The 115,343-nt window shown below is 45.6% G+C and carries 108 protein-coding genes and 2 pseudogenes (2 of these 110 running past the window's edge); 64 read left to right on the forward strand and 46 right to left on the reverse strand.

Annotated elements, in window-relative coordinates; genetic code table 11:
- The 3 genes from QUA02_RS01325 to QUA02_RS01335 all read left to right on the forward strand — a co-directional run.
- Nucleotides 1-45: the 3' portion of a multicopper oxidase domain-containing protein gene (locus tag QUA02_RS01325; protein ID WP_333024676.1), read on the forward strand. 960 nt of this gene lie to the left of the window's left edge; the window shows 45 of its 1,005 coding nt (coding positions 961-1,005); the start codon falls outside the window, past its left edge; it ends in the stop codon at nt 43-45.
- A gap of 164 nt (nt 46-209) precedes the next feature.
- Entirely contained in the window at nt 210-1,253 is a 1,044-nt protein-coding gene (locus QUA02_RS01330) for a 4-helix bundle domain-containing protein (protein ID WP_333024679.1), read from the forward strand.
- A gap of 87 nt (nt 1,254-1,340) precedes the next feature.
- Nucleotides 1,341-2,285, forward strand: a complete 945-nt coding sequence (locus QUA02_RS01335) for an FTR1 family iron permease (RefSeq protein WP_333024681.1) — start codon at nt 1,341-1,343, stop codon at nt 2,283-2,285.
- 174 nt (nt 2,286-2,459) lie between these two features.
- On the opposite strand, the gene QUA02_RS01340 is transcribed toward QUA02_RS01335, so the two are convergent.
- The 3 genes from QUA02_RS01340 to QUA02_RS01350 all read right to left on the reverse strand — a co-directional run bounded on the left by QUA02_RS01340 (nt 2,460) and on the right by QUA02_RS01350 (nt 6,825).
- A complete protein-coding gene (locus QUA02_RS01340; protein ID WP_333024682.1) occupies nt 2,460-2,930 on the reverse strand; it encodes a DUF2808 domain-containing protein in 471 nt (156 codons plus the stop codon).
- Between the two features lie 229 nt (nt 2,931-3,159).
- Complete coding sequence (locus tag QUA02_RS01345; protein ID WP_333024683.1) at nt 3,160-3,639, reverse strand: hypothetical protein; 480 nt, start codon at nt 3,637-3,639, stop codon at nt 3,160-3,162.
- A 39-nt stretch (nt 3,640-3,678) separates the two neighbouring features.
- On the reverse strand, nt 3,679-6,825 hold the full coding sequence (locus tag QUA02_RS01350; protein ID WP_333024685.1) for an efflux RND transporter permease subunit: 3,147 nt from the start codon (nt 6,823-6,825) through the stop codon (nt 3,679-3,681).
- A 203-nt stretch (nt 6,826-7,028) separates the two neighbouring features.
- On the opposite strand from QUA02_RS01350, the gene QUA02_RS01355 reads away from it, so the two are divergent.
- The 3 genes from QUA02_RS01355 to QUA02_RS01365 are packed head-to-tail and all read left to right on the forward strand — an operon-like array spanning nt 7,029 to nt 8,592.
- On the forward strand, nt 7,029-7,766 hold the full coding sequence (locus QUA02_RS01355; protein ID WP_333024687.1) for a TIGR04255 family protein: 738 nt from the start codon (nt 7,029-7,031) through the stop codon (nt 7,764-7,766).
- Nucleotides 7,766-8,059: a hypothetical protein gene (locus QUA02_RS01360; RefSeq protein ID WP_333024689.1), complete on the forward strand. Its 294-nt coding sequence runs from the start codon at nt 7,766-7,768 to the stop codon at nt 8,057-8,059. Before QUA02_RS01355 ends, QUA02_RS01360 begins: the two co-directional genes overlap by 1 nt.
- Nucleotides 8,056-8,592 carry a hypothetical protein gene (locus QUA02_RS01365; RefSeq protein ID WP_333024691.1) on the forward strand — a complete coding sequence of 179 codons (537 nt, stop codon included), beginning with the start codon at nt 8,056-8,058 and terminating at the stop codon, nt 8,590-8,592. Before QUA02_RS01360 ends, QUA02_RS01365 begins: the two co-directional genes overlap by 4 nt.
- A gap of 41 nt (nt 8,593-8,633) precedes the next feature.
- Here the strand turns inward: QUA02_RS01365 and QUA02_RS01370 are convergent, their stop codons facing one another.
- The 4 genes from QUA02_RS01370 to QUA02_RS01385 all read right to left on the reverse strand — a co-directional run bounded on the left by QUA02_RS01370 (nt 8,634) and on the right by QUA02_RS01385 (nt 18,462).
- Nucleotides 8,634-10,562 carry an efflux RND transporter periplasmic adaptor subunit gene (locus QUA02_RS01370; RefSeq protein ID WP_333024693.1) on the reverse strand — a complete coding sequence of 643 codons (1,929 nt, stop codon included), beginning with the start codon at nt 10,560-10,562 and terminating at the stop codon, nt 8,634-8,636.
- Between the two features lie 202 nt (nt 10,563-10,764).
- Nucleotides 10,765-10,965: a hypothetical protein gene (locus QUA02_RS01375; protein WP_333024694.1), complete on the reverse strand. Its 201-nt coding sequence runs from the start codon at nt 10,963-10,965 to the stop codon at nt 10,765-10,767.
- A gap of 622 nt (nt 10,966-11,587) precedes the next feature.
- The gene (locus QUA02_RS01380) at nt 11,588-12,304 is read right to left on the reverse strand and encodes a DUF305 domain-containing protein (protein ID WP_333024696.1); all 717 of its coding nucleotides are present in this window, start codon (nt 12,302-12,304) and stop codon (nt 11,588-11,590) included.
- A gap of 548 nt (nt 12,305-12,852) precedes the next feature.
- Nucleotides 12,853-18,462: an AAA family ATPase gene (locus QUA02_RS01385; RefSeq protein WP_333024697.1), complete on the reverse strand. Its 5,610-nt coding sequence runs from the start codon at nt 18,460-18,462 to the stop codon at nt 12,853-12,855.
- Nucleotides 18,463-18,912: 450 nt separating this feature from the next.
- On the opposite strand from QUA02_RS01385, the gene QUA02_RS01390 reads away from it, so the two are divergent.
- From QUA02_RS01390 to QUA02_RS01415, 6 genes are all read left to right on the forward strand, one after another.
- Nucleotides 18,913-19,242: a hypothetical protein gene (locus QUA02_RS01390; protein ID WP_333024699.1), complete on the forward strand. Its 330-nt coding sequence runs from the start codon at nt 18,913-18,915 to the stop codon at nt 19,240-19,242.
- A 200-nt stretch (nt 19,243-19,442) separates the two neighbouring features.
- Nucleotides 19,443-19,652 (forward strand): hypothetical protein, encoded by a 210-nt coding sequence (locus tag QUA02_RS01395; RefSeq protein ID WP_333024700.1) that lies wholly within the window; start codon nt 19,443-19,445, stop codon nt 19,650-19,652.
- Between the two features lie 146 nt (nt 19,653-19,798).
- A complete protein-coding gene (locus QUA02_RS01400; RefSeq protein WP_333024701.1) occupies nt 19,799-20,038 on the forward strand; it encodes a type II toxin-antitoxin system Phd/YefM family antitoxin in 240 nt (79 codons plus the stop codon).
- Nucleotides 20,039-20,040: 2 nt separating this feature from the next.
- Complete coding sequence (locus tag QUA02_RS01405) at nt 20,041-20,442, forward strand: type II toxin-antitoxin system VapC family toxin (protein ID WP_333024702.1); 402 nt, start codon at nt 20,041-20,043, stop codon at nt 20,440-20,442.
- A 221-nt stretch (nt 20,443-20,663) separates the two neighbouring features.
- Nucleotides 20,664-22,907, forward strand: a complete 2,244-nt coding sequence (locus QUA02_RS01410; protein WP_333024703.1) for a TOMM precursor leader peptide-binding protein — start codon at nt 20,664-20,666, stop codon at nt 22,905-22,907.
- A gap of 8 nt (nt 22,908-22,915) precedes the next feature.
- A complete protein-coding gene (locus tag QUA02_RS01415; RefSeq protein WP_333024704.1) occupies nt 22,916-24,322 on the forward strand; it encodes a SagB family peptide dehydrogenase in 1,407 nt (468 codons plus the stop codon).
- Nucleotides 24,323-24,397: 75 nt separating this feature from the next.
- On the opposite strand, the gene QUA02_RS01420 is transcribed toward QUA02_RS01415, so the two are convergent.
- Complete coding sequence (locus QUA02_RS01420; RefSeq protein ID WP_333024706.1) at nt 24,398-26,035, reverse strand: flavin monoamine oxidase family protein; 1,638 nt, start codon at nt 26,033-26,035, stop codon at nt 24,398-24,400.
- Between the two features lie 313 nt (nt 26,036-26,348).
- Here QUA02_RS01420 and QUA02_RS01425 point away from each other — a divergent pair, with 313 nt between their 5' ends.
- From QUA02_RS01425 to QUA02_RS01445, 5 genes are all read left to right on the forward strand, one after another.
- The gene (locus tag QUA02_RS01425) at nt 26,349-26,543 is read left to right on the forward strand and encodes a heavy-metal-associated domain-containing protein (protein WP_333024844.1); all 195 of its coding nucleotides are present in this window, start codon (nt 26,349-26,351) and stop codon (nt 26,541-26,543) included.
- 215 nt (nt 26,544-26,758) lie between these two features.
- Entirely contained in the window at nt 26,759-29,014 is a 2,256-nt protein-coding gene (locus tag QUA02_RS01430) for a heavy metal translocating P-type ATPase (RefSeq protein WP_333024708.1), read from the forward strand.
- Between the two features lie 19 nt (nt 29,015-29,033).
- The gene (locus QUA02_RS01435) at nt 29,034-29,543 is read left to right on the forward strand and encodes a cupredoxin domain-containing protein (protein ID WP_333024710.1); all 510 of its coding nucleotides are present in this window, start codon (nt 29,034-29,036) and stop codon (nt 29,541-29,543) included.
- A gap of 101 nt (nt 29,544-29,644) precedes the next feature.
- Nucleotides 29,645-30,073 carry a lactoylglutathione lyase gene (gene gloA, locus QUA02_RS01440; RefSeq protein WP_333024712.1) on the forward strand — a complete coding sequence of 143 codons (429 nt, stop codon included), beginning with the start codon at nt 29,645-29,647 and terminating at the stop codon, nt 30,071-30,073.
- A gap of 100 nt (nt 30,074-30,173) precedes the next feature.
- On the forward strand, nt 30,174-30,755 hold the full coding sequence (locus QUA02_RS01445; protein WP_333024714.1) for a YdeI/OmpD-associated family protein: 582 nt from the start codon (nt 30,174-30,176) through the stop codon (nt 30,753-30,755).
- A 226-nt stretch (nt 30,756-30,981) separates the two neighbouring features.
- Here the strand turns inward: QUA02_RS01445 and QUA02_RS01450 are convergent, their stop codons facing one another.
- The gene (locus tag QUA02_RS01450; protein WP_333024717.1) at nt 30,982-31,962 is read right to left on the reverse strand and encodes an SGNH/GDSL hydrolase family protein; all 981 of its coding nucleotides are present in this window, start codon (nt 31,960-31,962) and stop codon (nt 30,982-30,984) included.
- 5 nt (nt 31,963-31,967) lie between these two features.
- Nucleotides 31,968-33,383: an MBOAT family O-acyltransferase gene (locus QUA02_RS01455; protein ID WP_333024719.1), complete on the reverse strand. Its 1,416-nt coding sequence runs from the start codon at nt 33,381-33,383 to the stop codon at nt 31,968-31,970.
- 343 nt (nt 33,384-33,726) lie between these two features.
- Between QUA02_RS01455 and QUA02_RS01460 the strand changes: the two genes are divergently transcribed.
- Nucleotides 33,727-36,669 (forward strand): ATP-dependent Clp protease ATP-binding subunit, encoded by a 2,943-nt coding sequence (locus QUA02_RS01460; protein WP_333024722.1) that lies wholly within the window; start codon nt 33,727-33,729, stop codon nt 36,667-36,669.
- Nucleotides 36,670-36,864: 195 nt separating this feature from the next.
- On the opposite strand, the gene QUA02_RS01465 is transcribed toward QUA02_RS01460, so the two are convergent.
- On the reverse strand, nt 36,865-37,095 hold the full coding sequence (locus tag QUA02_RS01465) for a photosystem II protein, Psb35-related (RefSeq protein ID WP_333024723.1): 231 nt from the start codon (nt 37,093-37,095) through the stop codon (nt 36,865-36,867).
- A 442-nt stretch (nt 37,096-37,537) separates the two neighbouring features.
- Here QUA02_RS01465 and treS point away from each other — a divergent pair, with 442 nt between their 5' ends.
- Nucleotides 37,538-40,933, forward strand: coding sequence for a maltose alpha-D-glucosyltransferase (gene treS, locus QUA02_RS01470; RefSeq protein ID WP_333024726.1), 3,396 nt, complete (start codon nt 37,538-37,540; stop codon nt 40,931-40,933).
- A gap of 260 nt (nt 40,934-41,193) precedes the next feature.
- Here treS and QUA02_RS01475 read toward each other — a convergent pair whose 3' ends face one another.
- The 4 genes from QUA02_RS01475 to QUA02_RS01490 form a co-directional block, all read right to left on the reverse strand.
- A complete protein-coding gene (locus tag QUA02_RS01475) occupies nt 41,194-41,514 on the reverse strand; it encodes a 2Fe-2S iron-sulfur cluster-binding protein (RefSeq protein WP_333024728.1) in 321 nt (106 codons plus the stop codon).
- A 126-nt stretch (nt 41,515-41,640) separates the two neighbouring features.
- Nucleotides 41,641-42,468, reverse strand: coding sequence for a S1C family serine protease (locus QUA02_RS01480; RefSeq protein ID WP_333024729.1), 828 nt, complete (start codon nt 42,466-42,468; stop codon nt 41,641-41,643).
- Nucleotides 42,469-42,828: 360 nt separating this feature from the next.
- Nucleotides 42,829-43,800 carry a hydroxymethylbilane synthase gene (hemC, locus tag QUA02_RS01485; RefSeq protein WP_333024730.1) on the reverse strand — a complete coding sequence of 324 codons (972 nt, stop codon included), beginning with the start codon at nt 43,798-43,800 and terminating at the stop codon, nt 42,829-42,831.
- 200 nt (nt 43,801-44,000) lie between these two features.
- Nucleotides 44,001-44,126: a hypothetical protein gene (locus tag QUA02_RS01490; protein WP_333024733.1), complete on the reverse strand. Its 126-nt coding sequence runs from the start codon at nt 44,124-44,126 to the stop codon at nt 44,001-44,003.
- Between the two features lie 216 nt (nt 44,127-44,342).
- Here QUA02_RS01490 and QUA02_RS01495 point away from each other — a divergent pair, with 216 nt between their 5' ends.
- Both QUA02_RS01495 and QUA02_RS01500 read left to right on the forward strand, forming a co-directional pair.
- Nucleotides 44,343-44,798 carry a Panacea domain-containing protein gene (locus QUA02_RS01495; RefSeq protein WP_333024736.1) on the forward strand — a complete coding sequence of 152 codons (456 nt, stop codon included), beginning with the start codon at nt 44,343-44,345 and terminating at the stop codon, nt 44,796-44,798.
- Nucleotides 44,799-45,239 carry an MAG6450 family protein gene (locus QUA02_RS01500; RefSeq protein ID WP_333024737.1) on the forward strand — a complete coding sequence of 147 codons (441 nt, stop codon included), beginning with the start codon at nt 44,799-44,801 and terminating at the stop codon, nt 45,237-45,239.
- 102 nt (nt 45,240-45,341) lie between these two features.
- Here the strand turns inward: QUA02_RS01500 and QUA02_RS01505 are convergent, their stop codons facing one another.
- Both QUA02_RS01505 and QUA02_RS01510 read right to left on the reverse strand, forming a co-directional pair.
- Nucleotides 45,342-46,370 (reverse strand): hypothetical protein, encoded by a 1,029-nt coding sequence (locus QUA02_RS01505; RefSeq protein WP_333024738.1) that lies wholly within the window; start codon nt 46,368-46,370, stop codon nt 45,342-45,344.
- Between the two features lie 145 nt (nt 46,371-46,515).
- Nucleotides 46,516-47,076 (reverse strand): hypothetical protein, encoded by a 561-nt coding sequence (locus QUA02_RS01510; RefSeq protein WP_333024739.1) that lies wholly within the window; start codon nt 47,074-47,076, stop codon nt 46,516-46,518.
- Nucleotides 47,077-47,266: 190 nt separating this feature from the next.
- Between QUA02_RS01510 and QUA02_RS01515 the strand changes: the two genes are divergently transcribed.
- The 3 genes from QUA02_RS01515 (at nt 47,267) to QUA02_RS01525 (ending at nt 50,091) form a co-directional block, all read left to right on the forward strand.
- On the forward strand, nt 47,267-48,352 hold the full coding sequence (locus QUA02_RS01515; RefSeq protein WP_333024742.1) for a T4 RnlA family RNA ligase: 1,086 nt from the start codon (nt 47,267-47,269) through the stop codon (nt 48,350-48,352).
- A 235-nt stretch (nt 48,353-48,587) separates the two neighbouring features.
- Nucleotides 48,588-49,436, forward strand: a complete 849-nt coding sequence (locus QUA02_RS01520) for a phosphatase domain-containing protein (protein WP_333024744.1) — start codon at nt 48,588-48,590, stop codon at nt 49,434-49,436.
- Nucleotides 49,437-49,506: 70 nt separating this feature from the next.
- Nucleotides 49,507-50,091, forward strand: a complete 585-nt coding sequence (locus tag QUA02_RS01525; RefSeq protein ID WP_333024746.1) for a Uma2 family endonuclease — start codon at nt 49,507-49,509, stop codon at nt 50,089-50,091.
- Between the two features lie 72 nt (nt 50,092-50,163).
- On the opposite strand, the gene QUA02_RS01530 is transcribed toward QUA02_RS01525, so the two are convergent.
- Both QUA02_RS01530 and QUA02_RS01535 read right to left on the reverse strand, forming a co-directional pair.
- Nucleotides 50,164-51,699, reverse strand: coding sequence for a mercuric reductase (locus QUA02_RS01530; RefSeq protein ID WP_333024747.1), 1,536 nt, complete (start codon nt 51,697-51,699; stop codon nt 50,164-50,166).
- Between the two features lie 16 nt (nt 51,700-51,715).
- Entirely contained in the window at nt 51,716-52,306 is a 591-nt protein-coding gene (locus QUA02_RS01535) for a TVP38/TMEM64 family protein (RefSeq protein WP_333024748.1), read from the reverse strand.
- Between the two features lie 241 nt (nt 52,307-52,547).
- On the opposite strand from QUA02_RS01535, the gene QUA02_RS01540 reads away from it, so the two are divergent.
- Both QUA02_RS01540 and QUA02_RS01545 read left to right on the forward strand, forming a co-directional pair.
- Complete coding sequence (locus QUA02_RS01540) at nt 52,548-53,576, forward strand: cysteine hydrolase family protein (protein ID WP_333024749.1); 1,029 nt, start codon at nt 52,548-52,550, stop codon at nt 53,574-53,576.
- Between the two features lie 170 nt (nt 53,577-53,746).
- Nucleotides 53,747-54,235 carry a hypothetical protein gene (locus QUA02_RS01545; protein WP_333024750.1) on the forward strand — a complete coding sequence of 163 codons (489 nt, stop codon included), beginning with the start codon at nt 53,747-53,749 and terminating at the stop codon, nt 54,233-54,235.
- Nucleotides 54,236-54,471: 236 nt separating this feature from the next.
- Here QUA02_RS01545 and QUA02_RS01550 read toward each other — a convergent pair whose 3' ends face one another.
- Nucleotides 54,472-55,494, reverse strand: coding sequence for a cysteine peptidase family C39 domain-containing protein (locus QUA02_RS01550; RefSeq protein ID WP_333024751.1), 1,023 nt, complete (start codon nt 55,492-55,494; stop codon nt 54,472-54,474).
- A 169-nt stretch (nt 55,495-55,663) separates the two neighbouring features.
- Nucleotides 55,664-55,897 carry a hypothetical protein gene (locus tag QUA02_RS01555; protein ID WP_333024753.1) on the reverse strand — a complete coding sequence of 78 codons (234 nt, stop codon included), beginning with the start codon at nt 55,895-55,897 and terminating at the stop codon, nt 55,664-55,666.
- Between QUA02_RS01555 and QUA02_RS01560 the strand changes: the two genes are divergently transcribed.
- The 5 genes from QUA02_RS01560 (at nt 55,896) to QUA02_RS01580 (ending at nt 65,282) form a co-directional block, all read left to right on the forward strand.
- The gene (locus tag QUA02_RS01560; protein WP_333024755.1) at nt 55,896-58,661 is read left to right on the forward strand and encodes an HAD-IC family P-type ATPase; all 2,766 of its coding nucleotides are present in this window, start codon (nt 55,896-55,898) and stop codon (nt 58,659-58,661) included. The genes QUA02_RS01555 and QUA02_RS01560 overlap by 2 nt on opposite strands.
- A gap of 896 nt (nt 58,662-59,557) precedes the next feature.
- Nucleotides 59,558-60,943 (forward strand): CmpA/NrtA family ABC transporter substrate-binding protein, encoded by a 1,386-nt coding sequence (locus QUA02_RS01565; RefSeq protein WP_333024756.1) that lies wholly within the window; start codon nt 59,558-59,560, stop codon nt 60,941-60,943.
- A gap of 64 nt (nt 60,944-61,007) precedes the next feature.
- Nucleotides 61,008-61,853: a nitrate ABC transporter permease gene (gene ntrB / locus QUA02_RS01570; protein WP_333024759.1), complete on the forward strand. Its 846-nt coding sequence runs from the start codon at nt 61,008-61,010 to the stop codon at nt 61,851-61,853.
- 299 nt (nt 61,854-62,152) lie between these two features.
- Entirely contained in the window at nt 62,153-64,153 is a 2,001-nt protein-coding gene (locus QUA02_RS01575; RefSeq protein WP_333024760.1) for an ABC transporter ATP-binding/substrate-binding protein, read from the forward strand.
- 283 nt (nt 64,154-64,436) lie between these two features.
- Entirely contained in the window at nt 64,437-65,282 is an 846-nt protein-coding gene (locus tag QUA02_RS01580) for a nitrate ABC transporter ATP-binding protein (protein ID WP_333024761.1), read from the forward strand.
- Nucleotides 65,283-65,713: 431 nt separating this feature from the next.
- Here the strand turns inward: QUA02_RS01580 and QUA02_RS01585 are convergent, their stop codons facing one another.
- The 6 genes and pseudogenes from QUA02_RS01585 to QUA02_RS01605 form a co-directional block, all read right to left on the reverse strand.
- On the reverse strand, nt 65,714-66,277 hold the full coding sequence (locus tag QUA02_RS01585; RefSeq protein ID WP_333024762.1) for a Uma2 family endonuclease: 564 nt from the start codon (nt 66,275-66,277) through the stop codon (nt 65,714-65,716).
- A 70-nt stretch (nt 66,278-66,347) separates the two neighbouring features.
- A pseudogene (locus QUA02_RS33515) lies at nt 66,348-66,923 on the reverse strand (DUF6745 domain-containing protein); the annotation flags it as partial.
- A 477-nt stretch (nt 66,924-67,400) separates the two neighbouring features.
- Nucleotides 67,401-68,396 (reverse strand): annotated as a pseudogene (locus QUA02_RS33520) (leucine-rich repeat domain-containing protein); the annotation flags it as partial.
- A 38-nt stretch (nt 68,397-68,434) separates the two neighbouring features.
- Entirely contained in the window at nt 68,435-69,571 is a 1,137-nt protein-coding gene (locus tag QUA02_RS01595) for a DUF6745 domain-containing protein (RefSeq protein ID WP_333024765.1), read from the reverse strand.
- Nucleotides 69,558-69,851, reverse strand: a complete 294-nt coding sequence (locus QUA02_RS01600; protein ID WP_333024767.1) for a DUF8820 family protein — start codon at nt 69,849-69,851, stop codon at nt 69,558-69,560. Before QUA02_RS01600 ends, QUA02_RS01595 begins: the two co-directional genes overlap by 14 nt.
- A gap of 655 nt (nt 69,852-70,506) precedes the next feature.
- Nucleotides 70,507-73,281 (reverse strand): diguanylate cyclase domain-containing protein, encoded by a 2,775-nt coding sequence (locus tag QUA02_RS01605; protein ID WP_333024846.1) that lies wholly within the window; start codon nt 73,279-73,281, stop codon nt 70,507-70,509.
- A 616-nt stretch (nt 73,282-73,897) separates the two neighbouring features.
- On the opposite strand from QUA02_RS01605, the gene QUA02_RS01610 reads away from it, so the two are divergent.
- The 7 genes from QUA02_RS01610 (at nt 73,898) to QUA02_RS01640 (ending at nt 80,495) form a co-directional block, all read left to right on the forward strand.
- Entirely contained in the window at nt 73,898-74,578 is a 681-nt protein-coding gene (locus tag QUA02_RS01610) for a class I SAM-dependent methyltransferase (RefSeq protein ID WP_333024770.1), read from the forward strand.
- Between the two features lie 264 nt (nt 74,579-74,842).
- A complete protein-coding gene (locus QUA02_RS01615) occupies nt 74,843-75,421 on the forward strand; it encodes an SMI1/KNR4 family protein (protein WP_333024771.1) in 579 nt (192 codons plus the stop codon).
- Nucleotides 75,414-75,998 (forward strand): RNA 2'-phosphotransferase, encoded by a 585-nt coding sequence (locus QUA02_RS01620; protein WP_333024774.1) that lies wholly within the window; start codon nt 75,414-75,416, stop codon nt 75,996-75,998. Before QUA02_RS01615 ends, QUA02_RS01620 begins: the two co-directional genes overlap by 8 nt.
- A gap of 32 nt (nt 75,999-76,030) precedes the next feature.
- Nucleotides 76,031-77,239 (forward strand): AAA family ATPase, encoded by a 1,209-nt coding sequence (locus QUA02_RS01625; RefSeq protein ID WP_333024775.1) that lies wholly within the window; start codon nt 76,031-76,033, stop codon nt 77,237-77,239.
- Nucleotides 77,240-77,503: 264 nt separating this feature from the next.
- Nucleotides 77,504-79,708 carry a PAS domain-containing sensor histidine kinase gene (locus QUA02_RS01630; RefSeq protein WP_333024776.1) on the forward strand — a complete coding sequence of 735 codons (2,205 nt, stop codon included), beginning with the start codon at nt 77,504-77,506 and terminating at the stop codon, nt 79,706-79,708.
- Between the two features lie 241 nt (nt 79,709-79,949).
- Entirely contained in the window at nt 79,950-80,243 is a 294-nt protein-coding gene (locus QUA02_RS01635; protein ID WP_333024778.1) for a TIGR03792 family protein, read from the forward strand.
- Nucleotides 80,244-80,288: 45 nt separating this feature from the next.
- Nucleotides 80,289-80,495, forward strand: coding sequence for a hypothetical protein (locus tag QUA02_RS01640; RefSeq protein WP_333024779.1), 207 nt, complete (start codon nt 80,289-80,291; stop codon nt 80,493-80,495).
- On the opposite strand, the gene QUA02_RS01645 is transcribed toward QUA02_RS01640, so the two are convergent.
- The 4 genes from QUA02_RS01645 to QUA02_RS01660 all read right to left on the reverse strand — a co-directional run bounded on the left by QUA02_RS01645 (nt 80,446) and on the right by QUA02_RS01660 (nt 81,861).
- Nucleotides 80,446-80,787, reverse strand: a complete 342-nt coding sequence (locus QUA02_RS01645) for a type II toxin-antitoxin system VapC family toxin (protein WP_333024780.1) — start codon at nt 80,785-80,787, stop codon at nt 80,446-80,448. The two genes, QUA02_RS01640 and QUA02_RS01645, sit on opposite strands and share 50 nt — an antisense overlap.
- 38 nt (nt 80,788-80,825) lie before the next feature.
- Nucleotides 80,826-81,047, reverse strand: coding sequence for a type II toxin-antitoxin system VapB family antitoxin (gene vapB / locus QUA02_RS01650; protein WP_333024781.1), 222 nt, complete (start codon nt 81,045-81,047; stop codon nt 80,826-80,828).
- A 230-nt stretch (nt 81,048-81,277) separates the two neighbouring features.
- Nucleotides 81,278-81,598: a type II toxin-antitoxin system RelE/ParE family toxin gene (locus QUA02_RS01655; RefSeq protein WP_333024783.1), complete on the reverse strand. Its 321-nt coding sequence runs from the start codon at nt 81,596-81,598 to the stop codon at nt 81,278-81,280.
- Nucleotides 81,595-81,861, reverse strand: coding sequence for a hypothetical protein (locus tag QUA02_RS01660; RefSeq protein ID WP_333024785.1), 267 nt, complete (start codon nt 81,859-81,861; stop codon nt 81,595-81,597). Before QUA02_RS01660 ends, QUA02_RS01655 begins: the two co-directional genes overlap by 4 nt.
- A gap of 26 nt (nt 81,862-81,887) precedes the next feature.
- Here QUA02_RS01660 and QUA02_RS01665 point away from each other — a divergent pair, with 26 nt between their 5' ends.
- The 3 genes from QUA02_RS01665 to QUA02_RS01675 are packed head-to-tail and all read left to right on the forward strand — an operon-like array spanning nt 81,888 to nt 82,707.
- Nucleotides 81,888-82,052: a hypothetical protein gene (locus QUA02_RS01665; RefSeq protein WP_333024787.1), complete on the forward strand. Its 165-nt coding sequence runs from the start codon at nt 81,888-81,890 to the stop codon at nt 82,050-82,052.
- A gap of 23 nt (nt 82,053-82,075) precedes the next feature.
- A complete protein-coding gene (locus QUA02_RS01670; protein ID WP_333024788.1) occupies nt 82,076-82,321 on the forward strand; it encodes a type II toxin-antitoxin system Phd/YefM family antitoxin in 246 nt (81 codons plus the stop codon).
- Nucleotides 82,318-82,707: a type II toxin-antitoxin system VapC family toxin gene (locus tag QUA02_RS01675; protein ID WP_333024790.1), complete on the forward strand. Its 390-nt coding sequence runs from the start codon at nt 82,318-82,320 to the stop codon at nt 82,705-82,707. The genes QUA02_RS01670 and QUA02_RS01675 overlap by 4 nt, the downstream gene beginning before the upstream one ends.
- On the opposite strand, the gene QUA02_RS01680 is transcribed toward QUA02_RS01675, so the two are convergent.
- Entirely contained in the window at nt 82,704-82,835 is a 132-nt protein-coding gene (locus QUA02_RS01680; RefSeq protein WP_333024792.1) for a hypothetical protein, read from the reverse strand. The genes QUA02_RS01675 and QUA02_RS01680 overlap by 4 nt on opposite strands.
- 20 nt (nt 82,836-82,855) lie before the next feature.
- Here QUA02_RS01680 and QUA02_RS01685 point away from each other — a divergent pair, with 20 nt between their 5' ends.
- From QUA02_RS01685 to gmk, 9 genes are all read left to right on the forward strand, one after another.
- The gene (locus tag QUA02_RS01685; protein WP_333024793.1) at nt 82,856-83,362 is read left to right on the forward strand and encodes a papain fold toxin domain-containing protein; all 507 of its coding nucleotides are present in this window, start codon (nt 82,856-82,858) and stop codon (nt 83,360-83,362) included.
- 42 nt (nt 83,363-83,404) lie between these two features.
- On the forward strand, nt 83,405-83,773 hold the full coding sequence (locus tag QUA02_RS01690) for a hypothetical protein (RefSeq protein WP_333024794.1): 369 nt from the start codon (nt 83,405-83,407) through the stop codon (nt 83,771-83,773).
- Nucleotides 83,774-84,456: 683 nt separating this feature from the next.
- Entirely contained in the window at nt 84,457-84,933 is a 477-nt protein-coding gene (locus QUA02_RS01700) for a Panacea domain-containing protein (protein ID WP_333024796.1), read from the forward strand.
- Nucleotides 84,914-85,348, forward strand: coding sequence for a hypothetical protein (locus QUA02_RS01705; RefSeq protein WP_333024797.1), 435 nt, complete (start codon nt 84,914-84,916; stop codon nt 85,346-85,348). The genes QUA02_RS01700 and QUA02_RS01705 overlap by 20 nt, the downstream gene beginning before the upstream one ends.
- Before the next feature lie 518 nt (nt 85,349-85,866).
- Nucleotides 85,867-86,031 (forward strand): hypothetical protein, encoded by a 165-nt coding sequence (locus QUA02_RS01710; protein ID WP_333024798.1) that lies wholly within the window; start codon nt 85,867-85,869, stop codon nt 86,029-86,031.
- A gap of 173 nt (nt 86,032-86,204) precedes the next feature.
- The gene (locus QUA02_RS01715; RefSeq protein WP_333024801.1) at nt 86,205-87,086 is read left to right on the forward strand and encodes a hypothetical protein; all 882 of its coding nucleotides are present in this window, start codon (nt 86,205-86,207) and stop codon (nt 87,084-87,086) included.
- Nucleotides 87,087-87,500: 414 nt separating this feature from the next.
- Entirely contained in the window at nt 87,501-89,603 is a 2,103-nt protein-coding gene (locus QUA02_RS01720) for a M3 family metallopeptidase (RefSeq protein WP_333024802.1), read from the forward strand.
- 1,090 nt (nt 89,604-90,693) lie between these two features.
- Entirely contained in the window at nt 90,694-90,960 is a 267-nt protein-coding gene (gene remA / locus QUA02_RS01725; protein ID WP_236503792.1) for an extracellular matrix/biofilm regulator RemA, read from the forward strand.
- Between the two features lie 78 nt (nt 90,961-91,038).
- The gene (gmk, locus tag QUA02_RS01730) at nt 91,039-91,593 is read left to right on the forward strand and encodes a guanylate kinase (protein WP_333024803.1); all 555 of its coding nucleotides are present in this window, start codon (nt 91,039-91,041) and stop codon (nt 91,591-91,593) included.
- Between the two features lie 100 nt (nt 91,594-91,693).
- Here the strand turns inward: gmk and QUA02_RS01735 are convergent, their stop codons facing one another.
- Nucleotides 91,694-92,431, reverse strand: coding sequence for a hypothetical protein (locus QUA02_RS01735; protein ID WP_333024805.1), 738 nt, complete (start codon nt 92,429-92,431; stop codon nt 91,694-91,696).
- A 106-nt stretch (nt 92,432-92,537) separates the two neighbouring features.
- On the opposite strand from QUA02_RS01735, the gene xseA reads away from it, so the two are divergent.
- Both xseA and xseB read left to right on the forward strand, forming a co-directional pair.
- Entirely contained in the window at nt 92,538-93,707 is a 1,170-nt protein-coding gene (gene xseA / locus QUA02_RS01740) for an exodeoxyribonuclease VII large subunit (protein ID WP_333024806.1), read from the forward strand.
- A complete protein-coding gene (gene xseB, locus QUA02_RS01745; RefSeq protein WP_333024808.1) occupies nt 93,704-93,931 on the forward strand; it encodes an exodeoxyribonuclease VII small subunit in 228 nt (75 codons plus the stop codon). Before xseA ends, xseB begins: the two co-directional genes overlap by 4 nt.
- A gap of 130 nt (nt 93,932-94,061) precedes the next feature.
- Here the strand turns inward: xseB and QUA02_RS01750 are convergent, their stop codons facing one another.
- The 4 genes from QUA02_RS01750 to QUA02_RS01765 all read right to left on the reverse strand — a co-directional run bounded on the left by QUA02_RS01750 (nt 94,062) and on the right by QUA02_RS01765 (nt 96,340).
- Entirely contained in the window at nt 94,062-94,322 is a 261-nt protein-coding gene (locus QUA02_RS01750; protein WP_333024811.1) for a DUF433 domain-containing protein, read from the reverse strand.
- Nucleotides 94,323-94,551: 229 nt separating this feature from the next.
- Nucleotides 94,552-94,761 (reverse strand): CsbD family protein, encoded by a 210-nt coding sequence (locus tag QUA02_RS01755; protein WP_333024814.1) that lies wholly within the window; start codon nt 94,759-94,761, stop codon nt 94,552-94,554.
- A gap of 251 nt (nt 94,762-95,012) precedes the next feature.
- Nucleotides 95,013-95,840 (reverse strand): PHP domain-containing protein, encoded by an 828-nt coding sequence (locus QUA02_RS01760; RefSeq protein ID WP_333024848.1) that lies wholly within the window; start codon nt 95,838-95,840, stop codon nt 95,013-95,015.
- Nucleotides 95,841-96,058: 218 nt separating this feature from the next.
- Nucleotides 96,059-96,340 carry a hypothetical protein gene (locus QUA02_RS01765; protein WP_333024816.1) on the reverse strand — a complete coding sequence of 94 codons (282 nt, stop codon included), beginning with the start codon at nt 96,338-96,340 and terminating at the stop codon, nt 96,059-96,061.
- 84 nt (nt 96,341-96,424) lie between these two features.
- On the opposite strand from QUA02_RS01765, the gene QUA02_RS01770 reads away from it, so the two are divergent.
- Both QUA02_RS01770 and QUA02_RS01775 read left to right on the forward strand, forming a co-directional pair.
- Nucleotides 96,425-96,622 (forward strand): hypothetical protein, encoded by a 198-nt coding sequence (locus QUA02_RS01770; protein ID WP_333024817.1) that lies wholly within the window; start codon nt 96,425-96,427, stop codon nt 96,620-96,622.
- Nucleotides 96,623-96,801: 179 nt separating this feature from the next.
- Nucleotides 96,802-97,128, forward strand: coding sequence for a hypothetical protein (locus QUA02_RS01775; protein WP_333024818.1), 327 nt, complete (start codon nt 96,802-96,804; stop codon nt 97,126-97,128).
- A 97-nt stretch (nt 97,129-97,225) separates the two neighbouring features.
- On the opposite strand, the gene QUA02_RS01780 is transcribed toward QUA02_RS01775, so the two are convergent.
- Complete coding sequence (locus QUA02_RS01780; RefSeq protein WP_333024819.1) at nt 97,226-97,696, reverse strand: tetratricopeptide repeat protein; 471 nt, start codon at nt 97,694-97,696, stop codon at nt 97,226-97,228.
- A 55-nt stretch (nt 97,697-97,751) separates the two neighbouring features.
- On the opposite strand from QUA02_RS01780, the gene QUA02_RS01785 reads away from it, so the two are divergent.
- The 5 genes from QUA02_RS01785 (at nt 97,752) to QUA02_RS01805 (ending at nt 101,796) form a co-directional block, all read left to right on the forward strand.
- Nucleotides 97,752-98,372 (forward strand): histidine phosphatase family protein, encoded by a 621-nt coding sequence (locus QUA02_RS01785; RefSeq protein WP_333024821.1) that lies wholly within the window; start codon nt 97,752-97,754, stop codon nt 98,370-98,372.
- A 161-nt stretch (nt 98,373-98,533) separates the two neighbouring features.
- A complete protein-coding gene (locus QUA02_RS01790; RefSeq protein WP_333024822.1) occupies nt 98,534-99,313 on the forward strand; it encodes a HipA family kinase in 780 nt (259 codons plus the stop codon).
- A 33-nt stretch (nt 99,314-99,346) separates the two neighbouring features.
- A complete protein-coding gene (locus QUA02_RS01795; protein ID WP_333024823.1) occupies nt 99,347-100,174 on the forward strand; it encodes a DUF3037 domain-containing protein in 828 nt (275 codons plus the stop codon).
- 44 nt (nt 100,175-100,218) lie between these two features.
- Entirely contained in the window at nt 100,219-100,602 is a 384-nt protein-coding gene (locus tag QUA02_RS01800) for a VOC family protein (RefSeq protein ID WP_333024824.1), read from the forward strand.
- 359 nt (nt 100,603-100,961) lie between these two features.
- Nucleotides 100,962-101,796 (forward strand): IS5 family transposase gene (locus QUA02_RS01805; RefSeq protein WP_333024825.1). Its coding sequence is split into 2 segments (ribosomal slippage): nt 100,962-101,750 and nt 101,752-101,796, totalling 834 coding nucleotides; the frame shifts between segments, so codons are not numbered across the junction.
- 67 nt (nt 101,797-101,863) lie between these two features.
- On the opposite strand, the gene QUA02_RS01810 is transcribed toward QUA02_RS01805, so the two are convergent.
- Together QUA02_RS01810 and QUA02_RS01815 are read right to left on the reverse strand one after the other, a co-directional pair.
- Complete coding sequence (locus QUA02_RS01810) at nt 101,864-102,154, reverse strand: hypothetical protein (protein ID WP_333024827.1); 291 nt, start codon at nt 102,152-102,154, stop codon at nt 101,864-101,866.
- A 42-nt stretch (nt 102,155-102,196) separates the two neighbouring features.
- Nucleotides 102,197-102,868, reverse strand: a complete 672-nt coding sequence (locus QUA02_RS01815) for a phosphoribosyltransferase (protein ID WP_333024828.1) — start codon at nt 102,866-102,868, stop codon at nt 102,197-102,199.
- 167 nt (nt 102,869-103,035) lie between these two features.
- On the opposite strand from QUA02_RS01815, the gene QUA02_RS01820 reads away from it, so the two are divergent.
- The 3 genes from QUA02_RS01820 (at nt 103,036) to QUA02_RS01830 (ending at nt 106,131) form a co-directional block, all read left to right on the forward strand.
- Nucleotides 103,036-103,713: a uracil-DNA glycosylase gene (locus tag QUA02_RS01820; RefSeq protein WP_333024829.1), complete on the forward strand. Its 678-nt coding sequence runs from the start codon at nt 103,036-103,038 to the stop codon at nt 103,711-103,713.
- A 239-nt stretch (nt 103,714-103,952) separates the two neighbouring features.
- Entirely contained in the window at nt 103,953-105,221 is a 1,269-nt protein-coding gene (locus QUA02_RS01825) for a DNA methyltransferase (RefSeq protein ID WP_333024831.1), read from the forward strand.
- Nucleotides 105,214-106,131 (forward strand): Bpu10I family restriction endonuclease, encoded by a 918-nt coding sequence (locus QUA02_RS01830; protein ID WP_333024832.1) that lies wholly within the window; start codon nt 105,214-105,216, stop codon nt 106,129-106,131. Before QUA02_RS01825 ends, QUA02_RS01830 begins: the two co-directional genes overlap by 8 nt.
- 30 nt (nt 106,132-106,161) lie before the next feature.
- On the opposite strand, the gene QUA02_RS01835 is transcribed toward QUA02_RS01830, so the two are convergent.
- The 3 genes from QUA02_RS01835 to tyrS are packed head-to-tail and all read right to left on the reverse strand — an operon-like array spanning nt 106,162 to nt 108,756.
- On the reverse strand, nt 106,162-106,746 hold the full coding sequence (locus QUA02_RS01835; RefSeq protein WP_333024833.1) for a hypothetical protein: 585 nt from the start codon (nt 106,744-106,746) through the stop codon (nt 106,162-106,164).
- Nucleotides 106,747-106,783: 37 nt separating this feature from the next.
- The gene (pyrF, locus tag QUA02_RS01840) at nt 106,784-107,494 is read right to left on the reverse strand and encodes an orotidine-5'-phosphate decarboxylase (protein WP_333024834.1); all 711 of its coding nucleotides are present in this window, start codon (nt 107,492-107,494) and stop codon (nt 106,784-106,786) included.
- Between the two features lie 29 nt (nt 107,495-107,523).
- The gene (tyrS, locus tag QUA02_RS01845; protein WP_333024849.1) at nt 107,524-108,756 is read right to left on the reverse strand and encodes a tyrosine--tRNA ligase; all 1,233 of its coding nucleotides are present in this window, start codon (nt 108,754-108,756) and stop codon (nt 107,524-107,526) included.
- 209 nt (nt 108,757-108,965) lie between these two features.
- Here tyrS and QUA02_RS01850 point away from each other — a divergent pair, with 209 nt between their 5' ends.
- Together QUA02_RS01850 and QUA02_RS01855 are read left to right on the forward strand one after the other, a co-directional pair.
- The gene (locus QUA02_RS01850) at nt 108,966-110,279 is read left to right on the forward strand and encodes an RNA-guided endonuclease InsQ/TnpB family protein (protein ID WP_445305107.1); all 1,314 of its coding nucleotides are present in this window, start codon (nt 108,966-108,968) and stop codon (nt 110,277-110,279) included.
- Nucleotides 110,280-110,378: 99 nt separating this feature from the next.
- Complete coding sequence (locus QUA02_RS01855) at nt 110,379-112,298, forward strand: transglycosylase domain-containing protein (RefSeq protein WP_333024835.1); 1,920 nt, start codon at nt 110,379-110,381, stop codon at nt 112,296-112,298.
- Between the two features lie 185 nt (nt 112,299-112,483).
- Here QUA02_RS01855 and QUA02_RS01860 read toward each other — a convergent pair whose 3' ends face one another.
- From QUA02_RS01860 to QUA02_RS01870, 3 genes are all read right to left on the reverse strand, one after another.
- Nucleotides 112,484-112,807, reverse strand: coding sequence for a DUF1825 family protein (locus tag QUA02_RS01860; RefSeq protein ID WP_006632589.1), 324 nt, complete (start codon nt 112,805-112,807; stop codon nt 112,484-112,486).
- 242 nt (nt 112,808-113,049) lie between these two features.
- Nucleotides 113,050-113,643: a signal peptidase I gene (lepB, locus tag QUA02_RS01865; RefSeq protein WP_333024837.1), complete on the reverse strand. Its 594-nt coding sequence runs from the start codon at nt 113,641-113,643 to the stop codon at nt 113,050-113,052.
- Nucleotides 113,644-113,971: 328 nt separating this feature from the next.
- Nucleotides 113,972-115,343, reverse strand: partial view of an ATP-dependent Clp protease ATP-binding subunit gene (locus QUA02_RS01870; protein ID WP_333024839.1) — the 3' portion only. Its footprint extends 1,106 nt past the window's final position; 1,372 of the gene's 2,478 nt are visible here — the last part of the coding sequence; its start codon lies off the right edge, out of view; it ends in the stop codon at nt 113,972-113,974.

The raw sequence follows: 115,343 nt of genomic DNA on the forward strand, positions 1-115,343 counted from the left end.
ATCGCCGAAGCTGGCTGCATGGGGGTATTTGAAGTCATCGCTTAACCCGCATTGCGCTCCCAGAGTGCGGCGATTCTAGTTAAGAAAGTGTTAAATTATCTACCAAATTTTCTCACAAATAGGTAGAATTAGGAGCTCGCAAATAATTGAGAATATTTCTTAATAACTTGCGAATCCAACTGAACCTAACGTAAAAATCATCAACTGCCATGTTACCATCATTTCGTTTATTACCGACAGCCACTGCTACAGCCATCCTCGTTGCTCTGGCCGGTTGCGGTTCCACCCCCACCGCCAGCAACACCGGCAGCACCGCCTCACCGGGCGCCTCACCCGTCGCGACAGCTAGTCCCGCAGCAACAAGCGGTCACAGCGGGAATCACGGAGGAAAGCCCGGTATTAACATCAATACCGCCCTGCTTTCCGAGTTAGATAAACTCGAAGCCAAGTTAGGAGTACCGGCACTTTCTAACAAAATTCAAGCCAGCCGCCCTTACGGAAAAGTCGAAGAATTGGTTTCAAAAAATGTCATTACTCAAGCCCAATTCGACCAAGTTAAAGACATGGTGACTATTGAAGATGTTGTCCTCACAGGCGAAGCCAAAGATGTAGACTACATGACTAAAATGGGCTTGATGAAAGGGCATCTTTTGGTAGCCAAAGAACTTTTGGATCAAGGCAAACCAGACCAAGCCGAACCGCACATCGGTCACCCGGTAGAAGAAATTTACGCCGACGTGCAAGACCAGCTTCAAGAACGCAAAATTCCCGAATTTAAGACTACTTTAATTAAATTGCAGGATTTAGTTAAAGCGGGTGCAAAAGATCCGGCTCAAGTGAATGCAGAATTTACCACATCTATGCAAGCTGTAGATGGAGCAATTGCCGCTCTTCCCGAAGCGGAGCGCAAAGATCCGAAATTCGTGCTGCAAGTGATTAACGGCTTGCTAGATACAGCTAATTCCGAATACGGAGCGGCAGTTGCTAACGGCAAAATTTCCGCAATTATTGAATACCAAGATTCGCGGGGTTTCGTCATGTACGCGGAAATGCTGTACAAAGATATTGCGGCTCAAGTGGCTAAAACTAGCCCGGAAACCGACAAAGCAATTGTTGCCAACATGACTGAGCTTAAAACAAATTGGCCTACTGCGATCGCACCCCCCGCCCCCGTAAAAACCACCGAACAAGTCAGCCAGCTAATTAAAACGATCGAGAACGACAGCCAAAAAGTTCTCAAACCAGCCTCCTAAAAAATTAACTCTCATCAAGAGCGGTAATTGGTAAATAATCTGCCAATTACCTTGCTGATTAACCACTCTCATTCCCAGCATAAAAAAATGAATTTTGGCGAAGCATTGCCCACATTTGTAATCACTCTCCGCGAAGGAGTCGAAGCCGCATTAGTTGTCGGAATTGTTCTAGCTTGCCTCAAAAAATCAGGACAAAGTTATTTAAGTCCTTGGGTTTTCGGCGGTGTTGCCGTTGGACTTATCGCCAGCGCTTTGATAGGTGTACTTTTCGGCTGGACTATTCAAATTTTATCCACATCCAATCAGCCTTTTGCACCGATTATGGAGGCGCTGCTGGAGGCAACTTTTGGGCTTGTAGCGATCGCAATGCTGAGCTGGATGCTGATTTGGATGACCAAGCAAGCGCGATTTATGAAAGCCGAAGTCGAAGGCGCCGTGAGTGCCGCCTTAACCCAAAATTCTCATGCCGGCTGGGGCGTATTTAGCTTAGTTTTGATTGCCGTTTTACGCGAAGGATTTGAAACGGTTTTGTTTGTCATTGCCAAGTTTCAACAAGGGATTATTCCGGCACTTGGTGCTTTGGCTGGCCTTCTCTCAGCCGCCGGACTTGGCGTCCTGCTGTTTAAATGGGGAATCAAGATTAATATCCGCCTGTTTTTCAAATATATGGGCATTTTATTACTGTTTATTGTCGCGGGTTTAGTGGTATCAACTCTGGGACTTTTTGACACCGTATTCAATACTTTATCGCAAGCAAATCGCGAGTCAGCAGCACTGTGTTTCTATTACGAAAGATTTACTAAAATCCACTCTTGCATTCTCGGGCCGATGGTTTGGAACACCTCGCAGGTGCTGCCACAAGAACAATTTCCCGGTTTATTGTTGAGTGCGTTATTTGGATACACGGATAAGCTCTATGTCGTGCAGGCGCTTTCTTATTTCGTATTTTTAGGTACTGTCGGTGGCATCTACTTCCAAAGTCTGGCAGGTAGAGTTTTTTTCCCATTCAAAAAAACACAGGCAACCAAATAGGAAATAAAGTGCGCTCAAAATAGAGGCTGCATTTATCTAATCGAGTAGATATGTAAAAATATGCCCGATTAACATCAAGGATTTTTTTGAATTGCGAATGGTAGATTTTAAATTGCAAGTTGAACTAATTTATTCAAGTTTCTTGCAATTTAAAATTACCCCCATCGGCTACATTTAGTATGTTTGAATTAAAACTGTTCCGAGTGGTATTTCTGCGTTTATTCCCACCATTTTACCAGAGATAGCGTACATCCAACTCCGACTGTAACCAGGAGTGTGAATGCCCCGCATATCAATCGATATGGTGGTATCAGGAGAAACAGGTTGGGAGAAAACCACTGTCGCTTTGCGGTTATTAACAGAAACTTGAGACTCGATTTTTTGACCAGATTGATTTTTTACCTCAATTACGCTACGCATTTTCACATCCTCCGGCAAATCAATTGCAAGTGCCGAAAGAGCTTTTCCCTGAACGTGAACTTCAAAATGATGCGTAGCACCCTGAAAGCGAGCTTTATTGGGATGGGCGCCGCTGTGTACGAGGTGAGAAATATTAGCATTTTGCATTGCTCCTCCTGCAATAGTAGCAAGGGTATTAGACGCTAGAAAGAAGGTAAATGCAGCAGTGTAAATTAACTTTTTCATCGCGATTATTCCTGAAAACTTAACTAATGGTTTCTCTTATTTATTAGCTTGACTGTCAGGGATGAAATTAGTATGAAATTTTACTTATTTAAAATTAGTGTTTAGGATAATAAATTGCCGATAATCAAAGTTTAAATCAACCCGGTTCATCAAATAAACCGGGTTGATAGTGTTCTAGATAGTTGGCATAATGCACCCATAATTAAGACTGCATTAATCAATCAGCTATCTATTGATTGAAGGTAAAACGACCGTCAACTTTTTCTCCGTTAATATCCGCAGTCACTTTCACGGGATAACTTCCTGCATCTTTGCCGGGAAACACGACAGCGTAATGTTTGCCCTCAGCATCGTATTTGAAAGCTAGGGTTTGCTGCTTTCCATTCGCCAACTGCACTTGAGCCGTAACTTTGGCGTTAGGAACTGGTTCCTTTTTCTCCCCTTTTTGCACAAAAACATCTAAATGAGTTCCGGTAGCTTCTTTTTCAGGTACAAACTCTAAATAGTAAGCTCCAGACTTTACAACTTGCCCCCCTTGAGTTGCTGTTGCAGGAGCAGTGGCGGGAGCCGAAGACGCAGGTTGAGAGGCGACAGGAGGGGAGGCTGGAGTGTTATTTGGATCGCTTGCTTGGTCGCCTTTACTGCAAGCTCCCAAAAACAGCAATCCGACACTACCTAGAACAATTAAATTGGACTTGAGCGATTTCATTGGTTTGACTCCTTGCTGACTGACAATAAGTAGAAAATATCACACATTAACTACCTTGGCGTCTGCAACTGCAGCCTGATGTTGTTGAGGTCGTAAGAACTTACCAAATTGAGCATACAAAGCTGGCAAAACTAACAAAGTCAAGGCAGTAGAAGTAAATAATCCGCCTAAAACTACTACTGACAGCGGTTGCAAAATTTCTTTTCCGGGGCCGCCTTCTAAGACTAAAGGTGCTAAACCTAAAGCTGAAGTTGAAGCCGTCATCAAAATAGCATTGAGCCGTTCCATCGAGCCTTTAATAATTGCTTCCTTAAAAGGCATTCCTTCGGCAAATTTAGTGTTGTAGTTGTCTACTAATAGCAAGCCGTTGCGGGTGGCAACGCCAAATAATGTGACAAAGCCAACCAGGGAAGCTACAGAGATGATGCCGCCCGTCAAAGCTACCGCGATTACTCCTCCCACTAATCCGATCGGCAAATTAATCATAATCATAGCAGTCGAAGCGATCGACTTGACGGACAAGTACATCAATACTGTAATTACCAAAAAGGCGATCGCACTAAATACCATAATATTTTGCGAAGCTCTTTGCTCTGCTTCAAATTGACCGCCGTACTGGATAAAATAACCAAAAGGCAACTGCACCTCTCGTTTAACTTTAGCTTGAATTTCATTCACAACCGATCGCAAATCTCGACCTTTAGCATTAGCCGCCGCCACAATCAAGCGAGAAACATTCTCGCGGTTAATCGTATTTGGGCCCGTACCGTATTTAACAGTCGCAACTTGGGCGAGGGGAATCTTACCCCCCCTTTCATCCCCCCCTTTATAAGGGGGGGAAAGAGGGGGGGTATCAACCAACACATTCTGAATAGTTTCTAAGTTATTTCGGGCTTCCGGCTGCAACCACACAACTAAATCAAAAGTTTGCTGCACTTCCAAAACTTGAGACACAACTTTGCCGTTTAAAGCTGTCTCAATTATTTCCGAAAGTTCTCCGATTTTCAAACCGTATCTACCCGCAGCTTGGCGGTTAAACTTAATTTGAATCTGCTGCACCGGCACTTGCGGTTCCAGTTGCAAGTCTACAATTCCTTCAACTGTTTTCATTTGCGCTTCTACTTGAGCGCCGATGGTGCGAAGCTGATTCAAATCCGGGCCAAAGATTTTGACAGCAATCTGACTCCTGACACCGGATAAAACCTCATCCATCCTGTGAGAAATAAAACCGCCAATATTGGGTGCAACTCCTGGTAATTTACCAAATTCCTGCCGCAGCGATTCCAAAGTTTTCGGCCGATTTTTCATGCCCTCCTCGCTCAAACCGATATCGATGTGAGCTAAATTGACACCCGCAGCATCAGCATCACCCGGAGCTCTGCCCGATCGCACTTGCACGTATTCAAACCTGCTATCATTCTTAAGTGCATCTTCAATAGCAAAAGCTGCGCTATTCGTCGTTTCCAAAGACACCCCCGGATAAAGCATAATAGTATTCACCAAAGTTTGCTCCTGAAACTCCGGCAAAAACACCCGTCCAAAAGATGGCAAAATAATTAATGCCGCCACTATACTAGCAGCAGCTAAAGCTAAAATAATCGCCGAATAGCGCATTGACAACTGTATAAAAAAATGATATATTTTTTTGCACAATCTCGGCAGCCAAGGTTCTCGATCGCTCATGCGTTTGTTAGGCAACAAGATAGCGCAAAGGGCCGGAGATATTAACAGCGATTCCAGACTAGAAATCACCACAACTACCAAATAAGTAATCCCCATCGGCGTAAAAATTCGACCTTCTACACCGGGCAGAGTAAAAATTGGCGAAAACACAACAATGCCAATTACCGTGGCTCCAATTAAAGAATCGCGCACCTCCTGACTGCCATCAAAAATCACATCCATCACCGGGCGCGGGTGAAGAGATGATGTATTTTCTCTCAAGTTGCGGTAGGTGTTTTCAGCATAGACAATAGCATCGTCGATCGCAGTTCCGATCGCCACCGACAACCCCCCCAAAGTCATCGTATTCAGCCCCAGCCCCAGCCAATTCATCGCCAGCAGCCCGAACAGCCAAGTTAGGAAGAAATCGAGCAAAACTACCGTCAGAGTCCGCCAATTCATCAAAAACGGGATCAGGATAACGGTGACGATGATGCTGCCTTCAACTAAAGCCGATCGCACATTCTCCACCGAGGAATTGATATATTCTTCCTGTCGAAAAGTCACAGTAACTTTAATATCTTTCGGCAGAGCTTGCTGCACCTCAGCCATTGCCGCCTCAACGGCTTTAGTTACCGTCGGAGTATCAGCAACCGGCTGTCTGTTTACCATCACAATCACAGCTTTTTTGCCGTTAAAACTGCCATCGCCCCGCTTGATAGCAGCACCGATTTTGACATCAGCTACATCACTAATTCTGACGACTGTTCCTTGCCGAGAGGCGATCGCAGATTGCTGCAAATCTGCCACAGATTCAATCCGCCCCACACCACGAATCAAAGTTTCTTTATCCGGCGTAATTAAATAGCCACCGGGCGCGTTGACATTCGCAGCCGCCGCAGCTTCGGCAACTTGCTGCAAAGATACATTAAATGCTTTCAGTTTTGCAGGTTTTACTAATATTTGATACTGCCTTTGTTCGCCGCCGTAAGCCACCACTTGAGCAACGCCAGTCACTGCCAAAAGGCGATTTGTGACTTGCCAATCAACAAGACGCCGCACTTCCATCAGCGAAGTAGTTTCTGATGTAAAAGCATAGGTAATAACAGTGCCGACAGGTGAAGTTGTCGGAGAAATTTGCGGTGCTTCTACTCCTGCGGGGAGTTTACTTTGAGCTTGCTGCAACCTTTCTGTGATTAACTGGCGGGCTTGATAGATTTCGGTTCCCCAATCAAAGATCACTTTAACAGCAGAAACACCCACAGCAGAAGATGAACGCACTGCTGTCACCCCAGGAGTTCCATTGATCGCACTCTCGATCGGCAATGTTACCAAAGACTCGATTTCTTCAGGTGCTAAACCCGGTGCTTCCGTCTGAATTTCCACTTGCGGCGGTGCAAAAGGCGGGAAAACATCGAGCGGCATTTTTGGGATAATATACAATGTCCACAGACTAACAATAATGGTGGCGAGAACGACTAGCCAGCGACGGTTGATTACCCATCTGAGAATTGTGCTGAACATTTGATATTATAGAGGCGATGATTAGCAGCTACCGTTTGGAGATCGACGTTAAATAGCCATTCAATTTAGATTGACACCCCAAAATGAAATTAGGATGAAATATTTTAACTTCCCACCTTGATTAATAAGTCATCTAAAATCTCACATCTCAAATGATATAACCTATGTTGCTATTTTTGACAATGCAGCTTACAATAGTTATTATGCAAGCACCAAAACACTACTCGCACGCCCCAATCACCGAAGCCTTGATTGATATACAAGTTAAACTTCCACCAGAAGTTAAACCTGACAATTTGGCGCAGGTGTACTCCAGCATTCAGGCTGAGTATCCTCAGCGTGAAGAGGTGTTACTTTTTCAGGGACAAATGATGGCAGGTGCTAGTGTTGGGGCAACAGCCAGCCAATCTCCAATTGGCTATATAGCCTCCCGCGGCGACCAAAAACAAATTCTTCAACTGCGTTTAAATGCTTTCGCATTCAGTCGGCTTGCCCCTTACGACTGTTGGGAAAATTTTCGGGATGAAGCAAAGCGACTGTGGAATATCTATCAGTCGGTGACACATCCAGAAGCAATTGTTCGTTTAGCACTCAGGTATATTAACAGGCTAGATATTCCTTTACCGATTGGCGATCTCAAAGAGTATTTGAGGACATTTCCGGAAGTTTCCCCTGACTTGCCACAAGGATTAAGTGGCTACTTTATGCAGCTACAAATTCCGCAAGAAAACTTGGGAACAATGCTGGTTATTAACCAAGCAATAGTTCCACCTCCCACACCTGATTTTGTTTCTATAATATTGGATTTAGACTTATTTTTGGAAGGGTATATTCCTCATGATGAAATAGGGCTTTGGCACATTTTAGAACAAATGCACGAACAAAAAAACATAGCTTTTGAAGCTTGCATTACAGAACGCATAAGGGAGTCGATTAACTGATGGCTACAATTACCCCCCTACGTCCTAATGGCGTTTCACCATCACCAAAATTGCTGGTGTTAGAGCCAAAACCCACAGCTCAATTACAAAGTCCTGAAGGCCGAAAACTTGCAGCACTAGCTGATGAAGTGTTGCGGAATTTAACAGTTGTAAAACACTACTTACAAGCTCTAGAAAGCATTGGCGAAATAGACTGGCATCCAGTACCGCCAAAGCGTTCGGAACGAGTAATCATGCGCGCTCAGTTCAAAGGGCGTAAAAAACCTCTGCCGTATATTTTCGATGAAGAATGATCGTAGAACCTTTCTGGCAGCAGGTAAATGAATCAACACTCAGGCAAGGTGATTACCTGCCTGGGTGTATCGTACCAATACCAGTATTTGACCCAACAAATTTTGGCAAAAACAGTGAAATTCAAGACGTACAAATAGAAGTTAATGAACTCGATTTAATTGTTCTCACCCAAAGCTGCGATCTGGATAATAAAAAAGTAGCTCAGGTAGTGCTCTGTGCAATTTACCATATTTCAGAATTTGAGGAAAATAACGAAGCATTTAAGAAAAAAGGAAAATGGAATGAAGTTTTAAGAGGGAGAACAGAAGGTTTGCACCTGCTGGCATCACCAACGAACCCAGATAATAACAAAGAATCACTGGTTGTAAATTTTAGAGAGATCCAAACCTTGCCTTACGAATATGTGTTGAAACAGGCTAGTAATTTAAACGATCGCTGGCGGTTAAAATCTCCTTACCTAGAACACCTTTCTCAGGCATTTGCACGTTTATTTATGCGAGTTGGTTTACCATCTTCTATTCCGCCTTTTTAAGTCATTTCATGTAGTTATAATTGCTAGATTCAACAAAATCTTTAGTTCAAGCTCTTGACTTCTGACTCTTCAGTTTTAACGTGATGGTTGTCATTGTGTAACAGCAATTCATCGTTCAACACCGGTTCGTAGGCGGAAAAACCATTGTTTACGGCATGATGTTGAGCTGCTGCTAGGGTTGGCAGTTTGCGCCGATTTCCCCACCAAACCCCGGCTGCAAAAGTCAAAGATGCGATCGCAATTCCTCCCCCTATACCCGCCCACAAAGGCACCGGAAAACTGTTAAGCTTAACCCCTGTTATCTTGGAATTTTCCTCGCTTTTTGAGGGTTTATGGCCGCCCCGCAAAGATTGAGCGTAAAGTTGAGGAGCGCGCTGAGTAACGATCGAATCTCCCTCAAACAAACCGCTCTTAATTTCTACTAAATCCCCGGAAGTTTGACCGAGTTCGACTTCAACAGCTTGAAACGCATCGCCGTTTTTGACGTAAACTAATTGTTTGCCGCTTGCTTCTACAACTGCGGAAACAGGAATTGCCAAAATACTTGTTGCAGTTTTGTCGGTGAAAATTTCCAACTCGGCAAACATCCCCGGCTTCAAAATTCCTTCAGCATTATCTAATAAAGCTTTCACCGGCACAGCGCGGCTTTCTCCTTCTACTGCCGAGCCAATTAAGCTAATTTTTCCCCTGAAAGTGCGGTTTGGCAAACTAGCAACTTTTACCGTCAATTCCTGACCCTGCTTTACCCGATTCAGGTCTTTTTCGTAAATATTTGCTGTGGCAAAGACGCTGCTGTCGTTTAATATGCTCATCAGCGGTTTTTCCGCCGAGTTTACTGATTCTCCTAAAGTGATTTCGCGATCGGCTACAGTGCCTGCAATGGGAGCTACAACGGTAACAAGTCCTTTTTCGTTGGCAATAGTTCCTAACTGTTGCAGCCGCGCTTGATAAGCTGAACTGCTGAGGCGAACGCGGGACTGAGCTACTTCTAATGCAGCTTGAGAGTGCTTGAGTTGAGCTTCTGCTTCTAGAACTTCCCGGCGGCTCAGAGCTCTGGTAAGTTGAGCTTTTGCTTCTGCAACTCTGCCTTGGGCATCCCGCAATTCCCGCATTGGGAGGTCTACTTCGGCTTGTTTAATTTCGGTTTGGGCTGTGATAACTTCGGGACGGCTTTTTGCCTTAGCAACAGCGGCTTTTGCTTCGGCGAAGTGAGCTTGCGATTCCAGCATTGTCCGCCGCGCGATCGCTCCTGCTGCCACTAATTCTTTGTCGCGCTCTAACTGTTCTTTAGCTACCGTTAATTCGGTTTCTGCCCGCGCTATTTCTGCTTGCGATATCTCAACCTGACGCTGATAGTTTTCTTTAGCTACTTTCACAACTGAACGGTTATTTACCAAGTCTTGCTCTCCCTCGTACTGCTTGGTTGCTGCTGTCAGTTGGGTTTGGGCTTGTGCGATTTCCGCTGCGGATATTTTTAATTGGCGACCGTAATTTTCTCTAGCTAACTTAAACTCAGCCTGCGCCTGCTGCAAATCGCCTTCAGCTTCGGCTCGTTTTGCGATCGACTCCACGCGCAATTGCCCTAATTCTGAACTCGATAAAACAGCGACAGGTTGACCTTTAGAAACATTGTCCCCCGGCTTGATTAGCAACTCAACCACAGTGCCGCTGACGGGAGCCCGAACCTCTACTTTTTGATTTGGTAAAGTTTCAATTTGTCCGGTAGTTTTAATGCCGACAGCGAGTCGCTGAGCTTTCACCGGCTCAACTTTGATTCCAATCCGCTTCGAGGTTTCAGCATCTACAGAAATAGAAGCAGGAATTTGAGTTGCTTCGCCGCTTTGGTGAAATTCATCTCCGTGTCCGGCGTGTGCTAAAACAGGGGCGGGAGAAGTTAACAAAATTAGGCTTAACAAAGTTACAGAAATGCTGCTAATATTTGCTAAGTGAGAACATTTGTGAAATATCATCGTTGGCATTATCCTTTAAATCAGGTTGAGTGCCAAAAGCTTAGGGGTTGGTATTTTGCCAAAGTAAGCAAGTGAACCCAATTAACTAAAGCTACTTCTTCGCATTTTCCAAGAAGCGACCGCTAAGCAATGACCGAGAGCTAGAAATGCTCTACTCAACCTAGTCTTTCACTGCCAAATGAAATTAGGATGAAATTTCGCATCAGCAGCCCAGATGCCCACCGGCTTCTAAAATACGAAGATAAGTTTCGCCTAATGACAAGCGATTTTGCTGTAGATTTTTTTCCGGTTTTGCGAGGATCTGTTCTTGCGCTTCAGTTTCCTTTTTAACTGTGGTAACTATCTCTTCTACGGCTGCATTTGATTGATAAGTTGTGTTTAATTCCAAGCTGTTCAAGATCATGACCAACTCCCTTTATATAGCTTTTTACTGACTTACCTACTACTTTAGAGGTAGTCCTGCTCAATTGTCTACCGTATTTTTACGTAATCTCATGAAACTGAGGTTGAGTCAGACAAATGCTGACAGCCCCAGTCGAGCTAAATTACTGTTTCTACCAAGCTTGTCGCCACTTTTTCCTGTCTTCAATTTCTGGCTTTTGGGAACCAAGTATTTCTTGAAGTGTTGACGTACTGTGATTCATGTCATATCAATTCCGGTTGCATCGGAATTAATATCACCCGAAATCAGGACACGGCAGTGCCGTTTCCCTACAATTAATCTGGCGTAGGGAAACGGCACTGCCGTGTCCTCTATATCACAATAACGAACCCTCCGTTTCACTCCGCCCAACATTTTCGCTACAATTTTCCTTAACTGAACCGTATTGCTCTATATCATTCCGCAGCCGGAATTGATATCACTCATATTGTGGATTGGTGTCACGTTTTGTTGAGGGGAGCTATAGCGGTTCTCGAAAAAGTGAGGTATGCCCTATGCCCTATGCCCTATGCCCTATGCCCTATGCCCTATGCCCTATGCCCTATGCCCGACAGTACCTCATCTTTCTGAGAAAGGCTATAAATTACTGTTTGTACCAAGCTTGCCGCCACTGTTTCATTTGCTCAATTTCTTGCTTTTGCGAAGTCAGAATCGCTTGAGATAATGTCTTTATTTCGGGGCGTTTAGACTTCTTCAAAGCATCTTGGGCCATCACTAAAGCTCCTTCGTGGTGGGGAATCATCGCATTGAGAAATCGCAAGTCAAATTGGTCGTCAGCGGCCCCTAAATCCATGCTCATCATCATGCCTTGCATTTGTTGGGGAGTCATTGCCATCATGTGACCCATTTGAGCGTGGTAAGCCATTGGCGTACTGCTGGCTTTGGCATACCAAGTTTTTCGCCACTCTTTCATTTGATTGATTTCGCGGTTTTGAGCGGCAATTATGTTATTTGCTAGCTTTTTGATTTCGGGGCGTTTTGATTTGTTGAGTACCTCTTTTGCCATGTTTACAGCACCTTGATGGTGTACTGTCATGCCATCAATAAATCGCAAATCGTAGTCGGCATCAGCAGGGCCTAAATCCATTGACATATTGTGATTCGTGCCATGATTCATGCCACCCGTGCCGCCGCTTTGTGCCGCGTCTTGCTTGTTGTTTGCTTCGGTTGCTGCGGTAATATTTGGGGCTTGAGTTTGGCTGGAACTGGTTTTTGAACAAGCTGCTAGCACTCCGCTGCTTAGGGCGGCTGCGGTCAATATCAGCGCTGCCAAGCCTGTTTTTAATGAGATTGGTTTCATATATTTTATATCCTTAAAACTGCTATTTATCTTCAGCTTTTCACATATAAATGAAATTAAGATGAAATTTTTGAGTCGGACTTGTAAAGAATTATTGCTGTGCGGTCGATCGCACTCTAGTTTAAGATTGACATGACTCATATCAATTCCGTTAGCATCGGAATGATATAAACGGAGGACACGGCAGTGCCGTTTCCCTACCGCGATCGATTGTAGGGACACGGCACTGCCGTGTCCTCTATATCATACTCATATCAATTCCGCTCTTCATCGGAATGATATAAACGGAGGACACGGCAGTGCCGTTTCCCTACCGCGATCGATTGTAGGGACACGGCACTGCCGTGTCCTCTATATCATACTCATATCAATTCCGCTCTTCATCGGAATGATATAAACGGAGGACACGGCAGTGCCGTTTCCCTACCGCGATCGATTGTAGGGACACGGCACTGCCGTGTCCTCTATATCATACCTTGTTCCCCCCGCAATGCAGCGGGGGGGCTAGGGGGGGTCGAAGAGTGTTGCACGATTTTAGAGAATTAGTATTACTTCTGTTTGATTACTACCAAAGTAATGTCATCAAATACTTTTTGCTCCCCGATGTATCGCCGCACGTCGTCAATAACAGCTTGCTGGATTTCTGCTGCTGACTGTTCCCTGTTAAGGACAACAACTTCAATCAATCGCTCGATACCGTATTGCTCTTTATTCATATCAAAAGCTTCGGTAATTCCATCTGTGTAGAGTACGACAACATCCCCGGAATTTAACTGTATTTCAGCAGTAGCAATGAAATCGGTAATATCGGCTTCCAAGGCGATCGGGAAGCCTAAATCGATGGTATCAATCCGCTCTACTTCGCCGCAGTCACGCACGAGAATCACCTCTTCGTGCTGTCCGCTCAAACGCAGGGTGTTGTCGCGATATTCCAGCAAAGAAAGGCTCATATTTTTACCGGAATTCATGCGCTCTACGTTGTCAAAAAGCGTTTGGTTGACTGTCTGCAATAATTTAACTGGGTCGGTTTCATTGTGAACCAACAAAGTGCGAATTGCTGTTTGCGCCATAATCATTAATACGCCGCTTTCTAAACCGTGTCCTGTCACGTCGCCGATGCCAATTGTGGCTTGACCGCCGTGATTTAGTACGTCGTAATAGTCGCCGCCAACTTCATCAGCGGGTTCCATGAATCCAGCAATTTCTAGCCCTTCAATTGACTCTAATTCCTGCTGTTTCGGCAAAATCATTTGTTGCAGGCGGCGGGTTACGTCTAGTTCGGCACTCATGCGAAGGTTTTCTACTTTTAGGCGTTCGTTCAAAACCAATATTTCTGCATTAGCTTGGGCTAATTGGGCGGTGCGCTCTTCTACTTTTCGATCTAAGGTTTGGTACAAAGTAGCATTTTCTAAGGCGATGGAGGCTTGGGAAGATAGGAGTTTTAAAACTTCTAGTCGGGCTGGGGTGAATACTTTTTCGGCTCGGTTGTTTTCTAAGTAAACTATACCCATGAAGCGACCTTGATTGATGATGGGAGTACAGAGTATGGATTTGGTTTGATGGGCGATGATATAGGGATCTGCGGCAAACATCGCCTCGGTGGTGGCATTGTTTAAGACGGCACTTTTTTGGGTTCTTTCTACATAGTTGATGACGCTCGTGGGGAGGACTTCGGCGAGGGGTTGATGGGGGATTTGTGAGAGGGTGATGTTGTCGCCTTCGACTTGTCCGACGGCTTCTATGGTGAATGTGTTTGAGTGTTTGAGCAGCAAATATCCGGTTTGCGCGCCGGCATTTTCTATGGCGATTTTAATTAGTTTTGCTAGCAACTCACTGAGGACTATTTCGCTGGAGATGGCTTGGGCGGCTTTGAAGACGGAGGCTAGGTCAAAGCCCTCTGAATTACCGCTGCTGGTGATGATGGTGGCTAAGGTGAGGCTGGTTTCTGGGGGTTTTTGAGCGTTGATTTTGGCGAAGAATTCGGGATATCGGGTTTCTAAGTCTTTGACTTTGGCTTTGGCTCCCCAGCGGATGTAGCAGTAGTATGCTTCTAGGAGGAAGAAGCGGGCCATGTTTTCTTGGCCGCGAGTTAGGTGAAATTCGCCGGTGAGTTCGTTGGCGAGGGCTTCTTCTTGCGTGTATTGCTGTTCTCTGGCTCCGCTGATGGCCGCATCGTAGAGGGTGATGGCTGCGGGGTAGTCTCCTAAAATTCGGGCTTTTTCGGCTTCTACTAGGTCGTATTTGTGTTGGTAGTTGGCGGGGCAATTGTTGGCCCAATGTCTCATTGTTTGTTGATTGGTGGCTACTTGTTCGAGATATTCTCTCTGTTCGGTTTCGCTGACGTTGGGATATTGAGCGAGGAGGCTGAGGGAGTAGTAAAAGTTGAGTTGACCTATCATGATCATCCCGCTAACAGGTGCTTTATACTTATCTGCTTGTCGAGCATTTTCAAGGGCTGTTTCGGGTGCTTTAAATAAATAAGATAGAAAGGTTTTAGCAGCATTAATATAAAAAAGAGTAAAATAGTTATTGTTTTTTTGTGCAGATTGAAGATTTTCTACTTCATTATAGTCTTTCCCAATCAATAGAGTCGTATAGTCTGATTCACCAATCAGATTTAACATCAACTGATGATACATCTTTATAAATTCAATCGCAAAATGTTGCTTCAATTTACAAATTAATAATGTGTAATCTTGGCTTCTACTTGCGAGATATTCAATTTCAATTCCGGCATAAAAACTATGGTAATTATCACTTAGAATTGTATAGCAGGCATACTCTAAATTTCCCGTTTCCAGCCCACTAATAACAGCGTTTTGCAAAGACTCTATGGTTTCTCTAACATGGTCTTTCCAATGTCGAATAAATGAGTTAAAATAATGTAAAACAAGCACTTTAATCTGTTTTGAATTAAATTGCTCCAGCAATTTTAAAGATAGCTGACCAAATCTATATCCTGAATCAATGTCTCCACGAACAGTCAAAAAGACACCATAATTGACGTACACGCCAGCAGCTAAAGGAGGATTGCCATAAGTTAGGCAGAGATCCACCATTACAAATAAAAGCCTAGACAGTAAGGCGGGGTTCGTAATATAAGCAGCAGAAGTAACTGTTAAAAGAATCCGAATTGCGGCAAAGTGATAAGGATTTGTCATTTCGGGAAGGTTGGCTAAATCCTCAATTTCTTTATTTTCTTTTGCCAGCTTTATTGAAATTGCCTGAATCAAAATTCCGGGTTCTTCCGACATTTCTGACAGCGATATCCCTAATTTTTCCAGAACCTCCAGTCCTGTCTCTATGGCTTCTGACATCCTGTATTGAGAAATATAAGACTGAATTTTAACTTCGTAAACTTTCACCCTATCTAAAAGCGTTTTCGCCTCTTGCAGTACAACTTCTAAAAGCTGTTCTGCCCGTGCAAAATTAGCGTTCAAATATTCAGCTTCTACGGTTTCCACGTAGATAGGCAGCGTCAAGTCATAATCACTCTGCCAACTATCGGCAGCCAGAAGTCCCAAACTGAGATTAAAATAATTAACAGCCGCTTCAAAGGCTGCGGATGCTTTAGCTTTTTGACCGGCAATCAAGTTAAGTTCTGCTAACAGGTTTTTATCTGACTGTGCGGCCAGTAGCGGTAATTCCTCTGTCGTTGTCTCTATGCCAAAATTCAATTGATTAACCAGGGCAAAAATATTGTTTTGGCGTTCTTCTGCTGTCGTATTTTGCAGCAGTAATTGACCGATTTGGAAGTGAGTTGATTTTTTCTCGGTTTCGGGAATCAAAGAATAGGCAGATTGCTGCACTCTATCGTGCAAGAATTTGTAATCTACTTTCACATCTTGCAGCCGCATTGATTCAGCTTCCGACTCGACAAATACCAGGGGAATTTTGTAGGCTTCGGAGAGGGGCAAAATCAAACCCGCCTGAAGTGCTGGCCACAACTGCGCCCCCGTTACTAATTCTGATGCTTCGTTGACAATCGCTAAAACATCTAAGTTGAAAGTGTTGCCAATACAAGCGGCAAGTTTTAAGGCTTTCTGAGTAACCTCTGGCAGTTTTTGGATGTTTCTAGCAATCAGTTCGACAACGTTTAAATCGGTAATGCCAATGGCTTGGATTGCCTCGATATCCCATTGCCATTTGTCGCTGCTGGCTTCATAATGCAGCAGGTTTTCCAAGGCGAGGGTTTTCAGCAGTTGGGTTAAAAAGAAAGGGTTGCCTTGGGTTTTGCTAAACAGGAGTTGTGAAAAAGATTGAATGCGTTTTGTGGCTGCGGATTCATTGAGAGTATCGGCAATCAGTTGGCTAACGTGATTGATGGCTAAAGGTTGGACGGTGATATTGTTGAGATTAGCCCCGGATTCGCGGATTTTTTCTAAGGTTTGAATTAAAGGGTGAGTGGGGTTGACTTCGTTATCGCGATATGCTCCAATAATTAACAAATATTTGCTGTCAGAGTCACCCATCAGCAGTTGCATCAGTTTCAGGGAGGCTGCATCTGCCCACTGCAAGTCATCTAAAAACAGGACAACGGGGTGCTGTGGCTGACAAAAGACTTTGAGGAATTGTTGAAAAACTCGATTGAAGCGGTTTTGTGATTCTGTTGGCCCTAATTGCGGCACTTCTGGCTGCGGGCCGATAATAAATTCTACTTCGGGGATGACATCAATGATGACTTGGGCATTGGGGATGAGGGCATCTAAGAGTTGATGTTTCCAACTGGCAATTTGGGCGGCATTTTCTGTGAGTAATTGGTTGATTAAGGCTTGAAAAGCGGTGATGATCGCTGAGTAGGGAATGTTGCGGTTAAATTGGTCGAATTTGCCGGAGATGAAGTAACCGCGTTGGCGGAGTATGGGTTTGTGAACTTCGTTGACGATGGCGGTTTTGCCAATGCCGGAATAGCCGGATACTAGGATCATTTCGGCATGGTTTTGAACCCCCCCGGCCCCCCTTGCTAAGGGGGGGGTTAGAGTGGGGGAGGATTCTGGTTCGGAAGCGTAGGTTTGATCCCCCCCGGCCCCCCTTGATAAGGGGGGGGTAAGAGGGGAGGATTCTGCTTCTGAAGCATAGGTTTGATCCCCCCCGGCCCCCCTTAAGAAGGGGGGGGTAAGAGGTGTTGGGGTAAGAGGGGATTCTGCTGGCTCTAAAGCCCCCTTAGTAAGGGGGTTGGGGGTTAGAGATGTTGGGGTTAGAGGGGATTGGCTGATTCTTTCAAAGGCGGCTAGTAATTCTATTACTTCCTGTTCGCGGCCGTAGAGTTTTTGTGGGATCAGGAGTTGGCTACCTTTGTCGCGGGTGGCAATGGCAAAAGGTGTTATTGTTCCTGTAGCAAGCAACTGATTTAAACAATTTTCTAAGTCAAATTTTAATCCCGCTGCGCTCTGATATCTCTCTTCTGCGGTTTTGGCTAAGAGTTTGATGACGATATCAGAAATAACTTGGGGAATTTCTCTAATTTCACAAAGCGGTAACGGCTGTTTAGCTAAGTGACAATGTATTAATTCCATCGGGTCTTCAATGGCAAAAGGTAACTGACCCGCGAGCATTTCGTATAAAGTAACTCCTAAAGAATAATAGTCGCTGCGGTAATCTACCGAGCGGTTCATCCGCCCGGTTTGTTCTGGGGAGAGATAGGCGAGAGTACCCGCCAGTTCTGATGGGTTGCTCGCAGATTGATTCTCTTGTTGCAGGCGGGAGGAAATGCTAAAGTCAGTGAGTTTAACTTCGCCTGTGGCAGAGTTGATAATAATATTTGCCGGTTTAATATCTTTGTGAATAATCGAATGGCGGTGCAAGTAATCTAAGGCATCTATTAAGATAATGGCAATTCTCAGGACTTCTGTTACAGGTAAGGTTTGGTTAGCAAGTAAGTAGTCGAGGGAGGAGCCGCCAAAATCTTCTAAGATCAGGGCAAAGCTGTTACGATAGTTTTCTAGGCTGTAGACTTTGGTGATGCTGGGACAGTCTAGGGGTTGGGCAATTTTGTATTCATTTCTGAGGCGGGTGACTTCTTCCAGAGTGGGGTACTCGGATTTGAGGATTTTAACGATCGCAGGTTGTCGATCGCGTTCCCGGTAGCCTCGATAAACCAGACTTTTTACGCCGCTGTGAATTTCTTGTACAATGCGATATCCGTTAAGTCCGAGCATAGTGTGTGCCCTAGTTGGTATTGTGCTTGTTAGTGATATTAGCCTAATCTGGTCAAAAGCAGGCATCCTGCCTACTCCACAAGAGGTCTAAATATAGCAGTTTTCAGATAACGGGTAGGGACACGGAACCGTGCCTATTGGTGCCAACTTAACGCTCTTTCCCTCAGTCCATCAGTCCGGCAGGGGTTGAAACCCCTGCCTCAAAGCGAAAGTCCTCTAAAGAGGACTAATGAGTTTTTCAGTCCTCTTCAGAGGACTTTCGCTATTAGACAGGGAATTAATTCCCTGGCGGACTGTCGGGTGAGCGAGAAGACTGGGGGGACTGACAGGTAGATTTATGCATACCACTAACAAGGAGCAAATATTTGCTATCGAGACTGTAGAGAACTCATCTGTTATACAATAACAGCAAAATCTATATTTCCCGCAAAAGGGAGCTAGGAGAAAATTATGGCATTTCCCCAGGATTGGAAAAGTTGGGAAACACAAATAGCCCGACTGATTAGTCAAGCATGGTTGGACGAAGCTTTGTATAACCGTCTACTCAACGAGCCCGCAGCCACGCTGCGAGACAATGGGTTAATTTTGGAAGATTTCGTAGAAGTCCAAGTAAATCAGGCTCCCAATGCAGTTCCCGTCCTTCGAGGTACTGAAGGGGAGACGGTGATTTATGAAATGCCCCTACCTCCCAAACCCGATGATATGACAGACGAACAGATTAGCACTTGGCTTGAGGGTCGAGCAGATATAGCCCCTGGTTTGGCACCTAAGTCTTGCTAAAGTCCCTTTAGCTTACCGCAGGCGGAACCCGTAGCTTGCCAGTTTTTCGGCCCCGCTTTGCTCTAGTCGCAGCGGGGCCGCTTCAGGAGAGTTGGTGTTTCTGGTGAGCGAGAGAGGGGTTGACAAGCGGATGGGACTGTTGTACCGTATCCGCATTAATTGCCCGAACCAGATTAAGTGTATCTAACAGAGGAAGAAATATGTCAGTTTTGCAACAAGATTTGACGGCGAGCGAACAGGAAATGTCGAAGGCGATCGCGCAGGCCTGGTTAAGTGGCGTTCCTGAAGGTACGACGATCGGTGAAATGCGATTGCCTGCGAAACCTGATAATTTGATCGATACACAGATTAACGATTTTATTGAGGGTAGAACAGAGGTAAGCCCTGGCAGTATTCCATTCTGTTCCTAAAGTCCCTTTAGCTTACCGCAGGCGGAACCCGTAGCTTGCAAGTTTTTCTGCCCCGCTTTGCTCTAGTCGCAGCGGGGCCGATCGAGGAGATTTAGCTTTTCGGGCGATCGATTATACTTAATTTATAGATTTAAATTTTTAAGAGTATGGAAAGCGTAAATATCGATCGGGCTAAAACGAATCTCTCAGAACTATTATCCCGTGTGGAACTTGGAGAAGAAATCATTATTTCAAACGGATCTATCCCCATAGCGAAGTTAGTTCCGTTTCGCAGTTCACCCAATCGACGACTTAGTTTAGGGCAAGATCGAGGGAGATTTATTGTGCCAGATGATTTTAACGCTCCTTTACCAACAGAGATTTTGGCAGCATTCGAGGGGGATTAAAAGTGAAGCTTTTGTTGGATACGCAGTGTTGGTTGTGGTGGTTTGCCCAACCAGAAAGATTGAGTGAGGAGGCGATCGCACAAATTGTTGACGAAACGAACGAATTGTGGTTTTCTGTTGCTAGTATTTGGGAAATAGGTATCAAAGTTGCGATCGGCAAATTGCCACTGCCAGACCCGATAGATAGCTACATTAATAGTCGCATGGTGCAGTTAGGTGTGCAGTATTTGGAAATTACAGCAGCTCATGCTTTACGAGCCGCTGCGTTACCATTACATCATCGCGATCCGTTCGATCGAATGCTGATTGCCCAGGCTCAGGTAGAGGACATGACGCTTGTGAGTGCTGATTCAATGTTCAAGCAATACAGCGATATTTCCCTTCTTTGGGGATCTAAACAGTAATGTAGTATGGTGCGTCGCTGGTCGAATCGAAAGTCAGTAGCGAGAATTGTTGGTAGCGACGCACCCCACAAGGGCGATCGGCATTCTGCGGATATGATACCCAGATTTGGTATAATTCCTGGCACAGATAGGAATTGCCAAAATAACGAGGCTATTATAGAATGTCAATAGTTAACTCTGTACTAAAATCAATTCACAAATTATATTAAACACCATTCAGGATGATCTACCAACCAAAGTTTAAAAATTGCTTCACAGTCGAAATCGTCAAATCAGTCGGAGTATTCCTGATTTCCGAGTCAGATTCCTTCGTCCTCTCAGGCAACCTTTACGAACTATTAACCCCCTTAATTAACGGCCGCAACACCGCCGACGAAATCGTCAACCAACTGCGAGGTCAAGCCTCACCCGCAGAAATTTACTATACCCTAGCCCTGCTCGAAAAACAAGGCCACCTCATCGAAAACGACACCTCCCTCCCCGATGAAACAGCCGCCTTCTACACTCTCTTAAACATCTCCCCCCAACAAGCCACATCTCGCTTGCAATCCCTGAAAGTTGCCGTCATTTCCTACAGCCAAATCCCAGCCGAAGCCTGCATCAGCGCCCTAGAAACCCTCGGCATTCAAGTCTCAGCCACCGCAGATATCACCCTGATCGTAGCCGACGATTACCTGCAACCAGAACTGGGCGAATTCAACCAAAAAGCCCTCCAAACTGGCAGCCCTTGGCTACTGCTAAAACCTACAAGTGCAACAATTTGGATTGGACCAATTTTCCACCCCGAAACCACCGCCTGCTGGGAATGTCTCGCCCAACGCCTGAGAGCAAATCGCCCCACCCAAAGCTTCATCCAGCGTCAAAAAAACTACTCAAAACCCTTATTAAATCCCCCATCTTACCTACCTTCCACCTTACAAATCAGCTTAAATTTAGCCGCCGCAGAACTAGCAAAATGGATCGTCCAAGGCAATAATAAAACCTTAGAAAACACCATCATTACCTTTGACACCAAAACCCTCAAAACCACCAACCACACCATAACCAAACGCCCGCAATGCCCCGAATGCGGTTCACCTCAGCCCCAAGAAATCCAGCCCTTTGTCCTCCAAAGCCAGAAAAAAACCTTTACCGCCGACGGCGGCCATCGCGGCTTTTCCCCAACCGAAACCCTGCAAAAATTTGACAGCCAAATCAGTCCCATCACCGGCGTTGTGCGCGGTTTACTCAAAGTTCCCCAAACAACCAATGCTTTAACACCGAACTACTTAGCCGGCCACAATTTCGCTACCATGTTCGATGATTTGTTCTTCCTCAAAGAAAACTTGCGGGGAAGAAGTGCCGGCAAAGGCAAAACCGACGAACAAGCCAAAGCCAGCGCCTTGGGAGAAGCCATTGAGAGATATTCCGGCGTATTTCAAGGCGACGAAATCCGCAAAAAAGGCAGCTATCAAACAATGGGAGAAGCCGCCATTCACCCCAATGATTGCATGGGATTTAGTGAAGCGCAATACACAACTCGCCACGAATGGAATAGAACCTGTCCCAGCTTCTTTCAAAGAGTCCCCGAACCCTTCGATGAAAGCCGAGAAATTGACTGGACACCAATTTGGTCATTAACTCATCAACGAGTCAAATATCTACCCACAGCTTACTGTTATTACGGCTATCCCAAACCCGAAAAACCAGACTGTTGGGCCGACTCCAACGGTAGCGCCGCCGGCAATACCAAAGAAGAAGCAATTTTGCAAGGATTTATGGAATTAGTCGAGCGAGATAGCGTCGCCTTGTGGTGGTACAATCAAGTAAAAGTCCCCGCCGTTGACTTAGATAGCTTTCACGATGCCTACATTCAAGAACTCAGAAACTACTATCAAAGTATAGACCGCACTCTGTGGGTTTTAGACCTCACCAACGATTTTAACATCCCCGTATTTGCCGCCATTTCTCACCGCATCGACAGAGAAATCGAAGACATCATCTTCGGTTTTGGCGCACATTTTGACCCAAAAATTGCCCTGTCTCGCGCCTTAACAGAAGTCAACCAATCGTTACCCTCAGTATTAACCTTCAACGCCGATGGTAGCACCAATTACGGAGTTTCCGACGGCCTCACCGTTGAGTGGTACAAAACCGCCACCCTAGAAAATAAACCTTATTTAACGCCCGATCCTTCTCAACCTTTAAAATTGCAATCTGACTATCCCCCCTTAGCCAGCGACGATTTAAAAACAGACGTTGAGAAATGCGTAAAAATAGCTGAAACTTTAGGCTTAGAAACCTTTGTTTTAGATCAAACCCGGCCCGACATTGGCTTAAATGTCGTCAAAGTCATAGTACCAGGAACGCGGCACTTTTGGAAGCGCTTAGCACCAGGGCGACTTTATGACATTCCCGTGAAATTAGGCTGGCTAGATGCACCCATCCCAGAACAGCAAATCAACCCATTCCCGATATTCTTTTAATGTGAATTATGAGTGAAACCATCCCCCAAATCATCCTTTCTTTTAAGCCAGAGATTTCTATCATTGAGGAACCGGAAAAAGGCTTAATTTTAAAATCCCCCTACATCGAATTCAACCTCAGCAAACTCTCCCCCGGAATCGTCGCCGCGATTAAAGTTCTGTGTACCGAAGGCGCAACGGAAAAAGCCCTAAGTCAACTGGTAGTTGCTACCGATGGCAGTTCCGCCCTCGCTAAATTCTACTACTACCTAGAACAATTTGTCATCCTGGGTTTAGTTTACCATACTCTAGAAATTGACGGAAGTGCGATCGCTACAGTCATCCCCATAGCCACTCCTTATAAATGGCATTTATCTGAAATAGTTACTGATAGTCAGTACCAACTTTCGCGCTTTGCCTATTGCCACTCAGAAAAATCCCATCTTGTAGTAGAATCTCCCCTTTCCAAAGCCAAAATGATTCTCAAAGATTGGCGCAGCGCAGCTTTAATCAACGAACTCTCGCAACCTAAAGCCATCTCCGATTTAACCAAAATTCCGGGAATTTCTGAAGCCACCGCCCGATTATTTCTCAGCTTTTTGCTAACCGCTGAAATGCTATCACCTGTTAAGAATGATAGCAGCTTAGAACACAGTGAAACTCTAACTCAATGGGAATTCCACGATTTATTATTTCACTCCCGCAGTCGCGGCGGCAGACATTCCAATCTGATGGGCAAAACCTTTCGATTTTTAGGAGAAATCGAACCCACACCCGTACTCAAAGCCAAACCTTCCAACGAGATTATCAATCTGTATAAACCAGACATCGACAGTTTGAAACAGACAGATACACCTTTTACCGCAATTTTAGAATCAAGAAAGACAATTCGGCAACACGGAGAAAAGCCGATTACTGTCGAACAATTGGGAGAATTCCTCTATCGTTCCGCGAGATTGCGCGAGATTGTCCCCAGAGATAACATGGATTGCAGCAATAGACCTTATCCAACGGGGGGCGCTTGCTACGATTTAGAGATTTATACTGCTATCAATTCCTGTGAAAACATTGATGCTGGCTTGTATTATTATGCACCCCAAGATCACCAACTTTGTAAAGTTTCGGGCAAAACAAAGCAGGTAGAAACCTTACTAAAAAGTGCGGGTTTGTCAGTGCAAATAGAGGTAGAACCACAGATTTTAATTCTGCTATCCTCTCGCTTTTCGAGAGTAAGTTGGGGCTACGAATCAATGGCCTACAGCCTAATATTAAAGCACGTGGGGATTTTGTATCAAACCATGTATTTAGTCGCAACAGCCATGAACCTCGCGCCGTCGGGAGTTGGCGGGGGAAATTCAGAGTTATTTGCAGCAGCGGCAGGATGCGATTATTTTGCAGAATCCTCAGTGGGAGAGTTTATCTTGGGGAGTCGGTGATTAGTTTCCTATAAAGGTAGGGACACGGCAGTGCCGTGTCCCTACTACGGGGATTGACGAAAATTAAAATGAATTTTATAACCCCAGATCGTAACTCTGTGGCAACCATTCAGGCCGGCTCAAGTTAAAGTTTTCTTCTAACATTAATTCTGCACTATTCAACGCTCCTTGCACCCATCCTTGCATATTTGAATAAGCTTCCCCGCAGACATAAACATTCGCACCACGAACCGGATGCCGCATCTGTTTCATCACTTTCCAAGGCTGACAGCGGGGGTTCCAAGAGTGCCATCCACCCCCGTAGGGATCTTTTTGCCAGTCTATATAAAGGGCGGTATAGGGTTCTGGAATATCTGTTAAATTGTGTAGGGCTTTGATTTGTTGCTGCACCGTCCTTACCATATCCTGAGAAGGAACTAAGGGGTCTGTCGCAATACAACCATCACTTTTGAGAAAAGCTCTCAATTCCCGTGTTTCGGGTAGTTCACCGCGAAAAGCTGGACGTTTTTCTGGCTCATCTGGATTGTAAGCCATCGTTCGCCAAAAACCCGCAGCAATATTATCAGGAAAAACACTTAATAATAGCGAGTTGTGATTGTTTGGATCGCCCCCTTGTGCGCTTTCAGTACCGAAGTAGTAACACTTTTGCATCGGCAAATCTGTAGCTGAAGTACCACCATGAATATCTAGTTCGTGCCACCAAGGAGTATGATAGCCGAGGAAAAGTTTGTAAGCGGGATCTGCGCTAACGGTTTGGATATTATCCTGAAAAGTTGAATTGCTAAATAGGAAATTCTGCTGATTTTCTACCGCCAACAGTTCTAGCGATCGCTTCGGCATTGCCAAAATCAGATGTTTCGCGAACACGGGCGGGAGGGAATGGCCAGCGCGATCGACAAAATTTAACCTAATCAGCCCTTCAGAGGTGCGATCGAAGGTCTTTAAGCGATGATTTAGGCACACTTCCCCACCCTCTCTCTCAAATTCTGTCGCGAGGGTTTTCGGTAATGTTTGGTAGCCATCAGCCATCATGTACCAAGTATCGCTGTAGGGAAGAGATATACTGGTTGCGATCGCACTAGCCGCATTCCAAGTACCCAAATCCGAATAGAAAAAGCCCGTATCCAAACAGAGATTGTAAGCCTCGTTGCTAATTTCCTTCAGCAACACTTCCCAAATACTCAAATCATACAAGTGTTGACCGTCAATTTTCAGCGTTTCGCGATCGTGCTTCCACTTTGGTGAGGCAAAATAGGCAGCAGTCAATTTTTGATCGGGAATCGCCCGCCCAACAGCCAAATCGAACAATTCCTCATAATTTTTACCTTCTTCATCAGGCCTTAAATTATAAGGTACTTTATCCGGTTTGTTAAATTCACTCATCAACAAATGCCGATCGCGAACATATGCCCGTACTCCCGGACTGCTAAAGTCAACCGCCGTTGTCTTCAGGTTCAGAAACTTAATCAATTCCCAGACAATAGCCTGAGATTCCGTCACGTACATCCCACCAAACTCAGCCTGAACGTGAGGCATCCCCGGCATTGTCATGGATAGTAACCGGCCACCAATGCGATCGCTCAATTCGTAGAGATGAATCTTAGAAGATTTGCGATGAGATGCTAACCGCCAAGCAGCGTAGGCCCCAGAAACACCACCACCCACAACTGCAACATCAATGATTTGATTTGAATCAACTGCACTATTAATCATAACTTCCTAGTAAAATTACCACCTGAAAAAATTACTTATCGATCCGCGCAAGGACAGTCCAAGAGCCCATTAGTGTCAATTTAGCGTCAAACCCTTAGCCTCCGAAGCGATTCACATCACCGCCATGTATCAACTCCCAGACTCCTCAACCAAGCTCAGCAGCCAATTACCCCTATGGGTAGCGTGTCAAACCACTTTTTTCATAATTCCTGATTTATTTCGCAATTCCCCCTTGACTCTCCTGCTAAGTGGAGACTTTACAATGGAGTTAATTCATTTATTGAGCGGAGTAGTTTCTGCTGAGGTTCAAACTATGACTTTACAGCTAAAAGTTCCCAAGATGGCTTGTTCAGCTTGTGCGAATACAATAACAAAAGCAGTCCAAACCATTGACTCAGCCGCCACTGTTGAGGCGGATCTCAAGACAAAATCGGTCACGATTCAAACCGCTAAGTCGGAAAGTGAAGTTAGGAAAGCGATCGCATCTGCTGGCTACCCAGTCGATTAATTTTAAGGTCAACGCCAGCGGTTTCTAACTTTAGGAATACAACAATTTCATCCTAATTTCATCTTATGGTGAAATGCTGAACATTACAACCACAGCGTCCAGCAACCGCACCACTCATTTCGAGCGCAATTCTCCTCTGTAATTGGGCAACTAGGTCATGCCAATTACTAAATACCTTGGCAACCTGCGCTCTTATTTAGTTTAGGAGTACCCCTATGGACAATCTCACACTTAAATTGCGGGGCATGAGTTGTGCTTCTTGTGCTTCCTCTATCGAACAAGCAATTCGCTCGGTTCCCGGCGTAATTGAGTGTCATGTCAATTTTGGCATGGAACAAGCAACCCTCCAATACGACTCGAAGCAAACCAACTTAGAAACAATTCAATCGGCTGTTGATGCTGCGGGATACCAAGCTTTGCCGCTTCAAGAAATGGCGGCGGGTGAGGATGATTCAGAACAAGCCGATCGCAAATCTGAATCTCAAAACTTGCAGCGGAAACTCTGGACAGCAGGTATCATCAGCATCCTGCTGGTTGTGGGCGGTATTCCGGCAATGACGGGCTTGCACCTGCCATTTATTCCCGCATGGCTGCACAATTTTTGGCTGCAATTAGTGCTGACAGCACCAGTACAATTTTGGTGTGGCAAATCGTTTTATGTGGGAGCTTGGAAATCCCTAAAACGGCGCGTGGCGACAATGGATACCCTGATTGCTTTGGGTACGAGTGCTGCTTACTTTTATTCTGTATTTGTGACATTTTTCCCGGGTTTTTTCACCGCCCAAGGTTTGACTCCTAGCGTTTACTACGAAGTTGCCGCTAGCGTTGTCGCCTTAATTTTGTTGGGGAAAACCCTAGAAAATCGGGCGAAGGGAGAGACTTCCGAAGCCATTCGGAAACTCATGGGTTTGCAAGCGAAAATTGCTCGGATAATTCGCAACGGGGAAGAGTTGGAAGTGCCATTAGCCCAAGTGGAAATTGGCGACATCGTGCAGGTGCGGCCGGGCGAGCAAATCCCCGTAGATGGAGAGGTGATTGAAGGCTCTTCCACAGTAGACGAAGCAATGGTTACGGGAGAAAGTGTGCCTGTCAAAAAGCAGCTTGGTGCTGAAGTTATCGGAGCCACAATTAACAAAACTGGCAGTTTTAAGTTTCGCACTACTAGGATTGGCAAGGACACATTTTTAGCTCAAATTGTCAAGATGGTGCAGGATGCCCAGGGGTCTAAAGCACCGATTCAAAAGTTAGCAGATGAGGTGACAGGTTGGTTTGTACCCGCAGTAATTGCCGTTGCTTTAGCTACTTTTATCGTCTGGTTTAATGCGACTGGAAATATAACTTTGGCAACGGTGACAATGGTGGAAGTGTTGATTATTGCCTGTCCCTGCGCTTTGGGCTTGGCAACTCCGACTGCTGTGATGGTTGGCACGGGTAAAGGCGCAGAAAATGGGATTTTAATTAAAGGAGCTGAGAGTTTAGAATTGGCTCACAAAATTCAAATTATTGTGTTAGATAAAACTGGAACTCTTACTGAAGGTAAGCCGACTGTTACTGATTTTGTGAGCATTAAAGGCACGGCGAATAGTAATGAGTTAAAGTTGCTGCAATTGGCAGCGTCTGTCGAGAAAAATTCGGAGCATCCTTTGGGTGAAGCTGTTGTTAAATACGCTAAATCTCAAGAAGTAAGTTTGACTGATGTTAAGGATTTTGAGGCGATCGCAGGAAGTGGCGTGCGCGGGGTTGTAGGCGGAAAGTCGATCGCCCTAGGAACGCTCAGGTGGATGCAGGAACTAGGTTTTGATACTGAATATCTGGAACTGCGCGCCAGAGCTTTGGAAGCTACCAGCAAAACGGTGATTTGGATGGCCTTTGAGGGGGAAATCGAGGCGATAATGGGAATTGCGGATGCCCTCAAACCGTCGTCAACACAGGCGGTGAAAGCGCTGCAAAAACTCGGTTTGGAGGTGGTGATGCTGACTGGGGACAACCGCGCGACTGCGGAGTCGATCGCACTTTCTGCTGGGATCGATCGCGTTTTTGCTGAAGTTAGACCAGATAAAAAAGTAGCTCAAATCAAGGCACTGCAAGCACAAGGCAAGATTGTAGCGATGGTGGGAGATGGGATTAACGATGCACCAGCTTTGGCAATAGCGGATGTCGGAATTGCGATCGGTACCGGTACAGATATTGCGATCGCAGCTAGCGACATTACCCTAATTTCTGGAGACTTGCAAGGCATAGTTACAGCCATTCAACTGTCGCGTGCCACCATGCGGAACATCCGCGAAAATCTGTTTTTTGCCTTTATTTACAACATCGCTGGAATACCGATAGCAGCGGGCATTTTGTACCCAATTTTTGGCTGGCTGCTCAATCCAATTATCGCCGGCGGGGCAATGGCTTTTAGTTCAGTTTCCGTACTGACTAATGCTTTGCGATTGCGTAGTTTCAAACCCAAATCTATTGCCTAACTTAGGAGGAATTAGATCAATGTTATATCATCGTCAAATTTGGGTGACTCTCGCGAGTTTAGGAATTGCGATCGGAATGGCATCGGGAGTAAAAGCTTCCGAAATGTCCGTCGAGCATCCTACTTCAACAACTCAATTCCGCAGCATTGAACAGCCACTAGGTTTGAAAGTTGGTGTCACAATAGGTGGTTTGACATTAATTGGTTTGGAGTTGTGGTGGTTTTTGTTCAATAAATCTAAAGGGCAGCAAGCTGAATCTATTCAGGGGATACAAGAGTTGACTATTACTGTAGATGGAGGTTATGAGCCTGCTACCGTAGTTGTAAAAGCTGGTCAATTAGTCCGGCTCAATTTCTTGAGGCGTGACCCCAATAGTTGTTTAGAAAAAGTGTTGTTACCAGATTTTCACATTGTGCGAGAATTACCTCTCGATCGGGTGACGGCTGTTGAGTTCACCCCTGACAAACCTGGACGATACCCATTTACTTGCGGCATGAATATGTTTCGAGGTGTGGTGGAAGTACAATAGACAGTTGTCAACCTGTTGCAACTGCGACTGTTGAGGGGCGAGTTTTTTCAGCAGGAAATCGCTAAAATTGAATAAAGCTTAAAAAATTTGGAGTGAGCTAAATGCAACTACTACACACGATGCTCCGAGTCGGCAACCTGGAAGAGTCCCTCAAATTTTACACCGAGGTTCTGGGGATGAAATTGCTGCGGCAAAAGGACTATCCAGACGGTAAATTTACTCTGGCTTTTGTTGGCTACGGCGACGAATCAGACACTACAGTTTTGGAATTAACATACAACTGGGGCGTCGCAGAGTACAATTTAGGGGATGCTTACGGTCATATTGCGATCGGCGTTGACGACATTTACGCTACTTGCGATAAAATTAAAGCTCGCGGCGGTAAAGTTAGTCGCGAACCCGGGCCGATGAAACACGGCTCAACAGTCATTGCTTTTGTGGAAGATCCAGATGGATATAAAGTTGAGTTAATTCAACTGGAAAATCAAAGCAGCAGCAGTCAGAAAGTAGCTGCGGTAAGCGCATCCTAGAACCTCTCTTGCTAGGGTGCCCCGGAAACCAACTTTTTGAGTTAGTTTCTAACTCTGGTTCCGGCGCACCTTACTGTCGATGATAGACCATTCTTTGATTATGTTGAAATTTGAGGACAAGCTCGATACGATCTATGCCAGCGATCGCGCCTGCTGGCGGCAATGGTTGGAGCAAAATCATCAGGACTCGATCGGCGTTTGGCTAGTCTATTACAAGGTCAAAAGCGGTCGCCCGAGCGTTCTGTACAGCGAAGCCGTGAAAGAGGCACTTTGCTTTGGTTGGATTGATAGCAAAGTCCAATCCTTGGACGAAGCGCGTTATCGGCAAATCTTCACACCCCGCAAGCCCAAAAGTGTATGGTCGAAACTGAACAAGCAATATATCGAAGAACTGATCGCGCTGGGACAGATGACCGAGGCGGGGTTAGCAAAAATTGCAGCGGCAAAACAAGATTTTTCATGGACGATCTTAGATGCGATCGAAGCGTTAATTATTCCAGAAGACTTAAAACAAGCCTTGGCGTTAGACGAGACTGCGAACAGATGCTTTACAGCATTCAATAACAGCACTAAAAAAAACATTCTCTTTTGGATTCAAAGTGCTAAACGTCCAGAGACGAGGTTGAACAGAATCGAGAAAACGGTGAGTTCATCTGCACAAAACAAAAATCCATTGCTGTAACTACGACCAAAGTCATTAGCCACTGTTTATCTTGGTGGAATCAATCCAAAATCCAAAATCCAAAATCTAAAATCGAATGACCCTACTGATGCGATCGCACTGACGGTACAAACTGCTGCAAGTAACTTTTTTGCCACATACTAGAAAAATTGCTGGCTATTTGGCTTAAACTATCAAATTTAGGAATTAACAATGCGACGCCCCTGCACCGTTAGCAAGCTAAAGTTTAGGGTTTCTTTTTGGGAGATTTGGGAGATTTGGGAGATTTTAAAACTTGGTCAGCGACCATTTTGTCAGCAATTAAATCGCCGATAATTTTAGCACCGTGGGAAGTAAAGTGCACGCCATCATTAATTTTGACATATCCTCGCTTCCCCGATTTGTCAGCAACCACGGGAACAAATCTATCTGCTTCGGCAAAAGCATCCCAGGTAGAAATAAATTCGATTTTGGCAGAAGATATACTGGCATTTTTATATGTCTCGTTCATTACGGGAAAATATTTAGCATAGCGAGATTTGTTGGATATCGGTTGACCGATCCAATACACTTTTCTCACCGAAGATGACTCAAGTAATTTGGCATACTTATCTACTCTTTCTTGATAAGCATTTTGCCATTCCTTTGTCGCGATTGCCCGGTGTTTTCCTTGAAAATCCGTGATATCTTGAGGATCGTTTCCTCCGAACAAAATGACCACGACATCCGGCTGGTAATCCCGGAGCAATTTTTGGGTTCTGGCATACCAGTCATAATAATCTATGCGGTTTAATCCGCTAGATACTTTGTAGTCAAGTTTAGTATCAGCAATCTGATATTTTTGCTTCATCGTGTACTGAAGTTGAATCCCTAAATCAAACATTACTGAATCTCCAACAAACAAAAATCTGCGATAAGGCCTGGTGAGTTTCGGTTTGACTGCGGTTGGCTTTTGAGTTGGTTTTTTGGGTGGAACAATTGGCGTTTTTTCAATCTTAGCAGTTTGAGTTTTTGGGGGGATGCGATCGAAGTCAATATCTTTAATTTTGCTCCAAAAATCTTGTTCGGATTTCCGAAAACCGTCGATTTCTACCTGTCGTGCTGCTTGTTTTATTTCGGGACTTGCGAAAGGAGTTGAGGAGAAACTTTTGAGAAATAAAGATAAGTTGGAAAATATCAAAGTAAGAATTACAGAAGTAACAATTAGCAAAATTTCTCGGTCTCTCATATTTGTTAGAAATTAAAGTAGATAAAAGGCGGGACGGTGCTCGGGCCAAGCATCAAAATAGCATACACGAACAGCGAAACTAAGACAACCCGAAAAAATATGTTTTTTAAGGAAAACAGGACTTGCAATAGTTGGGAAATGCGATCGCCCCACAAGTTGATCGCGCCAATGACTGCAATTACTAAATACAATTGCCAAAAGTTAAATTGAAAAGTTGCAACCGCAGGATGGACAATTCCTTGAAAAAAAATCACCGCAGTTTCCCAGTTAGGAGTGCCGAAAAATACCCAGCTACAAGTAACAAAACTAAATGTTAATAACCAACTGCAAAATTGAGCAAATCTGGGAAAGGAATAGTCTAATTTCCAGCCGATAGCTTGGGGGATATCTTTACATAAATGGTTGACAACTAATCCTAAACCGTGAATTGAGCCCCAGACAATAAAGTTTAAACCTGCGCCGTGCCAAAATCCGCCGATCGCCATTGTCATCAGTAAATTTACGTACTTCCTCAACTTGCCGTATTTGTTGCCGCCCAAGGGAAAGTAAACGTAATCCCTCAGCCACTCGGAAAGACTGATGTGCCACCTTTTCCAAAATTCTTGCAAGCTGAGCGATCGGTATGGCATATTAAAGTTGGCGATCGGTTTGAAACCCAGCAAACAGGAGATACCGTTGGCTAAATCCGAGTAGCCGCTGAAATCTACGTAAATTAAACAAGAATAGGAAATTGCCGCGAGGATTAAATCGATTCTGCTGTACTGCTGGGGGACTTTGAATGGTAGTTGAGTGAAGTTAAACAAAAAGCTCGATAAAGTATATTTTTTGAAGAGTCCAGACAAAATCAAAACTATAACTTCTTCGATTTGATAGTCATATTTTTTCGGTGAATTTAACTGCGTGTAAAATTCGCGAGCTCGCGAGATTGGCCCGGAGGCAATTTGGGGAAAGTAGGTAATGTAGGTGGCGTAGTCTACAAATTTCGGATAGGGGATTTTTTGCTGGTAGCAGTCGATTAAATGGGAAATCATTCTAAATGTGTAGAATGACACGCCGACGGGGGCGATTATTTGCAAAACTTGAAAGCTAGCTGGAATTTGTAGCTGGTTCAGTACCTCAAATAAGGAAGTTACAAAGAAGTTGCAATATTTAAAGATGCCGAGATTGGCAATGTTGAAAATTAGGCCGGAGATTAAAGCAAGTTTTTTATATTTACCGTGGCAGACAGCCCGGAGAATGATATAATTGTAGGCAGTGGCTAAAACGAGGAGCAAGAGAAAGTCGAAACTCCAAAAGGAATAAAATAGTAAACTGGAAAATAGCAAGACAATTTTATACAAATCGACTTGCGGTTTCAAAGAGAGGATAGCGCTAAAAATAATTAGGAAAAATACTAGAAATTGGTAAGTGGGAAATAGCATAAATTTCAGTCGATCGCAAATTGGAATCGAGCCGTATAGATATTTGGTAGGGACACGGCATTGCCGTGTCCCTACAGTATTGTAGGCAATCGAGAACCACTATATTTTCATAAGTACGCGCCAGCGCAGCTATCCCGAAGGAAATCGCCCGATCCGGTCTGACAGCACAAAATTTCGCCGTGGATTGCGGACTGTAACCTTTGGTTCGAGGTGAATTATGTTGCAACTTCCGCCCTAGTTAACCGCACTCAGAAATTCACAATCGTGTTTAAAGATTATGATGGTTGTGAGACGATGTCTTAACGGATAACAACAGGAATCCCCTTGATTGCGAGGAACCAACGTGCAGCCAACAGACCCTAGCAAATTTACAGATGAAGCCTGGGAAGCCATTGTCAAATCCCAGGATGTAGCCCGCCGCTTTGCCAATCAGCAGCTAGAGGTTGAACATTTAGCGATCGCCATTCTCGAACAACTTGGCTTAGCAAACACCATTCTCAGCTTGGCTGGAGTAGATGTCGTCCGCTTTGGCCAACAATTAGAAGCCTTTGCCAAACGACAGCCCAGAGTTGCCAACGCTGACCAACTATACCTCGGTCGCGGTTTAGACGTGATGTTAGATGCTGCCGAGTCTGCCAGAGTGACTTGGCAAGATAATTTTATCGCCGTTGAACATTTATTAATTGGCTTGCTAGAAGACGAACGAGTCGGCCGCCGCTTGCTGACAAAAGGCGACGGGCCGCCTGGTCGCCCCGGTTACGATCGCCAAGCCCCAATCGGTACGATCGATCGCCCAAAACTCGAAGAAGCAATCAAATCTGCCCGCGCTACTGCAAAAGTCCCAGAAAAAAATTCCGAAACGGGGAAAGCAAGCCGCAGCAACGCTAAAGTCCCAGATCGAGATGGCGAAGCCAACTCCGACGCCCTCAGCAAATACGGCCGCGATTTGACAGAAGCAGCCAAAGCCGGCAAACTCGACCCAGTAATCGGCCGCGACGAGGAAATCCGCCGCGTGGTGCAAGTTCTTTCCCGCCGCCAAAAAAACAATCCGGTGTTAATTGGCGATCCCGGAGTCGGAAAAACTGCGATCGCCGAAGGTTTGGCCCAGCGAATTGTCAACGGCGACGTACCGGAATCTTTGAAAAACCGCCAGCTATTCAGCCTGGATATGGGCAGTTTAATTGCTGGGGCAAAATTCCGGGGCGAATTTGAAGAACGGTTGCGGTCTGTCCTGCGGGAAGTCATCGATTCCGACGGGCAAATTGTCCTATTTATCGACGAATTGCATACCGTTGTCGGCACCGGCGGCGGCGGCAGTTCCGGTTCGGGAATGGATGCGGGAAATTTGTTGAAACCGATGTTAGCCCGGGGCGAATTGCGCTGCATCGGCGCTACAACTCTCGACGAATTCCGCAAGAATATTGAAAAAGATCCGGCCCTAGAACGGCGGTTTCAACAAGTATTTGTCGGCGAACCCAGCGTTGAAGATACTGTTTCGATTTTGCGCGGATTGAAAGACCGTTACGAACGCCACCACGGGGTAAAAATTACCGATTCGGCCTTGGTAGCTGCTGCAACTTTGTCTTTTCGCTATATTTCCGATCGCTTTTTGCCGGACAAGGCGATCGACCTGGTAGACGAAGCGGCCGCCCACTTGAAAATGGAGATTACCTCTAAACCTGTGGAATTGGAAGGAATCGACCGCCGGGTGATGCAGTTGGAAATGGAAAAATTGTCGATCGAAGGCGAAGGAAAAGGTGCTCTAGCCCCTGGGCTCAGCTTCCGCGTCGAACGCATCACATCTGAGATTGACATCTTAAAAGTCAAGCAAGAAAAATTGTCTTCTCAGTGGTTGGGCGAAAAACAGTTGCTGGATGCAATCAATAAATTGAAAGCAGAAGAAGACCAACTGCGAGTGCAAATCGAACAAGCAGAAAGAGCTTACGATTTGAATAAAGCCGCGCAGTTGAAGTACGGCAAGTTGGAAACTGCGGTGCGCGATCGCGAAGCGAAAGAAGCGGAACTTTTGAAACAGCAAGCTCAAGGTTCTTCCCTGCTGCGGGAAAAAGTTACTGAGGGCGACATTGCCGAAATTGTTGCAAAATGGACGGGAATTCCTGTCAACCGATTGTTAGAATCCGAACGCCAAAAATTGCTGCAATTGGAAAAGCATTTGCACCACCGGGTAATCGGTCAACAGGAGGCTGTGACAGCGGTTGCAGCGGCTATTCGGCGGGCTCGGGCGGGGATGAAAGATCCGGGGAGACCGATCGGCTCTTTCTTGTTTATGGGCCCCACAGGCGTCGGCAAAACAGAGTTAGCGCGGGCGTTGGCTGAGTTTTTGTTTGACAGCGATGATGCGATCGTCCGCATCGATATGTCGGAATACATGGAGAAGCAAAACGTCTCCCGGTTGGTAGGAGCTCCCCCCGGATACGTCGGTTACGATGAAGGGGGACAACTTTCGGAAGCAGTGCGGAGACGCCCTTATTCGGTGGTGCTGTTTGACGAAGTGGAAAAGGCGCACCCCGATATATTTAACATTTTGTTGCAAGTGTTGGATGACGGCAGAATTACCGATTCTCAAGGTCGAGTGGTTGACTTTAAAAATACCGTAATTGTGATGACCAGCAATATCGGCAGCGACCACATTTTAGACGTGTTTACCAAGAAGGAAAAAACCGCTAAAAAAACTGCAACTCGGAAGCAGGAAACGAAAGATTTGTCAAGTCACAAGACAGATTATAAAGTTGCAGCCGACGGTACTGTGGAGGTGTCTGCCCAGCGAGTTGATGTTGATACTGTAGTAACTAAGAGTGAAAACAAGAGTGAAAATGAAAATTTATTGACTCAAGAACGGGAGACAGACGAAGAATACGAGCAAATGTTAAAACGGGTGATGGGAGCGCTGCGATCGCACTTCCGACCGGAGTTTCTTCAGCGGGTGGACGAGACAATTTTGTTCCACACTTTGAGCAAGACGGAACTGCGACAAATAGTCACCATTCAAGTGAAGCGGATCGAGCGGTTGTTGGCGGAACAAAAAATTACTTTGGAACTGTCGGATGCTGCGAAAAACCATATCACAGATGTCGGTTACGACCCGGTTTACGGCGCTCGTCCCTTGAAACGCGCCATCCAGCGGGAGTTGGAAAACCCGCTGGCTAACAAGATTCTGGAAAATGCGTTTGTTGAAGGTGATACAATTGCGATAGACTGCGAAAATAACACTTTACAGTTTCGCAAAAAAGACTTTTTCCCCGCGCTGGTAGGTAACAGTTTGTAGTTGCCGCGCCGCACCAGAAAACCCGGTTTCTCCAAGAAATCGGGTTTCTGCGTATAGTTATATCAATTCCGGCTGCGCCGGAATGATATAGAGGACACGGCAGTGCCGTTTCCCTACCGCAATTAATTGTAGGGACACGGCACTGCCGTGTCCTGATTTCGGGTAATATTAATTCCGATGCCACCGGAAACGATATTACGAGTTGCGCATCGTGCGGCTGCCATAGGCATCCATGCTGTAGGCGGGAACGCGAACGCGGTAATCAATTTCTGTTCCAGTAACCGATTTTGCCAGTTGTTCAAAAGACTCATCGTTCCAATTGCGATCGTGGATGGGCTTTGACTGTTCGCCCAGGAAGTATGCTTGAGTGCCAATCACTGAGGCCGCTACCCAACCGACGATCAATAGAGCGATTACAATAGTCATTTTTGCTTTTTCCTTAACTTTTGTTGCTTTATGTAAACTAATGTAACAAAAACTAGTATTTAAAGTCAAGGTAGTGTAATGTCGTGGCAACCGTCCGACAGGTAGTAAAAACCGCCCCTAATCCTGATTCTGTAGGGTGTGCAGCGCGCACCAGTCTGTAACACCACGCACAGCGCACCGGTCTGTAGGGTGTGCTTAGCAAGCAGCGGTATCTAGCACCGCCCACCGGTATCCAGATTGTGAACTGTATCCGAAATAGCAAAACAGATTGTTGAGATTTTATAGTTAAGAACTTATAAGTTTTGCGTTAATAAATTACGATTAAAATTCTGCCGCTAGCATGACGAAGCGCGGCAAAATTATGAGTTATGATTTATCAGTTTGGATTTGAACTAACAAATCTCAATTACCAAATCCCAATTACCAATTACCCCTAAAAATCATGGCCAACTCAATGTTAAATAACGACCCCTTGTGGTTCAAAGACGCCATCATTTACGAAGTACCAATTCGCGCTTTTGCCGACAGCAATGCAGACGGCATCGGCGACTTTCGGGGACTGACAGAAAAACTGGATTACCTGCAAAACTTGGGAGTAACAGCAATTTGGGTGCTGCCATTTTTTCCTTCGCCACTTCGAGACGACGGCTACGATACATCTCACTATACCACCGTCAACCCGATTTACGGCACTTTAGAAGATTTCAAACATCTTTTAGAACAAGCGCACTTGCGGGGAATTAGAGTCATTATTGAGTTGATTGTTAACCACACTTCCGACCAGCACGCATGGTTTCAAAAAGCGCGCCGTGCCCCGAAAGGCAGCAACGAAAGAGATTTTTACGTGTGGAGCGACACGCCGGAAAAATATCAAGATGCTAGAATTATTTTCCAAGATTTTGAGACTTCAAATTGGGCTTGGGATTCTGTAGCAAAAGCTTATTACTGGCACCGTTTTTATTCCCACCAACCGGATTTAAATTACGACAATCCCGCAGTGCGTCAAGCCATCTTAGATGTGGTAGATTTCTGGTTGGCGATGGGAGTAGACGGACTGCGAATGGATGCCGTGCCTTACCTGTACGAGCGCGAAGGTACTAACTGCGAAAACTTACCCGAAACTCACGTATTCCTCAAACACTTGCGCAAGCACGTAGATGAGAAATTTCCCAACAGAATGCTGCTAGCTGAGGCGAATCAGTGGCCGGAGGATGCGGTTGAATATTATGCCTCTGGGGATGAATGTCACATGAACTTTCACTTTCCGCTGATGCCGCGTTTATTTATGGCTTTGTACATGGAAGATAGCTTTCCAATTAGCGACATTCTCCAGCAAACTCCGCAGATTCCCAATAACTGTCAGTGGGCATTATTTTTGCGGAATCACGACGAACTGACGCTGGAAATGGTGAGTGATGAAGACCGAGATTATATGTATCGGGTTTACGCTCAAGACACTCAGGCGAGAATTAATTTGGGCATCCGCCGCCGCTTGGCTCCTTTGATGGGAAATAACCGCCGCCGCATCGAGTTGATGAATGCTTTGCTGCTGTCTCTTCCGGGTACGCCGGTGCTTTACTACGGCGATGAAATTGGCATGGGAGACAATATCTATTTGGGCGATCGCAACGGGGTGAGAACTCCGATGCAGTGGAGTGGCGATCGCAATGCCGGTTTCAGCCGCGCTAACCCGCAGCGGCTGTACGCGCCGCCCATTGTTGACCCTGAATATCACTACGAATCTGTTAACGTGGACGCGCAGCGGGCGAATCCGAGTTCTCTTTGGTGGTGGATGAAACGCCTAATTGCAATTAGGCAGCGCTTCCAAGCATTCGGCCGCGGAACTTGCGAGTTTTTGTACCCGGAAAACCGCAAAGTTTTAGCTTTTGTTCGTACTTATCAAGACGAACACATCCTCGTAGTGACTAATTTGTCGCGTTTCGTGCAGACTGCAGAATTAGACCTTTCGCCCTTTAAAGGTGCTGTTCCTGTGGAGATTTTCGGCCGAACTGAGTTTCCGGCGGTTGGCGACTCGCCTTACTTTTTGAGCTTGAGTCCTCACACGTTTTACTGGTTTACTCTTACTGTTAAACAAGAAGATTTTTCGTTGCAGGGTTATCACACAAACTTGCCGAGTTTGGCGGTCATCGGTAATTGGAAAACTGCTTTTGCTACAAGTCAGTTAAGCGATATGCTGCTCTCTATTTTGCCGGAATATTTGCGGCGCAATCGCTGGTATAGCAGTACAGACAGGACAATTCAATCATTAGAAATAAGTGAAGTGGTGCCTGTTGAATGTAAAGATAGTGCCGGGGAAGAATCTACAGTTTACATTCTGTTTTTGCAGTTGAATTATACTGAAGGTATGCCGGAAACTTACGTTTTGCCTTTAGGTTGGGAAGAGATGAAAGGCGATGCGGACGATCGGGCGATCGCGCGCCTGCACTTCCCAGAAACCAACAAGGAAGTCGGGGTACTATTTGATGCTGCTGGGGACAAAGGTTTTCTGAGCGCGCTGCTGGGGGCGATCGGCAATTCTCGCAGTTACACAGGTGCAGCAGGTCAACTGCTAGGAATTGCCGACAGTGCATTCAGCTCAGAACAAGATTTATCGCACCTCGACCCTCACCTGTTCAAAAAAGAACAAAGCAATACATCCGCAGGTTACGGCGACCGCTTCGTCCTGAAAATATTGCGAAAAGTCGAGGAAGGAATCAACCCCGAATTAGAAATCGGACGCTTTTTAACGGATCGCAACTCGATCCAACACTATGCTCCAATTGCCGGAGCATTGGAATATCGCACCGCAGAAAAACAAGTAATTACAGTTGGAATACTGCAAAAATTAATCCCCGACAGCATAGACGCTTGGTCTTATACATTAGACACACTGCGCGACTATTTCGAGCGAGTAATGACAGTAGAAGCAAAGCATTCCGCCGAAAATTTATCTACTTCCCCCGAAAATTATTTACCCAGCGCTTTGACCGGACAAATGCAGCGGCAGTCAAACTCGCTAGTAGCCGATTTATCCCTAGAAATTCCCGCCTTAGCTCGGGAACTCATCGGCTCTTACTTAGCATCAGCCGAACTATTAGGTCAGCGGACAGCCGAACTTCACCTCGCTTTAGCTTCTGACACAGAAAATCCCGCTTTTGCCCCAGAAAACTTCACCTCATTTTACCAGCGTTCCATCTATCAACACATGAGAAATCTGGCAGGAAGAACTTTGCTGCTGCTGAAAAAGCGGCTGTCCAAACTGCCGCCAGAAATGCAAAAATCGGCACAAAATCTCCTCAACCGCGAAGAGTTGCTCATGGAACGTTTCAAGTCTATTTTGAACTTGAGAATCACGGCCGATAGAATTCGCTGTCACGGGGACTTTCATTTCGGGCAAGTTCTTTATACAGGGAAAGACTTCGTAATTATTGATTTCGGAGGAGAACGGAATCGACCGTTAAGCGAGCGGCGGATGAAGAGGTCGCCCCTGCGAGATGTTGCGGGAATGCTGCAATCTTTGAGTTACGCTGTTACTTTGGCGCTCCGCAATGAAGTAGAAAGCGGCATGATTCGCCCTGAAAATCTCCCGGAGATGCAGCAGTGGGCGAACGTTTGGCACCGCTGGGTCAGCCTCACTTTTCTTAACAGCTATTTGGTAACAGCAGCCGATGCAAATTTCTTGCCCAAATCTATACCGGAACTACAAGTTTTGCTAGATGCTTACATTTTGGAAAAAGCGGTTTCCGAGCTGGCCTACGAACTCAATTACCGCTTGGATTGGGCGGAAATTCCGCTCCAACGGATTCTAGAATTGCTAAAGTTTTATGGCAAGCCGTAGTTTTTGTGTATTGAGTAGGGTGCGCAGTGCGCACCTTACATTAACCAAATCTGCTTTGATATCAAATCCGATGCCACCGGATTTGATATTACCAACAGTCAGGACACGGCAGTGCCGTTTCCCTACAATTAATTAATCGGGCGATGGTTACATATCTCGCTAACGCTCATGATTATTTTGGGGTAGGGAAACGGCATTGCCGTGTCCTCCGTTGCTCCTAGCGGACTATAAAAAAAGATGGTAAGAAACCAGATTTCGTATTACTTAAAATAAAGAGATGTTTGATATAAAACTTGTTCTTGATGGGTTAACAAAGTGCAGTCTGAAAGCGGGTAAGCCACACAAGTAACAGCGTAGCCAGCTTGCAATTCTGACGGCTTCAAAAACTTTTGTTCGCTTTGGTCGATTTCACCGCTCAGCAGTTTGACAACACAGGCAGAGCACTCTCCTTGCTTGCATCCATTGGGGAGGCGAATACCTGCGTCTTCTGCCATATCTAGGATATACTGGTCGTCTGGTACTGCGATCGTGCGATCGAGGGCGAGATCCTCATTCACGAACCGAACTTGATAAACTGCCATTTTTTCCTCTGTATTCGCCAAAGGGCGGGTTTACTATGCTGTTAGTCCTGGCAAATATTTCGGGTAAAACCCGCCCCTTGTATCTACATAGATGGTAATGGGATCAAATCTACCGACAGCTAGCGACTAATTGTCGGAATCATCCTCAAAAGTCTCCTCAAATCCAGCTAAAAAGTCATCCAAAGCAACCGAGGCGATCGCCAAATTAATACTATCAGCATCTTCCAATCCCCACGTATTCACCCCAACAACTTGACCGGCCATATTAATCAACGGGCCGCCGGAATTTCCCGGATTAATCGCCGCATCCGTTTCCAACACCTTCACCTCAGCAACATCATCATCATCTTCGTCACCTTCCTCATACTCATCGGGTTCGCGAATAGCATTCACAATACCTTGAGTTACAGTTGAAGCAAACTGCCCCAAAGGATTGCCCACAGCAATTACTCGATCGCCCACTTTCACATCAAAAGACAACTCTAAAGGAGGATATTCTTCTGGAGATTCAACTTGTTCCCCTGTTTCCGGGTCGAGCATAAAACCAGTAATCAAAAGCAATGCTAAATCCTCTTCCGCATTGCCAGTAAATACCACCTCTGCCATTCTCAACTTTCCGTCGTGAGTTTCCACTAAAACCTGTTCGACTTCATCTTCTTCATAGAAATAATCTTCATCGGCAATATCTTCGACAACGTGATAGTTGGTGACAATTATGTCAGGCGATACAAAAAAGCCACTGCCGGAAGAAATTTCTTCTCCTGTATCCCAATCCATCACGTAAACTGAAACTACAGAGGGCAAGACTTGCTCGACGACATCGGAAAAGTTTCCCGTCTGGGTTTTAAACTCTTTCAATTGCTGCTGCAAAGCTTTTTGGTCTGCCTGCATTTTGCTATAAAGTTGCTGAACTTTTGCCAATTCTAGCTTTAATTGAGTTTGCGGAGCGCTCATATTTTGCCTTTACCTGAAATAGGTTGCTGATTTATTTGGGATGTTTGATTGTAGATTTTGGATTGGTATGTTGACAATTATAGGACTCAGGCCAAAGAAACCCGGTTTCTACGAAAAATCCTGGGCTTTACAGCAAGGCATCCATCCATAAACCGGGTTTTTCAACACCCGTGCGGAGCGTCCTAAATTAGTCTGATGTTTGGGAAATCGAGCGGCCATTTTATCAAAAACTACCATCTACAATCTACAAACATACTGCTAGTGTACCTGTGAAAGCAAAAGCGAACCGCCGATTATTTTTATTTTACAAAAGGCGATATTTCGCGTCTAAAAGCATTGACAAATAGATACCGATCTGATTTAGGAACCGCGTCGAACTTCGACAAAAATTTCCTCCAAAATTTCACTAGCTCCCTGTTGGCGCAGGCGGTGAGCGAGGTCAATTCCCAGCAGTTCAGCAGTCTCGGCAGCGCCGGAAACAGTATCTTTGACGAACCGCTTGCCGTCGAGACTCGATACCATTCCGGTTAAGGTTAATTGACCGCTTTCTATTTTGGTATTGACGCCGATTGGCACTTGACAGCCGCCTTCTAATTCCCGCAGAAATGCGCGTTCGGCATAACATCTTTGGGCGGTTTCCGAGTGTTCGAGAGCTTTAATCACTGCCATGATTTCTGTATCTCCGGCGCGGCATTCGATACCCAAAGCACCTTGTCCGACGGCGTGAAGGGAGATTTCAGCAGGAATAATTTGGTGGATGCGATCGCCCATTCCCAATCTTTCGAGGCCGGCAACTGCTAAAATAATCGCGTCGTAACCGCCCTCATCTAATTTAGCGAGTCTAGTATTGAGATTGCCGCGAATATCTTTAAATTCAAAATGAGGGAAATGGTGCCGCAGTTGAGCCAGCCGCCGCAGGGAAGAAGTGCCGATTACTGAACCTGCTGGGAGGGTGTCTAGTTGCTTGTCTTTGTGCTTGGAGTGAACTACCAGGGCGTCAGCGGGATTTTCCCGTTCGGTGACGCATCCTAAAATTAAACCTTCGGGCAAATTGGTAGGCAAATCTTTGAGGGAATGAACGGCAAAGTCCGTTTCATTGTTAATCATTCCCGTTTCTAATTCTTTGGTAAAAAGTCCTTTATCGCCAATTTTAGCGAGGGCGACATCAAGAATTATGTCCCCTTGGGTGGACATGGTGTGGACTTCAAAAGTGTGTTCCGGGAAGTGTTTCTGTAGCTGTTCTTGCACCCAGTGGGTTTGCACGAGAGCGAGTTGGCTTTTGCGGGAACCGATGCGAACGGTTCGGGAAGGGGCGGATGTGGTTGGGGACATAAGATCGATCGGAGGATAGCTTGAAATCAGCCAATATATTCACCTGATCTAGCGTACCGCAGGTGGGGACTTTAATTGCTGGTTGGGATAATTCGGGCGATCAAATAGAAATACCAGATTTTGACCGCCTGTTTGAAAAAAGGATGCAACGGTAGGCAAGCTCCAAACCTTTACATAATAAGCCATTGCCAATCTAAAACCTAAAATCTAAAATCTAAAATTGTATGACCGCCAGTAGCAGTTAGCCTTGATGATGTTTCCCATCCTGCATTGGGCGTCGCTGGCACGGGGGCGATCGACATTCCGAAGCAAAGGCTGCCGGTCATGTAAGATTTACCTAGGGTCGAGCCGGATGAACCTGGTTGGCATGACGAGTTAGCTCAGCAGCAGCTCGAAAGAATTAGCTCAAAGGTGGCGAGATTTGGGGAGAGAAACGTAGTGGCGAGGGGAAAAGAGCGATCGTAATTGCGATCGTACTTCTAAAGCCACCAAATAGCTTAGCATCAAAAGTGAATTTGTCAAATTACTAAAATCCTAAAACTATGAAAAGTGCTCTTGACGTAGCTCGTTACTTTTTATGCCGTGTCGATCGAGAAGCAGGCGATACCATTTCTCCTCTGAAACTGCAAAAGCTCGTGTATTATGCACAAGCTTGGAGTTTAGTCTTTAGAAGCCAGCCGCTATTCGATCAAGATATTGAAGCTTGGGTTTCCGGCCCCATTGTCCGCGATGTTTGGGATGAGTACAAAGCTTACAAATATAGCGATATTCCAGCTCCAGATAATTTTGAAGAAGAATTTGATGAAGATGAAATAGAGGTACTCGAAGAAGTTTGGAATGCTTATGGAGAATTAAGTGCTAAACATCTTGCAGAATTGACGCAATCGGAGACACCTTGGCTCAACGCCCGCCAGGGATTAGAACCTGCGGAAACATCAACTAAAATCATCTCCCACGAGGATATGAAATCCTGCTATGCACCTTTGGTGGAGGCGTAAGTGGGGAAAAAAAGTCAAATACCAAAGCCATCTCAAAAAAAGCAACCAAGTAGAATTCCAGAGCAAGCAACTCAGTTAAATCGACCAAGCAGTACAGATGATGAGCATCCTAGCTTCAGATTTACCTATGCAGATAAAAATCGTTGGCTTTTGTCTGACTGGACAGCATCAGAAATCAATGACCTAATTGAAGGACTAAAGAAAATTGAGAAATATACTTGGGGCCAAATCAAAGGTCACGGATCAAAAAAACGAGGTGAATCAGTGGGAACTGGTTATAAGTTGATTAACATTCATCCGACTTTGCCTGACAATATTCCTGAAGATGAGAGGTTATCCGAAATGCGAATTGATGAGAAAAAACGGATATTTGGGTTTCGCGTTCAATCTGTTTACTACATCATTTGGTTTGACCGCGACCATTCAGTTTGTCCAGAATAAAGTTTATGAGGAGTGAAAAAAATCGATTCCCTACCCTGCCCGAAGGCAGGCGCGTTCGGGATAGTTTCGCTCGCGCGTACCTTTTGCATTTCCCACCACAATTTAACGTTGCCCTGCTTGAAGTGCAGAATTTGCTATCTGGACAACTTCTTGCTGCCGTCCGTTTTTCCTTGTGACTCGGTACAATACCCCCAGCCTTTGCCACTCAACAAAAGCAGTGCAGTAAGCACCGCAATTATTGAAATAAATCCCCCTGAATCCGCCCGCCAATTCAACGCTTCTGTTAGTATCCTGCGGCAATTGCGAAGGAGGCGAAAACGGTTCATTTCTCTTAGCTTCGATTGTGCCGAAATAACAAGCTCCCGCGCGGCATCCTTTGCCTAAATACATTCCCACAATGTAACCGTCGGCCCCCGCTTGCACATCAAAATCAAGTTGCTGAATGTCTGATAAAGGAAGCCTACTCGGGAGAAAAACAGGCACTCGCGTTTTGCCTTTGATTTGTCTAAAGATGTTACTAGCAGGAAAACGACTGTTAGCTTGGTTTACACTTGAGTTATCGGGGATTGGGGGAAAGTTTTGCACAAAATTCCTCCACTGCACAACTCTATTTTTAGCAATGTTAAAAGTGGGAATAGAGTATTTTTCGAGCGCAAAAGAAGGGCGACCAGTTTTCAGATTGAAGCTGCGGCGAATCATTGTAATTTCTGGTTTACCTAACCCGTAAGCTGTGGCTGTGGAACGGGCGAGATTGCAGCTAATTTTGAAGCGTCCCATCTCAATATTGCCATTTTCCGCTTGATAAGACCAATTGTAACCCTCAGAAGCACGATCGCGATCGCACAGAAAATGAGAAATCTCAAACATCTTGGCAATATGAAAATCGTACAACCGCAACTTGCGGCTGCCGGCAGATTTTGCAGTGTTGCGATCGGGCACAATAAATTGTATCGGTTGCCAGCTATCTTCAGGGGAATAATTAAACCAGCGGATTTCTGTAATCGGGAGTTCTGTTCTTGCTAACGCTGAGTTTGGTGTCAAAGGTGCGTGAAGCGAAGCTATCCCGAAGGGAATCGTAAAAGCAGTCACGACACAAGCAAAAATCGCCGCAAATAGCCATCTTCTCCTCATCCTGATTTCCCCCTAAGTAGGTCAGCGCAAAAAAACCATAGCATTTTGTAAGAGGCGAATGCGAGTTAAGATATATCATACAATAACTGTAAGGTACGCACAGAGCACCCTACAGATATAAGTTGTGCGTCCCCGACTACAGAACTTAACGCTTCCGAGCTAGAATAGCAGAATTTGCTATTAAAATTAAATCTGATTCCCTTCCGTTCTTCATTGCTACGGTATACATAAAATTCTGACTTTTCCACTCGATAGTTGCTGTGCAGTAAGCCCCGCAACCATTGTGAAAAACTCCTTTCACTCGGTCAGCCAGTTGAACATTTTTTAAAGTCTTAGTTACCCCTTCTACTTTTGTAGTAAACTCACCGCCTTTCTGACCTCGAATTTCCCCAAAAGTGCAAGCTCCCGCACCTCGGCAATCTGGTGTATACTCCATAGAAATAGTATAGCTGTCCCTTTTCGCTTGGCTTTGATAGTAAAGCTTCTGCGAAATAGGAAGCCGGCTGGGGAGGAAAATGGGTACTTGTGTTTTGCCTTTTAACTTTTGCAAAATTTGACTTACCGGAACAGCCGTACCCGCTACAGCAACAGATTTGGTTTCCGGCGGTCGCTGCGACAATTCGGACGCACCAAAAACTTGCGATACAGGTACTAAAGCAGTCAATACACACGCCGAAGTCGCCAAAAGTAATAATTTATTGTTCACTCTTTTTTTCCTTGATGTCGAAACAGTCCAGTTTTTCGGTAAAGCGCATTCACCTATTTACAACGATACTCCACAATACAAAGCTCACAATAGGTATCCCGAAAAAAAGCAAGTTTAATTTTTTTTACACATTCACTAAAATCTGCCGTTCCCGATAAAATAGAAAAGGCGACAAATTTAGGAAGAGAACGTGGAACTGCAAGATTATTTACGCCAGTACGGATTGGAAGCTTTGTCTGAAACTTATCATATCAAAGTTACCCGCCACCGCCAATATCCCGATTTAGTCTGTCTGAAATACTCGCAGATAGAATCCCCGCTGGGCGAAAAAATAGTCCAGCAGTGCCGAGGCATTATTTTAGATTCATCCCAAGATTGGCAGATAGTTTCTTATCCCTACGACAAATTTTTTAATTACGGAGAAGGCCACGCCGCTGCAATTGATTGGAGTCATGCCAAAGTTTACCAAAAACTAGACGGTTCTCTGACTGTACTTTATTTTTACAAGGGAGAATGGAGAGTGCAATCTAGCGGCACTCCCGACGCAGCGGGCGAAGTTAACGGTTTTGGATTCAGCTTTTCCGAACTTTTTTGGAAAGTCTGGCAAGAGTTGGGATATCAATTGCCACAAGAAACCGACCAGTGTTTTATCTTTGAGTTGATGACGCCTTACAATAGAATAGTTGTGCAGCAAACGGAAAATCAAATCGTGCTGCACGGGGTTCGCAACACTCAAACACTGCTAGAAACAGACCCGAGTCTTTGGGCAAATAAATACGGATGGGAATTGGTCGCATCCTATCCTTTAACTAGCTGGAAAGAAGTTATCGAAGCCGCTCAACATTTAGACCCGATGGATTCTGAAGGGTATATTATCTGCGACGCTAACTTCAACCGAGTTAAAGTTAAGTCTCCGCAATATGTCGCGATTTCCCATCTGCGTGAAGGGTTTTCGACCCGCCGCATGATAGAAATTGTTTTAACTAATGAAGGAGAAGAGTTTTTAGCTTATTTTCCTGAGTGGAGTGAGTTGTATCAAAAAGTTAAGGATAAATATCAATCTTTGGTTGAAGAAATCGAGGAGGTTTACCGACAGCACGAACATATCGAAGTTCAGAAAGATTTTGCTTTAGCTGTGAAACATTTACCCTATTCCGGGATTTTGTTTTCTTTGCGGGCCCGAAGAGTTGCGGGAGTGAAAGAAGCTCTCCGCGATGTTACGATCCATAAAATAGAAGAGTTATTAGGTTTAGATTACATCCATTTAGGTTTGTAGAAGAAGGAAGGCACTCTAAGAGATTTTGACACGGATACACGGATTAATGATCGAGCGTGAGGCAAATGTTTAAGAAAGAGGGAAGAGGGAAGTTCGGCAACGGATTATGTAACGGATGTAACGGATGGAATGAAGAGGTAAGTATTTAAACAATGCCCAATGCCCAATGCCCAATGCCCAATGCCCAATGCCCAATGCCCAATGCCCAATGCCCAATTACCAATTACCAATTGCCATGAAAAAAGTTATTGTACTTGTCGGCTTACCTGCTTCTGGTAAATCTCAATTTGCTAGAGAATTGCTGCTGTCTGAACCTGCAAAGTGGGTGCGGAGCAATAAAGATTTGCTCAGAGAAATGGCTCACGCTTCTCATTGGTCGCCGGCGAATGAAAAGTTTGTTTTGCAGTTGAGAGATACGATTATTTTGATGGCTTTGGAAAGCGGCAAGCACGTCATTGTTGATGATACTAATTTCGGGCCTCACATCGACCATATCAAACAGTTGGTTAAAGGTAAAGCTATCGTCGAAGTTAATGACTCTTTCTTGCAAGTTCCGGTTGAGGAATGTATTAAACGAGATTTGAAAAGACTTAATTCGGTGGGCAAAGATGTGATAATGAAGATGTACAATAAGTACGTGCGGGTTCCCGTTGTGCCACCGGAATATAACCCGGATTTGCCGGATGCAATTATTGTCGATATGGACGGCACATTAGCACTTCTCAACGGCAGAAATCCTTTCGATGCTTCGACGTGCGATCGCGATTTGCCCAATCCGCCGGTGTTAGATACCGTTCGCAAGTGGCAGTCCAGCGCCCATATTATTGTAGTGTCGGGCCGCACAGATGACTGTCAGCCTCAAACTGAAAAATGGTTGCAGCAGTATGAGGTCAATTATGCCAACCTTTATATGCGGAAAACGGGAGACATGAGAAAGGATGCGATTATGAAGGAAGAATTTTATCGGCGACATATTGCAGGGAAATATAATGTTAAGTTTGTCTTGGACGATCGCCAGCAAGTTGTTGATATGTGGAGAGGCTTGGGATTGACGGTATTCCAAGTAGATGAAGGGGATTTTTAAGGCAGGGTTTGTTTGACAATTGTCCCATGCCTAATGCTACAATCAAAGTAACATTGACAAAAATTTTGTTATGATATCCATTCCCCAAGCACCCCAAAAAATGACCGTTGAGGAATATCTCGAATGGGAAGCTCAACAAGAGATTCGCCACGAATATGTCAACGGCGAAGTTTTTGCCAGGATGGGCAGTACAATTCCCCATAACGATATTGCACTTAACTTTTACAGGAACTTGCGCCCGCATCTGCGTTCCAGAGGCTGTCGGATGAACGTGTCTGATGTGAAATTGCAAGTCACTTTTCAAAGCCGTTACTACTACCCTGATGTGATAGTCAGTTGCGACCCTCAAGACATGAATTCCCGCACATTCATTCAGAATCCTAAAATCATTGTGGAAGTTCTTTCTCCCAGTACAAGTGCTAAAGATCGGGATGAAAAATTCACTTGTTACCTAAAAATTCCGACTTTGCAAGAGTATATCTTGATTGATTCACAAAAAATTTTTGTTGAGCGTTACTGTCGGGGAGAGGGCAGAATGTGGCTTTACTATTCTTACACTGCTGGAGAGATTGTAACTTTATCAAGTATTGAGTTTGATTTGCCGATCGCACTTCTGTATGAAGGTGTTGGATTTGAAACAGAAACAGAAACGTAAATGGGAAGGTTGAAAACCGCAATCTCTCCCGACGGTTCAATTGTACCTGGTGTTGATTGAATACATTTAAAACTACCGAGTCCAAGCCAGCCAGCGGTTAAACAAATCTTTCACAAACGGTGTCAAACGAGTGCGATTGTAAGCATCCCCCGCTTTCCGAATTGCGTCAGCTTTCGTGGGATACGGGTGAATTGTGCTAGCAATCTTTCCCAAACCAATATTGTTAACCATTGCCAAAGTAATCTCGCTAATCATATCTCCGGCGTGTCGCGCGACAATAGTTGCACCTAATATTTTGTCGCTGCCTTTCTTGACGTGAATTTTCACAAAACCCTCGTCTTCGCCGTCAATAATTGCGCGATCGACTTGACTGAAAGGAATTAAAAATGTATCGACATCAATTCCTTTTGCTTGCAATTCTCGATCGCCCAACCCGACGCGCGCAATTTCCGGGTCTGTGTAAGTACACCAAGGTATCGTCAAAGCGCTGAGCTTTTTGCGCCCGAAAAATAGAGTGTTTTGAATTACCATTCTCGCGGCAAAATCAGCAGCGTGAGTAAATTTATGTTTCATGCAGATATCGCCGGCAGCATAAATGCGGGGATTAGTAGTTTGCAAATTGTCGTTGACAAATACGCCAGTTTGTGTATCGCATTTGACGCCCACAGCTTCCAGATTCAATCCTTCCACATTGGGCGATCGCCCCGCGCTCACAATAATTTCATCTACTATTACCGAACTTTCTTTGCCTTGAGATTTATAATAAATTACTTTGCCTGCATTTGTTTTCTCAACGCGCTCTATTTTTGATTCAAGTATTAGTTGAATTTCTTCGCGTAGAAAAGCCTGCTGCACAATTGTAGCTGCATCCGCATCTTCTTTGTCTAAAATCTGAGCATTTTTGTGCAGCAACACGACTTCCGATCCCAGCCTGCGGAATGCTTGAGCCAATTCGCAGCCGATCGGCCCCGCGCCAATTACTGCCAAACGTTGCGGTCTTTCCGTGAGGTTAAACACAGTTTCATTAGTCAGATATCCAGCTTCTTGTAAACCTGGAATTTGCGGTTGTAGCGCCCTGGCACCTGTGGCAATTACTGCTTTTTTAAAGCGGAGAGTTTGACCTGCAACTTCTATGGTATTATTGCTAGTAAAACGACCGGAACCTAAGAAAACATCGACTCCTAATTTGTGCTGGTAGCGTTGAACAGAATCAACATCGCTGATTCCCGCCCTGATGCGGCGCATCCGTTCCATCACAGCGGAAAAATCAACTTCTGCACTGTCAGAAACATGAACGCCAAATTTACTAGCATTCCAGATATCGCCGACAATTCGGGAGGATCGAATCAGGGCTTTTGACGGCACGCAACCGACATTCAAACAATCGCCGCCCATCAAATGTTTTTCAATCAAAGCAACTTTCGCGCCCAAACCTGCCGCACCCGCAGCCACAATTAATCCGGCGGGCCCGGCTCCAATTACTACTAAATTATAACTGCTAGCGGGCTGCGGATTTACCCAATCTGGCGGATGCAAATAGGAGACTAATTTCTGGTTGTGCTCGTCCATCGGGGGGACAGTTACGCGATCGACTTTTGACTGCGACATTTACAAATTCTCCTAATTAAATAGTTTCATCTAAAGCCTTGCCAGCAATACGAGAGAGCGAGAAAGTAACTGCGACAGCGGCCGTAAAACTGATGATATTAATCAACCATTTTGCGGCTTCTGCTTGCGGATTTGCAGGCAGATTTACCGTACATATCGCAGCAATATTTCCCACCAAAGAGCCTGAGTAAACGTACATAACAGTTCCCGGTATCATGCCCGAAAAACCTAACACGTAATCTTTTAAAGAAACCTGAGTAATTCCCAGAGCGTAATTCAATAAATTGAAAGGAAATAAAGGACAGAGGCGGGTCAAAAAGACTATTTTAAATCCTTGTTGAGAAACTGCGCGATCGAAAGCTTTAAACTTGGGATAAGTTTCCATATATTTTACCACGCGATCGCGCGACAAGTATCGCCCGATCAGAAAAGCAAACGTAGCACCTAAACTTGCCGCGACAAACACGTAAACCGAACCCCACCACAGACCAAAAATCAGCCCGCCTCCAAGAGTCAACACAGAACCCGGTATAAATAGTACAGTAGCTAGGTTGTAGGTGACAATAAAAGCTACTGGGCCCCAAGCGCCTAAATGCTCGATCTGCATTAAGACATTTCTTAAAAATTCTTGAACATAAAAGGACCTAGTTGCTAGAATTAAGATACCAACTAAAGTTGCGAGGGAAAAAAGCAATAATATTCGTTGAAAACTTCCCCTAGCAAAATCTTGAATTTGTTTGATAGGCATGACTCACCCGCAAATAGCTCTCAGCATTATACTACTCTTCAATCTAAAATCTCAAATCTAAACTCTCAAATCCGATAACTTACCCCAAAATAAATCAGCCATGACAGCAAAAACCCAACTCCCAACCCCCGACTATTTCGACACCAAAAAAGTAGGCCAAGTCTGGCGAGTTCCCTACCGAGAACGCGCCGCTGAAGCTAAAGAATGGGCGAAAAAATACAGCATCCAGCCCGCCGCCAACGACAAAAACCGCATTTGTTTGCTGATAATCGACGCCCAAAATACCTTTTGCTTGCCCGAATTTGAACTATTTGTCGGCGGGCGTTCCGGTAGCGGTGCTGTCGATGACAACCTGCGGCTGTGCGAATTTATCTACAGCAATTTAAATGCAATTACAACCATTGCGCCGACAATGGATACCCACACCGCCATGCAAATTTTTCATCCAATCTTTTGGATCGACGAAGCAGGCGAACACCCCCTACCAGCCGCGACTTCCATTACACTAGAAGATGTACAAAAAGGTATCTGGAAAGTTAATCCAGCCGTCGCCCACAGCATCGCCAACGGTAACTATTCGGCACTGCAAAAACACGCACTCCACTACGTTCAGAAACTCAGCGAAAATGGCAAATATCCCCTGACAATTTGGCCGTATCACTCAATGCTGGGCGGCATCGGACACGCCCTGGTTTCCGCCGTGGAAGAAGCAATATTTTTCCACGGCATCGCCCGCAACAGCCAAGCACTTTTTGAGATTAAAGGCGGCAATCCACTGACAGAAAACTATTCTGTTTTGCGGCCGGAAGTCTTAGACGGGCCGGACGGGGTTTCTATTGCTCAAAAGAATGCTAAGTTTATTGAGAAATTGCTCGAATTTGATGCAGTAATTATTGCCGGACAAGCGAAAAGTCACTGCGTTGCTTGGACGATTGATGATTTGCTGACTGAAATTTTAGGGCGAGATCCGAATTTGGCAAAGAAGGTTTATTTGCTGGAAGATTGCACTTCGCCTGTGGTTGTTCCGGGTGTTGTTGATTTTACGGAACAAGCAGATGCAGCTTTTCAAAGATTTGCTGCGGCGGGAATGAATGTGGTTAAATCTACTCAGTTAATTCTGGGCAATTAAAGACGGGCGTGTTCTGTTGGGGTTTGCAGTACCAAAAAAGTATACATTATTAACCATAGGTGGTAAGTTTTGTTGCCTTGGCAGTCTGCTGCGATCGCATTTAACTCATTACTTATGATATCATAGCCGGTAAATCACTTACGAGAGAAGCGTAGTTAAGGAGTTTCCCGATGATTGAAAGCGAAATTAATAGTGTTGTTCTTTTTCGGGATGCGAGTGTGCGAGCAATTTCAAAACTCTCGGTGGCGATTGCCACGACTTTTCTGAGCACAGTTGTAACTGCAACCCAAGCCTACGCAGTTCCCGTCACCTACGATTTCACCGTCACTGTTACCAAAGGTAGGTTAGCCGGCAATTCATTCAACGGTTCTTTCAGCTACGATGATGCAAAATTGAAGGGAACTGGAGTGGAAGAATTGGGAATTGCTGAGGGATTAACAACCTGCATTAATTACCTAGGACGCACTTATCGCGAAACCGATGATACCAGTTATCCTACCTTTCCCAAACTCAGATTTGAGGATGGCAAAATCGCGCAACTAAACTTCTGGATTCAGCCGAATCAGCGAGTTAATTGGTGGAATTCAAATGGATGGGAAGTCAAGCTGTCTGAGCCTAAAATGAGCGATTCAACTGTTCCCAATTGTCAAAAACGGTGAAGCGTGGCAAAGCTGCGATCGACGGTAAAAATATAGGAGGAATTAGATGCAACTGCCTACGCTTACGGTAATTTCATGCCGCCACGCTACCAAGGTGCGATCGCCGATCATCTGCTGGGGCGATCGAATATTTGCGATCGCTAGGAATGGATGGCTCAACTATTGTTTAAAAAAAACTGCACAATTCTTCTTCCCTCTGCGTCAAGAGTGCCTCTGCAGTTGACGATTTTTAATAACTATTTCCCATCCAATCTGGGGACTTCTTGCAAAAAACTGCCGCTCAACATTAACTCAGTCATCCGGTCTAAGTTGCCGCTAACTTTTAATTTTTTATCATTTTGAAAGCGCTCGATATCTGCTTTTAAATTGCCGCTATTATATCCTAATTTACTCAAATAGTCAATAGCTTGCCGATCGCTTAACAAGATATCCGCAGAACGAAAAATAGGCACGTATTCCTCTCGCCAAATCTGAGCAAAAGTTGCTCTATCTAAATAGAAAATCCTGCCCCGCGCCGGGTCTCCAATGGCAGCTACACTGTCATTCATTCCCAGCAAAGCCACCGCGTGCGGTAGCTTCCGAGGGCCGTCAAACAGCCAAACTGCTAGCACTCCGGGGCGATTAATTTGCTGAATTTGCTCCCAAGTTGGCGTTAGTTCGATCGCATTGATGCCCAAAGCCCTCGCTGCCACAATTAATTGCGGCATGGAAGTTCCCAAGCGACTCGTGCCGGCGAAACGCGCTACACTCGATTCCGTCGCATCCATTCCCCAACGCCTTAACACTGTTGCTAGCGCCGCCGGCGCGCAACTGCTGTTAGATGTTTGCCGAAACACACCGTTTGGCTGCAAATTGTCAACTAAATCAGCGTAAATTGGTGCCAGAAAATAGGCTTCAGCGCCGGTAAATCCGCCCAATCCCAGCAAGCCAATTAAGATTACTGCAATTACTTGCGATCGCGCCGTCTGCCAGCTTACAGTAAAGCCAATACCGCAGATTCCCATCAGCATCACTCGCAGCAAAGTCCAAGTCACTTGCATCCCGTGAAAGCGCCACTCGATTGGCAAAGCAGGCATTTGAGGCAGGTTTAAAGCCAGTAGCAGCAAGGCAAAGTAGAAACCCAAAAACAGCAGGGCGATCGAATTTCTGCCCTTAAACAAATCGTTAGCCGTCACTCCCGATCGAACTAACGCCTTTCCTCCGCGCATTCCCCAGACAAACAGCACCGAACCCAGCACCAGCGTCACAAATATTTCCATAAGCTCAGAATTTGGTCGCTTAACTAGGTTTTAACACGCTCTGCGATCGAGAACTCCTGACTCCTGCTCAATAATGAATCCGTGTATCCGTGACTTCCGTGTCGTGCCTTCCTTCAACAAAACCTAAAAGTTGCCAAATGTCAATGGACTCGATCGACTTTTCCCCACCTTAGCTACCAAGTCCCAAACAAGATTTAGCGCCGGAAAAAATTCCCCAAATCTCTTGCCACAAACGGCCACATCCGTTGTAATATAGATGTAAGTCACAGCCCGTTAAAGCAATCAACAAACAATTAGTCCGCTCAATATATTCACGCTCCAACGAGCGATGAGTTGTATTGAGCGTGCCTATTAAGGAGCGATCGAAGCTCGTCAGACACCCCAAATATTCAGGAAGAATCATGCCATCAAGATCCGCCAACGATGTAGACGTAGCAGAGCAATATTGGCACTACCTAGAAATATCCAAGGTTGCAACTATCTTAGAAACCAACCTGGAAAGCGGTTTAGAACCGACAGAAGCCAACCATCGCCAACAGAAATTCGGGCCCAACGAACTAACGGTTAAAGCAGGGAAACCAGCCTGGTTAAAATTTATCCTGCAATTTAACCAACCCCTGCTGATCATCTTGCTGAGTGCAGGTTTAATCAAAGCAGTGATCGGAGAATGGCTAAACGCTAGCGTAATTTGGGGCGTAACAACCACCAACGCTACTATTAGTTTCATCCAAGAAGCTGGAGCCGAGAAAAAAATTGAAGCCCTAGCCCAAGCTGTCACCACCGAAGCCACAGTCATTCGGGGCGGCAAAAAATTAAGAATTCCCTCCAAAGAACTCGTAGTCGGCGACTTAGTAATCCTGACTTCCGGCGACAAAGTACCGGCAGACTTGCGCTTAGTGAAAGTCCGCGACTTGCAAATCGACGAATCGGGACTCACCGGGGAATCTGTTGCTGTCGAAAAAGAATTAGGACAGTCTGGAGACTTAGTTCTGCCACAAGAAACGCCACTAGCAGAACGGGATAACATGGCCTATGCCGGCAGTTTTGTCACTTTTGGCCAAGGTAGCGGCATCGTAATTGCGATCGCCAATAAAACCGAAACCGGCAAAATCTCCCAACTATTAGATCGGCACATCGACCTCACCACCCCCTTAACCCGCAAATTCAACCAATTCAGTCAAAACTGGCTGTTATTCGTGTTGGGAATGGCAACCTTGACCTTCGCAGTCAGATTGGGCAGGCCAGTCCCTGCGGGAGTTTCAGCCTTTAAAGAAGCAGTCGAGCCCGCAGTCGCCCTGATTGTCGGCGCAATTCCCGAAGGCTTACCCGCCGTCATCACCGTCACCCTAGCCGTAGGCGTTTCCCGGATGGCAAATCGCCACGCGATCGTCCGCAAATTGCCCGCAGTGGAAACCCTCGGCGGCGCTACAGTCATCTGTTCCGACAAAACCGGAACTTTGACGGAAAACCAAATGACGGTGCAAGAAATCTATTCTGGCGGCGAATCCTACTCGGTTACGGGTACGGGATACAGCCCCGAAGGTGAAATTCAACTCAACCAACTGCCAATTACTGTCAGCCAAACTCCAACTTTGCAAGAATGTTTGCAAGCTGGACTGCTTTGCAACGATTCTCACTTGGAATTCAAAGACGATAATTGGATTGTCGTCGGAGATCCGACAGAGGGAGCGTTAATTGCAGCGGGCAAAAAAGCCGAATTGAGCCAGCAAATTTTGTCCAAGTCAATGCAGCGGCTGGATTCAATTCCCTTTGAATCTCAGTTTCAATACATGGCGACGCTGCACCGAACTCCCACTGGCAAAATTTTGTACGTCAAAGGTTCCGTAGAATCAATTCTCGGCCGCTGCGGTTCCAGTCTCGATACCCAAGGAAATCCGGTAGAAGTCGATCGCGAACAAATCCACCACCAAGTCGATGAAATGGCAAAGCAAGGCCTGCGCGTCTTGGCTTTAGCGAAAAAGGCAGTACCCCAAAGCCAAAATTCCGTCGATCACTCGGATTTGGAGTCAGGGCTGATTTTCTTGGGACTCCAAGGTATGATCGACCCGCCGCGGGCAGAAGCGATCGCAGCCGTCCAAGCTTGTCAAACCGCCGGCATCCAAGTCAAAATGATTACCGGCGACCACATCGCTACAGCCAAGGCGATCGCCCGCCGCATGGGATTCCGCAAAACTAAACACCACAGAGAACTTGTAGCCTACACCGGCGCTCAACTCGCCGAAATGAGCAAGACTGAACTCGCGGAAGCCGTAGAAGCCGGCTCAGTTTTTGCCCGCGTCGCCCCAGAACAAAAACTCCGCCTGGTAGAAGCTTTGCAGCAAAAAGGCGAAATAGTGGCGATGACGGGAGACGGCGTTAACGACGCGCCAGCCCTCAAACAAGCGGATATCGGCATTGCGATGGGCAGCGGTACTGAGGTTTCTAAGGAAGCCGCCGACATGATCCTTACCGATGATAACTTTGCGTCGATCGAATCTGCTGTAGAAGAAGGGCGATCGGTTTACAAAAACCTGCTCAAAGCAATCAGCTTCATTCTCCCAGTCAACGGCGGAGAATCGATGACAATTTTGCTCAGCACCCTCCTCGGTCGAGAATTGCCGATTTTGTCGCTACAAATTCTCTGGCTGAATATGCTCAACTCGATCACCATGACTGTGCCTCTGGCTTTCGAACCCAAGTCAGCGGGAGTCATGAAACAGCAGCCCCGACCGGTAAACGAAGCTTTCCTCACCGGAAATCGGATCAAGCGGATCATCGCTATTTCTCTTTACAACTGGACTCTGATTTTCGGAATGTTTGAATGGGTGCGCCAAGCGGATTGGGGAACCTTGGAACTGGCCCGCACAATGGCGATTCAAGCTTTGGTAATGGGGAGAATTTTTTACCTGTTGAGTCTCAGCCAGTTGTTGCCTTCTTTGATTGCTAAATTTAGCGGTTCTAAGCAAGAAGTTAGCGGCGCTCCCGCCCTCGGTGTGGGAATTGTCCTGGCGATAATTTTGCAGATCATCTTTGCTAATTCTCCGTTTGTCAATCGCATATTTGAGACGGCTCCGATGAATCTGGATCAGTGGTTGATTTGCTTCGGTGTAGCGCTGCCCATGATCGGTGTTGCTCTCTCCGTCAACCGCTTCGATCCGCCCAACTAATCGAACTTGTAGGTACTGCGATCGATTAGTAATTTCGGGTGTTTAGAAACCGGGTTTCTTGAAGAAACCCGGTTTCTCTGTTTTACCGAAATCGAACCTGAAAGCCCACGTCATATCATATCCGGTAAATCACTTACGATTAAGCGCCAATTTTAGTCCACCAATGAAAACCAGTTATATCAACTCCGGTAGCATCGGAATTAATATTACTCACAGTCAGGACACGGCAGTGCCGTGTCCCTACCTCCATTAATTTTATGGACACGGCACTGCCGTGTCCTCTATATCCTTCCGATGCAACCGGAAACGATATTAACCCTTTGAAAACAGCAAAAGCGTAAAATAGTAACTATTTCTGTATATTACACTACAATTAGCTTAAAAAAATAGACATATATTAACAAAGTAAATGTGCGGTGGCTGCGATGTTTGCCACTTATTGACAATCGATGTGAATGCCCCCCGATCGCCCTTCGCTACAACCTTTACCCTGCAAGTCTTGGTTTGAAGCAGTTTTGATAAGCAAACCCGATCGCCCTTCACAACGGCTCCTTATCGATAGCACAGTCCTAAAAGATTTACTTATCAATTGAATTTAATAATTGTTTTATAATTTGCGCAAGAGTACGGTAGAGTTAATTATCAAGTCAAGGAAACGTGCGGCTCGCAAAAAGTGAGTTCGCAGAACTCGGCCGATCGAAATATCGATTTTAATCAAAAAAGTCAAATCAGCAGGGTAGTTTAAAGACTTATGCTAGCAATAAATCTTTTGCTCCCTCCTGCCAACCTGCGCTCAAAACAGTTCGCTCAACCCCATTAGCGAACAGCAAAAAAGCGCCTTGATAAACTTCAGTGATGTCGTTACAGAAGATTATGAATTGCAGCGAGGCCAGACTATGACAAAATTTTCAGAGCAATTTTCCAGACGTAAATTTATCGTCACCGCAGGTGCATCTGCTGTCAGTTCAATACTGCTCAAAGGCTGTTTGGGAAATCCCCCAGAACCCGGTGCAACTGCCGGTGCTGACGGCGCGATACCCGCAGCTACCTCAGTAGTGGCTGTTGCCAACGAGAAAAGAGTCGAAGGAATTGAAAGCACTAAAATTACATTGGGATATATCCCGATCGTCGAAGCAGCACCTTTAATCATTGCCCAAGAAAAAGGCTTTTTTGCCAAATACGGCATGACCGAAGTCACGATTGCCAAGCAAGCCAACTGGGGTTCGGCAAGAGATAACGTAGAAATCGGATCTGCAGGCGGCGGCATTGACGGCGGTCAGTGGCAAATGCCGATGCCTTATCAAATTAGTAAAGGCCTGATTACCAAAAACAGCGTCCAAATCCCGATGTATGTTCTGGCGCAGTTGAACACTCAGGGAAATGGAATTGCGATCGCGGGCAAACACCAAGGCAAAGGCCTCGGACTTAAACTAGATCGAGCGGCCCAAGACTACATCAAAGGCCTCAAACAAGCAGGCACGCCCTTCAAAGCAGCCTACACCTTCCCCAAAGCCAACCAAGACTTGTGGATTCGCTACTGGCTGGCAGCTAACGGCATCAATCCCGACGCAGATGTCGAACTGCTAACAGTACCGGCCGCCCAAACCGTGGCCAACATGAAAACCGGAAGCATGGACGGTTTCAGTACCGGCGACCCCTGGCCGCTGCGGATAGTCAAAGAAAACATCGGCTTCATGTCCGCCCTCACCGCCGAAATCTGGAAAGATCACCCAGAGGAATATCTAGCAATTCGCGGCGACTGGGTAGACAAACACCCGAAAGCCACCGAAGCCTTACTCGCAGGACTAATTGAGGCACAGCAGTGGTGCGACAAGCCCGAACATCGAGCCGAATTGGTCGCCATTGTTTCTGGCAAAAATTTCTTTGACGTATCTCCCCAAGTTTTGATACCTTCCTATGAAGGCAAGTATGCTATGGGCGACAGCAAACCAGATATCAACGACTTCAAGATTAGTCCGCTGTACTGGAAAGACGACATCGGCAACGTTTCCTATCCCTACAAGAGTCACGATTTATGGTTCTTAACCGAAAGCGTGCGCTGGGGTTTCTTGCCGACAAAAACCTTGGCAGATAAAAAAGAAATTATCGATAAAGTCAACCGCGAAGATATCTGGAAGAAAGCAGCTAAATTAGCCGGAGTTTCTGATGCTGACATTCCCGCAAGTACGTCTCGCGGCGTTGAGAAGTTCTTTGATGGCACAGAATTCAACCCGGACCAACCAGAAGCTTATCTCAAGAGTTTGGCAATTAAAAAAGTGTGATGGGTCTTACCTTCCCATAATTTAGTCTCGAAAATAAACAGCAGAAACATAGGAGATTAGCAGGATGGCTGTAAGTACAAGTCGGAGAGGCGGACTCGATGTCCAAGGAGCTTTTGGCGAATTTTGGAAGAAAAATTCCCAAAATATCTTGCCGCCAATCTTGGGATTAATTGGATTTCTTTTAGTTTGGCAATTTTTGTCGAGTTCTGGAATTATTAAGTTGCCGGGGCCGACTAGCGTTTGGACAGATGAACGGACGCGGATTTTGCTGATGTATCCTTTCATGAACTCCAAAACCTACGGAGTAGGCTTATTTTGGCAAACCTTAGCTAGTTTGGAACGGGTGGCTAAAGGCTACACTCTCGCTGCTGTTGTGGGAATTAGCATGGGAGTTGTGGTAGGTACTAATCCTTTCTTGAATAAGGCTTTAGACCCAATTTTCCAGTTTTTGCGGATGGTGGCGCCTTTGGCTTGGGTGCCGATCGCCCTAGCTGCACTGCAACAAAACGAACCTGCTGCTTTGTTCGTGATTTTTATCACTTCAGTTTGGCCGATTTTGATCAACACGGCTGAAGGTGTGCGCCAAATTCCTGATGACTATAACAACGTTGCGAAAGTGCTGCAACTTTCTCGTCAGGAGTATTACATCAATATCTTGTTTCCGTCAGCGCTTCCTTATATCTTCACAGGATTGAGAATTGCGATCGGGCTAGCTTGGCTGGCGATTATTGCAGCGGAAATTGTGATGTCGGGGATTACGGGTATCGGCTTCTTTATTTGGAATGCTTACCAGCAAAACTACATCAGCGAAATTCTGTTAGCGGTGTTCTACATTGGGGCTGTTGGTTTGTTGCTCGATCGCATGATGGCTTGGTTGCAGCAAAAGATTGCTCCTAGTCAAGGAAAGTAGCTAATTCGATGGGTTAACGGTTGACTGTTGACTGTTGACTGTTGACTGTTGACTGTTGACTGTTGACTGTTGACTGTTACAGGAATTACGAACTCCGAGGCTCAGCAACCAATTTTTTAAACTATTCTTGAAGGATTCAATAAAATATTTTGGTTAGTTTAAAGACCTGTTTTATGCCTCCAGGAATGTATTAACTATGAGCTGTTATATATCAACAGCGAACAGTCAACAGTCAACAGTCAACCGTTAACAATCAATATCTATCGAAATAACAAACCTACAAAAAAGGCAAGAAAATCATGTCTGTTTTGATTGCAGTAGAACAACTCGAAAAAGTCTTTAATCTATCCGACGGTGGCAAATATGTTGCCCTCAAAGGCATCGATTTGGAAATTAAAAAAGGCGAATTTATCTCCTTAATCGGACACTCCGGCTGCGGCAAATCTACGCTGCTAAATATGGTCGCAGGTTTGGATCTGCCGACAGAAGGGTTGGTGACGATCGAAGGACAAAGAATCACCAAACCCGGGCCCGATCGCATGGTAGTATTCCAAAACTATTCGCTGCTGCCTTGGCGGACGGTTAGGGAAAACATTACTCTAGCCGTAGACTCGGTGATGAAAGGCTTACCCAAAGCCGATCGGCTCGAAATCATTCAAAAACACATCGACATGGTAGGCTTGGGCCCCCACTCGGAGAAACAGCCCGCACTTCTATCGGGGGGACAAAAACAGCGCGTGGCGATCGCCCGCGCCCTCGCCCTGCGTCCCAAACTGTTACTCTTAGACGAACCCTTCGGCGCTTTGGACGCTTTGACTCGCGGCAACTTGCAAGAAAAGTTGATGGAAATTTGCCAAGAGTACGAAATCAGCGCCCTGATGGTAACTCACGACGTGGACGAAGCCGTGCTGCTGAGCGATCGCATCGTCATGCTCACCAACGGCCCAGAATCGAAGATAGGCGGGATTCTCGAAGTAGACATCCCCCGCCCCCGCAAGCGCATGGAAGTCGTCTCACACCCCAGCTACTACGCTCTACGCAGCGAAATGATTTACTTCCTCAACCAGCAGAAACGGGTGAAAAAACTGCGGGCGCGGAAAGTACCCGCGATCGCCCGCCACGGCCTAGAAAAAGTCAACCTCGAACTCGGCTTTATTCCCCTAGCAGCCTGTGCTCCCCTAGCCATCGCCAAAGAAAAAGGCTTGTTTGCCAAGCACGGCCTCGATGAAGTGCACCTCGTGCGGGAAACAAGCTGGCGCGGCATCGTAGACGGCATCGCCGCAGGTTACTTAGACGCAGCTCAAATGCCCTCTGGAATGGCGATCTGGTTGAGCTTGGGAGGCCACCAAGAGAAGCCGATACCGACGGTTACAGCCCTTACCATGAGCCGCAACGGCAACGGAATTACCCTCGCGAGGCGCTTTTACGACCAAGGGATCTACACTCTGGCAGACTTTAAAAAAATGCTCCAGAGAACGCCCGCGCAAACGCACCGCATGGGCATCGTGCACCCTTCTTCGATGCACAACCTGCTGCTGCGCTACTGGCTGGCTTCCGGCGGGATCGACCCGGATCGCGATGTGCTGCTGAAAAATATCCCACCGGCTCAGATGATCGTTGACTTGCAGGGCGGCACTATTGACGGTTTCTGCGTCGGCGAGCCTTGGAACTTGCGGGCCTCGATGGAAGGAGTCGGCTTTACGGTGGCTACAGATTTGGAACTGTGGCCGGGACACCCCGCGAAAATTCTCGGAGTTCGGGAAGACTGGGCAAATGCTTATCCCAACACTCACATTGCTCTAGTCAAAGCTTTGCTCGAAGCTTCTCACTATTGCGCCGATCCAAATCACGCCGACGAAGTTTCGGAAATTGTCGCGGGACGGGAGTATGTCGCCACCGACAAGAGTTACATCCAACTCGGCGACCCCGGTGCTTCTGCTTGCAACCTGGATACTCCGATGCGGGAATACGCCCACCACTTGTTCTGCGGAGACGGGGTGAACCGTCCGAGCCGCACCGAACAACTTTGGCACATGGTGCAGATGGCGCGCTGGGGCGATACTGTGTTCCCCCGCAACTGGGTGGAAATTCTGGAACGGGTGGTGCGAGTCGGCGCGTTCAGCACTGCGGCGCGAGAGTTGGGGATGTCGGATATTACTTACAATCGCGGTTCTCTCCGCTTGTTTGACGGTTCGGTGTTTAATGCTGACGATCCGATCGGATATCTCAACAATCTGGAAATTAAACGCGATTTCACGATGGCAGAAGTTATCCTCGATTCCGGCCGCAGAGCTGCTTAGAATGCGTCTGACTATGAGCAACTCGATTCCTTCTAGGGCGTGTTTTTAAACCCGGAGATACCCCCTAACCCCCTTAATAAGGGGGGGACAAGAGAGTTCAAAGTCTCCCTAAAAATGGGGAAAGAACAGGCTTCAAAGTCCCCCTTCTTAAGGGGGATTTAGGGGGATCGAGACTTCGATACAAACGATAAAAACAGATGGTTTCAGTAGTCTTAACTCGCAACTAACCATTCAAAATTCCACTATTCGCAATTGCCAATAACCACTAAAAAGTTCCAAAATCATGCTCAAAACCACTACAAACCAGACAGAAACCAAAAAGCAAGACAAGAAAGGAAAGGATCGCCGGAAACCTTTTTTGGTAATGGACAATGTTTATAAATCATACCCAAACGGTTACAGAGCTTTAGAAAACGTTAACTTGACTGTAGCTGAGGGAGAGTTTATTACTCTGATCGGACACTCGGGTTGTGGCAAGTCAACGCTGTTAAATATGGTGTCCGGTTTTAGCCATCCGACTGAAGGCACTGTGACGATTAACGGGCAGCGGATTACGAAGCCGGGCCCCGATCGCATGGTGGTGTTTCAGGGCTATGCTTTGCTGCCTTGGCGGACGGTGTTTGAAAATGTTTATATAGCTGTGAATGCTGTATTTCCGAATAAGTCGAAGGTCGAAAAAAATGCGATCGTCAATGAGCATTTGGCGATGGTGGGATTGACTGAAGCTGCTGAGAAAAGACCACCGCAAATTTCTGGGGGGATGAAACAGCGGGTTTCGATCGCCCGCGCGTTGGCAATTCGCCCGAAAGTGCTGATTTTAGACGAACCTTTCGGTGCTCTCGACGCAATTACTAAGGAGGAATTGCAGGAAGAGTTGCTGAAAATCTGGAACGATCACCGCTGTACGGTGTTGATGATTACTCACGATATTGATGAAGCGCTGTTTTTGGCCGATCGACTGGTGATGATGACCAATGGCCCATCGGCTACAATTGGTGAAGTTCTGGAGATTCCTTTTCCTCGTCCGCGCGATCGGGTGCAAATCATGGAAGATCCAGAATACTACAATTTGCGGAACTACGCTCTAGACTTCCTGTTCCGCCGCTTTGCTCACGATGACGATGCTTAATCGGTTGGGAAATGCGAGTTAAAAAATGGGGAATATTGGACAATTGAAGCTCCAGTATTCCCCATTTTTATGGGAATATTGCTGGGCGCAAGGTTTCCCTAATGTTTTTGGGTTAACTGAAGCTTAACTGTTGGCGAGAAATTTTTCCTGACCATCCGGATCTTTTTCTCAACTTTTACGTCTACCAACGAAGAGACCCGATTGCCTAGCTGTCGGTAAGCTGGCATGAACTGAGCCCACCTTCGATCGAAGGTGGGCTTCTTCTTTATGTTATTAACCGTTTTTGGGCGATCGATGGTTTGCACATTCCACCATTTGAACTGGCACAATGCGGGAACGTTATTAGTGTTTGATGGATTAATCACTGTGGTGAAGTTGTGGAACAGGCCGGAAAGCCTGTTCTTGAGAATGGTGCAAGATGTGAGTTTCAATCAACTTATTTTCAGCCAATTAAATAAATCGGCTGCGGATAGTTGCCAATCTCCTAAGACGCCAAGCACAGGTAAAATATCCGTACCCGATTTAAATTCAGGCATTTGATTCGGCTGAAAAACTATGACTGATTTATCGCTCGGATCGGCGAACCAACCCAATTTAGTGCCGTGCTTGATAGAAAAAATTATTTTTTTAATCACTTGATTGGGAGATTGGTCAGGTGATATAATTTCAATTATCCAATCCGGTGGAATTTTAAAGCGGTTGGCAATTTCTCCATCTTCATCAATGGGAATGCGAGACCATTCAAAAACAGCGATATCGGGAACGATCGATCGCCCCCAAAACGTACAGCGCAATTCGGGAAATGCACAGGCTAATTTTTGGGGCTCCCCAACCTCAGAAATTGCATCTAGCAATCGTTTTTGCAATCGGCTATGTTTTCCTTGTGGCATAGGTTTTTGATAGATTTGACCGTCTGTGTATTCGCTTGCGGGTTTAGTTTCTGGCAACTCCAAAAACTCTGCAAGAGAAATCATTGACTTTACTGCAACTACCATAGATCGTATCTCCTGAAATCATCCTAACGAACAAATAATCTAAGGTTCCTGTGTTTCTGCTTTTTCGCTTTCAGGTTTGCACGGAAAACTCCTCTGGGTCGATGTCCCAATTTACCCAACGAATAGCCTCTTTAGCTGATTCTACATCAGGAGGCACTCGCAATGCGTGAATAAATCCCATACTCGGACAAGTCATTTTTAACAAGTAAATCGGTTCGACATCGGCGTTATCGATTTTTAACAGCGTGTATTCTTGCCAAGAATCTAATACTACTGCTTGGAGTTCGCAGCAAAGGCGATCGTAACCAATTCTCTCAATTAACAATCGGCGCAGTTCGGCATTTTCTTCAGATAAAAGCCATTGTGCTTCCCACAAATCGGGGTGTACTTTTCCGTATGTTTCGGGTAATTTAACGCCGTGGTGAAAGTATAAACTGTAGCCGTCAGCAAATGCGATCGCGCTTTCTCCTTCAGCGTGTAGCAGATTTTCTGTGTCAAAGCGAAGGTGGAGGGGGCGATCGCAAATTAGGCAAATTTTCTCAAACGGCAATATCCAACCGCACTCCTCGAACAACTGTTGCTTGCAGCGAAGTAATTCTCGTGCTTTCTCGTCGAGAGTAATACCAAATTTCGATATGAAAAATTCAGTTAAATGAATTTCTTTCAGCAGATTGGTAGGATTTAGTGGTTCTAGATCGTTAAAATATGAGCGGAAATCAGCTTCCAGCGATTTTAGGTCATTTTTTAGCAATTCCTGAAATTCTGACACCAGAATGCGATCGGCATTCGGCTCTAGTCTTATTGCATTCGACAGAGCATTCCACAACGTCCAACCCGAAAATTCTACGTTTACCCATTGAAAAGAATTGTGCAAAAAAGATTTTCCATATACTAATTTTGTGACCGCTATTTCCGATATTTTATTTTGTGATATACTGTCAACTTTCAGGATTTTGAATACTTCGAGAGAAGCCACCTGCGGACTGCTGCAAATAATAACTTCTGGTGCTTCTTTACCGATAACTGCATAGATTTTACTCACTGCTTCTATAGCTTTTTTATCATCAATTGGCGTCGAGAGCGTCAGGTACTTCTGTGTAAGTTCGATCGACAGATTTAAGTCAGTGATTGGATTATTTTCGAGCAATAGTCGTGTCAGGTTAGTTAGGCCAAACAGCGGAGTTATATCGGTAATTCGATTGTTGTAAAGATACAACTCTGTCAGTTTGGTAAGTCCAGATAGCGGAGTTATATCGATAATTTTATTGTTGTGGGGATACAGTTGTGTCAGGTTGGTGAGTCCAGACAGGGGAGTTATATCGGTAATTTGATTGTTGTCGATACACAGCATAGTCAGGTTAGTGAGTCCCGATAGCGGAGTTATATCGGTGATTTGATTGTATAGGAGATACAGGTCTGTCAGGTTGGTGAGTCCCGACAGCGGAGTGATATCGGTGATTTGATTTTTGTAGAGAGACAGTATAGTCAGGTTAGTGAGTCGCGATAGCGGAGTTATATCACTAATTTGATTCATCCTGCTGAGATTCAGTTCGGTCAGGTTAGTGAGTCCCGATAGCGGAGTTATATCACTAATTTGATTCATTATGCAGAGACTCAGTTCGGTCAGGTTGGTGAGTCCCGACAGCGGAGTTATATCGGTAATTGGATTGTCGGAGAGATACAGTTTTGTCAGGTTGGTGAGTCCCGACACTGGAGTAATGTCTGTAATTTGATTGTTGTAGAAAGACAGGCTTGTCAGGTTCGTGAGTTCTGACAGCCCAATAATATTGGTAATTTGATTATGATCTAGATAAAGTGCGGTCAGGTTAGTGAGTCCCGATAGCCCAGTTATATCAGTAATTTGATTGCGGTCGAGAATCAGTGCGCTCAAATTGGTGAGTCCCGACAGCGGAGTTATGTCTGTAATGTCTTTGTATTCGAGATCGAGTGTCGTGAAGTTTAAAAGTACCTTCTCGGCTTCATCGCAGTCAGAAGTGCCAGCAATTTCTAACAGCATCTCAACTGTATGTCTAGCCTCTGCTGAAAGACTATCTTTGTGTCGGCACCAGTCGGCAATGCTACTGAAATTAATTGGTTGGTTTGCTTGTAGTTCTGGCATAGTAAATTACGATTTAAGTTTGGTAAAATTTCAGTGATTCATGTTTGCAGGCTAAACTCCTCTGGATCGATATCCCAATTTACCCAGCGAATTGCTTCTTTAGCCGATCGCACTTCCGGCGGCACTCGCAAAGCATGAATAAATCCCGTACTCGGACAGGTCATTTTTAACAAATAAACTGGCTTTGCATTCCCCTCGTCATCAAAATCATCGGTAAAATCGATGCTTAATAAAGTATATTCCTCCCAATAATCTAACTCTGTCACCTCTAATTCTTGACAAATGCGATCGTAACTAATTCCCTGAATTAACGCGCGCCGAACTTCTGCATTGTGTTCCTTTAACACCCACTGAGACTGCCACTGGTGCGGGTGCAAATTCCCGTAATCTTCGGGCAAAATCACGCCGTGGTAGGCGTAAATAGAAAAACCGTCAGCAAACTGCACCGCCGGTTTTCCTTGGGCGTGCAAGCGGTAGTTGCTGTCAACGCAAAGGGCGATCGGCTTTTCGCACGCAACGCAAACTTTGTCATAAGGATAAATCCAGCCGCAATCCCGGACAATCGATTGAAAAACGAGCCAATTTCTGCCGCAAGAATGAGGTAAATTTAGAACGGAAATACAATAATCTAACAAACTGCCACAACCAGCCCACAATTCTGGTTGAATGCAATTATTGAGTTGTTTTCCTAATGTTTGCCAGTAGATTTCTTTACTCCGAGTTCCGCTCAAATGTTGTGAAAATCTCCGGTAAATTTCTTTACCTAATTCGTCGCAGAGAGATGTCCACAGTTGCCTTTGCAGTGCATTGTAAAGTTGATTTTCTAGTTGACTTGGCAGTTGTCTTTGCAGTTGGCTTTCAAGTTCGCTCCGCAGATAAGTCCGCAGTTGTTTTTCTAATTCGCCGCGCAGTTTGCTTTCTAATTGACTCCGCAGCAGGCTCCTCGGATTGTCAATTTGACTGACGATTATATCGGCAGCTTGGTAGGGGCGAGCGCAAAAAACTACTTCCGGTGCTTTTTTGCCGATTACCGCGTAAGCCGCTTTAATTGTTTCCGCAGCTTTAGATCGATCTATCGGCCCTGTGGAAAATGCGATCGCCCTCCACTTATCCCGATAAACTGGAATCAAAGCTGCTTGTTCTGGCGTGAGTTTTTTAACCTTAGTCTGCGACATACCGCCAACCTTGCGGCTCATATTCCCGCTGAATCCGCACCATCCAATTACCTTCAGGAATTGCGATCGCATGGTGTTCTTCGTGACTCAATAAAGCTGTCGGCGAAAGCACCCGCAAGTACAGAGTGCCGTCTTTTTCGTAAAGTTCAGCTTGTCCCTCAATAATCTGGTGAGAATGTCCGGTGACTTCACCTTCGGCGAGAGTTAGGTGAGGTTTTTTTTCTCCTTGGATTTGCGGTACGGGGGTGAGAATTACGTCGCCTTGTCGGATGGGTTGCATAGGTTTTTTCTCTATTTTGTTTGCTGGTGTCGATCGAGCTTTCCGACCGCAACTCTATACTACATAGGTAATACACGGTCGTCAAGAGCGATCGACCGACACCATATTCCATAAATGTTTGCTGCACTGACAGGCATTATGTTCGAGCGTGAAAGTGCGATCATCGGAAACAGAAATGCTATAATATATGTTAGTTTCGAGAAAGTTTTAGATTTGAATGCCTACCTACGCGCAGCTAGAGGGTTTGTATCGATGTCTTTTTCAACAAAGTAGTCGATCGGCAAGCTTGCAATCATTCTGCTGAAGACTTCGTGTTTTTGCGAGACTGACAATATTTCTACCTCACCTTTGAAATAAAACAGTCTGATGACGGGGGAGTTAGAAAACCCCTGCTGAATTAGTTTGAATTGTTGCCAGCTAATCTCGGAGTGGACTAGCCTTTGGTCTTTAGGCTTATCTAATGTTAATGTCAGAGACGACCTGCTATAATTATTCTGTTGCTATTAGAAATAAGTTAATTTTTTAGTCAGGACTTTAGTGCTTCTTAAGTCTGATTTAAGGACGGAAGTCCTTAATCAGAACCTGTTTTTGTAAGATATTTAGTTTTTCCAATTCGCTCGGAGCGAAGAGCGAACTGACTAAGGACTAATGACTATTATCCTTCAAATGTGGCAACCGACACCCGATCGCGCCCTGCTTCTTTGGCCCGATAAAGCGCCTCGTCGGCGATCGCAATTAGCGTCCCCGGCTGGGACATCGGCGCCGGAATGCAGCAAGCTACACCCAAACTCAGCGTCACGTATTCGCTGACAGCAGACTTAGCGTGAACTATCTGCAAACCCCGCACCTTTTGGCCGATAATTTCAGCGACGCAAGCCGCACCTTTAATATCCGTATTCGGCAAAACTACTGCAAATTCTTCTCCACCGTAACGCGCTACTAAATCTGCCGATCGCTTTACCGACTGCTGGAGAACCGCCGCCACTTGCCGCAAACATTCATCCCCCGCTTGGTGGCCGTAAGTGTCGTTGTAAAGTTTGAAATAATCGATGTCGCACATAATCAAAGACAGCGGTGCCTCTTCCCTCGCCAAACGCCGCCATTCCGTATCGAGATATTCATTAAAAGAGCGGCGGTTTCTTACCTCAGTCAAACTGTCGTAAGTTGCCAAATACTGCAAGGCTCGATTCACAGTTTCTAACTGCTGTTTCTGCTGCTGCAATTGACGGTTGAGGACTGCCAACTGCTGTTCGGCTGCGTGCGATCGCAACAAATTTTTCACCCTCGCCAGCAGTTCCCTCTCGTCAAAAGGCTTCGAGATATAATCGTCCGCACCAGCATCTAAACTTTCAATCCGAGCTTCCATCCCCGATCGCGCTGTCAAAAAAATTACCGGAGTCGAACTCAATTCCGCTGTGCTCCGAATCTCCTTGAGCAAATCCAGTCCGTTTTGTCTGGGCATGATTTGGTCGCTCAAAATCAAATTTGGCTGCAAAATTTTAGCTTTTTCTAAACCTTCAACCCCGTCAATCGCCACGGCGACTCGATAGTACGGAGTCAATAAACTTTGGAGGTAAGCCAGCAGAAAACTGTTATCTTCTACTACCAGCAACAGCGGTAATTCTCTGCTGTCAGGTGTTAATTCTTCGCAATTATTTTTGTCGTCAAAACTGTTATGTTCCGACAGCGAGGCGTGGGGTGCGATCGCCCGGACATCTCCCGCGCGCTCTCCGAAGCCGGATTCAGTCAGTCCTGCCAATTGGGCGATCGCGCTCACCAACTGATTCGCGGACACCGGCTTCGACAAATGCCTCTGAAACCCCGCCTCCAGCGCGTAGGCCGAATCTTCTTCCCGGATGCCTCCCGTCAGCGCCACCGCAGGCAGGAGTTCTCTTTGCTCGGACATTTCCATTGCTCTGACGCGGCGGATCAAATCGCAGCCGTCTGTTTCCGGCATCGCCATATCGCTCACCAACACGTCGGGCCGCGACTGTTCCAACTCGGCCATCGCTTCGCCGGCGCTACCCACCGCTGTTACCTTGGCTCCAAATGCTTCGAGGCCAGTTTTCAGAAATTCCCGGATCTCGGCGCTGCTTTCAACCACCAGCACTTGCTTTCCCGCCAGAGGTTTGGAAACCGATCCGGGTCTGCTTTCCACTTGGGCGATCGCACTCGCGCGATCGTCGGGCGCATTTTTGCTGTTCGCCACCGGTAGCAGCACCCCAAATGTCGCCCCCTGACCGAGGCCGGGACTCGAAGCCCAAACGCTTCCCCCGTGCAGTTCCACCAACTGCCGCACAATTGAGAGTCCCAGGCCGAGCCGGTGCTGTTCCTTGGTCTGGAAGCTATCTCCGGGGCGGAAGTAGTCAAAGATGAACGGCAGAAATTTGGGGTCGATCCCGCAACCGCTGTCGCTGACCTGAATCAAGGCGCCGGACGGGGCTGGCTCGACCCGCACTTGAACTGGGTTTGGTGTCGATTCTGGGGTGAATTTGATGGCGTTGGTAAGCACGTTCCAGACTACTTGCTGCAAGCGTTCTGCATCTGCCAAAATGTAGCTGACGGCGGGGTCAAAATGTGTTTCTACGCGGATGTTTTTGGCATCGGCGGCGGGGCGGAGGGTGCCGATCGCAGATTCTATGACAGACGGGAGGTGCACCCGGTCAACGTTTAGGCGCACTTTCCCCCGCAGAAGGTGCGAGAGGTCGAGGAGATTGTCTATTTGTCTGTTTTGCAATCTGGCGTTGCGCTCGATGATTTCCAAAGCGCGGTTGGTGGTGGCTTCGTTTAACTTGCGCGATCGAGCTAGCTGCACCCATCCCAAAATCGCGCTCAGGGGCGATCGCAGTTCGTGTCCGGCGATCGCCAGAAATTCGTCTTTTGCCCGGTTGGCTTCGGCTTGGGCTGCTTCAACGGCTTTGCGATCGGTGATGTCGAATCCGATCGCCAAATACTGAGAGGGTTTTCCCTTGAAGTCCAACAGCGGAACTACTGCGGAGTACACCCAATAATCGCTGCCATTCTTAGCTTTATTCTTAATTTCTCCTTGCCAAACTTCACCTTTGGCAACAGTTGACCGCAGATTTTTAATTAATTCCGAAGACTTATATTCCGAGTGGAGGATGCTGAAGTGGGAGCCGATCAGTTCGACGTGGGAATAGTTGGAGATGGAGCAAACTCGAGCGCTGACGTAGTTGATAATTCCTCGGGCATTTGTCCTCACCGCCAGTGCCGAGCGGTCGATCGCTCCTTTAAAATCTAAACATTCTTGCAGCGACGAATTTAGTTCTTTTGTCGGAGAAATTTGGCCTGAGCAATCCGGCGCGTTTGGTTGCTGGCGATCGGCCTTATCCTTGCTCCGCTGTTGGATTTTCATTGCTTCTATTTTCCCCTGACGGCTGACACCTAATCTACTCGCATCCTGATTCATTATCACTTTTTTTTTCCCGCGCTGGCGGGTGTAATATTTTGTATCTCTTGATTTTCCTGAAAAATCGGCAGGCAGCACATCTACTTGGGACTAACCTCAAATTTTATTTACAGTTTGGCTAAATTTTGTCAATCTTAGGACATATTTTCTCAAATCTGCCCGATCGGGCCCTGGGTAATACCATTTTATATTTTATATTTTATATTTTAGATTTTAGGATGGCGAATGACTGATGAATTGAGGGTTTGGAGCACGGGCCTACAGTTGCATTCTTGTTTTAAACTGGTATAAGAACCGTCAAAAATTTTCTCACAATTACCCCCCGCATCTGGCACAAAGTCTCCTCTTCCGCAGCCTTTCGGGCCTCCGGCATTCTGCCTCATCTCCACTCAAGCAGATATATGTGCATGGCTAGACAGTTCCCCCATAATTGGCGGGTTTCGGCGAACAAAATCCGTGTCTTGCGATCGTCCCCAACTTCTGTTAAATTATTTTATTCTACATCTTGACACCTCTGTATAGTTTTTGTATTATAAACTGTAATATGCCCTCGAACAAGAGAGCAGCCCAACTGCATTGACGCACTCAACTATTAACAATTTGAGGAAAATGAGCTGTGAATTTAGACGCTGTACGCGAGCAATTTGAACAAAGAGCATTTGATTATGACGGCTTAATTCCCCGCCTCATTCCGCACTATCGAGAGCAACACGATTTAATATTGCAGTTAATTTGTTTTGAAACTAATGCTAACATAAAAGTTCTGGATTTAGGCGCAGGGACGGGCATACTGTCTGCCCTGATTTTGCAAACATTTCCTCAAGCAAATGTTGCAGCCTTTGACATGGCGGAAAATATGCTGAAAATTTGCCAAACTAACTTGTCCGCTTTCCAAAAACGCCTGACCTTGCAGCAAGGAAATTTCGCCGAAGATGATTTCGGCAGCGGTTACGATTTGGTAGTTTCGGGGTTGGCAATCCACCACCTAGACAGCGCAGGTAAACAACAGCTATTTCACAAACTTTTCCAGTCTATGAATGCCGGAGGAATCTTGCTAATTCGAGATATTGTGACAGGTGCTACCCCAAAGCTGACCGAGCAATACGAAGAGTTGTGGCGGCAGTACATGAAAGCTAACGGAGAAGACGATGCAGCCTGGTTTCAAAACTATCTAAAAGAAGATATTCCCTCCTCTGTGGAAGAGCAGACAAAGTGGCTTGCAGAAGCTGGTTTTGCAGATGCAGGATGTCACTGGCGCTATCTCAACTTTGCTATTTTTGGCGGAGTTAAGAAATGAATGCAACTGGGTGAAGCTTCGTTAGGATCTGCGATTGCGACAAAAATCTTAAGGGATCATCCCATTTTTGCTTTCATATCATGGACGGTTGCATCAGAACAATATATTTGGATGATATAGCGTGCGAGCGTCTCGCTCGCGATCTAGCCGTAGCCGGGAGCGAGACGCTCGCACTCCTAAAAAACGCTTTTTACCAAATTGGGATGCTCCCAATCTTAACCGATCGAATTCTGTAAATATGCCATAAATTAACGTTTCACTATCATGAAAACCATCTGGAATCGCATTGATTCTTGGCTTGCTGCTAATGCGCCAGAAATTCTGAACAATCTGCAACCGGGAGCAACCGATGAAGCTATCAAAGCAGCAGAACAATTTTTAGAAATCGAGTTTCCTGAAGATGTAAAATCATCTTACCGCATTCATAACGGTCAGTTTGAAGAGAGATATTCAGTAATGCCGTACGGGCACTTTCTTTGTTTAGAAGGAATGATAAGAGAGTGGGATTCTTGGAAAGAATTACTGGATGCAGGCGACTTTAATGATGAAGATGGCAATGATTATGGCTGCGCTTCAGATAAACTGATTCGGACAGAATTGTGGTGGAATCCGAAATGGATTCCGATCGCTTCCGACCTCAGCGGCGACAGTCTTTGTTTGGATTTAGATCCAGCACCAGGAGGTCAAGTTGGGCAAATTATTTTTATGTGCCACGATGATGCTTACAGAGGCTTTATTGCTAAAAGTTGGCGAGAATGGTTAGAACAGTTGGTCACAGATTTAGAAACTGGTAAATATAAATTTGAGAAAAAAAGCTTTTATTTGAAAAAACAAAATGAATAATTCACGGTTAGTCAAAATTAGCAAATACCTCAGCCGACATCTGCGACACGCCCCGGATCGCATCGGCATTCAACTCGCTCCCGGTGGCTGGGTTCCTGTTAGCGAACTCCTCGATGCGTGCCAAAAAAATAACTTTCCAGTTCAGCTTGCAGAACTCAAAGAAGTAGTTGCCGAAAATGACAAACAGCGCTTTTCATTCGACGAAACGGGCACTCTCATTCGTGCCAACCAAGGACACAGCGTAAAGGTTGAGTTGCAGTTAGAACCCGCTGTTCCCCCGGATATTTTATATCACGGAACAGGCAGCACTGCCGTCGAGTCTATTCTCAGTCAAGGAATTAGGAAAATGTCGCGGCATCACGTTCATTTGTCGGTGAATATCCAGACGGCGCGCCAAGTAGGTGCAAGACACGGCATCCCGGCAGTCTTTACTGTAGATGCCGCAGCAATGCAACGCGACGGTCATACATTTTACTGCTCGGAAAACAAAGTTTGGCTAGTAGATGTTGTGCCACCCACTTATCTAAAAATAAGTGAAAAATATCCAGTTGTTTTGTCTAAAAATCCAGCTAAATAAGTTAAAATAAGAGTAACTAGGAAGTCCAAAAGATGAGTTCGGAAAATATGGCAGATCGCCAAAACAATTTCAATCAAAACAATCCTCAAAATCGAGGGCTGCTCGGCTCGGGCTGGCGACCTCTCTACCGTCAATTTGATTGGGAACACCTGCTGCACTTAGCATCTAGCGACCCCTTAGAACTAGCTCAAAAAAGTTTAGATGCAGCTAGCGACATTGCCGACGCAATGGGACGACACCAATATACCTGGTGGGCAAATATTTTAAATGTATTCTCGGAAAATACTCGCTACGAAATCGATGAGTTTTGGGATTACATTACTCCGCAGCCCGTTTACCCTGATTACCGCTACAAAGACGTTTTAATTACCGAAACGCCGGTGGTTCAATTGGTCAGCCGCGCTAGTATTCCCATCGACTACGTTCTCAACAAACTCCAAGAGATTACTGTTTTCAAAGTTCTGGATTTGCTGGGAAAACCGGATGCGATTACCCAGTTTTTTATGGAACGGCATTTTTCTTATCCGCCGGAGCGATTTATTAGCTGGGAACGCTTGGAAGTTTTGGGTACTGTTTATGCTTATTGGGCCCGATGCGGCTGTTGGCTGCAAATAGACAGCTACGACAGGGGAAGACGCTGCTACACTCTGATTTGTCAAGATATTGCGCCGCTGGTTAGCAAGGCAACTTACAATTTAGCGGTGATTCTGGGCGGGTACAAAAGCCGCGTCGGACAGGTTCACAGTCAGTTCCCAATTCGGACGTTTTCTGCAGAAGTTCAAAGTTTTACGGATACAGTTCAGCAGGCAATTCTGGATCAAAATCAGTTGGCGGTTTTGGTTAGCGGCGAACCGGGTACGGGCAAAACTGCTTGGACGCAAGCGGTAGCAAAGGAAATTTTAGTGCCGCTGGGTTATGTAATTTTTATCTTAGACCATGATGCTGTGGAAAATTTTGTGCCGCCGAGTTATTTAGAGCGGATTTGTATTATTATCAATGAGGCTGATAATTTGGCTCAAGATCGATCGACCGCAGAGGCGCAACGCACTAACAAAACTGAACATATTTTGAGTTTGTTGGACGGAACTTTGTATCAAAGCGTCATGGACGAACACGGTATTCAATTTCAGCAAAAACTCGTAGTTTTGATGACTTGCAACACGACTGAAAGATTAGATCCTGCAATGTTGCGGAAAGGGAGAGTGGATTTTACCCGTGAATTTACGCACAAATTTGTTTGAGCGATTACTTAAATTTTTAAGCAATCTGGGCGATAGCACTGGCTGCACGATCTCAACTACTCAACTAGCGCGAGGAAATCTTCTGAATCTTCAAGTTTAACGAAAATGTATGGAGTACCTATAGACACATCCCCATTAAAAATGATATGACTGAGGGGTGACACCCTCTCTTGGTATCGCCCAAGCGAGCAAATCAGGAGAACAGCATTTTTGGTGTCAAACAAAATTTTTCAAACTTGATAGTTATGGAGGAAATCCCCAACCGTGCAAACTAAGCCAGTTCAGCAACAAAGTCCGGGACTGGGAAGGTATGCCGACGGGACAATCCCGATCGCCCACCCACCCGCAGAGGCAACCGTGTTCGAGAGTAAAGAGCGATTTCGGCGGTTGGTGGAGCGCTCCGCCGACGCCGTAGCAATGGTAGACTGTGAAATGCGCTATCTGTCGGTTTCTCGTCGCTGGGAAACAGATTGCGGGTTCGGGGGCGGCGAGGTGATCGGCCGGTCTCATTGGGAACTGTTCCCGAATCTCCCGGAATATTGGCAGCAAAATGCCCGGGCTTGTTTGGCTGGTGTTTTGGAATACAGCGAGTTTGTGGTATGGCGATCGACCGGATCTGTAGCAGGACAAATCGGAGGCGCAGTCGGTGCGTCGGTAAAATGGGTATTTCGGCCTTGGAAAAATAGCTCTGGTGCGATCGGCGGTTTGATTTTGTTTGCCTCTGAGATAGCTGAGGATTTCGCTGAAACAAATTGCTACAAGAAATTTTCGTCCGATGTCAAAAGCAAGCAGTTAGAAACAAGACCGCAACTAACTCAAATTGCCCTCGACAATGCTGCTGATACAATGTTTTTTACTAGCTCAGACGGTCACATTTGCTATGCGAACAAAGCTGCTTGCCATCTTTTCGGCTACTCGGAATCGGAACTGCTCAACCTCACCGTTAGCGACATCGATTCGCAGTTGTTACCATCCGATTGGCTCGCTCATTGGGAGAAACTCAAGCAGCAAAGCAACCTCACTTTTGAAACCACTTATAAAACCAAAGACGGCGCCAGTTTTCCCGTCGAAGTTAAAGTCAATTATTTAGAATACGGCGGTTGCGAATACCGCTGCGCGATCGCCCGCGACATTTCGGCTCGCCAAGCCGCAGAAGTTGCGCTTTTAGAGGCAAAAGAGCAACTTCAAGCCGTCTTGGACGCGGTGCCCGGATTAGTTTCTTGGGTAAGTTCCGATTTGCGCTACTTGGGAGTAAACCGACATTTAGCTAGCGCTTACCAAATGCCGGCCGAACTATTTGCCGGTCAAAAAGTAGGTTTTTTAGAGACAAGTCCCAAATTTAACGATTTAGTATACGATTTTTTTGCCCGCTCTGAAAAGAAGACATCTCAAGAAGTAACAGCGAGCATCAGAGGCGAAAATAAAACTTATTTAATTGTCGCTCAAAAATATCAAAAAAGTACGGCTGCGGTATTTGTGGGATTGGACATTACAGAAAGCAAACAGTCTCTTGTGGCTTTGCAGGAATCCGAAGAGCGCCTGCGGCAGCAAGCGGCGAAATTAGAGCAGACGCTGTTAGTTTTGCAGCAAACTCAAACTCAACTGATTCAAACAGAAAAGATGTCATCTCTGGGGCAGTTGGTAGCAGGAATAGCTCACGAAATTAACAATCCAGTTAGTTTTATTTCCGGCAATGTCAGCCACGCGACGGGCTACATTGAAGAACTGCTGCGATCGATCGCTCTTTACCAAAAGTATTATCCCCATCCCGTGCCGGAAATTCAAGAGTTGATGGAAGAATTGGACTTAGAATTCATCAAAAAAGACTTGCCAAAACTGCTAAATTCAATGAAAGTGGGTTCGGAAAGGATTCGGGATGTCGTGCGATCGCTCCGCTTGTTCTCGCGTACCGACGAAGCCGAAATGAAGAGCGCAGATATCCACGAAGGTTTGGACAGCACTGTGCTGATCTTGCAAAATCGCCTGCAAGCTAAAGGGGGACGGCCGGGGATTTCTTTAGTTAAAGAATACGGGAATTTGCCGCGAGTCCGCTGCTATGCGGGACAGTTAAATCAAGTGTTCATGCACTTGTTGACAAATGCGATCGACGCTTTGGAAGAAGGGGGAAGAAATTCCGAAAAGAATGGTAAAATGCAAAATCATTCTTTCTTGTCTTCGGGCGGATCGGGAGCTGAAATATTCAATCCCGAAATTCGGATTCGGACGGAAGTTGTAGGCGAAAGCCAAGTTGCGATCGCCATTAGCGACAACGGCCCCGGCATGACTGAAGAAGTCCTCGGCTGCATCTTTGACCCTTTATTTACCACTAAACCCCCGGCCACGAGCACTGGTTTGGGTCTGGCAATCTCCCAGCATTTAGTAGAAAAGCACGGCGGTGAGTTGCACTGTGTTTCTCGTCCGGGACAGGGAACTGAGTTGATAATTAAAATTGCGATCGGTAACGATTAATTGACCTCACCCAAAGATGGACACAAGCTCCCGACAGGAGTTGCCCAGAGCAAAAAACTTTAGATTTTAGTTGGACAGGACTTATGTAGAATCTAATTATGTAAGGTGCGCCGAGGCGCATCTTACCGCTATAAGTAGGGCGTCCAACAATTTTTTCGTAACTCCTGTTTAAGCGCCCAGAGTGCGGCTGTAGAGTCAATTATTAAATCTAAAATCGACTGAGTGACAAGGGGAAAATAATATGGTAATCGAGTGCTTGAGATTTAAAGTACCTCCCGAAAAGTGGGAGGCGTTTATTCGGCGAGATGAAGAAGTTTGGACGGCCGGACTAAGAAATTTTCCCGGTTTTTTGGGCAAAGAAATTTTGGTGGATGCGGTGGAAAATGAGGTGGTGATGTTGATTCGCTGGGAAACTAGGGAGCAGTGGAAATCGGTGCCGCAAAGCACAATAGATGAGTTGGATGACCAAATGGGCGATTTGCAAATTGCGATCGCCGAAAGTCGCGAATATCAAGTCCGCAAGTTTTTGGATTAGTTAGTCAGCACTCTGTTGAGCGTGTTAATTTTTGAAAGATTAATCATGAGTTTTACCTTGATTGTACCGCAGACATCGATTTGGTATTTGTGTGAAGGGCGATCGCTCTTTTTTACTCAAGCATTGCAACTCGTACAATCATTGCAGTGTTTGGTATTTGGTGCGAGGGGCGATCGCAAGTATAAACTTTTTGCCTTGTTTATCACCACACCCGCTGAATTGGATAAGCATCAAAAGCCTCATCACGACTAATCAAAACAAGCGAATGATTCATCGTCTGTGCTACCAGAATGCGATCGAAAGGATCTCGGTGATGCAGAGGGAGACCTGTGTAAATCTCCGTGTCTTCAAATGTAATTGGTAGAATTTGAGCGTTAATGTATTGCAATTCTTTCGGAAAATCTTCAAATGGTCGATTCAGTTGAAGCTTACCGACATTAATTTTAATGGAGATTTCCCACAGGCTGGCAATACTCAAATACAAACCTGTTTTAGTATCGATCGCTTCTTTTGCTTTACTACCTAGATTGGAATCGCCAAGCAAATACCATAGAAACGCATGAATCTAAAAGGGATTCCATGTTACATATATTCCTTTAAATCTTCTAGCGGTTCATCGAAATCATCAGACATAACGATTTGACCGGCCCAGCTACCATAACCATGAGGTTGTTCGAGTTGTTCGGGAGATGATTCAGTTTTTGCGTATTTCTCAAGTAAATATTTTGCATAATGCAATATCTCTTGTTTTAGAGATTCTGGCATCTTGAGGACTGTTTGAAAAATCTGTAGATCGATAGTCATGATTTTTGTGCAATTTTTACGCTTATCATGTTTACTCATTATACTGTAATTGCAGTCAGAAGGTATTTGGTGCGAGGGGCGATCGCTCTTTCATTTTAGGCGATCGGTCATCAGAAAAAAAAAGGGCGATCGATATTTCTTTTAATTCAAGCATCGCAACTGGTAGAATCATCGCAGTGTTTGGTATTTGGTGTGAGGGGCGATCGTCTTTTATTGACTATTTCATGCGATTACTCTGGCGGTTCAGTACCTAGAGGAGCTTGACTACGGTGACGAATATGTAATATCGCAATAGTATCGCTCTCCACCACAAACAGAATCCGATAGGTTCTTCCTTTACCAACCCACAATTGTCGAATTTCCCGACCAATGATGGCAGCTTCGGGTGCAACTGAGCAACGGTAAGGAAACTGTTGCAAGGATGCGATCGCGTCTTGGATATCGTAGTACCACTGATTTGCCACATCAGCACTCAGATAATCGCACATCCAACGGTAGGCGGTTTCAATTTCTTGAAAGGCGGGTGGTTGGATTAGAACTTGATAACTCATAGACGGGGAGGAATGTTGAACTGCTGCTGTAGCGCTGTCATGGCTTTCTCGGCTGGGATTCCTTCACCTCGATCGAAGCTTTCGAGTCCTTTGCGGATGCCGATGATGGCTTCGAGGTAGTCGATTCGCTCTAACAGTTTTTCGTAGGTATTGAGTTGGGGGTTTGGAGAGGATTTGAGCGATCGCACCAAGCTGAGAAGATCCGCGAGTAGTTCGTCAGGGGTGCTATCGATTTCTTGGATGAGGAGTTCTTTGATGGTCATCGCGGCATCTCACGAGGATTGATACTTTGATTGTAACGGCGATCGCTATGAGTTTTGATGGGCGATCGCACTCCGTACAATCATCGCAGTGTTTGGTATTGGGTGCGAGGGGCGATCGATCTTTTATTTTAGGCGATCGCTCAGATAGAATAAAGAAAGGGCGATCGCACTCCGTAGAATCATCGCATTAGAATAGTGGAAATAGAATAAGATTGTGAGCGGTCAACAAATGGCACAAATTACCACGACTGAATTACCCCAAACCCTCCAGACTCTATTGATAGAGGTCGCACGTACCAAAACCCCTCTAACCGTCATCCATGAAGGAAAAGCATTAGTAATTATTTATCCTGCGACCACCCAAACTCTACGTCCCAGCTTTGGCGCAATGAAAGGAAGCGGTGAAATATTAGGAGATTTAATTGCTCCTGTCGCCGAACCGTGGGAGGTTTTAGAATGAAACTTTTACTAGATACCCACATTTGGCTGTGGTATTTACTCGGCGACCCGCGCCTATCGCGATCGCTTCAAACGGCGATCGCCGATCCTAACACCGAACTTTGGCTCAGTCCAATTAGTATTTGGGAGACACTCATTCTTGCAGAAAAAGGACGGATATCTTTACAGCCCGATCCGGTTACATGGGTTAACTTAGCTTTAAAAACTTTGGAAACTCGTGAAGCCCAAATGAATCACTCCATTGCGATTTTAAGTCGCGAAATTGCACTACCTCATCAAGACCCTGCAGACCGATTCATTAGTGCCACAGCTATTTACTATAGCTTAATATTAGCCACAGTTGATGCCAACATTACAGGCAATTCGGCGCTACAAACACTCAGTTAGGCAATAGCGTAATGAAGCCATACAATTTTACTTTCGGGTATGATGACCCTCAGCGAGATGGATATTCTATATTGTTGTAGGCGATCGCTCTTGATGCGCGATCGGGCGATCGCACTGGGTACAATCATCGTACTGTTTGGTATTTGGTGTGAGGGGATCTCGCTCTTTATGCCTGGTGAGGCGATCGCACGCTACGCAATCTGCCGATCGCTCTGCGGGCAATGATTTTGAGATATACTTGTACCTAAATATAGGAGGTAAACTTTACACTTTGAGTTTAGATGGGAGTAGTTTAGATGAAATTCGAGAAGATATCGCTAAAATTGCCAGTCGCTATGGGGTCTTTCAATGTGTTGAATGCAGTCAGGCTATCAAAGAGTTTTTGACCATCAGAAACCTACATGGTAAGCAGATTAAACTGGATTTAGAAAGGCAAGACCTACCTTGGTCAGTGATTTATGATTTACGACGACAGCAGCAAATTGCTACTAATGGCTACCATCAAGGGATATCAATTACAATCGACGAACAGGAAATTGTGTTTGATAATATAGATTGTAGTGGCGTGACTCGGCAGGAATGGCTACAAAATTTAACATCACCTACTCTGGAACTGGGGATGGGAAGTTTTAAGATTATAGAAGAGGAATTTTGAGCAGCAAAACTTACAGTTATTTGAAAAATATTGAGGGTAAAAATGCACGATTTATATACGCTGATTGAGAAAATTAAGAAAGCTCCTTCAATGTACTTGGGACGACATTCAATTATTTGTCTTCAGGCTTTTTTATCGGGTTACAGCGTTGCTAAATATGAATTAGGAGAACAGCCAACGAAACAAGAGAGCGATTTTATGCAGTTTCCTGAATGGATACGAAAAAGATTCAACGTGCAGACTAGCCAATCTTGGGCTAATGTCATTCTGTTTTATTCTGAGGATGAAAGCAAAGCACTCGATCGGTTTTTTGAGCTGTTAGATGAGTTTATCGCTCGTCATTCTTCGGTTGATGCTTTAGGGGAAGGGGGATTGGATATAGAGGAAAAAGTGCAAGTTTTCAGGAGTTGATAGAAAGGGCGATCGCACTTTATTTGTTATGGGGCGATCGCTCTTTGATTTTAGGCTATCGGTCGTCAGAAACAACCAAGGGCGATCGCTCTTGATGCGCGATGGGCGATCGCACTTCCACGTTGATCTAAACTGGAAGCTTGGTCTTGAGGTGTACAAGGTCTTCAAGCTGTGTTGGCGACAGAAAACCAGCCAGTCAACTTCGCTAAATTGCTACAAAATGCACAAATATCATCATCCGATTTGCTAAACGCATTGCAATCTCTATCGCGGCGCTGCTTGATAGAAAAACACGAAAGTCTTTACACTTTGTCACCTGTACTGAAGCAGTATATCAAAGGATTGTAACGGAGATATGGCACCATTCTCGATAAATCTTTTAGGAACAGGCAAGATGCCTGTTCCACAATAAAATTCATCTTTTGTGGAACGGGCATCTTGCCCGTTCTTGAGAATGGTGCGAGATTGTGGGTTTTAGTAGGCAATTATTGTTGGTGAACCCGCCCCTACAAATTTTTGACAGAGGGTAAGATTTCAGTTATACCCAATCCGGCTTAAATACCTCCTTTATTTCTTAGTCTGCGGAGGCAGACTTTGTTTTACAAGAAGCGGTTTCAACCGCCAAATCATAAAGGGTGGTGACTGTGCTATCATTGAATACAAAACTTATTGAGTCGAGTTATATGACCACAATAACTACAGTCACAACAGCCTCCAAACTCGCTGATTACTACATCTGGTTCGCGAATGACGTAGGCTCCTATCTCAGCAACCACAAGCTACAAAAACTCTTGTACTACGCCCAAGCATGGTATTTAGCTTTTGAGGATACACCGCTTTTTGATGAAGATTTTGAAGCTTGGATTCACGGGCCGACTATCCCGGCTTTATTTTATGAATACAAAGAACAATTTGACTGGAAGCCAATTCTGAAAGAAGTCGAAAAACCAGAGTTTCCCAAAGAAGTACAAGAGTTTTTAGACGAGTTATCCGACGAATATTTCTTTTGCGATGCCTATGAGTTAGAATTGATGGTGCGACGCGAAGACCCTTGGATTAAAGCGAGAGGTGACTTGCCAAAAGATGAACCTTCTCATGCTATTATTACCAAGGAATCAATGAGAAAATTTTACAAAACCCGTGTCATCGAAGAAAATTAAGAAAGCAGATATACGCCGCCAGGAATCTTTATCTAGCATCAATCGTCTCGATGTAAAAATACCGGAAGGAGTTAGTTTTTCTTTCAGGTATTATCAGGATGATAAAAATAAGTTCTCAATTGGTGGTAGAGATGCTAAGTATTTAGCATCTCTATTGAGACGGCTGCGCGATTTGTCACAATTGAACGCTCAAGAAATTATCAATAATCAGAGTAAAAGTCTGCGCTGTCATGGCATAGTTTGGAAAAATACTACTGAACCTAATGGCTTTGGTATTCTCAATGAAGATATCCTAATCAATATCCCCTACCAGTTTCAAATATCTGCTAATGAATACGGCAGAGTGCATGGATTTTTTAGTGAAAATGTTTTTTATATTGCCTGGCTAGACCCAGACCACAATCTTTACAGTTGAAATGATTATAAATATCGATTATTTTGGAGAATTAATGTTACCCAAAGTCAGGACACGGCAGTGCCGTTTCTCTACAATTAATCGGGGTAGGGAAACGGCATTGCCGTGTCCTCCTCGCTTGCGGTTCCCAGCCATCGCGATGGCGTTCCGCCCCGCAAGCTACGCTTATTGTGAAGTAGGGAAACGGCACGGTGGGGTGTCCTCCCTTGCTCCGACTCTCAGAAACCGGGTTTTTTACGCTCATCTGTGGCTGCGACGAAATATTCTCGCCAAAAACCCGGTTTCTGGGCTCCCGTGCTAAGTCCTAATTTTAAGAAAATTTTGCATAAACAGCTAAAATAAAATTAACGCTTAAAAAGCCTACGGCTAGTACGAGAATGATAAAGATTGCGATACTAAAAATAGACTTTAGCCGATCGGCATTTTCGGGTTTTTCTGACTTCATTCTTTACAACTCATGTTTGTCAATTTTTGCAGTAAATTTGAGACTGGCAATTGAGAACGAGTAGATTATACCAATGGGCGAACAAAAATGCAACTCTCTTCCAGCTTCAAACCCCGATCGCCTTCAGCAGTCGCATTTTTTTTATCTCAAATCTCAAATCTCAAAGTTTGGTATTAGGGTTGGCTACAGCAGCGGCGAAAGTCGATCGCCCGAACCCGATCGCGCCCGCGTCCTGTAAAATAGAGAGCGCGTTGGGGCGAACCTTTTAACAGCCGGAATTAGGGGGCGATCGCCGCAGGTTCCCAAATACATAATAATATGTCAGTCATTCTTAACTTACTGACTAAGGTAAAAATAGAAGAGTGCCAAGAAATAATCTAAAACATATAACTGAAAAAAGGATACAAATCGATGCTCCACCCTGTCTCGCAACTTTACCAACAACGAGAAAATACTATGACTCAAAGAGCCGTGCGGAAGCCAAACCCCTCTGTGGGAAACCAATTGAGGCCAAGTTTCCCTCAAAGGCACTGGCTGGAGGTGGCAGAGTACGCCTCTCTGGCGGCCTCTGGTTTGGGTTCCCTGGCGGTGGCTGTGTCGGGTCAAGCTTTTTACGGGGTGGCTCCCTTAACTTTGGCTTTGTCGCTGAATGTTGCTAACCGGTATCGGTTCGAGCAGCAAGTGCGGGTTCATCAAAATTCGGAAATGGCCCAAGTGCAAAAGTCTGTAAATAAGGTCGAAAAAACGGCCGTGACAGTAATTGTTAAATTGCGCAAGCAGTTGTCAGCAGATATTGCAGCGCTGCGCCAGCAAATGGATGCACTGCCTAGGGCTGAGGGCTTTGAAGAGTCGATCGACATCCAGCGGCAGTTGCTGAGTTTGGGAGAGTCGGTAGCTTCTTTGCAAGAAATCGTGGCGTCTGCTGTACTCGATGTCCGCCAGCAGGTGAGCGAACAACTGCAAGATTTATCGGTTGGCCAACGGGCGAATCTCGAAGCTGTGGAACAGGCTATAGAGCAACTGCAAAGCGCCACGCAAGGCTTGGCAGAAACTTCTCTCACGCGAGACGACTGGGAAGCAGTAAATACTCGATTTTTGGAAATCCAGAAAGTCATGGCAAATCTGCAAAGCCAACTGCAAGCTCCCGCGCACCAATCGACTGCGGATTTGTCGATCGTCCAAGCTCAAATCCACCGTTTGGAACACGAGCAGCAAGAAGTTGTCAAACCTCACCTCAAGCGCTTAATCTCGGTTGTCAAGGAGTTGCAGCACACACCAGAGAACCGTCAGTAGTCATTAGTCATCAGTCAGAAGGAAGACTTTTTGATTCGGACACTCATACATTCAGACACTCTCGCCCGCTCGAATCCAAGTTTTTGGGAGCATCCCAATGAGTGTAGGATATATAGCCTTTCTCAGAAAGATGAGGTACGACTGGGCATAGGGCATAGGGCATAGGGCATAGGGCATAGGGCATAGGGCATAGGGCATACCTCACTTTTTTGAGAACCGCTATATAGCAGATTGCAAGTTTATAAAGTAAACCTGAGAGCTATCCCCCTAGGGACACGGCATTGCTTCCAAGTAGGGACACGGCAATGCCGTGTCCCTACTTACTTACCTCCCAACTTTATCGACAACTGTGTTAAAAGATTAAAAGCTAATCTGTCTAGTTCACCTGTTTTCAACCTGCTACAAGAAAAATCAATGACTGCAACCGTAACTATTGCTGATAACCCGTTACTAATCGGTCAAGGATTGCCTCCATTTGACGCGATCGAACCAGAACACGTAGTCCCCGCTGTTACCCAACTGCTGACCGAACTAGAAGCCTCGCTAGCTGCCTTAGAATCGTCTGTAGAACCGACTTGGAGCGGCTTAGTAGAACCATTGCAGCGGCTCGGAGAACGTTTAAATTGGAGCTGGAGCATTGTCGGACATTTGATGGGGGTGAAAAATAGCCCGGAACTGCGATCGGCTCACGAAACAGTGCAGCCGGAAGTAGTAAAATTTTGGAGCAAGCTCAGTCAAAGCAAACCGCTTTATGAAGCTTTTAAAGCGCTGCGGGCTAGCGAAAATTGGGACAGCTTAGAGTCAGCTCAAAAGCGAATTGTCGAAGCCGCTCTCCGAGACGCCCAACTCTCCGGCGTCGGTTTAGAAGGCGAGCAAAAAGAGCGTTTTAATGCCATTCAATTAGAAGTGGCGGAAATTACTACCCAATTTTCCAATCACGTCCTCGACGCTACCAAAGCATTCAGCATCACCCTCACAAACAAAGACGAAATTGACGGTTTGCCGCCGAGTTTGTTGAGTTTAGCAGCTCAAGCCGCTCGCAGCGCCGGCGAAGAAAATGCGGATGCCGAAAACGGCCCTTGGCGGATCACTTTAGACTTTCCGAGTTACGCCCCTTTCATGCAGCACAGCACCCGCCGCGAGTTGCGCGAAAAGTTGTACAAAGCTTTGATCGGCAAAGCAAGTAGCGGAGAATTGAATAACTGGCCGTTGACCGATCGCATTTTAGCTTTGCGCCAGGAAAAAGCTGCTTTGCTCGGGTTTAGCAGTTATGCCGAATTGAGCTTGGCGAGCAAAATGGCTCCCGACGTTGCAGCAGTGGAAGCTTTGTTAGAAGAATTGCGCTTAGCTAGTTACAGTGCGGCTGTCAAAGATTTAGAAGAATTGAAAGATTTTGCTGCCGAAAAAGGCGCGCCGGAAGCTGGAGATTTGAAGCACTGGGATATCGGTTTTTGGTCGGAACGGCGCCGGGAAGAAAAATTTGCTTTTAGTGCCGAAGAATTGCGGCCTTATTTTGCTTTGCCGCAGGTATTAGAGGGGTTATTTGGATTAGTAAAGCGGCTGTTCGGCGTGACAGTAACTGCGGCGGACGGTCAATCTCCTGTGTGGCACGAAGATGTGCGCTATTTCCAAATAGATGATGAAGCCGGAAATACGATCGCCAATTTCTATTTAGACCCCTACAGCCGCCCCGAGGAAAAGCGCGGCGGTGCTTGGATGGACGAGTGCGTGGTGCGCGCTAAATTTGTGGAAGCCGGAAAGACAACCACGCGGTTGCCTGTGGCTTATTTGGTGTGCAACCAAAGTCCTCCGGTTGACGGCAAACCGAGTTTAATGACTTTTTTGGAAGTAGAGACTTTGTTTCACGAATTCGGTCACGGTTTGCAGCATATGCTGACAACGGTAGATTATCCGGGGGCTTCGGGTATCAATAATGTTGAGTGGGATGCGGTGGAATTGCCCAGTCAATTTATGGAAAATTGGTGTTACGATCGCGCTACTTTGTTCGGGATGGCAAAGCATTACGAAACCGGGGAAACTTTGCCGGAACACTACTACCAAAAGCTGCTAGCAGCGCGCCACTACATGAGCGGCACCGCCATGCTCAGGCAAGTACATTTTAGCAGCGTTGACATTGAATTGCACCACCGCTATCGATCGGGCGGCAGCGAAACTGTGGCCGATGTCCGCAACCGCATCGCTAAAACTACGACTGTTTTGTCTCCTCTAAAAGAAGACGCATTTTTGTGCGCTTTCGGACACATTTTTGCGGGCGGCTATGCGGCGGGATATTACAGTTACAAATGGGCGGAAGTGCTCAGCGCTGATGCTTTTGCGGCGTTTGAGGAAGCGGGTTTGGAAGATGAAAGTGCGATCGCATCTACAGGCAAGCGCTTCCGAGATACAGTGTTGGGATTGGGCGGCAGTTTGCACCCGATGGAAGTGTTTAAGACTTTCCGGGGACGCGAACCGAGCACCCTCGCTTTGTTGAGGCACAGTGGTTTAGTTGCGGCTTAATTAAGTGTGGAATAACTGCGGATTAATGCGGGTGAATTTATCTGCATTAATCCCGGTTTTTTGTTAAACAAGATTTAGGCATAAGCTGTTCAGCATTTAAATTGTATGTCACAAAACAATCAAACTATTGTGGGGTGGGCCTCCCGCCCGCCTCGACTATGCAATTTAAATGCGCGACAGCTTATCCTTTATGTTTAGGGTGTTTATATCATGTCCGATCGATTGACCGTAATATCCCGGCCGGGCGGGTTTTTGAGATTGTCAATTATTGGCAGATATTGTTGGTGAACCCCCCCTACCTGATTTCGGGTAATCGACCGGACATGATATTATGGGCGCACCTTATCGCTATAATTCACACGTAAAACCACTTTTGGTGTAACTTTTGCTGAATTAAAAATGTTTCTAGTCAGGACTAAAGCGCTCAGATTTTTATACTAATCCCAAAAACTATTGCTACATATAATCGTGTTACCATCTCTAGGGAAACGGCAATGCCGTGTCCGGCGCGGGACTCGGCAAATTTTCATAATAGTTATAAAATTGATAATTCTAGCAACACTTTTTTTATTGGTATTAATAGGACTCAAATTTTCACTCTCGACCCATTTTATTGTATAACACGATCCAAGAAACATCTGTAGTTTGGCATATCATCGCCAATCTTTTGGTAAAAATCGGGCAGAAAGTGCGATCGCCAGAGGCTTTTAGTTTAGGTTGAAGGCTGAGCAAACCAGCTTTTGCGAATATTTGCTGTCATCGATCGCTGATTATACTTATATTTCCCTATCCCTGAAATTAAATTTATATTTCGCAACATTTACGGGCAGTTTTCTCGATACAGCTAATGCTTTTATTAGCAACTAAAAATCGATGATTTTACCGAATCTTGAATATAGAGTGGCAACAGCGAGTCTTTTTTAAATTTTTGATAAAGAGCGCGGTACTCGGCATCAAAAAAACAAAAAATTCAGGTACAAACTAAAAAACTTAGTTGAGATGAATTTTAGGATTGTCATAAAAAATCTTTGTATATATGATAAAAAGTAAGGATTGATAGTTAGTCGTTCACCCATAGATTAAGATTTTCATGGATATTCAATTAATTAATATCGGTTTTGGCAACATTGTGTCTGCTAATCGAGTGATTGCCATTGTCAGTCCCGAGTCAGCGCCAATTAAGCGGATTATTACTGATGCGCGGGAGCGGGGACAACTGGTTGACGCTACTTACGGCCGCCGCACGAGAGCGGTAATTATTACAGATTCGAGTCACGTCATCCTCTCGGCGATTCAGCCGGAAACGGTTGCTAATCGTTTTGTGGTGAGCAAAGACGGTCAAAGTCGGGATGATTGAGGTTTGTCAGTTGCAATTTGAGCGCTTACAGTTTAGAGTAAGCGAAAACTTGAATTGTTACACCTTTCTATTCTAAAAATGAAATCCGGTAAATTAATTGTTCTGACGGGGCCTAGCGGCGTGGGGAAAGGCACCCTAGTACGATCGCTCCTCAATCGCCATCCCGAATTGTATCTTTCGGTATCGGTGACAACTCGATCGCCCCGCGAGGGAGAAATTGAGGGAAAGCACTACTATTTTGTCAGCCGCAGCCGTTTTGAACAAATGGTTGAGGCTGGAGATTTGGCGGAATGGGCCGAGTTTGCGGGTAATTTTTACGGTACTCCTTATTTTGGTCTCAAGCAAGGAATTGGTGAGGGAAAATGGGTAATCCTCGAAATTGAGCTCGAAGGAGCAAGGCAAATTAGAAATAAGTTTCTAGAGGCGCTGCGAATTTTTATTTTACCTCCTTCTTGGGAAGAATTGGAGCGGCGGCTGCGGAGTCGGGGTCAAGATTCCGAAAGTGCGATCGCCCGTCGGTTGCTGCGGGCTAAAGAGGAAATTGAATCGGCGGGAGAATTTGATTTTCAGGTTGTCAACGACGATTTGGAAGTTGCTTTGAAAAAACTGCAATCAATACTAAATTTGGAGTAATTTTTAGGTTAGTTATTTGTTAGTTGTTATGTGTGGGGAGCGCAACTAATAATCAATGCCCCATGCCTCATCCCTCCGCTTCGCTCCGTCCAATTCCCAATTACCGATTCCCTATTACCCATTTTTCCGTTCTGTCTAAAACTTCGCTACTTTTTTTAATAGCAACACAAACTTTTAAATTCAATTCCAGAATATTTAACGAAGGCGAAATTTTCCTGAGCGGTTCTATTTCGCGAGCCGAACAGCCCAACATTTCCATATAAGCTAGCGTCCAGCCAATAGCTGCAATGTCGCCTACATTGCCTTCTCCGGCGCAAAGGTGACAGCCCAATTCGCCCTCCGGGCCGCAATCGGGACAAACCCAATTGCCCAGTTGTGAATTGGGCTGATTTGTGCGGGAGGCGGATGCAATGGTTAATGCTTTAATGTGGTTTTGAACTACTTGTTTAAAACCTCGGTTTTGGTTGCTGCGGTGGTCGGAATTGCCGTGCGATCGCCCGATTTCTTCTGTTGGTTGTGGAAACGAAGCAAGAGATGCTGTTTGGTTCTCCCTGGTTACTCTAGATTCCCCTAGATTCGCAGTTAGCTGAATACCGTAGTCTTTCGACTCCGCAGTCTGAGAGTGGTTGAGTGCGCTGGAGGAATCGGGTTCGGAAGTTGTGAAGGATGGTTCTATTTTATCGGCAAAATCTTGCATCGAGAGGTGATGTTCGATCGCCAAAGACCAAGTTCTTTTATGCCGGAGGTCGCCATATTTTCTGGCTTCGGCCTCGGTAATGCCGATCGCCGCAGCCTCTTGGCGCAGCACATTCATCGAAGTCATTGTATCTGATATCATTAGTTTGTTTGCAGTTAAATTTACGATCGCCAGATCGAGCTACAAATAAATTACTTTAGATATAGTAGCCTAAATCTCAAATCTAAAATCTCAAATCTAAAATTGGATGACTTCAATTCTTCCCGATACAGCTTTATCTGTTGCCGGACTAACATCTTACCTGCAAGACTTGTTGGAGGGCGATCGCAACCTGCAATCAGTTTGGCTGACAGGCGAGGTGTCGAACGTTTCGCACCACCCCAGCGGCTGCTTTTTCACTCTGTGCGACACCGACAAAAGCGCTGCGATTCGCTGCGTGGTGTGGAATTCTCAGCGGCAAAAATTATTGAAGTTGCCCGCAAAAGGCGAACAGTTGCTGGTTTTGGGAAGCATCCGGGTTTACAAAAATCGCGGCGAGTACCAGTTGACTGTTGTGCAATCGCTGCCGGCTGGGGAAGGATTGCAGGCTTTGCGGTTGCAGCAATTGCGATCGCGCTTGGATGCTGAGGGTTTCTTCGATCCCGCCAGAAAGCGCCCGATTCCCGCACACCCGCAAATTGTTGCCGTGGTGACATCCGATACTGGCGCTGCTTGGGGAGACATTCAGCGCACTCTAGCCCAAAGATATCCAGGTTTGCGGGTGTTGCTGTCGCCGACTTTGGTACAGGGAGAATTGGCTGCTGCTGCCATTGCTAGGGCGATCGCCCGTGTAGAATTGGACGGTAGGGCTGATGTGATCATTTTAGGGCGGGGCGGCGGTTCTGCGGAAGATTTGGCTTGTTTTAATGATGAGAGAGTTGTCAGGGCGATCGCCAATTGTACAATTCCAATTATTACAGGAATCGGACACGAAAGAGACGAATCTCTCGCCGATTTAGTAGCAGATAAACGAGCCCACACTCCGACTGCGGCGGCGGCTCAAGCTGTACCAGTTTTAGCAGATATTTACTTTGAACACAAGCAGCGAATGGTCAATTTAGCAAACGCTGTGCGGGCAAGATTTCAGACAGAAGAAGACCATTTGCAACTGTTACAAAATCGATTAAAACGTTTGCCTGCGACATCCCGAACTTTGCGGCAAGCAACTGGTAAACTGGAGGTATTGCAAGAAAAGTTATCCGCACTGAATCCGGCGGCGGTATTGCAAAGGGGTTATGCGGCGGTAATCCAAAGTGACGGTACGATCGTCCGCACAACTGACGGTTTGGAATTGGGAGAGGAATTGACTGTGAGGTTGAGTCGGGGCGTGCTGAAAGTTAAGATTGTAGAAGTATTGGATGCGGAAGAAAAGTTATGATTGATTCGCAGTTGCGCCAGTCTGACTGGAATTATGAGGAAACGGTCGATCGAATTGAAGCGATTATCGATCGGGTGGAATCGGGAGAGTTGCCTCTAGAAGAGGTTTTCGAGCAGTTTGCGGTGGCTGTGGAGTGTTTGCAGCAGTGCGAAGGTTTTCTGGCGCGGGGGAAAGATCGGATGGATTTGGCGATCGAGCTTTTAGCCGCGGAACCCGATTTTTAAGCGGAGATAAACTCGGATTAATGTGGATGAAATAGCGCGTTTTCCCGAAAGTCCGACAGGGAATTAATTCCCTGTCTCATAGCTATCGAAACAACGCGGATGCTGCCCAAATTTTCATCAAGTTTTAACTTCACTTTAAAACTACCTTTTTTTCAACCACAGGAATTTCCACATAACAATCTCTTGCCAACTCAGCCCCATAAGCAATACAAGCCAAAACGTCTTCTCGTTCAATTCCCGGATATTCCTCAAGCAATTCTTCAAAAGTCATTCCGCTAGCGAGAAAGTCAAGAATTAGAGAAACGCAGATGCGATGGCCGCGAATACAGGGTTTGCCAAAGCAGATATTCGAGTCGATTGAGATGCGAGACAGTAAATTATTTTGAGTCATGTCTTTTCAATTAGATATTTTCCATTGATTCATTGTAATGAATTTTAGGGTTGAGTTGGGTGGAGGCGGGTTTACAATAGGGACTTCTCCATTGCGCTTTTGAAGGGATATCGCAGGAGTCACCCAGTTTTATGCACATTCCAAAAATAAATCATATCAAACCCAATTGATGACACAGGATTTGATATGAAGCGAATTCTATTAGCCCGGATTTGGTATAGCGCGGTTTCTACAATTTGTCGATCGACCTTTTGGCTTTATCTGTCAGATTTTTCACAGCATCTTTAGCATCTTCTGCTGCGTGGCGGGCCGCAGCTTCCGCTTGTTTGGCTTGGCCTTCAACCTGGTCTTTTTTGTTGCCCGTGATGTTGCCGAAAATTTCCTGAGCTTTGCCTTCTAAATTTTTGCCGATCGCCTTCGCTCTGTCTTCTGTACTCATGATAAACTCCGCTGAGTAGTTAAACCTTACTCCTACCCTAACATTAACTCAACTGAAATTACTCGCTAACTTCATATTAATTTATGTTTCCTTTGATTTTTATCAGTTTTTAGTAGGGTGCGTCAGCATGGCTTGATTGTTCCCATTTACTCTAATATAAGCTGACGCACCCTACAGTTACTGCCAACTCTTGTGGGCCGTCGATCCGACGCCCCCAAAAAGTTTAATCCAAACGCAGAACAGCTTACAAACTATTTCAAACTCGCCGCAGCAATTTTAATCGGTTCCAGTAATTCTAACGGCAAATGCAGCATATTCAATTGGGTGCTATCTGCTGCTTTCCTTTCAGGATCGGGGCCGTGATAATCGCTGCCACCAGTTGCCAGCAAACCGTAGTGAAGGCACAAATCTTTCAACTTTTGGATTTGGCTGGAACTGTGGCTGGGATGGTAGATTTCAACTCCCATTAAACCCGCATCTACTAATTCTTTTAAAACTTCCTCCACAGCGCCCCCGCGAAATAAATAAGGGTGAGCCCACACTGGTACTGCGCCGCAACTTTTCAGTAAATCAATGCCTTCGGCGATCGAGAATTTCTCGTAATGAACATAAGCCGGGCCGTCATCTCCCAACCAGCGATCGAATGCTTCTCGCGATGATTTGGCGTGACCGGCTTTTACTAGCGCAGAGGCAATGTGAGGCCGTCCCGGTGCCATTCCTGGGGATGTTTTTGGCAGTTCGATCGCGTATCCCATTGCTGCTAATTTTTCTACCATTTCTTGCGATCGGCGAAACCTTCCTTCCAGGCGATCGTTCAAAGGAACTCGCAACTTATTTGCATCGGGATAAAAACCTAAAATGTGCAGCGATCGGCCGTTGTGAACTGTACTGAGTTCGAGTCCGGGGACGATTTCTATACCGTGCAAAGCAGCGGCGGCGAAGGCTTCATCCCAACCCGACATCGTATCGTGATCGGTGACGGCCAAGGCGCGAACCCCCGAAGACGCGGCGGCGGCTACGAGTTCGGCAGGGGTGAGAGTGCCGTCGGAATAAGTAGTGTGACAGTGAAGTTCTAGCATTTTTTCTGGTAAGTCAAAGTCTGCGAAATCTGCAATTATTCCCCTCACTCACGCGACATATACCGTCCCTGCGATCGACAAGTTTTTGGGTAGTTTCAATCTGTTAGCTGTAATAAGTAGTCGCGCCTTTAATTGGGACATTTCTGTTTATTAAAAGCTTGCGTGGGGTGGGCATCTTGCCCGCCTTTTCAGTTGAATTTAGATGCCGAACACCTTAGCTATTTCTGGATTTCTCGCATAGGGTGAAGGACACCCTCTGGCAATTTGGAAGGAATCGGCGATATTTCAATACTTTGTATGTTGTGAACTGGGATAACTACCAGTTTATCTGCCAATTCGAGAATTATCGGGTCTGCCGTCAACATTTTGTGCAGGCGAGTGCCTAAAGTTGCTTGCTCTCCTACTGTTCCCTCTGGCGCACTGAACTGGAAGTGTTGCTGTTTGCCGTTGGTATAGTGGATTGTCAGATCGATAATTCTTTCTTGGTTGGTTGCTTGCATAATTTTTTTCCCTAACAGTCGATCGGGACTTCGCAAAATTAACAATAAATCACAACTGGCGATCGCACCACGATTGGAAAGCTTTTGACAAGACCGAGCTGTCGGTATGAAAGTCCGGTTGCTGCTTATTTTACCACAAAAACTGTACTGAAACTCGCCAACTTACCAAGTATACAATTGGCAGTCGCGCTGTCTTCGCTCCTTAATGCGCGATCGCCCTCGCCCGCAATATTTGGTCGATCGGGCTTTCTGCTGTGCCAGTTGGCAAATTGGCTCAATTAAGCCTCTGCTGCGAGTTGACCTCAAAGCGCTCTCAAGTTATACAGCAGCGGCACTTGAGCGCTTTGGGGGTCAATGTTTTTTTCTTGTGGGAACTGTGGAGGTTGGGATTGTGGCATTCTGCTGTCACTGCGGTAGAGGATTTTTTTATAAATTAATAACATAACATTCAGGTACAGCTTATGAAATCCACACTTTGTTTTCCCGAAACTTCTCTTCAATCTAACACCGTTACTGTTAACAATAATGCTATTGAATCTTGTATTCTTGCAGCTTGGATTGATTTAGTAGGAGGAGAGTTTGATAGCTTGGGAGGAGATGATTGGCTTCCCTTGTGCGGCGACATTGATGACGGCGAAATTTATCGGGAATGGTTTTTGTGGCAAGACAGCGAAGTGACTCAAGAGTGGGAAGCTTACGATCCAATTACTAATTATCGAGTTGTGGCATCTAGCCGAGAAATGATGATTTCTAAAATCGACCAAATAGAAGATGATAGACAAGTTTAAGATCGAGGGATAATATTAAATTTTGACTATTTTATGACTTACGATTCTACTTGTAGGGTGCGCACGGCGCACCTTACTACTGCATAGTCCGAGTGTTTCAACCTGTCGCTACTGCTTTTTGCTTTTCTCGCTCTAATTTGCGCTGCTTCAAGGCTGCCAGATTTTGTTTAATCGTGTCGATCGCAAATCCAGTCCCCTGCTGTTGGTATAATTCGCTCGCACGGATCAAATCTGCAACAGCTTCGTCATCCGATCGCAAATTCGCAAAAGCCAAGGCGCGATTGTGGTAAGCTTCTGGCAAAGTTGAAACCTGTTCTAAAGCGCTGGTAAATTTATCTTTGGCTTTGCGGTAATTTCCCGACTGATAAGCCTCAATTCCTTGTTGAAAATAAACCGAAGCTTTGCTCCCTGCGTCGGTAGCTGGAAATTCTGGTAAACTTAAAATGGGTTCTTTAAACAGTACAGAAATGCTGCCATTGCCGAAGTAAGCCCAAGTCATTGTTCCCAACCCAATCCCCAACACGAGGGCAACAATGACAGACAGAGCAATAAAATTGGTGAGTTCCATAGAGCAATATTTGTTGTATTATAATATGATAAGTTAATTTCTAACTTCTGCAACAATGGCTGCGCGGATTTACCTCAACTGGAAAGGGTTTTTCGGCTCGCTAGCTTTAGTATTGTCGATCGGCTTAATTACTGCAACTGCAAGTTCTGACGCAGCAACCAACGCGCAAACTCAAGCAGGGTGGCAATTGTTGCAGCGGGATGAGACGGGGTTGGTGGTAGCAATGCGACACGCGATCGCCCCAGGCACCGGCGATCCTGCTAACTTTAAGTTGGGTGACTGTTCCACCCAGCGCAATTTATCAGCACAGGGAAGAACCCAAGCCAAGGAAATTGGAGCCGAATTTCGCAACCGCAACATCAAAGTTGCCAGAGTTTTATCGAGTCAGTGGTGTCGGTGTTTAGAAACAGCAAAACTGATAAATTTAGGTAAAGTCGAACCCTTCCCAGCGCTGAACTCGTTCTTTAGCGACAGCAGCAAAGAAGCCAGACAAACAGCAGCAATTCGCAAATTAATTGTTGACAACCGCAACACTAAAGGCGCGATTATTATGGTAACGCATCAAGTAAATATTACCGCGATTACTGATATTGTACCGCAAAGCGGCGAAGCTGTGATTCTCAAAAGCGATCGACAAGGTAAAATTCAAATAGTCGGACGAATTAAAGCATTTTAAAAAGGTATAGCCATCCTTGCCGAATTCATAAACCCTTTCTTTCCTCTTCCTTTGCGTTCTTCGCAGCACGATAAAATATTGTGTTGACAAATCCTTTAGTCTTGCTATATAAAGTGATAATGTATAAAAATCCAGCAGATTGATGACTGCGAAATATTATTGTGAGCGATCGTGCAGAAACTAAGCAAGAGACAAGAAAAAGGTGGAAAGATTGTTTAGAAGCAGGAATCGATCGAGGTGAAGATCCTATAATTATCATTACCTTTCGTTCAGGATGGGATTCTGCGGCTCGTCCAGTTTTAGCACGCGGTATTGATAAGTGCGAATATGTCATTAAGGGGCAACAAGCTGGGCGTCAAATCGTCAACGATCAGGTGATAGCAAGACTCGGTATGGCAATCGGAGCACCTGTGGGAGAACCTTGTATTGTGGAAATTTCTGAGGAACTAATTGCTGAAGATTCTAGATTTTCCTATTTGACTCCTGGGACGGCTCATGCTACGCTTTACATACCTAAATGTTCTTCCCAAAGAGAAGAAATCAACTACACAAACCAGCCAGAAAACCGCGAAAGGTTTGCTTTGCTAATTTTGTTGTACGGATGGGTCTATGCTAATGATTATCAATTCATCTATAAAAATGCTCGCTCCAATTTGGTTTACTCTGTAGATCACGGCCATTTTTTTCCAGGCGGCCCAGAGTGGAACCAGCGCGACTTGCTCGAAGCTGCTAGTGCTGAGATCAACCATCGTCTTGTTTCTAATTGTAAACTAAAGCTAGAGGAGATTCGCCAGGGACTTCCGCTTCTCGATGCTGTCAGCGAAGAAACGATTATTCAAGCTGTGGCTGCTCCACCCAGCGAATGGGGACTTACAATTGACGAGCGTGTTACCCTGGTAGAGTATCTTGTTAAAAGAAGACAGGATTTACTGGCGCTCTGATAGGCACGCTCGTCCGACAAAAAGGCGGAAACAATGGCAAGTAAGTATAGTATCGTTCAATACGTTCCCAATCCAATTGCTAACGAACGGATTAATATTGGCGTTGTTGCTTTCAACGAAGAAGAGGTGCGTGTCCAGTTTCTCACAAACTGGGAGCGGGTGCGGCATTTTGGCATGGAAGATGTTACTTTCTTGAAAGAGTTTGCTCAGCGAATGTCCCAAGCCGCTGACTCTGGGTTGATTTTTCCCGGGGATAATCGAGATGCTCCTTATCAGGAACGTTTAAATAAAATTGCCCGTGATTGGCTCTCGGGTATTCAGTGGACAGAACCTCGCGGCTCGTTGGAGGATGTGGATAGTTTACTAGAAGATATTGCTAGTAATTTTTTGGTGGATTTGAATTCTCAAAAACCTCATAGGCGCGACCGCGAAGCTGCTGCTAGATTAACCACTGCTAAATTCAGAAAGGTTTTTAAACAGTATGTGAAAAATGATGCCAAAGAGCTCCTAAAAACAAGTTATTCAGTGCAGGGTGGTCATATGGAGCACAAGTTTGATGCGGTTGTTGCTAATGGGCGACCTTACTTGGCAGCACACGGTATATCATTTGAGGTGAAGATACCCGAACACCTGCAAAACTCTTTGTCTTGGATGATTACTGATGTAAAACAGTTTCAGCCTGATTTTCCTATTGCAATTGTGGCGCTACAGCCCAAAAAAGACGTTGACAACTATCAAAAACTTGAGCAAACTTATCAGCAAGCTACCTCGACGTACTCAGAACTTGGTGCTAAAATTCTTGCAGAAGATGATGTTGAAAATTGGGTGCTAGAAAGACTTGAGAAGGCTAATCTCTTGTAAATATAAAGCGATTTTCCATTACCAATTACCCATTACCAATTTATATGAGTTTCCAATACAGCGCCGCCCTAGTAACTTTAGCCGACCTTGATAAAGAAGTTCTCGTTAAATTTTACACAAAATTTATCGACCTAGAACCAAACCCCTATATTCCCAATACTTATGCTGAATTTCAACTCCCCGGCTTAAGACTCGGCATATTCAAACCCAAAGATTCCCACAAATCGGAATTTGCCAATCGAGCCAAAACAGGCATGAGTTTGTGTTTAGAAGTTAGCGATATCGAAACGGCGATCGCCCGAATTTGGGCTTTAGGATATCCGCCCGCCGGAGAAATTATCAAAGCTGCTCACGGTCTAGAAATCTATGCCTTCGATCCAGCAGGCAACCGCATAATTTTACATCAATCCCACCAGAATGTAGGATGATGGCTAATGATTTGTGAACTCTCGATCTTCTCTTCCTTCGCGTCTTCGCGGTTCGTTCAAAAAAACATCTAGTTCACAACCCGCTGAGGATTGCTATATAAGTTATGCAATGGGAGCATCCCATTTTTGCTTTCATATCATGGACGGTTGCATCAGAATAATATATTTGGATGATATAGCGTGCGAGCGAGACGCTCGCGATCTAGCCGCGAGCGAGACGCTCGCACTCCTAAAAAACGCTTTTTACCAAATTGGGATGCTCCCTTATGCAATTGCTTCACGACCTTCGCAATGAGATTAGACCTCTTGCGAAAGTGCGAGCGCTCTAGTAAAATAAAAGAAAAAATTAGCTTGATAATATGAATTACGAACAATTACAAAACTCAACCCCCAAAGACTTTAAACGCTACTGTGGAGTACATCAAGAAACATTCAAAGAAATGGTAAAAATAGTCAAAGCGGAAAAAATACTTCAAAAAAAATCAGGAAGACCAAGTAAATTGTGCGTAGAAGACCAAATCTTACTGACATTATCCTATTTGCGAGAATATCCTACTTTTTTTCATCTAGGAATTAAATGGGGTATTAATGAATCAAATGCTTATCGAATTGTAATTAGAACTGAGAAAGCTTTAATGAATTCAGGTTTATTTAATTTACCTGGCAAAAAGATTCTTTATCAAAGTAACAATGAGATAGAAACTGTAGCGGTGGATGTGTCAGAGCATGAAATAGAGCGTCCCCAAAAAAAGCAAAAAAAATATTATAGTGGTAAGCAAAAATATCATACAATAAAATCGCAAGTTTTAGCCAACCAAAAAAGTGCTGAAATAATATGTACAGCTTTTAGTAACGGGAAAACGCATGATTTTAGTTTGTTTAAAAAAAGCAAGATAGGGATGAATCAAGAAGTTGAATTGCTAGGTGATAAAGGTTATCAAGGAGTCAAAAATATTCATTCTAATAGTAGAACACCGCTCAAAAAACCCAAAAACAAAAAACTGAGTCAAGCCGAAAAAGTTTTCAATCGGCAACTGGCAAAAGACAGAATCATCATTGAAAATATACATCGAAGTTTAAATACATTTAGAATACTTTCATCAAGATATCGGAATCGAAGAAGACGCTTCGGATTAAGATTTAATGTCGATCGCTGGTATTTATAATTATGAACTTTCTTTGAAGACAAATTAGCCCTCGCCTGAGACTTTCGCAAGAGGTCTATTGTAAAACCCGCCTCTACAACTCAAAACAGCCTTAACTATCTAATCAGTTCAGCAAAACTATAAAAACTGATAATTAATAACACCAATGCTGTCAGATGAGTTAGTTGAAATTGAGGCCGCGGGCCGATCGATTCCCGCACCAAAATTGAAAAAGACGAACCAATTATATAACTCAAAGAGAGCGTTAAATACTGCCACTGCAATGTTACACTCCACAGCCCGAGCAAAATCATCGCCAAAGTCAACATCACCAACTCAACAAAGCGAGGCGGATTGTGCTGAGTAGACAGAATTAAAGTGTCCAACCAATATTGCCAAGGTCTCATGTTTTAGCGATCGAGCTTTTGGATTTAGCATTCTAGCTTAACCTACGATCGCCACTCAGTTTGTTGCTGCAAACACCTTAAAGCCTCCGCCGTCTCAACCTGCGGAAATTGCCCGTAAAAGCGGCTGACACTGTAAAAAGGGTCTGGAGTTTCCAGAATAATCGACTTATCGCCCATTTGCGCCAAAAATCCCATCAAATCTAGCGGGGCGACAGGTGCACAAATCCACAAAGCCGCCGGTTGCTGCGACTGCAATGCCAGCGCCGCCACAGCCATCGTCATCCCCGTAGCAATGCCATCGTCCACCAAAATCGCCAAAGCCCCCGCCGCGCTGACATTTGGCCGTCCCGGAGACAAATCCGCCAGCAGAGATTGAGCATTATTTTGAGCCAGGGGCAGTGCTAATTTTTGCAAGCGCAAATTGTGCTGCTTTTGCTTTTGCCAGAGGACGTGGCCGTCAGCAGTTGCAGCCCCGATCGCCAATTCTAAATTATCTGGGCGAGTAATTTTCTTGGCGACAACCACATCCAAAGGACAGCCCAAGCGGCGCGCAATCGGCACAGCAACGGGCAAACCTCCGCGCGGCAAGGCGTAAACAATCGGTTTAACAGCCTCCTGTGCCGTTAAATTCAACTTACCGAGCTCGCCCAGAACTGCCTCGGCCAGTTTTTCGCCAGCATCGGCGCGATCGTCAAAAAACGGGTTAGAGAACATATTTTTGCCGGTACGAGCTCAACGAAATAATGTGAGACTTGCGAGTATTAATTTGAGATTGTGCGATCGACAGGATCGCATACAAGCTTCTAGCCAAACTCAAATCACCAAACCCGATCTAAACTATAAACTCTAGACTCAAAAAAATCTCCCTAATTGTAAAATTTATGTCCAGCGACTTGCAACTGAGCCTTTTTGACAACAATCAAAGTGCCACTTTCCAAACTGACTCAATACCAGCAAATGCCAAAATTCCGATTCCTCCCGGCACTTATCAAAATATGGAACAAATCGGCGAGCACTGCAACCGCTGTCACCGCTGCGAATTGGGCAATACGCGCACTCACGCTGTCATCGGGCGCGGCAATCCTCAAGCCTCAATTTTGATTGTGGGAGAAGCGCCCGGACAAAACGAAGACGAAACCGGATTGCCCTTCGTCGGGCGATCGGGCCAACTGTTAGATAAGATTTTAGAATCCGTGGGATTGAGTGCAGAAACCGACGTATTCATTGCCAACGTCATCAAATGTCGCCCTCCCAACAACCGCCCTCCGACAGCAAAAGAAATCGAAGCTTGCAAACCTTACTTGCTAGAACAAATTCGCATCTTAGACCCCAAAATTATTTTATTAACCGGTGCAACAGCCCTCAAAGGTTTGCTAAGCGACAAGCGGCCCATTAGTAAAATCCGAGGTCAGTGGATTGAATGGGAAAATCGTTTGTGTATGCCGATTTTTCACCCATCGTACTTACTGCGAAATCCCTCCCGCGAACCGGAAACTCCGAAATGGTTTATGTGGCAAGATATGCAGGCTATCAAGGCTAAATTGGATGAATTAAAATAGCCATTGTAATGTAATGAATTTTTCGGGTTGATTTGTCGGGGCTGGTTTCACCAAAAATCTCTGATTTTTACCCACAATCTTAAAAGCCGCCCCGATCCACCGAAAAATTATAATTAATTTTCATTCGCAATTGGTAGGGGGCTGGTTTCACCAACCATCTCTGATTTTTACCTGCCATCTACAAAACAAGTTCCCGCTTTCCATTTATAAACTCACGCCCCGTAGTAAAAATCCGAATTATGGTTGTCTCTAGTATTTTTAGTGAAACTCCTATCAATAGACAAGAAATTCCTCAAGAAATCTTAGACATTGAAGATAAACAACGTACTAATCCACTTCCTTGGAAAGGGCAATTTTCCCCCCAGTTCATCGAAACTTTAATTGAGAAATATGCCACTAAAAATAGTGTGATTTTCGATCCATTTTTAGGTAGTGGAACAGTTTTATATGAGGCAGGAAGATTCGGACTGGAAGCCTGCGGAACAGAAATCAATCCAGCAGCTTTAATCCTAGCTAACACTTATAAATTCATCACTCTTTCACCAAGCAAGCGTGAAAAATGTATCAATTGTTTTCTCAGTCAACTAAAAACAGAGATATGGGAGAGAATGCCACTCTTCCAAACAATACAAAAAGAAATTACACCCAATGATTTAATAGATAAAATTGTAGACGTAGCCGTTGATGACGAAGAAAAATTCCTTAATATTCTACATGAAGTATTAGTGATATTGCTAGACTTAGACAACAAAAAACTTACCAAATCAAGAGTTTTTACACTTGCGGAAAATATCGCTACTTTTGTCCTGAAACTACCCTATAGTAAAAAGCCGATAAATGCCTATAATGCCGATGCAAGACACGTTCCCTTACAAAACTCCAGCGTCAATCTTGTGATTACCTCCCCCCCTTATATCAATGTATTTAACTATCATCAGCAGTATCGCGGTTCTACTGAGGCACTAAACTGGAAAATTTTAGAGGTGGCAAAATCAGAGTTTGGTTCTAATCGCAAGCATAGAAGTAATAGATTTCTAACTGTGATTCAATATTGCTTAGACATCGCCTATACTTTGCAAGAACTGTTAAGAATATGCAGCCCTAACAGTAGAATGATATTTGTACTAGGTAAAGAATCAAATATTAGAGGGACGCCTTTTTTAAACGGGGAGTTAGTTGCAGAAGTTGCTCGTCAAGTATTGGGGATTAGCTTAGATATCCGTCAAGAAAGAAGTTTTGTAAATCGCTATGGAAAAACTATCAAAGAAGATATACTACATTTTACAAAAAGAGAAGACTTACAGTATTATTTTGACATACATCAAGCCAGAGCTCTTTCTGTAGAAGCCTTAATATCTGCTTATTCTGTAGCGAATGAACAAGTAAAATATGATATTAAGGATGCTATCGATAAGGCTGCCACAGTACAGCCCTCACCTTATTTCGATCGGCAGCGTTCACGAAAAACCATTGAAATACTCAACCCAAAAGCAGAAAATTATGTTTAATTTAACTCAACCACATGGGGAAAAACTAGCAGCATTACTTGATAACGAGAAATTACCTCCTACAGATAAACGGCGTGTTAATCAAGCAATCGAACACTATAAAAAATGGTTGGAAACGCTTAAAAACATCAGGGCGGATGATCTGGAAGTTGTTCCAGAGATGGTATCCCATCTAACCTCCTATAAGCGATACATTGACGTTGAACTAATTTTTGACAGTGATGATGATTTTTTGTACCGTCAAAAAGGGCAATTAAAACTTGACAACTCAATTATTGAAGAATTTATACCTATCTTAGTTACAACCGTCTTTGCAGATTCATTAAAGGACAAAGAATTATCCTTTGGCCCAACACAGTGTTTTTCATCACTACGATTTGAGTCAAGTTTAAAACTCAGTCCAAAAGGCGGTGGGATGAGTATTCGAGCCAAGGATCAAGATTTTGCGATTAGTAGAAAAATATTTCTAAAAGCCTCTCATAACCAAGATTTTAAGGAGACTACCTCCCGCGAGGCAAATATTGCTTATGTTGCGGCTGAGTGTAAAACAAATCTTGATAAGACCATGTTTCAAGAGGGCGTAGCAACTGCCCTGGATATAAAAGTGAGTGTACCAGGAGCCAAGTATTTCTTGCTATGTGAGTGGCTTGATATGTCGCCGATTAGCTCATCACTCACAGCTATTGATGAGATACTAATTTTGAGAAAAGCCAAACGCTTAACGTCTAATATAAGAAAGGATTTTAGTACGGTAAAGGGAAGAAAAAAAAATAAAGATTCTTTTGTCAACCATCTCGATAACAACCCCTTTGCACCGGAAGTTTTTATGAGATTTTTAAAGGAGATTGAAGGGATGATTGGTAAAGATGAACTAGACGAAGATGACGTGCTCTCAAGAGGCTATTTTTAAGTGTAAAAAAATAATCGCAACCAGCGAAAGTTATGGCTTTGCCTGACAATCGCGCAACCACAAACGAATAGCCTCAGCAATTGCGCTTTTCTCACTATCTTGCTCAAATAAAGGACGAATATCGGCCGCAGTACCAAACCGAGAAACGATTTTTGCCAACTCCCAACCGTTCTCAGTTTTCATAAAAAACAGCCAGTGATACTGCTGAATCTCCACTCGTTTTCCCTCGCGATACTGCCGTTCCAAAGTCGTAATGAAAACTTGACTGGCATTTTCAGGAAGTGCATCCCCAAAATTTAAAGGTAACGGTTCAAACTCCGGGCGACCGGCTAAAATTATTTGAGGCAGCGCGTAACTGGACGGTGTATTAGTGTTAGGAGAAAAGTGCGATCGCACAATTACGCGATTAGCATAACTCGGCAAATCTTGCAACAGGCGATCGACCAAAGTTTCTAAATCAGCGGGACAGGGCGATCGCACTAACAAACCATACCGACTGGCATTTATACTGTTAGCATGAGTTTTGACAAAATTAACTGCCACAGTCGGAGTTGCAACCGCAGATATCAGCAGATAAACACAGATGAACGCAGATAAAATTCTATCGGCGTTCATCGGCGTTCATGTGCGGTAAAAAAACACATTCCTATTTTTATCCCAACTCTTCACAAATACGCGCAAAAGCCGCCACCGGATCGGGCGCAGCAGTAATCGGCCGCCCAATCACCAGATAATCCGCACCTGCTTTCAAAGCAGCCTTCGGAGTCATCGCTCTTTTTTGATCGCCCCCATCGGCCCATTTCGGACGCACACCGGGACAAACTAACAGAAAATCATCCCCGCAACTCATTCTTAACTGTTCCACCTCTTGCGGAGAACAAACAGCACCAGCTAAACCCGTTTCCTTAGCCAACAATGCCATGTGCAAAGCATATTCCGGCAACTCCAAAGGTATTTTCAACTCAAAAGCCAACTGTCGCGAATTCAAACTCGTTAACAGCGTAATTGCAATCAACTTAGGACTCGGTTGATCCACAGCCGCCGCCCCTTCAGTCAAAGCCAACTGTGCCGCTTTCAAAGCATCTTTACCGCAAGTAGAATGGATAGTCAATAAATCCACATTGTACTTAGCAGCAGCCCGACAAGCACCAGCCACAGTATTCGGGATATCGTGGAACTTCAAATCGAGAAAAATCCGCTTTTCCCGCTGTTTTAAAATTTCCAAAATCCCCGGCCCGGAGCTCACAAACAGTTCCAAACCCACTTTCCAGAAAGATACTTGCGGGAGTTTGTCCAGAAGCGCGATCGCCTCTTCTTGACTCGAAACATCCAAAGCAACAATAATTCTATTATCAGCGTTCATCTGCGTTTATCGGCGGTAAAAAAATAGACTCAAGACACCAATCGAACAAACTTATTCTTCCCAACCTGCAAAACCTTACCGCATAAATCAACAGGTGATTCAAAAGTAAGATTAACATCAGAAACTCGATCGCCCTCCAACTTCACCCCGCCGCCCTGCATCAACTTCCGCGCATCACCGCTGCTTTTACAAAGCCCGCTAGCACTCAGAATATAAAACAACTTAGCCGGAAACTGCACGTTTGCCAAAGAAAACTCCGCCACAGCATCAGCTTGTCCCGCAGCACCTTTAACCAGCGCAATTGCATCTTGTTGTGCGCGATATGCTGCTTCCTTCCCCCGATACTGGCGCACCACATCCACAGCCAAAAGTTTCTGTTTTTCTCGCGGATTTTCTGGCAATTCATCAAGCGGCAAATCTGTCAATAGTTCAAAATATTGGGCGATCGAACTATCAGCAATTTTCTCCAACTTAGAATACATCGTCAGCGGGTCTTCCGACAAACCCACATAATTGCTCAAAGATTTCGACATCTTTTGTACGCCGTCAGTCCCGATCAAAATCGGCATCAGCAAACCAAACTGCGGCTTCATCCCAAAATGTCGCTGCAAATCTCTCCCCACCGCAATATTAAACTTTTGGTCGGTTCCCCCCAATTCAACATCCGCTTCCAAAGCCACCGAATCGTAACCCTGCATCAGCGGATACAGAAACTCGTGCAGATAAATTGCATTTTCCTGCTGCATCCTGTTATCAAATCCCTCTTTAGCGAGCATCTGCTGCACCGTCATCGTCCCCAGCAGTTCCAAAATCTTCGCCAAGTCCAATTTCGACAACCACTCGGAGTTGTAGCGAATTTCCAAACGTCCGGGTGTGTCAAAATCTAAAATCGGACGCACTTGGTCTAAATAAGTCTTGGCATTTTCCGCCACTTGTTCGGCCGTCAACTGGCTGCGCATCTCCGACTTCCCTGTCGGATCGCCAATTCTTGCGGTAAAATCTCCGATCAGCAGTACGGCTGTGTGACCGGCATCCTGAAAAGCTCGCAGCTTGCGGACGCAAATGCTGTGACCCAAGTGAATGTCACTCCCTGTCGGGTCAATTCCCAGTTTGACGCGCAACGGTCGATCGACTTTTGCCAGCAGTTGGGCTAAATTTTCGTCAGGGTTGCTAGAATCAGGTCGATCGGGAAAAATCTCGCTGACGCCGCGGTAAAGCGCTGAAAGGTTAGGAGTTATCATCGGGGAGCGATCGTCCATCATCATATTTTGCCAAAGTGCAGCAGAATTAGTTACACTCACTGGTTGACGCATAAAAACATAACTATAGCGTGAAGCCGTGTGAACCCCGGTCTTTCAAGCTGGGGATGAAAAGCAGCAGCAGCTTTTAAGCTGCCAGTCACCAGCTTTTGAAATAATCCTACAAGATAATGTACAATTTTGTAGAAGGAGGTGATTGAACCCTGTTAACCCTGACTTACGAGTACAAAGCAATGCCCACAAATGAGCAGATTCGGCTAATAGAACACACCCTAGACTTGTGCCGAAAAGTGTGGAATTTTGCTCTGCGTGAGCGCAAAGACTGGATTAATTCTCGCAAGTGTCCGGTGAATGCTTGTTCAATCATCTCTGAGTACATCATTCCAGCTAATGAACTCTACCCAAACTACAATGCTCAAGCCAAGTCTTTAACACTTGCCAAAGAGCAGTATGCAGAACTGAAAACTGTTAACGCCCAAGTGCTGCAACAAGTTCTGAGAAAACTTGAAACAGCATTCATTGATATGAAGCGCAAAGGAATGGGGTTTCCCCGATTCAAAAATCGGTACAAAATTCGGTCATTCGTTTACCCGCAACTGGGTAAAGCTCAATTCCTGAAGGACAATCAAATCAAGTTGCCGCAGTTGGGGTGGTTAGAGTATGTCAAGTCACGCAAGATTCCCGACGGTTTTTTAGTTAAACAAGCTCGGATTGTTCGCAAGGCTTCCGGGTATTTTGTGATATTGACACTAGAATGTGACGTGAATGTGCCCGATGTTTTACCATCGGGTTATCCAGTGGGATTGGATTTAGGTCTAGACAAGTTTGTTGCCACCTCCAATGGCGCGTTGATTGAACGTCCTCGATTCTTAGATTCGCTGCACCGCAAGCTGACATTGCTGCAACGCAGATTGAAGCAAAAGCAAAAAGGCTCCAGCAATCGGCACAAATTAAATCGGCAAATTGCACGATTGCATCAACGCATTGCCGATACTCGAAAAGACTGGCATTTCAAACTAGCACACTCGCTTTGTGAAGATGCTGGGATGATGTTTGTCGAAGATATCGACTTTCGAGTCTGGGCGAAAGGAATGCTGGGTAAACATACCTTAGATGCTGGATTGGGGCAATTTGTTTCAATCCTGGAATGGGTGTGTTGGAAGCGTGGCGTTTACTTTGACAGGGTTAACAAAGACTACACCTCGCAAGTTTGTCCTCAATGCGATACGCATAGCGGAAAAAAAGAATTAAAGGACAGAGTTCATTCCTGCCCTGAATGCGGTTACACGACTCATCGAGATGTAGCGGCCGCACAAGTGATCCGCAATCGCGGAATCTCTGCGCTGGGACGCAGCGTGGCTCAAATTGCCTGTGGAGACGGTCTGACGGGGACTGGGAACAGTCTAGTTAAGAGTCAACGAAGCAGCGAAGTTGCGGTGGAGAGGCACGGCTTCAGTCTGCCTTGTAACATCCTTGGAGAATCCATGTGCATTTATGCCGGGGAGTACGTCAACAAGCTACTATAATCCCAAAGCTGACCGGCTTTCATTAGCTGACAGCCTCTAGGGTTCCCATCTAAAATTAAAAGTCTTAAGCCCTAAATCGATTGAGGAAGTGAAATCCACGTGTCAACCAACGCAGTCCGCAAAAATACGGAAAACTCAGCCCCTGTATTCGAGTTTGTTCAGTCAGTCAGTAAAGTGACCGCCGGAACCATACTCAGCATGACAATGCTTGCCAGTTCCGTAGTCGCTGGCGGACTGGTTGGCTTAGCGATCAGCTTCCGCAATTTGCCAGATGTTCGCATCTTGCAAACCTACTCTCCCACAGAAACTACCCACATTTACGACATCAACGGCAAGCCCCTAGCCAGCATCCACGACGAAGCCAACCGGGATGTCGTACCCCTTGACAAAATCTCCCCGAACCTAAAACGGGCCGTTCTGGCGATCGAAGATAGCAACTTCTTCACCCACAAAGGCATCAACCCCGGCGGGATAGCCCGAGCTCTCATAGTCAACCTAGAGAAAGGTAGAACCGTTGAAGGCGGTTCGACTATGACTATGCAGCTAGTCAAGAACCTGTTTCTATCTCCCCAGTCAAAATTCAGCCGCAAGATAGCTGAAGCAGTAATGTCTATCCGCTTGGAGCAAATTCTCAACAAAGACCAAATTCTGCAACTGTACCTGAATCAGATTTACTTGGGTCACAACTTGTACGGCGTAGAGACAGCCTCAAGAAGCTATTTCAACAAGTCAGCAAATAGTTTGACTCTTTCAGAAGCAGCGATGCTAGCCGGCTTAATTTCCGCCCCCGAAGAATACAGTCCTTTCGTCAATTACAAGTTGGCAAAAGAGCGGCAGGAAATCGTTTTAACCCGCATGAAGGATCTCAAATGGATTACGCCGGCCCAAGAGACTGCCGCCCGATCGCAAAAAATTAAGCTAGGCCAAATTACCTCTTTTGGCAGCTCTCAAGTTCCTTACGTAACACAAGCTGTAGTCCAGGAGCTGACACGGCGTTTCGGGCGAGATGCCGTGCTCAAGGGAGGAATGCGCGTTCAAACCACGATCGACCTCAAAATGCAGCGCATAGCCGAAGAAACCGTCAAAGCGTGGCACGATCGGCTTTATTACCAAGGGCTGTTTTACGATCGCGACCAAGGTCAAATTGCCCTAGCAGCCGTCGATCCCCGCACCCACTTCGTCAAAGCAATGGTGGGCGGCGTCGATTACAAAAAGAGTCAGTTCAACCGGGCCATTCAAGCACGCCGCCAGCCCGGATCTTCTTTTAAGCCTTTCATCTACTACGCTGCCTTTGCTAGCGGCAAATACAGCCCCGATTCCGTTGTCTACGACTCTCCTGTCGGATACCGCGACGGCGACGGCTACTACTACCCTCAAAACTACGGCGGCGGCTTCTCCGGTGCCGTCAGCATCCGCAGAGCTTTGGAAGTATCGCTGAACATTCCCGCCATCAAGCTCGGTCAAGAAGTCGGATTGAATAAAGTGATTGAGATTTGCCGGGTGCTCGGCATCAGAAGTCCGATGGAACCCGTGGTTTCTTTACCCTTGGGTGCAGTTGACCTGACTCCTTTAGAAATGGCCGGAGCTTTTGCTACCTTCGCCAACAACGGCTGGCATTCTGACACCACGTTTATCGTGCAAGTCACTGACAGCAGCGGCAACGTCTTGCTCGACAATACACCCAAACCCAAATTAGTTCTTAACGCCTGGGCTGCGGCATCTGTCAACAGCGCCCTCCAAGGGGTAATTAACAACGGAACGGCAAGGGCGGCCCAACTCGGGCGGCCGGCTGCTGGGAAAACGGGTACAACTTCCTCAGAACGGGATATCTGGTTTGTGGGTTACGTGCCCCAGTTGTCCGTGGCTGTTTGGATGGGCAACGACGATTACACACCGATGAGCTACGGTGCTACTGGCGGTACAATTGTCGCCCCTGTTTGGCGCGATTTTATGAGCCAAGCTTTGCAGGGCGTTCCCGCAGAAAGTTTCAAACCTGCTTCAAATTTTGAGCGGCCTTAATTCTTGGGCATTGGGCATTGGGCATTGGGCATTGGGCATTGGGCATTGGGCATTGGGCATTGGGCATTGGGAATACTTTCTTTTTCTTCCTTCTTCCCTCTTCCTTCTTGCTTCTTCCTTCTTCCTTCCATCCGTTACATCTCGCGCAAGCGAATCCGTTGCCGAACTTCCTTCTTCATCTGACCTTAAGATTGCTTTTCCAGTTCAGATTTCATCCGCTCCAGCGTTGAGTTCATTTGCTCAAACATCTGCTGGGGCGTGATGCCAAATTGATTGAGCTGTGTTTTTAACTGCTCTACAGTCATCTGAGCCATGAAGTCCTCAGACAGCTCGAAGCGCTTCATAAAAATACGGTAGCGCTCCATCATTGATTCCATCTGAGCGATGAACATTTTCTTGCCTTCGCGATCGAATTTGCCGTAATTGCCGCCTAGTTTGATGAGAGATTGATAGTCTTCAAACAACAGCTTGGCTTCTTGCTGAACAATTTCTGAATCAAAAAATCCCATAGCTTTCCTAATTTTTTAATATTGAAGTGATTTTGCTCTAGGCGAGAAATCCCGCTGCTTTTTGTACTATTTTATCAGTTGCCGGAGGAAGTCCCTACCCCTCAAGGTACAAGAATCAGTAGAAATTTCCGTACAGGATAAGGCATGGGGCATGGGGCATGGGGCATGGGGCATGGGGCTTGCGATGACAACAGTCAACAGTCAACTGACAACAGTCAACAGTCAACTGTCAACTGACTTCTTCAAACTTCCCCGATACGTTCTAGAGGCCAAAACCGCACTACAGCGCGACCGATGATGTTCTGCTTAGGTAAAAATCCCCACCTGCTGGAGTCGTTGCTGTTGTTGCGGTTGTCTCCCATCACGAAGTATTGATTTTCCGGGACGCGATAGGGCCCCCACTGGTATTTAGGAGGTTCAGCAATATATTTTTCGACGATGGGTTTGTCGTTGAGGTAGACTAGACCTTTTTTAACAGCGACGGTTTGACCCGGTAAGCCAATTACCCGCTTGATGAATGCTTGGTCTTGGGTAAAGCCTTGTTCTTGCAACTTTTCGGGCGGGGCAAATACTACGATGTCGCCAGTTTTTGGAGGTTCGAGGTAGTAGGAGATTTTTTCGACTACGACGCGATCGCCTACGTGCAAAGTCGGTACCATAGAATCTGAGGGTATGAAGCGCGGTTCGGCGACCAACGCTCGAATCACTATTGCTAAACCCAAAGCAATAATCACAATCTGAAGATTTTCTCGCTGCGATTTCCACGCTTTTTGCCACCACGGTTCAGGTAGGTTTCCTGCTACTTCTGTACCCAAATTCTTTTCTTCAGATGTCATAAAAGTCCTCGCTATCTAGTTGCTGCTAATTATCTAATTGCCATTGAAGTAGCTCGTTCTAATTAAACGTAAAACTTTGTTTGGGTATTCATAAACCCGATCGCGGGCGAGCACTCTTGATGCCACTCCTACAGAAACCGAGTTTATCTGTCTTATGTTTTTTGAGACGAAGATACTCCAAACAGTAAGCGTGCATTCTCTTGATTTTAACTCATAAAAAAGGCAGAGAATTAAAATTCTCTACCTTTTTTATGTGAGGATTTTGAGTTGTTTGCGACTGCAAGATTTGTTATTTCAAAACTTTACTCGCGATCGCACTTGCTCAATCTTACTCAGCGCCTTGGGGCAGCAATTCCCGCTTTTGACCTTGCAGCACCTTGACAATTCCGTCCTCGCCCACATCCACAACAGCGGTGTCGCCGTCTTTGATGCGGCCAGAAAGGATTTCCTCAGCCAAGCTGTCTTCCAACAACCGCATGATGGCGCGGCGCAGGGGTCTGGCTCCGTAGCTGGGGTTGTAGCCTTCTTCTATCAGCCGTTCTTTGAACCGTTCAGTGACTTCCATCGTGATTCCTTGTTCTGTCAAGCGGCCGAACACTTCTTTGAGCATGATGACGGCGATTTCCTTGACTTCTTCCCTGTTCAACTGGCGGAAGACGATTATTTCGTCAAGTCGGTTGAGGAATTCTGGGCGGAAGTAGTTTTTGAGTTCTTCGTTAACCAAGGAGCGAATGCGGTTGTAATTGGCATCGGTTTGGTTTTCGCTGAACTCGAAGCCGAGGCCGCCGCCGCCTGTTGCGATGACCTTAGACCCGATGTTGGAGGTCATAATCAGCAGCGTGTTTTTGAAGTCTACGGTGCGACCTTTGGCATCGGTTAAGCGGCCGTCTTCCAATATTTGCAGGAGCATATTGAAGACATCGGGGTGGGCTTTTTCGATTTCGTCGAACAGCACGACGGTGTAAGGACGGCGGCGGACTGCTTCTGTGAGTTGGCCGCCTTCGTTGTAGCCGACGTAGCCGGGAGGAGAACCGATGAGTTTGGAGACGGTGTGCCGTTCCATGTACTCCGACATATCCAGCCGAATCATCGCGTCTTCGGAACCGAAGAAGTAGCCGGCTAAGGCTTTGGTGAGTTCGGTTTTGCCGACGCCGGTGGGCCCGGAGAAGATGAAACTGGCGATCGGGCGATTGGGATTTTTCAAGCCGACGCGAGCGCGGCGGATGGCGCGGGAAACGGCTTTCACTGCTTCTTCCTGCCCGATCAAGCGCTGGTGCAAGGTATCTTCCATGTGCATCAGCTTTTCGGATTCGGATTCGGTCAGTTTGTTGACCGGGACGCCCGTCCAGCTTGCCACGATTTGAGCGATATCTTCTTCGGTGACTACTGGCGACGGGTCGGTTTCGCCGGTGCGGGCCGAGTCGGTTTTTTTGGCTTGGGAAATAGCGCGAATTTCGGCTTTGATGGTCATTTCCCGATCGCGCAATTCGCCGGCTTTGTCAAAGTCTTGAGAACGCACTGCTTCGTCTTTATCTTTGAGGACTTGGCGCAGTTCTTTGTCAAGTTCTTTGGCTGCTGGGGGCAGTTGGGAGTTGATCAGGCGGACTCTCGAACCTGCTTCGTCTACCAAGTCAATTGCTTTGTCTGGGAGGAAGCGATCGGAGATGTACCGGTGAGAGAGTTTGGCTGCGGCTTCCAGG

This window comes from Microcoleus pseudofavosus SVA1_A4 (genome assembly GCF_036700565.1).
In the GTDB taxonomy this organism is placed as follows: Bacteria; Cyanobacteriota; Cyanobacteriia; order Cyanobacteriales; family Microcoleaceae; genus Microcoleus.

Bases quoted from the DNA above. Each gene is read 5' to 3' on its own strand.
- hemC (WP_333024730.1), bottom strand. From the start codon at position 43,800: ATGTCCCCAACCACATCCGCCCCTTCCCGAACCGTTCGCATCGGTTCC.
- gmk (WP_333024803.1), top strand. From the start codon at position 91,039: ATGAAATCCGGTAAATTAATTGTTCTGACGGGGCCTAGCGGCGTGGGG.
- QUA02_RS01735 (WP_333024805.1), bottom strand. From the start codon at position 92,431: ATGATATCAGATACAATGACTTCGATGAATGTGCTGCGCCAAGAGGCT.
- tyrS (WP_333024849.1), bottom strand. From the start codon at position 108,756: ATGATGGACGATCGCTCCCCGATGATAACTCCTAACCTTTCAGCGCTT.
- QUA02_RS01635 (WP_333024778.1), top strand. From the start codon at position 79,950: ATGGTAATCGAGTGCTTGAGATTTAAAGTACCTCCCGAAAAGTGGGAG.
- QUA02_RS01480 (WP_333024729.1), bottom strand. From the start codon at position 42,468: ATGAGCGCTCCGCAAACTCAATTAAAGCTAGAATTGGCAAAAGTTCAG.
- xseB (WP_333024808.1), top strand. From the start codon at position 93,704: ATGATTGATTCGCAGTTGCGCCAGTCTGACTGGAATTATGAGGAAACG.
- QUA02_RS01710 (WP_333024798.1), top strand. From the start codon at position 85,867: ATGGGCGAACAAAAATGCAACTCTCTTCCAGCTTCAAACCCCGATCGC.
- QUA02_RS01820 (WP_333024829.1), top strand. From the start codon at position 103,036: ATGTCCAGCGACTTGCAACTGAGCCTTTTTGACAACAATCAAAGTGCC.
- QUA02_RS01340 (WP_333024682.1), bottom strand. From the start codon at position 2,930: ATGAAAAAGTTAATTTACACTGCTGCATTTACCTTCTTTCTAGCGTCT.
- QUA02_RS01780 (WP_333024819.1), bottom strand. From the start codon at position 97,696: ATGGAACTCACCAATTTTATTGCTCTGTCTGTCATTGTTGCCCTCGTG.
- QUA02_RS01600 (WP_333024767.1), bottom strand. From the start codon at position 69,851: ATGCAACCCATCCGACAAGGCGACGTAATTCTCACCCCCGTACCGCAA.
- QUA02_RS01400 (WP_333024701.1), top strand. From the start codon at position 19,799: ATGGAAAGCGTAAATATCGATCGGGCTAAAACGAATCTCTCAGAACTA.
- QUA02_RS01385 (WP_333024697.1), bottom strand. From the start codon at position 18,462: ATGCTCGGACTTAACGGATATCGCATTGTACAAGAAATTCACAGCGGC.
- remA (WP_236503792.1), top strand. From the start codon at position 90,694: ATGGATATTCAATTAATTAATATCGGTTTTGGCAACATTGTGTCTGCT.
- QUA02_RS01640 (WP_333024779.1), top strand. From the start codon at position 80,289: ATGAGTTTTACCTTGATTGTACCGCAGACATCGATTTGGTATTTGTGT.
- QUA02_RS01690 (WP_333024794.1), top strand. From the start codon at position 83,405: ATGCACGATTTATATACGCTGATTGAGAAAATTAAGAAAGCTCCTTCA.
- QUA02_RS01785 (WP_333024821.1), top strand. From the start codon at position 97,752: ATGGCTGCGCGGATTTACCTCAACTGGAAAGGGTTTTTCGGCTCGCTA.
- QUA02_RS01490 (WP_333024733.1), bottom strand. From the start codon at position 44,126: ATGACCGGCAGCCTTTGCTTCGGAATGTCGATCGCCCCCGTGCCAGCG.
- QUA02_RS01465 (WP_333024723.1), bottom strand. From the start codon at position 37,095: ATGACTATTGTAATCGCTCTATTGATCGTCGGTTGGGTAGCGGCCTCA.
- QUA02_RS01625 (WP_333024775.1), top strand. From the start codon at position 76,031: ATGAGTTCGGAAAATATGGCAGATCGCCAAAACAATTTCAATCAAAAC.
- QUA02_RS01715 (WP_333024801.1), top strand. From the start codon at position 86,205: ATGCTCCACCCTGTCTCGCAACTTTACCAACAACGAGAAAATACTATG.
- QUA02_RS01425 (WP_333024844.1), top strand. From the start codon at position 26,349: ATGACTTTACAGCTAAAAGTTCCCAAGATGGCTTGTTCAGCTTGTGCG.
- QUA02_RS01495 (WP_333024736.1), top strand. From the start codon at position 44,343: ATGAAAAGTGCTCTTGACGTAGCTCGTTACTTTTTATGCCGTGTCGAT.
- QUA02_RS01550 (WP_333024751.1), bottom strand. From the start codon at position 55,494: ATGGAAATATTTGTGACGCTGGTGCTGGGTTCGGTGCTGTTTGTCTGG.
- QUA02_RS01810 (WP_333024827.1), bottom strand. From the start codon at position 102,154: ATGAGACCTTGGCAATATTGGTTGGACACTTTAATTCTGTCTACTCAG.
- gloA (WP_333024712.1), top strand. From the start codon at position 29,645: ATGCAACTACTACACACGATGCTCCGAGTCGGCAACCTGGAAGAGTCC.
- QUA02_RS01540 (WP_333024749.1), top strand. From the start codon at position 52,548: ATGACAGCAAAAACCCAACTCCCAACCCCCGACTATTTCGACACCAAA.
- QUA02_RS01655 (WP_333024783.1), bottom strand. From the start codon at position 81,598: ATGAGTTATCAAGTTCTAATCCAACCACCCGCCTTTCAAGAAATTGAA.
- QUA02_RS01350 (WP_333024685.1), bottom strand. From the start codon at position 6,825: ATGTTCAGCACAATTCTCAGATGGGTAATCAACCGTCGCTGGCTAGTC.
- QUA02_RS01575 (WP_333024760.1), top strand. From the start codon at position 62,153: ATGTCTGTTTTGATTGCAGTAGAACAACTCGAAAAAGTCTTTAATCTA.
- QUA02_RS01760 (WP_333024848.1), bottom strand. From the start codon at position 95,840: ATGCTAGAACTTCACTGTCACACTACTTATTCCGACGGCACTCTCACC.
- QUA02_RS01430 (WP_333024708.1), top strand. From the start codon at position 26,759: ATGGACAATCTCACACTTAAATTGCGGGGCATGAGTTGTGCTTCTTGT.
- QUA02_RS01525 (WP_333024746.1), top strand. From the start codon at position 49,507: ATGATATCCATTCCCCAAGCACCCCAAAAAATGACCGTTGAGGAATAT.
- QUA02_RS01475 (WP_333024728.1), bottom strand. From the start codon at position 41,514: ATGGCAGTTTATCAAGTTCGGTTCGTGAATGAGGATCTCGCCCTCGAT.
- QUA02_RS01835 (WP_333024833.1), bottom strand. From the start codon at position 106,746: ATGAACGCCGATAGAATTTTATCTGCGTTCATCTGTGTTTATCTGCTG.
- QUA02_RS01330 (WP_333024679.1), top strand. From the start codon at position 210: ATGTTACCATCATTTCGTTTATTACCGACAGCCACTGCTACAGCCATC.
- QUA02_RS01675 (WP_333024790.1), top strand. From the start codon at position 82,318: ATGAAACTTTTACTAGATACCCACATTTGGCTGTGGTATTTACTCGGC.
- QUA02_RS01555 (WP_333024753.1), bottom strand. From the start codon at position 55,897: ATGATTCTTCCTGAATATTTGGGGTGTCTGACGAGCTTCGATCGCTCC.
- QUA02_RS01415 (WP_333024704.1), top strand. From the start codon at position 22,916: ATGAGTGAAACCATCCCCCAAATCATCCTTTCTTTTAAGCCAGAGATT.
- QUA02_RS01860 (WP_006632589.1), bottom strand. From the start codon at position 112,807: ATGGGATTTTTTGATTCAGAAATTGTTCAGCAAGAAGCCAAGCTGTTG.
- QUA02_RS01605 (WP_333024846.1), bottom strand. From the start codon at position 73,281: ATGAATCAGGATGCGAGTAGATTAGGTGTCAGCCGTCAGGGGAAAATA.
- QUA02_RS01660 (WP_333024785.1), bottom strand. From the start codon at position 81,861: ATGACCATCAAAGAACTCCTCATCCAAGAAATCGATAGCACCCCTGAC.
- QUA02_RS01445 (WP_333024714.1), top strand. From the start codon at position 30,174: ATGTTGAAATTTGAGGACAAGCTCGATACGATCTATGCCAGCGATCGC.
- lepB (WP_333024837.1), bottom strand. From the start codon at position 113,643: ATGACATCTGAAGAAAAGAATTTGGGTACAGAAGTAGCAGGAAACCTA.
- QUA02_RS01595 (WP_333024765.1), bottom strand. From the start codon at position 69,571: ATGTCGCAGACTAAGGTTAAAAAACTCACGCCAGAACAAGCAGCTTTG.
- QUA02_RS01380 (WP_333024696.1), bottom strand. From the start codon at position 12,304: ATGAAACCAATCTCATTAAAAACAGGCTTGGCAGCGCTGATATTGACC.
- QUA02_RS01345 (WP_333024683.1), bottom strand. From the start codon at position 3,639: ATGAAATCGCTCAAGTCCAATTTAATTGTTCTAGGTAGTGTCGGATTG.
- QUA02_RS01420 (WP_333024706.1), bottom strand. From the start codon at position 26,035: ATGATTAATAGTGCAGTTGATTCAAATCAAATCATTGATGTTGCAGTT.
- QUA02_RS01520 (WP_333024744.1), top strand. From the start codon at position 48,588: ATGAAAAAAGTTATTGTACTTGTCGGCTTACCTGCTTCTGGTAAATCT.
- QUA02_RS01370 (WP_333024693.1), bottom strand. From the start codon at position 10,562: ATGATATTTCACAAATGTTCTCACTTAGCAAATATTAGCAGCATTTCT.
- QUA02_RS01580 (WP_333024761.1), top strand. From the start codon at position 64,437: ATGCTCAAAACCACTACAAACCAGACAGAAACCAAAAAGCAAGACAAG.
- treS (WP_333024726.1), top strand. From the start codon at position 37,538: ATGGCCAACTCAATGTTAAATAACGACCCCTTGTGGTTCAAAGACGCC.
- QUA02_RS01830 (WP_333024832.1), top strand. From the start codon at position 105,214: ATGTTTAATTTAACTCAACCACATGGGGAAAAACTAGCAGCATTACTT.
- QUA02_RS01800 (WP_333024824.1), top strand. From the start codon at position 100,219: ATGAGTTTCCAATACAGCGCCGCCCTAGTAACTTTAGCCGACCTTGAT.
- pyrF (WP_333024834.1), bottom strand. From the start codon at position 107,494: ATGAACGCTGATAATAGAATTATTGTTGCTTTGGATGTTTCGAGTCAA.
- QUA02_RS01765 (WP_333024816.1), bottom strand. From the start codon at position 96,340: ATGCAAGCAACCAACCAAGAAAGAATTATCGATCTGACAATCCACTAT.
- QUA02_RS01535 (WP_333024748.1), bottom strand. From the start codon at position 52,306: ATGCAGATCGAGCATTTAGGCGCTTGGGGCCCAGTAGCTTTTATTGTC.
- ntrB (WP_333024759.1), top strand. From the start codon at position 61,008: ATGGCTGTAAGTACAAGTCGGAGAGGCGGACTCGATGTCCAAGGAGCT.
- QUA02_RS01530 (WP_333024747.1), bottom strand. From the start codon at position 51,699: ATGTCGCAGTCAAAAGTCGATCGCGTAACTGTCCCCCCGATGGACGAG.
- QUA02_RS01825 (WP_333024831.1), top strand. From the start codon at position 103,953: ATGGTTGTCTCTAGTATTTTTAGTGAAACTCCTATCAATAGACAAGAA.
- QUA02_RS01505 (WP_333024738.1), bottom strand. From the start codon at position 46,370: ATGAGGAGAAGATGGCTATTTGCGGCGATTTTTGCTTGTGTCGTGACT.
- QUA02_RS01585 (WP_333024762.1), bottom strand. From the start codon at position 66,277: ATGGTAGTTGCAGTAAAGTCAATGATTTCTCTTGCAGAGTTTTTGGAG.
- QUA02_RS01335 (WP_333024681.1), top strand. From the start codon at position 1,341: ATGAATTTTGGCGAAGCATTGCCCACATTTGTAATCACTCTCCGCGAA.
- QUA02_RS01395 (WP_333024700.1), top strand. From the start codon at position 19,443: ATGTCAGTTTTGCAACAAGATTTGACGGCGAGCGAACAGGAAATGTCG.
- QUA02_RS01410 (WP_333024703.1), top strand. From the start codon at position 20,664: ATGATCTACCAACCAAAGTTTAAAAATTGCTTCACAGTCGAAATCGTC.
- QUA02_RS01450 (WP_333024717.1), bottom strand. From the start codon at position 31,962: ATGAGAGACCGAGAAATTTTGCTAATTGTTACTTCTGTAATTCTTACT.
- QUA02_RS01545 (WP_333024750.1), top strand. From the start codon at position 53,747: ATGATTGAAAGCGAAATTAATAGTGTTGTTCTTTTTCGGGATGCGAGT.
- QUA02_RS01435 (WP_333024710.1), top strand. From the start codon at position 29,034: ATGTTATATCATCGTCAAATTTGGGTGACTCTCGCGAGTTTAGGAATT.
- QUA02_RS01815 (WP_333024828.1), bottom strand. From the start codon at position 102,868: ATGTTCTCTAACCCGTTTTTTGACGATCGCGCCGATGCTGGCGAAAAA.
- QUA02_RS01390 (WP_333024699.1), top strand. From the start codon at position 18,913: ATGGCATTTCCCCAGGATTGGAAAAGTTGGGAAACACAAATAGCCCGA.
- QUA02_RS01360 (WP_333024689.1), top strand. From the start codon at position 7,766: ATGGCTACAATTACCCCCCTACGTCCTAATGGCGTTTCACCATCACCA.
- QUA02_RS01750 (WP_333024811.1), bottom strand. From the start codon at position 94,322: ATGACTCAAAATAATTTACTGTCTCGCATCTCAATCGACTCGAATATC.
- QUA02_RS01795 (WP_333024823.1), top strand. From the start codon at position 99,347: ATGGCAAGTAAGTATAGTATCGTTCAATACGTTCCCAATCCAATTGCT.
- xseA (WP_333024806.1), top strand. From the start codon at position 92,538: ATGACTTCAATTCTTCCCGATACAGCTTTATCTGTTGCCGGACTAACA.
- QUA02_RS01620 (WP_333024774.1), top strand. From the start codon at position 75,414: ATGAATAATTCACGGTTAGTCAAAATTAGCAAATACCTCAGCCGACAT.
- QUA02_RS01375 (WP_333024694.1), bottom strand. From the start codon at position 10,965: ATGATCTTGAACAGCTTGGAATTAAACACAACTTATCAATCAAATGCA.
- QUA02_RS01755 (WP_333024814.1), bottom strand. From the start codon at position 94,761: ATGAGTACAGAAGACAGAGCGAAGGCGATCGGCAAAAATTTAGAAGGC.
- QUA02_RS01700 (WP_333024796.1), top strand. From the start codon at position 84,457: ATGACCACAATAACTACAGTCACAACAGCCTCCAAACTCGCTGATTAC.
- QUA02_RS01680 (WP_333024792.1), bottom strand. From the start codon at position 82,835: ATGATTGTACCCAGTGCGATCGCCCGATCGCGCATCAAGAGCGATCGC.
- QUA02_RS01355 (WP_333024687.1), top strand. From the start codon at position 7,029: ATGCAAGCACCAAAACACTACTCGCACGCCCCAATCACCGAAGCCTTG.
- QUA02_RS01720 (WP_333024802.1), top strand. From the start codon at position 87,501: ATGACTGCAACCGTAACTATTGCTGATAACCCGTTACTAATCGGTCAA.
- QUA02_RS01560 (WP_333024755.1), top strand. From the start codon at position 55,896: ATGCCATCAAGATCCGCCAACGATGTAGACGTAGCAGAGCAATATTGG.
- QUA02_RS01775 (WP_333024818.1), top strand. From the start codon at position 96,802: ATGAAATCCACACTTTGTTTTCCCGAAACTTCTCTTCAATCTAACACC.
- QUA02_RS01565 (WP_333024756.1), top strand. From the start codon at position 59,558: ATGACAAAATTTTCAGAGCAATTTTCCAGACGTAAATTTATCGTCACC.
- QUA02_RS01365 (WP_333024691.1), top strand. From the start codon at position 8,056: ATGATCGTAGAACCTTTCTGGCAGCAGGTAAATGAATCAACACTCAGG.
- QUA02_RS01455 (WP_333024719.1), bottom strand. From the start codon at position 33,383: ATGCTATTTCCCACTTACCAATTTCTAGTATTTTTCCTAATTATTTTT.
- vapB (WP_333024781.1), bottom strand. From the start codon at position 81,047: ATGACTATCGATCTACAGATTTTTCAAACAGTCCTCAAGATGCCAGAA.
- QUA02_RS01615 (WP_333024771.1), top strand. From the start codon at position 74,843: ATGAAAACCATCTGGAATCGCATTGATTCTTGGCTTGCTGCTAATGCG.